General features: G+C 71.2%; 105 protein-coding genes, 2 tRNA genes and 1 other RNA gene (2 of these 108 running past the window's edge). 70 read left to right on the plus strand and 38 right to left on the minus strand.

The window, feature by feature from the left end; translation table 11 throughout:
* The 12 genes from gcvPA to ABC304_RS08585 form a co-directional block, all read left to right on the plus strand.
* On the plus strand, positions 1-1357 hold the 3' portion of the coding sequence (gcvPA, locus tag ABC304_RS08530) for an aminomethyl-transferring glycine dehydrogenase subunit GcvPA (protein ID WP_412930178.1). It extends 47 nt beyond the left edge of the window; 1357 of the gene's 1404 nt are visible here — the last part of the coding sequence; its start codon lies off the left edge, out of view; it ends in the stop codon at positions 1355-1357.
* The gene (gcvPB, locus tag ABC304_RS08535; RefSeq protein WP_412930179.1) at positions 1354-2877 is read left to right on the plus strand and encodes an aminomethyl-transferring glycine dehydrogenase subunit GcvPB; all 1524 of its coding nucleotides are present in this window, start codon (positions 1354-1356) and stop codon (positions 2875-2877) included. The genes gcvPA and gcvPB overlap by 4 nt, the downstream gene beginning before the upstream one ends.
* 211 nt (positions 2878-3088) lie before the next feature.
* A tRNA-Trp gene (locus ABC304_RS08540) sits at positions 3089-3161 on the plus strand.
* 72 nt (positions 3162-3233) lie between these two features.
* On the plus strand, positions 3234-3509 hold the full coding sequence (gene secE / locus ABC304_RS08545; RefSeq protein WP_127096308.1) for a preprotein translocase subunit SecE: 276 nt from the start codon (positions 3234-3236) through the stop codon (positions 3507-3509).
* Positions 3510-3568: 59 nt separating this feature from the next.
* Positions 3569-4765, plus strand: coding sequence for a transcription termination/antitermination protein NusG (gene nusG / locus ABC304_RS08550; protein ID WP_412930180.1), 1197 nt, complete (start codon positions 3569-3571; stop codon positions 4763-4765).
* Between the two features lie 294 nt (positions 4766-5059).
* Entirely contained in the window at positions 5060-5869 is an 810-nt protein-coding gene (locus tag ABC304_RS08555) for an endonuclease domain-containing protein (protein ID WP_412930181.1), read from the plus strand.
* A gap of 381 nt (positions 5870-6250) precedes the next feature.
* Positions 6251-6682, plus strand: a complete 432-nt coding sequence (gene rplK / locus ABC304_RS08560) for a 50S ribosomal protein L11 (protein WP_127096305.1) — start codon at positions 6251-6253, stop codon at positions 6680-6682.
* Positions 6683-6696: 14 nt separating this feature from the next.
* Positions 6697-7386, plus strand: coding sequence for a 50S ribosomal protein L1 (rplA, locus tag ABC304_RS08565; protein ID WP_412930182.1), 690 nt, complete (start codon positions 6697-6699; stop codon positions 7384-7386).
* 355 nt (positions 7387-7741) lie between these two features.
* Entirely contained in the window at positions 7742-8548 is an 807-nt protein-coding gene (locus tag ABC304_RS08570; protein WP_412930183.1) for an amino acid ABC transporter substrate-binding protein, read from the plus strand.
* Between the two features lie 22 nt (positions 8549-8570).
* Complete coding sequence (locus ABC304_RS08575) at positions 8571-9239, plus strand: amino acid ABC transporter permease (RefSeq protein WP_412930184.1); 669 nt, start codon at positions 8571-8573, stop codon at positions 9237-9239.
* The gene (locus tag ABC304_RS08580; RefSeq protein WP_412930185.1) at positions 9226-10029 is read left to right on the plus strand and encodes an amino acid ABC transporter ATP-binding protein; all 804 of its coding nucleotides are present in this window, start codon (positions 9226-9228) and stop codon (positions 10027-10029) included. Before ABC304_RS08575 ends, ABC304_RS08580 begins: the two co-directional genes overlap by 14 nt.
* Positions 10030-10126: 97 nt before the next feature.
* Complete coding sequence (locus ABC304_RS08585; RefSeq protein ID WP_412930187.1) at positions 10127-11170, plus strand: NAD(P)H-dependent flavin oxidoreductase; 1044 nt, start codon at positions 10127-10129, stop codon at positions 11168-11170.
* Here ABC304_RS08585 and ABC304_RS08590 read toward each other — a convergent pair.
* The gene (locus ABC304_RS08590) at positions 11167-11442 is read right to left on the minus strand and encodes an acylphosphatase (protein WP_412930188.1); all 276 of its coding nucleotides are present in this window, start codon (positions 11440-11442) and stop codon (positions 11167-11169) included. The two genes, ABC304_RS08585 and ABC304_RS08590, sit on opposite strands and share 4 nt — an antisense overlap.
* Positions 11443-11476: 34 nt before the next feature.
* Positions 11477-12151: a LysE/ArgO family amino acid transporter gene (locus ABC304_RS08595; protein WP_412930189.1), complete on the minus strand. Its 675-nt coding sequence runs from the start codon at positions 12149-12151 to the stop codon at positions 11477-11479.
* A gap of 71 nt (positions 12152-12222) precedes the next feature.
* Between ABC304_RS08595 and ABC304_RS08600 the strand changes: the two genes are divergently transcribed.
* Complete coding sequence (locus ABC304_RS08600) at positions 12223-13122, plus strand: LysR family transcriptional regulator ArgP (protein ID WP_412930190.1); 900 nt, start codon at positions 12223-12225, stop codon at positions 13120-13122.
* Here the strand turns inward: ABC304_RS08600 and ABC304_RS08605 are convergent.
* From ABC304_RS08605 to ABC304_RS08625, 5 genes are all read right to left on the minus strand, one after another.
* Entirely contained in the window at positions 13109-14140 is a 1032-nt protein-coding gene (locus tag ABC304_RS08605; RefSeq protein WP_412930191.1) for an NADP-dependent oxidoreductase, read from the minus strand. The genes ABC304_RS08600 and ABC304_RS08605 overlap by 14 nt on opposite strands.
* A 185-nt stretch (positions 14141-14325) precedes the next feature.
* Entirely contained in the window at positions 14326-14802 is a 477-nt protein-coding gene (locus tag ABC304_RS08610; protein WP_412930193.1) for a MarR family winged helix-turn-helix transcriptional regulator, read from the minus strand.
* An 11-nt stretch (positions 14803-14813) separates the two neighbouring features.
* Positions 14814-16616, minus strand: a complete 1803-nt coding sequence (locus ABC304_RS08615) for an MDR family MFS transporter (protein WP_412932877.1) — start codon at positions 16614-16616, stop codon at positions 14814-14816.
* Positions 16617-16784: 168 nt separating this feature from the next.
* Positions 16785-17177 carry a barstar family protein gene (locus ABC304_RS08620; RefSeq protein ID WP_412930194.1) on the minus strand — a complete coding sequence of 131 codons (393 nt, stop codon included), beginning with the start codon at positions 17175-17177 and terminating at the stop codon, positions 16785-16787.
* A gap of 18 nt (positions 17178-17195) precedes the next feature.
* Entirely contained in the window at positions 17196-17852 is a 657-nt protein-coding gene (locus ABC304_RS08625) for a YqaJ viral recombinase family protein (protein WP_127096297.1), read from the minus strand.
* Positions 17853-18175: 323 nt separating this feature from the next.
* Here ABC304_RS08625 and rplJ point away from each other — a divergent pair, with 323 nt between their 5' ends.
* Both rplJ and rplL read left to right on the plus strand, forming a co-directional pair.
* Positions 18176-18691, plus strand: a complete 516-nt coding sequence (gene rplJ / locus ABC304_RS08630; protein ID WP_127096296.1) for a 50S ribosomal protein L10 — start codon at positions 18176-18178, stop codon at positions 18689-18691.
* 49 nt (positions 18692-18740) lie between these two features.
* Positions 18741-19127: a 50S ribosomal protein L7/L12 gene (gene rplL / locus ABC304_RS08635; protein WP_412930195.1), complete on the plus strand. Its 387-nt coding sequence runs from the start codon at positions 18741-18743 to the stop codon at positions 19125-19127.
* A gap of 114 nt (positions 19128-19241) precedes the next feature.
* Here rplL and ABC304_RS08640 read toward each other — a convergent pair whose 3' ends face one another.
* Positions 19242-20282: a LacI family DNA-binding transcriptional regulator gene (locus ABC304_RS08640; protein ID WP_412930196.1), complete on the minus strand. Its 1041-nt coding sequence runs from the start codon at positions 20280-20282 to the stop codon at positions 19242-19244.
* Between the two features lie 309 nt (positions 20283-20591).
* On the opposite strand from ABC304_RS08640, the gene ABC304_RS08645 reads away from it, so the two are divergent.
* The 4 genes from ABC304_RS08645 (at position 20592) to ABC304_RS08660 (ending at position 26930) form a co-directional block, all read left to right on the plus strand.
* On the plus strand, positions 20592-21905 hold the full coding sequence (locus ABC304_RS08645; protein WP_412930198.1) for an ABC transporter substrate-binding protein: 1314 nt from the start codon (positions 20592-20594) through the stop codon (positions 21903-21905).
* A 149-nt stretch (positions 21906-22054) separates the two neighbouring features.
* Entirely contained in the window at positions 22055-23404 is a 1350-nt protein-coding gene (locus tag ABC304_RS08650; protein WP_412930199.1) for a carbohydrate ABC transporter permease, read from the plus strand.
* Positions 23401-24378: a carbohydrate ABC transporter permease gene (locus tag ABC304_RS08655; RefSeq protein ID WP_412930200.1), complete on the plus strand. Its 978-nt coding sequence runs from the start codon at positions 23401-23403 to the stop codon at positions 24376-24378. The genes ABC304_RS08650 and ABC304_RS08655 overlap by 4 nt, the downstream gene beginning before the upstream one ends.
* A gap of 122 nt (positions 24379-24500) precedes the next feature.
* Positions 24501-26930 (plus strand): HAD-IC family P-type ATPase, encoded by a 2430-nt coding sequence (locus ABC304_RS08660; protein WP_412930201.1) that lies wholly within the window; start codon positions 24501-24503, stop codon positions 26928-26930.
* A gap of 30 nt (positions 26931-26960) precedes the next feature.
* Here the strand turns inward: ABC304_RS08660 and ABC304_RS08665 are convergent, their stop codons facing one another.
* From ABC304_RS08665 to ABC304_RS08675, 3 genes are read right to left on the minus strand one after another with little or no spacing between them, the layout of a single operon-like run.
* Complete coding sequence (locus ABC304_RS08665; protein WP_412930202.1) at positions 26961-27407, minus strand: hypothetical protein; 447 nt, start codon at positions 27405-27407, stop codon at positions 26961-26963.
* Positions 27408-27429: 22 nt separating this feature from the next.
* On the minus strand, positions 27430-28110 hold the full coding sequence (locus ABC304_RS08670) for a DUF305 domain-containing protein (protein WP_412930203.1): 681 nt from the start codon (positions 28108-28110) through the stop codon (positions 27430-27432).
* Positions 28111-28120: 10 nt separating this feature from the next.
* Positions 28121-28831, minus strand: a complete 711-nt coding sequence (locus ABC304_RS08675; protein ID WP_412930204.1) for a thioredoxin-like domain-containing protein — start codon at positions 28829-28831, stop codon at positions 28121-28123.
* 364 nt (positions 28832-29195) lie between these two features.
* On the opposite strand from ABC304_RS08675, the gene ABC304_RS08680 reads away from it, so the two are divergent.
* From ABC304_RS08680 to ABC304_RS08700, 5 genes are all read left to right on the plus strand, one after another.
* Positions 29196-30584 carry a multidrug effflux MFS transporter gene (locus ABC304_RS08680; protein ID WP_412930205.1) on the plus strand — a complete coding sequence of 463 codons (1389 nt, stop codon included), beginning with the start codon at positions 29196-29198 and terminating at the stop codon, positions 30582-30584.
* Positions 30581-31342 (plus strand): phosphatase PAP2 family protein, encoded by a 762-nt coding sequence (locus tag ABC304_RS08685; RefSeq protein ID WP_412930206.1) that lies wholly within the window; start codon positions 30581-30583, stop codon positions 31340-31342. The genes ABC304_RS08680 and ABC304_RS08685 overlap by 4 nt, the downstream gene beginning before the upstream one ends.
* 62 nt (positions 31343-31404) lie before the next feature.
* Positions 31405-33363, plus strand: coding sequence for a helicase HerA-like domain-containing protein (locus tag ABC304_RS08690; RefSeq protein ID WP_412930207.1), 1959 nt, complete (start codon positions 31405-31407; stop codon positions 33361-33363).
* Positions 33364-33429: 66 nt separating this feature from the next.
* Complete coding sequence (locus ABC304_RS08695) at positions 33430-35031, plus strand: SDR family oxidoreductase (RefSeq protein WP_412930208.1); 1602 nt, start codon at positions 33430-33432, stop codon at positions 35029-35031.
* Positions 35032-35251: 220 nt separating this feature from the next.
* Positions 35252-36802, plus strand: a complete 1551-nt coding sequence (locus ABC304_RS08700) for a nucleobase:cation symporter-2 family protein (protein WP_412930209.1) — start codon at positions 35252-35254, stop codon at positions 36800-36802.
* 143 nt (positions 36803-36945) lie between these two features.
* Here the strand turns inward: ABC304_RS08700 and pucL are convergent, their stop codons facing one another.
* The 3 genes from pucL to uraD are packed head-to-tail and all read right to left on the minus strand — an operon-like array spanning position 36946 to position 38712.
* Positions 36946-37857: a factor-independent urate hydroxylase gene (gene pucL, locus ABC304_RS08705; RefSeq protein WP_412930210.1), complete on the minus strand. Its 912-nt coding sequence runs from the start codon at positions 37855-37857 to the stop codon at positions 36946-36948.
* 1 nt (position 37858) lies between these two features.
* Positions 37859-38194: a hydroxyisourate hydrolase gene (uraH, locus tag ABC304_RS08710; RefSeq protein ID WP_412930211.1), complete on the minus strand. Its 336-nt coding sequence runs from the start codon at positions 38192-38194 to the stop codon at positions 37859-37861.
* Positions 38191-38712, minus strand: a complete 522-nt coding sequence (uraD, locus tag ABC304_RS08715; protein WP_412930212.1) for a 2-oxo-4-hydroxy-4-carboxy-5-ureidoimidazoline decarboxylase — start codon at positions 38710-38712, stop codon at positions 38191-38193. The genes uraH and uraD overlap by 4 nt, the downstream gene beginning before the upstream one ends.
* A 301-nt stretch (positions 38713-39013) precedes the next feature.
* Here uraD and allB point away from each other — a divergent pair, with 301 nt between their 5' ends.
* From allB to add, 11 genes are all read left to right on the plus strand, one after another.
* Positions 39014-40453 (plus strand): allantoinase AllB, encoded by a 1440-nt coding sequence (allB, locus tag ABC304_RS08720; protein ID WP_412930214.1) that lies wholly within the window; start codon positions 39014-39016, stop codon positions 40451-40453.
* Positions 40454-40470: 17 nt separating this feature from the next.
* The gene (locus ABC304_RS08725; RefSeq protein ID WP_412930215.1) at positions 40471-41670 is read left to right on the plus strand and encodes an acetamidase/formamidase family protein; all 1200 of its coding nucleotides are present in this window, start codon (positions 40471-40473) and stop codon (positions 41668-41670) included.
* Positions 41663-43270, plus strand: a complete 1608-nt coding sequence (locus ABC304_RS08730) for an AtzH-like domain-containing protein (RefSeq protein WP_412930216.1) — start codon at positions 41663-41665, stop codon at positions 43268-43270. The genes ABC304_RS08725 and ABC304_RS08730 overlap by 8 nt, the downstream gene beginning before the upstream one ends.
* Positions 43267-44499 carry a pyridoxal-phosphate-dependent aminotransferase family protein gene (locus ABC304_RS08735; protein ID WP_412930217.1) on the plus strand — a complete coding sequence of 411 codons (1233 nt, stop codon included), beginning with the start codon at positions 43267-43269 and terminating at the stop codon, positions 44497-44499. The genes ABC304_RS08730 and ABC304_RS08735 overlap by 4 nt, the downstream gene beginning before the upstream one ends.
* A 3-nt stretch (positions 44500-44502) precedes the next feature.
* Positions 44503-45801 carry an allantoate amidohydrolase gene (locus ABC304_RS08740; protein WP_412930218.1) on the plus strand — a complete coding sequence of 433 codons (1299 nt, stop codon included), beginning with the start codon at positions 44503-44505 and terminating at the stop codon, positions 45799-45801.
* 23 nt (positions 45802-45824) lie between these two features.
* A complete protein-coding gene (locus ABC304_RS08745; protein WP_412930220.1) occupies positions 45825-47192 on the plus strand; it encodes an amidohydrolase family protein in 1368 nt (455 codons plus the stop codon).
* Positions 47193-47336: 144 nt separating this feature from the next.
* A complete protein-coding gene (locus ABC304_RS08750) occupies positions 47337-48416 on the plus strand; it encodes an ABC transporter substrate-binding protein (protein ID WP_412930222.1) in 1080 nt (359 codons plus the stop codon).
* 22 nt (positions 48417-48438) lie between these two features.
* Positions 48439-49263, plus strand: coding sequence for an ABC transporter ATP-binding protein (locus ABC304_RS08755; protein ID WP_412930223.1), 825 nt, complete (start codon positions 48439-48441; stop codon positions 49261-49263).
* Positions 49253-50089, plus strand: a complete 837-nt coding sequence (locus tag ABC304_RS08760) for an ABC transporter permease (RefSeq protein WP_412930224.1) — start codon at positions 49253-49255, stop codon at positions 50087-50089. Before ABC304_RS08755 ends, ABC304_RS08760 begins: the two co-directional genes overlap by 11 nt.
* A complete protein-coding gene (locus ABC304_RS08765; protein ID WP_412930225.1) occupies positions 50086-50997 on the plus strand; it encodes an ABC transporter permease in 912 nt (303 codons plus the stop codon). The genes ABC304_RS08760 and ABC304_RS08765 overlap by 4 nt, the downstream gene beginning before the upstream one ends.
* 59 nt (positions 50998-51056) lie before the next feature.
* Positions 51057-52088 (plus strand): adenosine deaminase, encoded by a 1032-nt coding sequence (gene add / locus ABC304_RS08770; protein ID WP_412930226.1) that lies wholly within the window; start codon positions 51057-51059, stop codon positions 52086-52088.
* A gap of 4 nt (positions 52089-52092) precedes the next feature.
* On the opposite strand, the gene ABC304_RS08775 is transcribed toward add, so the two are convergent.
* The 4 genes from ABC304_RS08775 to ABC304_RS08790 all read right to left on the minus strand — a co-directional run bounded on the left by ABC304_RS08775 (position 52093) and on the right by ABC304_RS08790 (position 57409).
* Positions 52093-54948 (minus strand): molybdopterin-dependent oxidoreductase, encoded by a 2856-nt coding sequence (locus ABC304_RS08775; protein WP_412930227.1) that lies wholly within the window; start codon positions 54946-54948, stop codon positions 52093-52095.
* Positions 54945-55757, minus strand: coding sequence for an FAD binding domain-containing protein (locus ABC304_RS08780; protein ID WP_412930228.1), 813 nt, complete (start codon positions 55755-55757; stop codon positions 54945-54947). The genes ABC304_RS08775 and ABC304_RS08780 overlap by 4 nt, the downstream gene beginning before the upstream one ends.
* A 111-nt stretch (positions 55758-55868) precedes the next feature.
* On the minus strand, positions 55869-56387 hold the full coding sequence (locus ABC304_RS08785) for a nucleoside deaminase (protein ID WP_412930229.1): 519 nt from the start codon (positions 56385-56387) through the stop codon (positions 55869-55871).
* Positions 56384-57409: an XdhC family protein gene (locus ABC304_RS08790; RefSeq protein ID WP_412930230.1), complete on the minus strand. Its 1026-nt coding sequence runs from the start codon at positions 57407-57409 to the stop codon at positions 56384-56386. Before ABC304_RS08790 ends, ABC304_RS08785 begins: the two co-directional genes overlap by 4 nt.
* Before the next feature lie 162 nt (positions 57410-57571).
* Here ABC304_RS08790 and ABC304_RS08795 point away from each other — a divergent pair, with 162 nt between their 5' ends.
* Complete coding sequence (locus ABC304_RS08795; RefSeq protein ID WP_412930231.1) at positions 57572-58756, plus strand: GNAT family N-acetyltransferase; 1185 nt, start codon at positions 57572-57574, stop codon at positions 58754-58756.
* A gap of 164 nt (positions 58757-58920) precedes the next feature.
* On the opposite strand, the gene cydC is transcribed toward ABC304_RS08795, so the two are convergent.
* From cydC to ABC304_RS08815, 4 genes are read right to left on the minus strand one after another with little or no spacing between them, the layout of a single operon-like run.
* Positions 58921-60597, minus strand: coding sequence for a thiol reductant ABC exporter subunit CydC (gene cydC, locus ABC304_RS08800; protein ID WP_412930232.1), 1677 nt, complete (start codon positions 60595-60597; stop codon positions 58921-58923).
* Positions 60594-62255 carry a thiol reductant ABC exporter subunit CydD gene (gene cydD / locus ABC304_RS08805; protein WP_412930233.1) on the minus strand — a complete coding sequence of 554 codons (1662 nt, stop codon included), beginning with the start codon at positions 62253-62255 and terminating at the stop codon, positions 60594-60596. Before cydD ends, cydC begins: the two co-directional genes overlap by 4 nt.
* Before the next feature lie 7 nt (positions 62256-62262).
* A complete protein-coding gene (cydB, locus tag ABC304_RS08810) occupies positions 62263-63297 on the minus strand; it encodes a cytochrome d ubiquinol oxidase subunit II (RefSeq protein WP_412930234.1) in 1035 nt (344 codons plus the stop codon).
* A gap of 9 nt (positions 63298-63306) precedes the next feature.
* A complete protein-coding gene (locus ABC304_RS08815; RefSeq protein WP_412930235.1) occupies positions 63307-64752 on the minus strand; it encodes a cytochrome ubiquinol oxidase subunit I in 1446 nt (481 codons plus the stop codon).
* Between the two features lie 202 nt (positions 64753-64954).
* Between ABC304_RS08815 and ABC304_RS08820 the strand changes: the two genes are divergently transcribed.
* The 4 genes from ABC304_RS08820 (at position 64955) to gnd (ending at position 67686) form a co-directional block, all read left to right on the plus strand.
* Positions 64955-65359, plus strand: a complete 405-nt coding sequence (locus ABC304_RS08820) for a VOC family protein (RefSeq protein WP_412930236.1) — start codon at positions 64955-64957, stop codon at positions 65357-65359.
* Between the two features lie 106 nt (positions 65360-65465).
* Positions 65466-66122, plus strand: coding sequence for an SGNH/GDSL hydrolase family protein (locus ABC304_RS08825; protein WP_412930237.1), 657 nt, complete (start codon positions 65466-65468; stop codon positions 66120-66122).
* A 65-nt stretch (positions 66123-66187) separates the two neighbouring features.
* On the plus strand, positions 66188-66520 hold the full coding sequence (locus ABC304_RS08830) for a DUF3140 domain-containing protein (protein ID WP_412930238.1): 333 nt from the start codon (positions 66188-66190) through the stop codon (positions 66518-66520).
* Between the two features lie 107 nt (positions 66521-66627).
* Positions 66628-67686, plus strand: a complete 1059-nt coding sequence (gnd, locus tag ABC304_RS08835) for a phosphogluconate dehydrogenase (NAD(+)-dependent, decarboxylating) (RefSeq protein ID WP_412930239.1) — start codon at positions 66628-66630, stop codon at positions 67684-67686.
* A gap of 74 nt (positions 67687-67760) precedes the next feature.
* On the opposite strand, the gene ABC304_RS08840 is transcribed toward gnd, so the two are convergent.
* Positions 67761-68162, minus strand: coding sequence for a nitroreductase/quinone reductase family protein (locus tag ABC304_RS08840; RefSeq protein ID WP_412930240.1), 402 nt, complete (start codon positions 68160-68162; stop codon positions 67761-67763).
* A gap of 93 nt (positions 68163-68255) precedes the next feature.
* Positions 68256-68882 carry a Dps family protein gene (locus tag ABC304_RS08845; protein ID WP_412930242.1) on the minus strand — a complete coding sequence of 209 codons (627 nt, stop codon included), beginning with the start codon at positions 68880-68882 and terminating at the stop codon, positions 68256-68258.
* Positions 68883-69007: 125 nt separating this feature from the next.
* Between ABC304_RS08845 and ABC304_RS08850 the strand changes: the two genes are divergently transcribed.
* Positions 69008-69226 (plus strand): hypervirulence associated TUDOR domain-containing protein, encoded by a 219-nt coding sequence (locus ABC304_RS08850; RefSeq protein WP_412930243.1) that lies wholly within the window; start codon positions 69008-69010, stop codon positions 69224-69226.
* A gap of 30 nt (positions 69227-69256) precedes the next feature.
* Positions 69257-70645 carry an amidase gene (locus ABC304_RS08855; RefSeq protein WP_412930244.1) on the plus strand — a complete coding sequence of 463 codons (1389 nt, stop codon included), beginning with the start codon at positions 69257-69259 and terminating at the stop codon, positions 70643-70645.
* A 28-nt stretch (positions 70646-70673) separates the two neighbouring features.
* Here the strand turns inward: ABC304_RS08855 and ABC304_RS08860 are convergent, their stop codons facing one another.
* Complete coding sequence (locus tag ABC304_RS08860) at positions 70674-71165, minus strand: DUF4188 domain-containing protein (protein ID WP_412930245.1); 492 nt, start codon at positions 71163-71165, stop codon at positions 70674-70676.
* Positions 71166-71262: 97 nt separating this feature from the next.
* Here ABC304_RS08860 and ABC304_RS08865 point away from each other — a divergent pair, with 97 nt between their 5' ends.
* The 3 genes from ABC304_RS08865 to ABC304_RS08875 all read left to right on the plus strand — a co-directional run bounded on the left by ABC304_RS08865 (position 71263) and on the right by ABC304_RS08875 (position 73678).
* Positions 71263-71877, plus strand: coding sequence for a MerR family transcriptional regulator (locus tag ABC304_RS08865; RefSeq protein WP_412930246.1), 615 nt, complete (start codon positions 71263-71265; stop codon positions 71875-71877).
* 10 nt (positions 71878-71887) lie between these two features.
* Positions 71888-73111, plus strand: coding sequence for an MFS transporter (locus tag ABC304_RS08870; RefSeq protein WP_412930247.1), 1224 nt, complete (start codon positions 71888-71890; stop codon positions 73109-73111).
* A 66-nt stretch (positions 73112-73177) separates the two neighbouring features.
* A complete protein-coding gene (locus tag ABC304_RS08875) occupies positions 73178-73678 on the plus strand; it encodes a VanZ family protein (RefSeq protein WP_412930248.1) in 501 nt (166 codons plus the stop codon).
* Here the strand turns inward: ABC304_RS08875 and ABC304_RS08880 are convergent.
* A complete protein-coding gene (locus ABC304_RS08880) occupies positions 73644-74741 on the minus strand; it encodes a sensor histidine kinase (RefSeq protein ID WP_412930249.1) in 1098 nt (365 codons plus the stop codon). The genes ABC304_RS08875 and ABC304_RS08880 overlap by 35 nt on opposite strands.
* Positions 74738-75415, minus strand: a complete 678-nt coding sequence (locus ABC304_RS08885; protein WP_412930250.1) for a response regulator transcription factor — start codon at positions 75413-75415, stop codon at positions 74738-74740. The genes ABC304_RS08880 and ABC304_RS08885 overlap by 4 nt, the downstream gene beginning before the upstream one ends.
* 87 nt (positions 75416-75502) lie before the next feature.
* Between ABC304_RS08885 and ABC304_RS08890 the strand changes: the two genes are divergently transcribed.
* Together ABC304_RS08890 and ABC304_RS08895 are read left to right on the plus strand one after the other, a co-directional pair.
* A complete protein-coding gene (locus tag ABC304_RS08890) occupies positions 75503-76102 on the plus strand; it encodes a M15 family metallopeptidase (protein ID WP_412930251.1) in 600 nt (199 codons plus the stop codon).
* Positions 76103-76154: 52 nt separating this feature from the next.
* Positions 76155-76649, plus strand: a complete 495-nt coding sequence (locus ABC304_RS08895; RefSeq protein ID WP_412930252.1) for a metallophosphoesterase family protein — start codon at positions 76155-76157, stop codon at positions 76647-76649.
* Positions 76650-76711: 62 nt separating this feature from the next.
* Here ABC304_RS08895 and ABC304_RS08900 read toward each other — a convergent pair whose 3' ends face one another.
* Entirely contained in the window at positions 76712-77788 is a 1077-nt protein-coding gene (locus tag ABC304_RS08900; RefSeq protein WP_412930253.1) for an aggregation-promoting factor C-terminal-like domain-containing protein, read from the minus strand.
* Between the two features lie 228 nt (positions 77789-78016).
* On the opposite strand from ABC304_RS08900, the gene ABC304_RS08905 reads away from it, so the two are divergent.
* From ABC304_RS08905 to ABC304_RS08925, 5 genes are all read left to right on the plus strand, one after another.
* Positions 78017-79102: a DNA glycosylase AlkZ-like family protein gene (locus ABC304_RS08905; RefSeq protein ID WP_412930254.1), complete on the plus strand. Its 1086-nt coding sequence runs from the start codon at positions 78017-78019 to the stop codon at positions 79100-79102.
* 38 nt (positions 79103-79140) lie between these two features.
* A complete protein-coding gene (locus tag ABC304_RS08910) occupies positions 79141-79650 on the plus strand; it encodes a GNAT family N-acetyltransferase (protein ID WP_412930255.1) in 510 nt (169 codons plus the stop codon).
* 458 nt (positions 79651-80108) lie between these two features.
* Entirely contained in the window at positions 80109-81062 is a 954-nt protein-coding gene (locus ABC304_RS08915) for an aldo/keto reductase (protein ID WP_412930256.1), read from the plus strand.
* The gene (locus ABC304_RS08920) at positions 81059-81523 is read left to right on the plus strand and encodes an NUDIX hydrolase (RefSeq protein ID WP_412930257.1); all 465 of its coding nucleotides are present in this window, start codon (positions 81059-81061) and stop codon (positions 81521-81523) included. Before ABC304_RS08915 ends, ABC304_RS08920 begins: the two co-directional genes overlap by 4 nt.
* A 116-nt stretch (positions 81524-81639) precedes the next feature.
* On the plus strand, positions 81640-83061 hold the full coding sequence (locus tag ABC304_RS08925) for an SDR family NAD(P)-dependent oxidoreductase (RefSeq protein WP_412932879.1): 1422 nt from the start codon (positions 81640-81642) through the stop codon (positions 83059-83061).
* A gap of 35 nt (positions 83062-83096) precedes the next feature.
* On the opposite strand, the gene ABC304_RS08930 is transcribed toward ABC304_RS08925, so the two are convergent.
* Entirely contained in the window at positions 83097-84122 is a 1026-nt protein-coding gene (locus ABC304_RS08930; RefSeq protein ID WP_412930258.1) for an LLM class flavin-dependent oxidoreductase, read from the minus strand.
* A gap of 117 nt (positions 84123-84239) precedes the next feature.
* Between ABC304_RS08930 and ABC304_RS08935 the strand changes: the two genes are divergently transcribed.
* The 5 genes from ABC304_RS08935 to ABC304_RS08955 all read left to right on the plus strand — a co-directional run bounded on the left by ABC304_RS08935 (position 84240) and on the right by ABC304_RS08955 (position 88298).
* Entirely contained in the window at positions 84240-84815 is a 576-nt protein-coding gene (locus tag ABC304_RS08935) for a bifunctional nuclease family protein (RefSeq protein WP_412930259.1), read from the plus strand.
* An 80-nt stretch (positions 84816-84895) separates the two neighbouring features.
* Positions 84896-85141, plus strand: coding sequence for a hypothetical protein (locus tag ABC304_RS08940; protein WP_412930260.1), 246 nt, complete (start codon positions 84896-84898; stop codon positions 85139-85141).
* Positions 85142-85285: 144 nt separating this feature from the next.
* Positions 85286-85480 (plus strand): hypothetical protein, encoded by a 195-nt coding sequence (locus tag ABC304_RS08945; RefSeq protein ID WP_412930261.1) that lies wholly within the window; start codon positions 85286-85288, stop codon positions 85478-85480.
* 80 nt (positions 85481-85560) lie between these two features.
* Entirely contained in the window at positions 85561-87363 is a 1803-nt protein-coding gene (locus ABC304_RS08950; protein WP_412930262.1) for a glycoside hydrolase family 15 protein, read from the plus strand.
* 38 nt (positions 87364-87401) lie between these two features.
* On the plus strand, positions 87402-88298 hold the full coding sequence (locus ABC304_RS08955) for an SDR family oxidoreductase (RefSeq protein ID WP_412930263.1): 897 nt from the start codon (positions 87402-87404) through the stop codon (positions 88296-88298).
* On the opposite strand, the gene ABC304_RS08960 is transcribed toward ABC304_RS08955, so the two are convergent.
* Complete coding sequence (locus ABC304_RS08960; protein WP_412930264.1) at positions 88267-89037, minus strand: hypothetical protein; 771 nt, start codon at positions 89035-89037, stop codon at positions 88267-88269. The genes ABC304_RS08955 and ABC304_RS08960 overlap by 32 nt on opposite strands.
* A gap of 259 nt (positions 89038-89296) precedes the next feature.
* On the opposite strand from ABC304_RS08960, the gene ABC304_RS08965 reads away from it, so the two are divergent.
* Entirely contained in the window at positions 89297-90463 is a 1167-nt protein-coding gene (locus ABC304_RS08965; protein ID WP_412930265.1) for an LPXTG cell wall anchor domain-containing protein, read from the plus strand.
* Positions 90464-90575: 112 nt separating this feature from the next.
* Here the strand turns inward: ABC304_RS08965 and ABC304_RS08970 are convergent, their stop codons facing one another.
* The 6 genes from ABC304_RS08970 to ABC304_RS08995 all read right to left on the minus strand — a co-directional run bounded on the left by ABC304_RS08970 (position 90576) and on the right by ABC304_RS08995 (position 96925).
* Entirely contained in the window at positions 90576-91388 is an 813-nt protein-coding gene (locus ABC304_RS08970; protein ID WP_412930266.1) for a DUF1206 domain-containing protein, read from the minus strand.
* A gap of 15 nt (positions 91389-91403) precedes the next feature.
* Entirely contained in the window at positions 91404-92093 is a 690-nt protein-coding gene (locus ABC304_RS08975) for a phosphatase PAP2 family protein (protein ID WP_412930267.1), read from the minus strand.
* 107 nt (positions 92094-92200) lie between these two features.
* Positions 92201-92285, minus strand: a tRNA-Ser gene (locus ABC304_RS08980).
* Positions 92286-92353: 68 nt separating this feature from the next.
* Positions 92354-94630, minus strand: coding sequence for a transglutaminase TgpA family protein (locus ABC304_RS08985; protein ID WP_412930268.1), 2277 nt, complete (start codon positions 94628-94630; stop codon positions 92354-92356).
* Positions 94617-95864 carry a DUF58 domain-containing protein gene (locus ABC304_RS08990; RefSeq protein ID WP_412930269.1) on the minus strand — a complete coding sequence of 416 codons (1248 nt, stop codon included), beginning with the start codon at positions 95862-95864 and terminating at the stop codon, positions 94617-94619. Before ABC304_RS08990 ends, ABC304_RS08985 begins: the two co-directional genes overlap by 14 nt.
* Before the next feature lie 14 nt (positions 95865-95878).
* Positions 95879-96925: an AAA family ATPase gene (locus tag ABC304_RS08995; RefSeq protein WP_412930270.1), complete on the minus strand. Its 1047-nt coding sequence runs from the start codon at positions 96923-96925 to the stop codon at positions 95879-95881.
* A gap of 129 nt (positions 96926-97054) precedes the next feature.
* Between ABC304_RS08995 and ffs the strand changes: the two genes are divergently transcribed.
* The 7 genes from ffs (at position 97055) to recR (ending at position 106920) form a co-directional block, all read left to right on the plus strand.
* Positions 97055-97151, plus strand: an RNA gene (gene ffs / locus ABC304_RS09000) — signal recognition particle sRNA small type.
* Positions 97152-97201: 50 nt separating this feature from the next.
* Entirely contained in the window at positions 97202-99325 is a 2124-nt protein-coding gene (gene pta / locus ABC304_RS09005; RefSeq protein WP_412930272.1) for a phosphate acetyltransferase, read from the plus strand.
* 130 nt (positions 99326-99455) lie between these two features.
* Positions 99456-100682 (plus strand): acetate/propionate family kinase, encoded by a 1227-nt coding sequence (locus ABC304_RS09010; protein ID WP_412930273.1) that lies wholly within the window; start codon positions 99456-99458, stop codon positions 100680-100682.
* A gap of 22 nt (positions 100683-100704) precedes the next feature.
* Entirely contained in the window at positions 100705-101436 is a 732-nt protein-coding gene (locus ABC304_RS09015) for an HAD family hydrolase (protein WP_412930275.1), read from the plus strand.
* Positions 101433-103976, plus strand: coding sequence for a glycoside hydrolase family 65 protein (locus ABC304_RS09020; protein WP_412930276.1), 2544 nt, complete (start codon positions 101433-101435; stop codon positions 103974-103976). Before ABC304_RS09015 ends, ABC304_RS09020 begins: the two co-directional genes overlap by 4 nt.
* 42 nt (positions 103977-104018) lie before the next feature.
* Positions 104019-106325 (plus strand): DNA polymerase III subunit gamma and tau, encoded by a 2307-nt coding sequence (locus tag ABC304_RS09025; protein ID WP_412930277.1) that lies wholly within the window; start codon positions 104019-104021, stop codon positions 106323-106325.
* A gap of 1 nt (position 106326) precedes the next feature.
* Positions 106327-106920, plus strand: coding sequence for a recombination mediator RecR (gene recR, locus ABC304_RS09030; RefSeq protein WP_412930278.1), 594 nt, complete (start codon positions 106327-106329; stop codon positions 106918-106920).
* Between the two features lie 21 nt (positions 106921-106941).
* On the opposite strand, the gene ABC304_RS09035 is transcribed toward recR, so the two are convergent.
* Complete coding sequence (locus ABC304_RS09035; RefSeq protein WP_412930279.1) at positions 106942-108054, minus strand: glycosyltransferase family 39 protein; 1113 nt, start codon at positions 108052-108054, stop codon at positions 106942-106944.
* A gap of 301 nt (positions 108055-108355) precedes the next feature.
* Here ABC304_RS09035 and ABC304_RS09040 point away from each other — a divergent pair, with 301 nt between their 5' ends.
* Entirely contained in the window at positions 108356-109288 is a 933-nt protein-coding gene (locus tag ABC304_RS09040) for a DMT family transporter (RefSeq protein WP_412930280.1), read from the plus strand.
* A gap of 19 nt (positions 109289-109307) precedes the next feature.
* On the opposite strand, the gene ABC304_RS09045 is transcribed toward ABC304_RS09040, so the two are convergent.
* Positions 109308-109799: a hypothetical protein gene (locus ABC304_RS09045; protein ID WP_412930281.1), complete on the minus strand. Its 492-nt coding sequence runs from the start codon at positions 109797-109799 to the stop codon at positions 109308-109310.
* 316 nt (positions 109800-110115) lie between these two features.
* Between ABC304_RS09045 and ABC304_RS09050 the strand changes: the two genes are divergently transcribed.
* From ABC304_RS09050 to ABC304_RS09065, 4 genes are all read left to right on the plus strand, one after another.
* The gene (locus ABC304_RS09050) at positions 110116-111402 is read left to right on the plus strand and encodes an aspartate kinase (protein WP_412932881.1); all 1287 of its coding nucleotides are present in this window, start codon (positions 110116-110118) and stop codon (positions 111400-111402) included.
* 166 nt (positions 111403-111568) lie between these two features.
* Positions 111569-113050 carry an amino acid permease gene (locus ABC304_RS09055; protein ID WP_412932884.1) on the plus strand — a complete coding sequence of 494 codons (1482 nt, stop codon included), beginning with the start codon at positions 111569-111571 and terminating at the stop codon, positions 113048-113050.
* An 85-nt stretch (positions 113051-113135) separates the two neighbouring features.
* On the plus strand, positions 113136-114206 hold the full coding sequence (locus tag ABC304_RS09060) for an aspartate-semialdehyde dehydrogenase (RefSeq protein WP_412930282.1): 1071 nt from the start codon (positions 113136-113138) through the stop codon (positions 114204-114206).
* 109 nt (positions 114207-114315) lie between these two features.
* Positions 114316-115343: the 5' portion of a malate:quinone oxidoreductase gene (locus ABC304_RS09065; protein ID WP_412930283.1), read on the plus strand. Its footprint extends 445 nt past the window's final position; 1028 of the gene's 1473 nt are visible here — the first part of the coding sequence; it begins with the start codon at positions 114316-114318; its stop codon lies beyond the right edge, outside the window.

Raw genomic sequence — 115343 nt, forward strand, 5'->3', positions numbered from 1 at the left:
CGGCCAGGCCCTCCTCGAGGCGGTCGGCGTCGCGTCGGCCGAGGAGCTGTTCGCCCAGATCCCCGCGGGCGACCGGGCCGATGACGGCATCGCCGCGCGGCCGGGCATCCGCTCGGAGCTGGAACTGCGACGGATGCTGGAGGGCCGCCTCCGCGGCGGCATCTCGACCGACTCCCACATCTCGTTCCTCGGCGGCGGCTACTGGAAGCACTACGTGCCGGCGCTCTGCGACGAGATCGCCGCCCGCCCCGAGATCGCCACCTCGGTATGGGGCACGCCGAGCTCCGACCACGGACGCAATCAGGCCTGGTTCGAGTTCACCTCCCAGCTCGGCGCGCTGCTCGACCTCGAGTTCGTGGGGCTGCCCGTCTACAGCTGGGGCTGCGCGGCGGGCCACGCGCTGCGCATGGCCGCGCGTCTCACCGGCCGCTCGGTGGTCGTCATCCCCTCGAACGTCGACCGCGAGCGGCGCCTGGTCATCGACACCTACTGCGGCTCGCGCGAGCTCGACGGTGCGCTCACCGTCCGCGAGGTCGCCGTCGATCCGGCGACCGGCACCGTGTCGCCGGCCGCGCTCGCGGCGGTGCTCGACGACGACGTCGCCGCGGTGTACCTCGAGACCCCGAACTCCTGGGGCGTCATCGAGCTGGAGATGACCGCGCTGATCGAGGCGACCCACGCGGTCGGTGCGGAGGCCGTCGTCGGCGTCGACCCGATCGCGCTCGGCGCCCTCGCCTCGCCGGCCGCCGCCGGCGCCGACATCCTGGTGGGCTCCATCCAGCCGCTGGGAATCCACCTGTACGCCGGCGGAGGCGTCGGGGGCTTCATCGCCTCGCGCGACGAGGAGCGCTACGCCCGCGAGTTCCCCACCCTCCAGGTGAGCATCGCCCCGACCCTGCGCGAGGGCGAGCGCGCGTTCGGCATGACCCTGTTCGCGCAGAGCTCCTACGGCTCGCGCGAGCTCGGCAACGACTGGACCGGCAACTCCGTCTACCTCTGGGCGGTCCGTGCGGCGGTCTACCTCTCCCTCCTCGGCCCGTCGGGCATGCGGGAGCTCGCGGAGACGAGCGCGGCCAACGCCCGTGCCACGGCGGAGCTGCTCGACGCGCTCCCCGGAGTCACCGTGCCGCACGTCGACCGCGTCTTCAAGGAGTTCGTCGTCGACTTCCGCGGCACGGGCATGACGGTCGCCGACATCAACGCCGCTCTGCTGACCCGCGGCATCCTGGGCGGCCACGACCTCACCGGCAGCCACGACGGTCTCGACGGCTGCGCCCTGTACTGCGTCACCGAGCTCACCACGGAGGCCGATGTGAGAGCCCTGATCACCGCCCTGGAGGAGGTGACGGCCCGATGAGCGCCGTCCGCCGCTTCCACGCCGCCTCGTGGGACGAGAAGGTCGTCTACGAGCTCGGCGCCCCCGGCCGCCGTGGGTTCGTCCCGCCGGCGTCGTGGGCGCCGGAGGGCACGTCCGCCCTGCCCGAGCACCTCCGTCGGGAGCACGACGCCGACCTGCCGGAGCTCGCCGAGTACGAGGTGCGCCGCCACTTCACCCACCTGTCGCAGCAGACGATGGGGATGATGGGCATCAGCCTGTTCGGCACGTGCACGATGAAGCACAACCCGACGGTCAACGACGCCGTCGCCGCGCGGTCGGAGATCGCCGCGGTGCACCCCCGGCAGGATCCCGCGACCTACCAGGGCGTGCTCGGACTCGTCCACGACATGGAGGACGAGCTGCGCAACCTGTCCGGGATGGCGGCCTTCAGCTTCCAGCCCGGGGGAGGGGCGGATGCCGCGTACCTGAACGCCGTCATCACGCGGGCGTACCACGCCTCCCGCGGCGAGCTCGCGCAGCGCACGCAGGTGATCACGACCGCCCAGGCGCACCCGTGCAACCCCGCGACGGCCAAGGCCGCCGGCTTCGAGGTCATCACCCTCCCCGTCGAGGAGGAGGGGTATCCGTCGCTCGAGGCGCTCAAGGCCGTCATCGGTCCCGACACGGCGGCCCTCGTGCTCAACAACCCCGACGACATGGGCATCTACAACCCGCGCATCCGCGAGTTCATCGACGCGGTGCACGAGGTCGGCGGGCTCGCCTTCTACGACAACGCCAACTTTAACGGCGTGATGACCCGCCTCCGCGCGCACGACCTCGGCTTCGACGCCTGCATGTACATGCTCCACAAGAGCTTCGGCGCGAACAAGGGCGGCAACGGTCCCTCGGTCGGCGCCTACGGATGCTCCGAGGCGCTCGCGCCGTTCCTTCCCGGCCCGCGCATCGTGAAGACCGGCGACGTGTACGAGCTGGTCGAACCCGAGCAGAGCATCGGGCGCGTGCGGGAGTTCCTCGGCAACGTGCCGCAGGTGATCAAGGCCTACTCGTGGACGCGCGCGATGGGCACCGACGGTCTCCGCGAGGCCGCCGACCTGTCGGTGCTCGCCAACAACTACATGGAGACACGGCTGATGGCGCTCGACGGCGTCACGATGGCCTTCCCCGGGAAGGCGCTGCCGCGGCTCGAGATGACCCGCTACTCGCTCGAGGAGTACGCCGCCGAGACGGGCCTCACTACCGTCGACGTGCAGAACCGCATGACCGACTTCGGGATCGACGCCTACTGGCTCGCGCACGAGCCGTGGCTGACGCCGGAGCCCTTCACCCCCGAGGCCGGGGAGATGTGGTCGAAGGAGGATCTCGACGAGTGGATCGACGTGCTCGCGCACGTGCTGGAGGAGGGACGGCGCGACCCCGAGATGGTGCGCAGCGCGCCGCACAACCAGGTCGTCGCGCAGATCGACGGCTCCGGCCTCGACGACCCGGCGACGTGGGCGGTCACCTGGGCGGCGTATCGCCGCAAGCACCAGAGCGCGTGACGAAGGGAGCGGATGCCGAGGCATCCGCTCTCTTCATCCCTCGCCGGCGGCGCGGCGGACCCCGGTGCGAGTTCGACCCGGCCGGGGGCATGCCGTACACTGGCGAGTGCAGTAGAAGTCTGCATTCTTTCGCCATGCCCCCCGTTCTCGGGGCTTCTCACGAAGGTTCGGCACGGTGGTCGACATGCAGGCGCCCGAGGCCCAGGTCTCTAGGGCGGTAGCTCAATTGGCAGAGCAGCGGTCTCCAAAACCGCAGGTTGCAGGTTCGATTCCTGTCCGCCCTGCGCGTATCGGCGCGTGCGCCGGTGCACGATGCGTCAGCGGAAGCTGACACGAAAGGTAATCAGGTGGGATCGATGGTCCAAGACGAGCCGAAGGGCGAGGTCGTCGCCAAGAGCGACGCCCCGCGCGAGAAGAAGCCCAACTTCTTCCAGCGCATCGCCATCTTCATCCGCCAGGTCTTCGCTGAGCTCCGCAAGGTCGTCACGCCGACGCGCCAGGAGCTGCTGAAGTTCACGGCGGTCGTGCTCGGATTCGTCGTCGTCATGATGGCGGTCGTCTACGGCCTCGACGTGCTGTTCGTCTGGATCACGACCGTCGTGTTCGGCGTTCCGGGCGGCGCGACCCCCTGAGCCCACGACGCGGGCGGAACGGCACGACCGTTCCGCACCACCAACGGAAGTGATTTCTTGTGACTGAAAGATATGTCGACGACGCCGACTGGGCGACCGCTGCAGAGCAGTCGTCGGAGGACGACGAGGCCCAGGAGGGCAACCAGCTGGCCGCCGACGAGCGCGCCGTGGAGCCCGCCGAGCACGCCGCGCTGCACGTCGTGGACGACTCCGACGACGACGAGACCGACGACTCCGACCTGGACGAGATCGACATCGAAGACCCGGAGGCCGACGCCATCGTGAACGACGCCCTGCACATCGACGAGGCCGCCGAGGCCGAGGCCGCGGCGGAGGTCCTCACCGACTCGCTCGCCGAGGAGCAGGCCGAGTACCAGGCCGCCCACGCCGACGACGTCACGCCCTACGACGGTCCCGACGTGAACGGCGACGAGGACGAGCCGGTGCTCGACACCGACTTCGTGCAGGAGGTGGATGCCGCGGCATCCGTCGTCGACGAGGTCGAAGCCTCCGTCGACCCGGCCGATGCGCCCGCCGCTCCGGTCGACCTGGACGCCGCCGACGACGAGTCCGTCTCGGGCTTCGAGGGCTCGGACGATGTCGATGATGTCGAGGGCTCTGAGGACGACGAGGACGCCGACCCGTACGAGGCGTTCCGCGCCGAGCTCCGGTCGCTCCCCGGCAAGTGGTTCGTCATCCACTCCTACGCCGGCTTCGAGCGCAAGGTGAAGGCCAACATCGAGCAGCGCAAGTCGACGCTCGAGGTCGAGGACGACATCTACCAGGTCGAGGTCCCGATGGAGGACGTCGTCGAGATCAAGAACGGCCAGCGCAAGATGGTCACCCGCGTCCGGATCCCCGGCTACGTGCTCGTGCGCATGGACCTCAACGAGGACACCTGGTCGGTCGTGCGCCACACGCCCGGTGTCACCGGCTTCGTGGGCAACGCGCACAACCCGACGCCGCTGCGCTTCGAGGAGGCCTTCAACATGCTGAAGAGCCTCGTCGAGGTCAAGGAGGTCGCTCCGGCCAAGGGCGGCGTGTCCAAGGGCGGTCAGCCGGTCGCGCGCTCGATCCCGGCCGAGGTCGACTTCGAGGTCGGCGAGACCATTACGATCAAGGAGGGCTCGTTCGCCGGGCTCCCCGGCACGATCTCCGAGATCAAGCCCGAGAGCGGCAAGCTCACCGTGCTCGTCTCGCTGTTCGAGCGCGAGACCCCCGTCGAGCTCTCGTTCGACCAGGTTACCAAGCTCTGACCCCCGGCTGAGTCTCCGGAAGCGCCCCGTCTCCGACGGGGCGCTTCCGCGTTCCCGGGAGGTCCTCCGCCTCCGGGGCCATCCCGTACCCCTGTGCAAGAGGACGGAGATGTGCGAGACGACGGATGCTGCGGGCTCGAGCGGTCCGGCATCCTGCACATCTCCGCACTTCTGGTCCGGGTCAACTCCTCCCCACCCGCCCGGCTCAATCGCCCATCATCAGATCGGGACGGGTGCCGCCCTCCCGGACCCGAGATGCGGGAGCCTCCGGGGATGGGATCTCTCGCGGAGACGGTGGCCGCGGCCGGCGGCGTGATGCGGGTAGCCGCGCTCCGGAGCGCGGGTGTGCCTCGCCGCACGATCGAGAACGAGGTCGCCGCGCACTTGCTGATGCGTCCGCGAAACGGCTGGATCGCGCTGCCGGATGCCGATCCCGCGCTGGTCGCGGCCGCTCGGGCGGGTGTGATTCTCACCTGCCTCACCCAGGCTGAACGTGTGGGGCTGTGGGTCGTCGATGACGGCGCGATCCACGTCGCGGCGCATCCGCATCGGCATATCGGCGAAGTGAGGTCCGACACCCGCGTTCATTGGGCGCGACCGCTTGTGCCGCGGCATCCCGATGCCTTGTTCGACCGCGTCGAGAACGTGTTGGCTGTTGTCGCGAACTGCCAGCCGCACGAGCGCGCGCTGGCCGTATGGGAGTCCGCCCTGCGGCAGGGGCAGGTGACGCGCGAGACCCTTCGCCTGTTGCCTCTGTCGACCACCGCGCGCTCGCTGCTCGAGAAGTGCTCCCTGCATTCGGACTCGGGGCTCGAGACGTTCATCCCGGTACGTCTGCGGTTCCTCCGCCTGCCGATCCGCCGGCAGGTGTGGCTCGCCGGGCACTTCGTCGATTTCCTGATCGGCGACCGTCTCGTCCTGCAGGTCGACGGCGGTCATCACGTCGGTGCACAGAGACGAAGTGACATCGCCCACGATGCGCGGCTGATGCTGCTGGGTTTCCACGTGATCCGCCTGGACTACGTGCAGATCATGTCGCGGTGGGCCGAGGTGCACGACGTGATCGTGCTCGCCGTCGCGCAGGGGCTCCACCGCGCCGCGTGACGGGGCATGATGACGGAGATGTGCAGGATGACGGATGCTGCGACGCCCCAGCATCCGTCATCTTGCACATCTCCGCGTTCCCGCGCGAAGGGGTGGTTGAGGCTCGGGGCGGGCGGGATGAGGCTCGAGACCGGCGGGTTGAGGCTGGCGACGGCGGGTTGAGGTCGGGCGGGGCTCGCAACAGGCGCGGGAAGAGGGGGTGGGCGCGGGAAGAGGGGGTGGGCGCGCGCACCGGGCGCGGGGGAGAGGGGCGCCCCCGGGTGAGGTAAGCTTGGGTGGTTTGCGTCGCTTCGGCGTGCGCGGACGACCGCGGTCCGGAGATGCCGGGCGCGCGGGAGAACAGGATGCCACGGCATCCGGTTCGAACGAAAGGAAGAGGACATGGCACCCAAGAAGAAGGTGACCGGCCTGATCAAGCTCCAGATCAAGGCAGGAGCCGCCAACCCGGCGCCCCCGATCGGGCCCGCGCTCGGTCAGCACGGCGTCAACATCATGGAGTTCTGCAAGGCGTACAACGCGGCGACCGAGGCTCAGCGCGGCAACGTCATCCCCGTTGAGATCACCGTCTACGAGGACCGCAGCTTCACGTTCATCCTCAAGACGCCCCCGGCCGCCGAGCTCATCAAGAAGGCCGCCGGCCTGTCGAAGGGCTCCGCGACGCCGCACACCACCAAGGTGGGCAAGCTCACGCAGGCTCAGGTCCGCGAGATCGCCGAGACGAAGCAGCCCGACCTGAACGCGAACGACATCGACGCCGCGGCGAAGATCATCGCCGGCACCGCCCGTTCCATGGGCATCACGGTCGAGGGCTGAGGGGAATAAGGATCATGGCAACCAAGTCCAAGGCTTACAAGGCCGCCGCCGCGAAGATCGCGCCGGACACGTTCTACTCGCCCACCGAGGCCGTCGCGATCGCGAAGGACACCGGATCGGCGAAGTTCGACTCGACCGTCGAGGTCGCGCTCAAGCTCGCCGTCGACCCCCGCAAGGCGGACCAGATGGTGCGCGGCACCGTCATGCTGCCCCACGGCACCGGCAAGACCGCCCGCGTCATCGTCTTCGCGACCGGTCCGGCCGCCGAGGCCGCCATCGCCGCGGGTGCCGATGAGGTCGGCGGCGCCGAGCTCATCGAGAAGGTCGCCGGGGGCTACACCGCCTTCGACGCCGCCGTCTCCACCCCGGAGCTCATGGGCCAGGTCGGCCGCCTCGGAAAGGTCCTCGGACCCCGCGGTCTGATGCCGAACCCGAAGACCGGCACGGTCACCCCGAACCCGGCCAAGGCCGTCGAGGAGATCAAGGGCGGAAAGATCGAGTTCCGCGTCGACAAGCACGCCAACGTGCACTTCGTCGTGGGCAAGGCCTCGTTCTCGCAGGAGCAGCTCGGCGAGAACTTCGCCGCCGCGCTCGAGGAGATCGTCCGCCTCAAGCCGTCCAGCTCCAAGGGCCGTTACATCCAGAAGGGTGCGGTGTCGACCACGTTCGGCCCCGGCATCCCGCTGGACGTCAACGCTCTCTGAGCCGACACGCATCGCGCCAAGGGCCTCACCTCCGGGTGGGGCCCTTCGCCGTTCGCCAGGTGGAGATCGGATGCTGCGGCCACCCCGACCGGGATGTCCGAGCCTGATCGCGGCGCCCGCCACCGCCCGAGTGTGTCGCTATGCGACAGCCCGATACGCGAGCGCCCCATCGCGAATTAGGGTCGAACGTCCGGCCCGTCCGGTCGCCCGCACCACGGCACCCCCGGCACACCGCGAGCGGCCCAGCACCGCACACCACCGCACACCGCCAGCAGCACGGCAGAGCACCACAGCACGGCACAGCACCACATCCCCCGCACCTCGGCATCACCGCCGCCGCATCACAGGAGTCACCATGGCACGTCGCCGCATCCTCGTCCTCGCCGTTCTGGCCGCCCTCGCCGCACCGCTGGTCGCCTGCAGCAGCGGCACGGCCGCTCCCGCGGGCAGCGCCGCCGGTGACGACTACGGCCTCGCCAAGGCCGGCACGCTCACCGTCGCGACCGAGGGCACCTACCGCCCATTCACGTACCACCAGGACGGCTCCGGGCCCCTCGTCGGCTACGACGTCGAGATCATCGAGGCGGTCGCCGACAAGCTCGGCCTCGAGGTCGCGTACCAGGAGACGCAGTGGGACGCGATCTTCGCCGGGCTCGACGCGGGCCGCACCGACGTCATCGCCAACCAGGTCTCGATCAACCCCGAGCGCGAGGCGAAGTACCTCTTCAGCGAGCCGTACACGGTCTCGCCGGGCGTCATCGTCGTCAAGGAGGACGACGACTCGATCTCCAGCTTCGCCGACCTCGCGGGCAAGACCACCGCGCAGTCGCTGACGAGCAACTGGTACGAGCTCGCCCAGCAGAACGGCGCCAAGGTCGAAGCCGTCGAGGGCTGGGCCCAGGCCGTCGCGCTCCTCGACCAGGGTCGCGTCGACGCCACCGTCAACGACAACCTGACGTTCCTCGACTACGAGAAGACCAACGGGCCGACCGGCCTCAAGATCGCCGCCGAGACCGATGACCCGGCCCGCAACGCCTTCGCGTTCGCCAAGGACAAGACCGCCCTGGTCACCGCGGTCGACTCCGCCCTCGATGAGCTGCGCGCGGACGGCACCCTCGCGAAGATCAGCGAGAAGTACTTCGGCGCCGACGTCTCGCAGTGATGACGGACGGGCGGAGATCCTGATGGATCAGAGCACCTGGGACCTCCTCGTCTCGTCCTTCTGGCCCCTGCTGCTGGCGGGACTGACGGGGACCATCCCCCTCGCGCTCATCTCCTTCGCGCTCGGGCTGCTCATCGCCCTGGTGGTGGCGCTGCTGCGGATCTCGAAGAACCCGGTGCTGTCGGGCGTCGCACGGTTCTACATCTCCGTGATCCGCGGCACGCCCCTGCTCGTCCAGCTCTTCGTGATCTTCTACGGGCTGCCGGCCGTCGGGCTGACCGTCGACCCCTGGCCCAGCGCGATCGTCGCGTTCTCGCTGAACGTCGGAGGCTACGCGGCCGAGGTGATCCGCGCCGCCATCCTCTCAGTGCCCAAGGGGCAGTGGGAGGCGGCCTACACGATCGGCATGTCGCCGCGTCGCTCGCTGCTGCGCATCATCCTTCCCCAGGCGGCGCGCGTGTCGGTGCCGCCGCTGTCCAACACCTTCATCTCCCTGGTGAAGGACACGTCGCTGGCGTCGCTCATCCTCGTGACGGAGCTGTTCCGCCGCGCACAGGAGATCGCGGCGTTCAGCCTCGAAGTGCTGGTCGTCTACCTCGAGGCGGCCCTGATTTACTGGATCTTCTGCCTGGTGCTGTCGTCGGGCCAGAATCTCCTCGAGAAGAGACTCGATCGCTATGTCGCACACTGACGACCCGCTCGCGCCCCCTCCCGTCACCGATGGCGGTGAGCTCCTGGCGGCGCAGGGCATCCGCAAGAGCTTCGGCGACACCGAGGTCCTCCGCGGCATCGACCTGGAGCTGACGCGCGGGGAGGTGCTCGTCCTCATCGGCCCCAGCGGATCGGGGAAGACGACCGTGCTGCGCGCCTTGAACGGTCTCGAGACTCCGGATGCCGGAACCATCCGTGTCGACGGAGGCCCATCGATCGACTTCTCGGCGCCGGTCAAGAAGGCCGACCGTTCGGCGCTCCGCGACCGCTCGGCGATGGTGTTCCAGCAGCACAACCTGTTCCCGCACAAGACCGTCCTCGAGAACGTGATCGAGGGACCCGTGCAGGTGCAGAGGGTGCCCAAGGGGCAGGCGGTCGCCGAGGCCCTCGCCCTCCTCGAGCGGGTCGGACTCGCCGAGAAGCGCGACGCCTATCCTCACGAGCTCTCCGGAGGCCAGCAGCAGCGCGTCGGCATCGTCCGCGCGCTGGCGCTCAAGCCCGACCTCCTGCTGTTCGACGAGCCGACCAGCGCGCTCGACCCCGAGCTCGTCGGCGAGGTGCTCACCGTCATCAAGGAGCTCGCGGAGGAGGGCTGGACGATGGTCCTCGTCACCCACGAGCTCGCGTTCGCCCGCCAGGCGGCCGATGTCGTCCTCTTCCTCGATCACGGCGTGGTCGTCGAGCGCGGGCACCCGGCGCAGATCTTCACGACCCCGCGCGAGGAGCGGACGAAGAAGTTCCTCGACCGCATCCTCCGCCCCTTCGACTGACCCGGCCCCGACCGACATGGTGTCGACCGACCCGGGCCCGACCGACGTGCCGGTAACGGTCGCGCCGGCGACCGCCGCGCCCGGTAGCGTCACAGGGATGACTCGCACGCTCGCCGATCTCCTCGGCATCGAGGCGCCCATCCTGCTCGGCCCGTTCGGCGGGCTCTCGAGCATCGCCCTGACCGCTGCGGTGAGCGACCACGGCGGGCTCGGCGGCTACGGGCTCTACGGATACGCCGCGGAGCGCATCGCGCAGACGGCGGCGGAGCTCCGCGCAGAGACCCGCCGCCCGTTCGCGCTCAACCTGTGGCTGCCGACCGGTGACGAGGTGCTGCCCGGTGATCCACCGCTGGAGCCGTTCCTCGACGCGCTGGCCCCGCTCTTCGCGGCCGCGGGCGTCGCCGTGCCCGCGCCACCTGCCGCGTTCCTGCCGTCCGTCGACGACCAGTGGCAGGCGGTGATGGATGCCGCACCCGCCGCCGTCAGCGTGGTGTTCGGCGTGCCGACGCCGCACCAGGTCGAGCAGGCGCGGAGCCGCGGCATCCGTCTCATCGGCACCGCCACGACGGTTGCCGAGGCGGTCGCACTCGAGGAGAGCGGCGTGGACGCGATCGTCGCCAGCGGCAGCGAGGCGGGCGGGCATCGGGTCTCGTTCCTCGCGCGCGCCGAGGAGTCGCTGGTCGGCACGATGTCGCTGGTGCCCCAGGTCGTGGACGCCGTGCGGGTGCCCGTCGTCGCCGCCGGCGGCATCGCCGACCGTCGAGGCGTCGCGGCGGCGATCGCGCTGGGAGCGTCCGGCGTGCAGGTGGGCTCGGCGTTCCTGCGCACGCGGCAGTCCGCGGCGACCGAGGCGCACCGGCGCGCGCTGGCCGCGTCGTCCGACACCGGCACCGTGCTCACCCGGGCGATGAGCGGCCGGCTGGCCCGCGGCATCCCGAACCGCGCCCTGCGCGAGATCGAGACGAGCGGCATGATCGCGCCGTTCCCGGCGCAGAACTGGCTCACGGGGGTCTTCCGGGCGGCAGCCTCGGTGCGCGGCGACGGGGACCTGCTGTCGCTGTGGGCCGGTCAGTCGGCGGCGATCGGCGACCGCGACGACGCGGCCGAGGTGTTCGCCGAGCTGGCGGCGGGGCTGCCCTAGGCCGTCGCGCGGACCTCGAACCCGGACTCGTCGACGGCGTCGAGGTCGTCGACCTGCGCGCCGTCCACGCGGCCGCCCGGAGGGCCCTCAGCCATCCAGGCAAGCATCTCGTCGACGGCGGCGGGGGTTCCCTGCACCTCGGCCTCGACCGCCCCGTCGGCGCGGTTGCGCACCCAGCCGGTCACGCCGGCCCCGTCCGCCATCATCTTCGCGGTGTAGCGGTAGCCGACTCCCTGGACCTCGCCGCGGACGAGGACGTGCACGCGCTTCATCCCCCCATGGTGCCGGATGCCGCGGCCGCCCGGCTCAGTGCGGCAGCACCAGGCTGACGGCCAGCGCGATCATGACGACCGCGATGACCCCGTCGAGGATGCGCCATGCGCGCGGCGTGGACAGCCAGCGCCCGAGGAAGCGGGCACCGAAGGCGAGACCGAAGAACCACAGGATGCTGGCGGTCACCGCGCCCGCGGCGAACCACCAGCGATCGGCGCCGTGCGTGTTGGCCACCGTGCCCAGCAGGAACACCGTGTCGAGGTAGACGTGGGGGTTCAACCACGTGAGGGCGAGGCAGGTGAGGACGGCGGGGACGAGCCCGGTGCGGGCGCGGCTGACGACTGTGCGCGTCGCCCCACCGCCCGTGGCCGAGGCGCCGCCCTCGGCGATGCGCTCCGTCTCCGCGACGTCGAGGGCCTGACCCGTGGGCCGCCAGGCGCGCCGGGCGGCGAGGAGCCCGTAGACGAGCAGGAAGACCGCTCCCGCCCAGCGGACGACGTCGATCAGCCACGGCACGGCCTGAAGGACCAGTCCGATGCCCGAGACTCCGAGGACGATGAGCGCGGCATCCGACACCGCGCAGATCGCCGCGATCACGACCACGTTCTCGCGGCGGAGGCCCTCTCGCAGCACGAAGAGGTTCTGCGCCCCGATGGCGACGATGAGCGAGAAGCCGAGGCCGAGGCCGGCAAGGACGGAGGTGAGCACATTCCGACGTTAGAGGCGTCCATCGGTTCAGTACAGCTCACGCACCTTGCGCTGCATTAGCCTGGCTTACGATGAGGATCCCGCTGGAGCTCGCCGAGACGCTCGCCGCCGTCGTGGACGAAGGCACGCTCGACGCCGCCGCGCGCACGCTGCACATCACGCCGTCCGCGGTGAGCCAGCGCATCAAGTCGCTCGAGGAGATCGTCGGGCGGGTCGTGCTCCTCCGGTCCCGACCCGTGCGCGCGACGCCGGACGGCGAGTCCGTCGTCCGGCTGGCTCGCCAGGTCGCGCTGCTCGCGCACGACACGGTCGCCGAGCTCGGCGTCGGAGACGACGGCGCGCGTGTCAACATCCCGCTGGGGGTGAACGCGGACTCGCTGGCCACGTGGTTCCTGCCGCCCCTCGCCCGGCTGTCGGAGGAGCGCGCGGTCGTCTTCGACATCCATCGCGACGACCAGGAGTTCACCTCGGAGCTGCTGGAGTCGGGCACCGTGATGGGCGCCGTCACCTCTCGCGAGGTCCCGGTGGCCGGCTGCCGGGTGAGTGCGCTGGGATCGATGCGCTACGAGGCGGTCGCGACCCCGGCCTTCGTCGCGCGGTGGTTCGGCGACGGCGTCACCGCCGCCGAGCTGCAGACGGCGCCGGCGGTCGACTTCGACCGACGTGACGACCTGCAGACCCGGTGGCTGCTCGCGCGCGGCGTCGATGCGGCGGCTCCTCCGCGGCACCGCATCCCCGCCTCCGCCGACTTCGCCGCGGCGGTGTCGGCCGGGCTCGGGTGGGGGCTCCTGCCGCCCTTCCAGTCGGCCGACGCCGTGCGGGAGGGGCGGCTCATCGCCCTGCCCGGCGATCCGGTCGACGTGCCGCTGTACTGGCAGCAGTGGAACCTGCGGTCCGAGCTGCTCGACGCCGTCGCCGACGCGGTGATCGCCGAGGGCCGCCGAGTGCTCGACCCTGTCAGTCGTCGGTGACGCGCAGCACGATCTTGCCGCGTGTGTGGCCGTCCTCGAGCTGTGCGTGTGCGGCGGCGGCGTCATCCAGGCCGAAGACACGGTCGACGTACACCTGCACCGCGCCGCTGTCGAGAAGCCGTGCGATGGTTGCCAAGGCGCTGCCGTCGGGGATCACGCGATAGCCGGTCGCGCGCACCCCGGCGGCACGCGCCGCCTCCGCGAAGCCGGGGGAGGAGCCCGAGGGCACCACGACCAGCAGGCCGCCGGGTCGCAGCACCGAGAGCGAGCGTGTGCTCGTGGCATCGTGCAGGTCGCCCACGAGGTCGATCACGACGTCCATGCCCGACACCACGTCTTCGAACCGCGTCGTGGTGTGGTCCACGACCACGGTGGCGCCCAGCTCGCGCAGCCACGCGGCGTTGCGCCCCGAGGCCGTCGTCGTCACCGACGCGCCCAGATACGCGGCGAACTGCACCGCGAAGTGGCCGACGCCTCCGCTGCCGGCGTGGATCAGCATCCGCTGTCCCTCGTGGGCGTGGGCGGTCTCGACGACGATGCCCCACGCGGTCAGGGCCGCCAGCGGCACACCGGCGGCCTCGACGTGGGAGAGTGCGGCGGGCTTGCGGGCGACGGACAGCGCCGGCACCACGACGTACTCGGCGTAGCTGCCTCCCGAGCGGGGGAACGGCGCCATGCCGAAGACCGCGGTGCCGACCGGCAGCGGGTGCGACTCATAGGCCGAGCTGACCACGACGCCGCTGAAGTCGAAGCCCAGCGCCGCCGGGTAGGCGTCGATGGCGGAGGAGACGCCGGCGCCTGCCCGCGTCTCGGCGTCGATCGGGTTCACCCCGGCGGCCACGACCCGCACGAGCAGCTCGCTGAGCACCGGCGTGGGGGTTGGGAGGGTGGCGGCGTGGAGCGCGGCCGCCGGCCCGGGGCCGTCGATGACGGCCGCGCGCATCGTCTCGGGCGGGGTCTCCACGGTGGCGAGAGCGTCAGGGCGACTGACGGTGGTGCGCAGCGGGCGGGTCTTCATGCACGGCTCCTTCCGCGTGCGCGCCGACATCGGCCGCACTCCTCATCGAGAGGAGTTCCAGTCAAACGTCGCTGTGTCTCCGCGGTGTTACGCCGGTGCTACCGGCGCACTAATCCTGCGGCCCGCGTGTGTCGGGCGGAGGTCGGGAGCCTTCGGGCCGGCGATGAAGACCCGGTGGCGGCAGGTCAGGAGCCGTCGCGCGGCGACGGGGTGATGCCCGCCGTGAGGGCGTGCAGCAGCCGCGTGAGGTTGTCGATGTCGTCGATGCGCCAGGCATCGAGCGACTTCATCAGCGTGTCCTCCTGCGGCTCGCGCGCGGCCGCCAGCCGCTGCCGGCCGAGCTCGGTCGGCGACAGGATGCTGGACCGACCGTCGGCCGGATCGGGAGTCCGCTCCACGAGGCCGAGGCTCTCCAGCTCGCGCACGGTGCGGCTGATCTGGCCCTTGTCGGCCATGAGCGTCTCGGAGAGGGAGGACTGCGTGACCGCGCCGCGGTTCACGATGGTGGTGAACACCTTGTAGGCGCCCGGCAGCATGCCGGGGCTGACGCGTTCGGCGTTGGCCGAGATGATGCGGCGCACGCGGTTGAGCAGTTCCCCGAACTCCGCCTCGAGGGCGCGCACCGCAGCGGTGCGCGCCTCGAGGCTCTCGGGAGTGGTCATCGTCCTCGACATTACCGGCGGCTGAGACGGGTCTCGGACGGGGTGCGGGCAGGATTGCCGCGGCGCGTGCGCAGCGGACCGTCGGCGCGCACAGGGCTGTCGGTGCGCAGCCGGCTGTCAGCGCGGAGCCGGCTGTCGGCGCGGAGCGGGCCGTCGGTGCGGGTGGCGGGCTGAGCTGTCTCCACCGCGTGGTCGGCTGCCGCGGTCCGGGCGGTGCCGGTCGCGGTGAGCGTGCCCATCGCCTCGGGGACCGAGACGGTGGCGACATCGGCTTCGGCCGCCTGCAGGCGCTCGCTCGTGGTCATCGTGGTGAGCGGCTTGTTCGGCAGGAACAGGACGGCGATGAGGCTCACCACGGCGAACGGCACCGCGATGAGGAAGGAGTGCGAGATGCCGGTGGCGTAGACGTCCTCGAAGATGACCTGGAGGGCGGCGGGCATGTCGCGCACCTGGGGGAGCGTGCCCGACTGCAGCTGCGCCGCCCACTGCTGGGCCTGCGCGCCGAGGCTCACGAGCGCGGTCTGGAGCTCGTCGCGCCGGTCGCCGAGCTGGGTGGTCACGCTGGTGGCCAGAGCCGCCCCCATGACGGAGACGCCGATGGTGCCGCCGAGGCTGCGGAAGAACGTGACGCCGGAGCTGGCGACGCCGATCTCGGAGGGCGACGAGGTGTTCTGCACGACGAGCACGAGGTTCTGCATCGTCATGCCGACGCCCGCGCCGAGCAGGAACATGTAGACCGAGACGAGGGCGAAGTTCGTGTCATAGTGGATGGTCGACAGAAGGAACGCGCCCGCGGTCAGCAGCACGGCTCCGGCGATGAGGTACGGCTTCCACTGCCCGAAGCGGGTGATCAGCGCGCCCACGCCGACCGAGGACAGCAGCAGTCCGGCGATCATCGGGATGGTCATGAGGCCGGCCTCGGTCGGGGTCGCACCGCGCGCGAGCTGCATGTACTGGCTCAGAAAGACGGATGCGCCGAACATCGCGATGCCGGTGGCGATGGAGGCCACGACCGCGAGGGTGAAGGTGCGGTTGCGGAAGAGCGACAGCGGCACCAGCGGCTCGGGCGCGCGCAGCTCGTTCATGATGAACAGCACGGCGGCCAGCAGCGCGCCGCCGACCATGAGGGCGGTCGTCAGGCTCCACCACTCGAAGGAGTCTCCGGCCAGCGTCACCCAGATCAGCAGCAGGGAGACCGCCGCCGACAGCAGGACGATGCCGAGGTAGTCGATCGACACCTTGCGACGGGCGCGGGGGAGGATGTGCAGCGTGCGCTGGACGATGAGGAGCGCCGCGATGGCGAAGGGGAGCGCGACGTAGAAGTTCCAGCGCCATCCCCAGGCGTCGGTGATCACACCGCCGAGGAGCGGGCCGCCGACGGTGGCCACGGCCATGACGGCGCCGAACAGGCCCATGTAGCGACCGCGCTCGCGAGGGCTGATGATGTCGGCCATCAGCACCTGGCTGAGGGCGGCCAGGCCGCCGGCGCCGAGGCCCTGCACGGCGCGGAAGGCGATCAGCGTCTCGGGGTTCTGCGAGAAGCCCGCCGCCGCGGTGGCCAGCACGAAGATGACGATCGCGAGCTGGAACAGCACCTTGCGGTTCGTGAGGTCGGCGAGCTTGCCCCAGATCGGGGTGGAGATGGCCGTGGTGAGCAGGGTCGCGGTGACCACCCACGTGTAGGAGGTCTGGGTGCCGTTGAGATCGTGGATGATCACGGGCAGCGACGTCGAGACGACGGTGGAGGCGAGCATCGAGACGAACATGCCCAGCAGCAGGCCGGAGAGGGCCTCGAGCACCTGCCGGTGCGACATCTTCGGGCGGTCTTCGTCGAGCGCGACGGCTCGGGACGGCGTGGGGGCTGTGGTGGCCATGACGCGGCTTTCTTCTGAACGGGGATGACTCCGCGACGACGATGGCGCGTTAGTTGACTCGCATCAACTATAGCCGGATGGTTGACACGTGTCAACTATGCGATCGGGTCACTCCAGAACGAGGTCGACCTCCGGGTGACCCGCGAACACGTCCAGCACGATGTCGAAGTAGGTCGGCCCCGTTCCCGACTCCGCTTCGGCCAGCCGACGGCGGAAGCGCTCCTGGTCGAACACGTCGGGCTGCTCGAGCTTCCGGCGGTAGTACGCGACGGTCTCGCTGCGGCCGAGCGCCCGGCGGCTCGCCTCGGAGTCCCGCCACACCACTCCCACCGGATCGGTGGCGGTCGCCAACGCGCCGAACCCGCCGTAGCGGAGGTCGTCGAGCGCATCCAGGCTGTCAGCGAGCCGCCAGTCCTCCCCGCCCATGAAGACGCGGTTGATCTCGTCGTAGAACGAGGGGATGCCGCGGACGGCTGTTCCTTCGACGATGAAGGTGGTCACGGGGCGGCCGGTGCGCCGTCAGTCCGCCAGCGCCAGCGCGCGGAAGGGCTCACGCGGGGCGGTCGGCTGCGGCATCCGCTCGTCCTGCCGGCCTCGCAGATGACGGCGGTGCAGCTCGTCGATGAGTGCCGTGGCGAGGCGCACGAGCGAGGCGATCTCGACCTCGTCGCGCTCCACCCACGCGCAGTGCGGCTCGTCGCGGATCGGCACGAACTCCGCGTGCTGCTCCCAGGCGACGAGCGTGCGCTCCGCCCCGAGCACGTGCTGCTGCCACCACACCTGACGAAGATAGGAGCGCGGGATGCTGCGCCACGCCTTGTTGGTCGTCTTGATCTCGCAGAGCGTCACGCGACCGTCGCGGTCGACGGCGATGCCGTCGGGGGTCGCCAGGTGCCGCTTCTCGACCTCCGCGTGGAAGAGCGCGCTGGAGGGGAGGATGCCGTGGGTCGCGGCGACCCAGCCGGCGATCTCAGGCTCGCGCCGCCGACCGTGGGCGGTGTAGGCGTTGCCGGAGAAGTTCGAGCCCATCAGCTTGGCGTCCGCCGCGCGGGGGATGACCCGTTCGCTGGTGAGCGCCGCCACATCGGTCGCCGTGATCCCGCGGGAGCGAGCGCGCACCCAGGCCACTCGATCGCGGGAGTCCGCGACGATGCGTGCAGCGAGCTCGGGGGTCACCACTCGAGGCTAACCCCGGCCGCCGACGAAGTCCGCAGCGGCGGCCGTGTCGTGCATCCCGGCGGTCCGCGGCGATTTTGCCGTGACGGCGACGTCGCGTACTCTGGGGGGAGCCAAAGACCGCCGGTCATCGGAGTGCGCGAAAGCGCATGAAGATCGAAGCACTGCATCGCAGAGGCCCGCGCAGGTGTCACGAACGAATCTCCTTCGGGAATCCAGCTCCGTGCGCTTGCGCCGGAGCTTTTTGCATGTGTGCCGAGAAGACCGGATGCTGCGGCCGACGCCCGCCACCGCGGAGCGTCTCGTACATACAAGGAGTGGCCATGGCGCAGAAGGATGCATCGGTCGCCGAGCTCACGAAGAACTTCGAGAACTCGACCGCCGTTCTGCTGACCGAGTACCGCGGTCTGACGGTTGCGGAGCTCAAGCAGCTCCGCAGCGACATCCGTCAGGACGCGGAATACGCCGTGGTGAAGAACACGCTGACCAAGATCGCCGCGAACAACGCGGGCATCACCGCGCTGGATGAGGGTCTCAAGGGCCCCTCGGCCATCGCGTTCGTGCACGGAGACCCCGTCTCCGTCGCCAAGGGTCTGCGTGCCTTCGCCAAGGCACACCCTCTTCTCGTGATCAAGGGCGGCTATTTCGATGGCAACCCGCTGACCGCGGATGAGGTCAACAAGCTCGCCGACCTCGAGTCCCGTGACGTCCTGCTGGCGAAGCTCGCCGGCGCGATGAAGGCGACGATGACGAAGGCCGCTTATGTCTTCAACGCACTGCCGTCGAAGGCCGTTCGCACGGTCGACGCACTGCGCGAGAAGCAGGAGTCCGCGGCGTAGGTTCCGGCCTCACCGCGGTTGATTCGACACACCAACAAGGAGAAACATCATGGCAAAGCTCACCACTGACGAGCTTCTCGACGCCTTCAAGGAGCTCACGCTCATCGAGCTCAGCGAGTTCGTCAAGGCCTTCGAGGAGACCTTCGACGTCACCGCCGCTGCTCCGGTCGCCGTTGCCGGCCCCGCCGCCGCCGGTGGCGCCGCCGCCGAAGAGGTCGAGGAGCAGACGGCATTCGACGTCATCCTCGAGGCTGCCGGCGAGAAGAAGATCCAGGTCATCAAGGTCGTCCGCGAGCTCACCTCGCTCGGCCTCGGCGAGGCCAAGGCCGTCGTCGACGGTGCCCCCAAGGCAGTGCTCGAGGGCGCTTCCAAGGAGGCCGCGGAGAAGGCTCAGGCCGCTCTCCAGGAGGCCGGCGCTACGGTCACCCTGAAGTAATTCGACTCACGTCGAACGAGGCCCTCGGATGCGGAAGCATCCGGGGGCCTTTCTCATGCGGCGCTCTTCTCGTGCCGGCGCTCCGCTCGTGCGGGGCTGTGCGACCACCGCTGCTCACCGACCGCCGGTGTTGGCCTCGATCGCCGAGGACGCCCGGTCGACAGGAGCGGTGGAGCTGCGCACGATGAGCCGCGCCTGGAGCTGGAGCTCGATGGGCGCCACGCCGGGATCGGAGATGTGCTCCAGCAGCACACGCACGGCCTCCGCGCCCTGGGCACGCGGATCCTGCGCGAGCGTGGTCAGCGCGAACATCTCCGCGAACTCGTGGTCGTCGATGCCGACGACGCTGAGGTCGCCGGGCACCTGGATGCCCAGGCGGCGCGCGGCGATGATCGCGCCGATGGCCACCTCGTCGCACACCCCGACGAGCCCGGTCGGTCGTCGGCTCGCGTCGCTCAGCAGGTCGACGGCCGCGGCGTAGCCGCCCGGCATCGTGACCGCGGAGGAGATGTGGCAGACCTCGTGCGCGAGGCCGGCGTCGGTCATCGCCCGCGTGTAGCCGTCGAGTCGTCGGCGGTCGACGTCGGCCCAGTGGTCGCGCGGGTCGCCGCCGAGGAAGGCGATGCGCCGGTGGCCGAGCGCCAGCAGGTGCTCGGCGGCGCGGCGGGCGGCCGCGTCGTCGTCGAGCGTGATGGCGCTCGAATCGGCTCCCACGCCCACGACGCTGACGATCGGGCGGCCGATGCCGACGAGCCTCTCCAGCTCGCGGTCCTCCGGCTCGAGGCCGACAGCGATGAGCCCGTCGAACCTCTTGCGCGCGAGGAAGTCCTCGAAGATGAGCCGCCGCCCGTGGGTTCCGGGACGCGCGTCATACAGGGTGAGGTCGAGGCCGTGCTCGAGCAGCGCATCCTGGATGCCCTCGAGCACCTCCGCGAAGAACCAGCGGTTCAGATAGGGCATGATCACGCCGATGTTGCGCGTGCGGCCGGTGACGAGACTGGCGGCGTTACTGGACGCGACGTACCCCAGCGCGCGGGCGGCGTCCTGGACACGGGCGCGGGTGTCGGGGGAGACGTAGCCGTGCCCGGTGAGGGCCCGGCTGGCGGTGGCCTTGGAGACGCCGGCGCGGCGGGCGACATCGGAGATCCCGCTCACGATCCCTCCCTCCATCGGGCGGTGACGCCTGGTGCGCGACCGGTTCGAGGATAGCTTCGGCGGCCACAGAATGGAACCGATTCCAGTCACGATTCGGTGACGCCGTGGGAGCGCTACCACGCTGTCATTCCGGGGGTTACCGAGTTGTGATGAACGGGTGTTGCACGCGCGGTCGATGATCGCCTAGCGTGTGCATGGAATCGGTTCCCTAAGCATCGATCCAGGGGCAACAGCTTCGTGCGCGCTGGCGCGCACGACTCGACGAGGAGGCAGTACATGAATGGAATGCGGTCTACCCTGCACCGCCGCATGACGGTGGGATTGGGTCTGGTCGCCATCGGCGCCCTGACCCTCGCGGGCTGCGCTGAAGGCGGCGACTCGGGCGGCGGCAGCGCCTCCGGCGGCACGGAAGGTGCCACGGTCCGCATCTCGGGCGGCATCACCGGCACCGAGGCCGACGCGCTGAACCAGTCGTTCGAGCAGTTCACCGCCGACACCGGCATCAAGGTCGTCTACACGGGCGACAAGGGCTTCGAGGGCAACATCGTCACGAAGGTCAGCGGCGGCGACGCCCCCGACATCGCGATCGTCCCGCAGCCGGGTCTGCTCAAGACCCTCGTCGGCACCGGCGAGGTCAAGCCCGGCACCGACGCCGTCTCGAAGAACGTCGACGAGTACTGGGACGCCGGCTGGAAGTCGTACGGCACGTTCGACGACACGTTCTACGCCGCGCCGATGCTCGCCAACCTCAAGGGCTACGTCTGGTACTCCCCGGCGAAGTTCAAGGAGTGGGGCGTCGAGGTTCCCAAGACGTTCGACGAGCTGATGACCCTCACGCAGACGATCGCGGAGAAGTCGGGCGGCCCCTCGTGGTGCGCCGGCTTCGCGTCCGAGGCCGCCTCGGGCTGGCCCGGCACCGACTGGATCGAGGACATGGTCCTGCGTCAGTCCGGCGCCGACGTCTACGACAAGTGGGTCGCCAACGAGGTCAAGTTCACCGACCCCGAGATCAAGGAGGCGTTCGACGCCGTCGGCAAGATCCTCCTCGACCCCAACTACGTCAACGCCGGCTTCGGTGACGTGCAGAGCATCAACTCGGTGGCGTTCGCGGATGTCGCGGCCAAGGTCGCCGACGGCACCTGCCCCATGACGCACCAGGCGTCGTTCCTCTCGGCGAACTTCCTCACCGTGAAGAACGCGGCGGGCGAGACCCCGACGATCGCCCCCGACGGTGACGTCTACGCCTTCATCCTCCCGGGTGTGAAGGAGGGTGAGCTCGCCGTCGAGGGTGGTGGAGAGTTCGTCGCCGCCTTCTCCGACGACGAGGCCGTCCAGAAGGTCACGGAGTTCATGTCGACCCCCGAGTTCGCTGACGCCCGCGTCAAGCTCGGCGGCGTGGTCTCGGCCAACAAGGGCGCGGACCCGTCGCTAGCCTCCAGCGAGTTCCTGCAGGAGGCCATGAAGGTCCTCCAGGACCCCAGCACCACGCTGCGCTTCGACGCGTCCGACCTGATGCCGGCGACGGTGGGTTCGGGATCGTTCTGGAAGGGCATGGTCAGCTGGATCGACGGCACCCCGACCGACACGGTGCTGAGCGACATCCAGGCCGGTTACGACAACTGATCTGACACTGCACGTCCGGTGGGCCGTTCGCTTCCGCGGGCGGCCCATCGGACGGAACCGTCCCGGGGCAGACGGGGCAGCCGGCGGTAATTCGTCGATCGCCGGCGAGATCCATCCATGAGTCCGACGACGTGCTCGGAAGGGTAATCATGACCGATATCAGGCAGGCTCCAGCCACGGCGGCTCCACCGCCCGACCCGAAACGCGTCGAACGCAAAGACGAGCGGGTGGCGCGCACCCGACGCACGACCGGCCTCGTCGTCGCCATCGCGCTGATCCTCGCGGTCGCGCTCTTCCTCTTCATGATCACGCGGGCGCCCGCGGAGACGAAGCCGACCACGCTCGGCTTCTCGCTGAACAGCTTCTTCAAGTGGCTCGGTGAGCTCGGTCCGATCGTCCAGATCCCGATCATCGTGCTGGTGTTCGGCGTCGTCGTGGGCCTGCTGCTGCTCCTCATCGAGTACGCGCCCCGAGCCGGTCGCTTCTACTTCTGGCTGCGCCTGGCATCCTGCTTCCTGATCCCGGTCATCGCGTTCATGCTGCTGCGTCCGTATCAGAACGCGGTCATTTACGTCCTGGCGATCGCGGTGATCCTGGGCGGCGTGCTGTTCTACGCCGACTACCGCTCGCGCGAGGGCGCCGGCTACCTGTTCCAGCTCGTCCTCTTCGCCGCGCCGGCAGCGATCCTCCTCCTCATCGGCCTCATCTACCCGGCGCTGTCGACCCTGGTGCAGTCCTTCATGGACAAGACCGGGTCGGAGTTCGTGGGCCTCGACAACTACATCTGGACCTTCACGAACCCCGAGGGGTTCTGGTCGGTGATCAACACGATCATCTGGGTGCTGCTGGCTCCGACCATCGCGACCGCGGTGGGTCTCGCCTACGCGGTCTTCATCGACCGGGCCAAGGGCGAGCGCGCGCTCAAGATCCTCATCTTCATGCCGTTCGCCATCTCGTTCGTCGGCGCCGGCATCATCTGGAAGTTCGTCTACGACTTCCGCCAGGGTCAGCAGATCGGTGCGCTCAACGCGATCGTCACCGCCTTCGGCGGAGAGCCCGTGTCGTGGCTCGCCGCCGCACCGCTGGTGAACACCCTCCTCCTGGTCGTGGTGTTCATCTGGTCGCAGACGGGCCTGGCCATGGTCATCCTCTCGGCGGCCATCAAGGCCGTGCCGCCGGAGCAGATGGAGGCCGCCGAGCTCGACGGCGCCAACGCCTGGGAGCGTTTCATCAACGTCACCATCCCCGGCATCCGCTCCTCCCTCATCGTCGTGCTGACGACGATCGCCATCGGAGCCCTGAAGGTGTACGACATCGTCGCCGTCATGACCGGTGGCCGCAACGACTCCACCGTCCTCGCCTTCGAGATGGTGAACCAGCAGCAGCGCTTCCAGAGCTACGGTCACTCCGCGGCGCTGGCGGTCGTGCTGTTCATCTTCGTGCTGCCGTTGATCATCTTCAACGTCCGCCAGATCCGGAAGCAGAGGGAGATCCGATGACCATCTCTACAGTCGTCATCGAGCCGACGACAGACACCCGCACCGCCCGTCAGGTGGCACGGGACACCCGCAAGCACGAGAAGTCGGCGCAGAAGCGCCTCACCTCGAAGGGGGCCACGATCGCGGCCGTCGCGATCGCCTTCGTCTGGACGATCCCGACGTTCGGTCTGTTCGTCACCTCGTTCCGTCCGGGTGCCGACACACAGTCCTCCGGCTGGTGGACGATCTTCACCGACCCGGGCTTCACGCTGGAGAACTATCGCCTCGCGCTCACCTCGGGAGGCACCGCCCTCACCCTGGGTGCCTCGTTCCTGAACTCGCTGGCCATCACGATCCCGGTCGTGGTGTTCGCCCTGGCGATCGCCTCGCTCATCGCGTACGCCTTCGCCTGGATCGACTTCAAGGGCCGGAACTTCTTCTTCATCTTCATCTTCGCGCTGCAGATCGTGCCGCTCCAGATGGCCCTCGTCCCGCTGCTGAGCCTGTTCTCCCGAGGGCTCACCATCAACGAGGTCACCATCTTCCCGGGCTTCGACCTGCGCGGAGTGGAGCACAGCTTCGCCACGGTGTGGATCGCCCACGTGATCTTCGCGATGCCGCTGGCGATCTTCCTGCTGCACAACTTCATCGCCGAGATCCCCCACGAGGTCATCGAGGCGGCGCGCGTTGACGGCGCAGGACACGGCCAGATCTTCTTCCGGCTCATCCTGCCGCTCGCGGCCCCGGCCCTGGCGTCCTTCGCCGTGCTCGAGTTCATCTGGGTGTGGAACGACCTGCTGGTCGCGACGATCTTCGCGCCATCGTCATCGCTGCCGTTGACGCAGTCGCTCAACTCCCTGTCGGGCACGTGGGGCGACCAGTGGTTCCTGCAGTCGGCGGGAACGTTCATCTCCATCCTCGTTCCGCTGATCGTGTTCTTCGCCCTGCAGCGGTTCTTCGTGCGAGGACTCCTCGCCGGGGCCACGAAGGGGTAGTCCCGGAAGGAGTGAGCGGGGCCGGAGCGGATCGGGGGACCTGCGCCGGCCCCTCTCGTCTGCCTGGGGGAGGGGCCGCCCCGCACACCGGGGCGGCGCGGACGCCCCGCTATGGTGATCGCATGACAGCCTCGCCCGCGTCGCCGGACCTGACCGTCGTCGATGCGCGCAGGGGACTCTCGGCCGCGGAGGCGGCCGAGCGCGCCGCGTCCGGTCGCTCGAATGCGTTCACGGCCGACTCGAGCCGCAGCGCGTGGAACATCGTCCGCGCCAACGTCTTCACGCTCTTCAACGGCATCGTCTTCGGATGCTTCTTCCTGCTGTTCGTGCTCGGGCGCTGGCAGGACGCGCTGTTCGGCCTCGCCGCCACGGCCAACGCGATCATCGGCTGCGTGCAGGAGTTCCGCGCGAAGGCCGCGCTCGACCGGCTCGCGCTGCTCAACGCGCCGCTGGCGCGCGTGCGGCGCGACGGCGCCGAGGCCGAGATCCGCCCACCGGAGGTGGTGCTGGACGACGTCCTCGTGCTGCGCGCGGGCGACCAGATCCCCGCCGACGCGCGCATCCTCGAGGCGCGCGGCCTTCAGGTCGACGAGTCCATGCTCACCGGCGAATCCGATGCCGTCGACAAGGCGCCCGGCTCGGAGGTGCTCTCCGGCTCGCTCGTGGTGGCGGGTGACGGGGCCGCGCAGGTCGTCCGCGTGGGTGCGGACTCCTACGCCAACACCTTCGCCGCGGAGGCCAAGCGGTTCTCGCTCGTCGCGAGCGAGCTGCGGACGTCCGTCAACCGCGTGCTGACGTGGGTGAGCTGGGGCATCGGCCCCATCGGACTGCTCGTCTTCAACGCGCAGGTCATGGTGGCCGGAGGCTACGCCGAGGCGTGGCGCACGGGCAGCTGGGTGCAGGCCGTCGTCAACACTATCGCGTCGCTGACGGCGATGATCCCGCTCGGACTCGTGCTGATGTGCTCCATCGCGTTCGCGGTGGGCGCGTCGCGGCTCGCGGCGCGGCAGGTGCTGGTCAACGAGCTGCCCGCGGTCGAGGGTCTGGCCCGCGTCGACGTCATCTGCCTCGACAAGACGGGCACGCTCACCCTCGGGGAGATCCGCTTCGACGGCGCGCACGGTCTGCCGTCGCCGGCGACCGGCTGGGAGCAGGTGCTGGCCTGGTACGGCGCGGCCCCCGGCGCGAACGCCACCGCCCGCTGTCTGCAGGAGCCGTACCCCGTCACCGAGCCGCTCGTGCCGGGCGAGACCATCCCGTTCTCGTCGGCGCGCAAGTGGAGCGCCGTGTCGTTCGCCGGAGGACCCGCCGCGGGCACGTGGGTGTTCGGAGCCCCGGAGATGGTGTTCGGGGATGCTGCGGCCGATCCCTCCACGGAACTGGGATCCGTGGTGACGGAGCTCGCCGCCACCGGACGGCGCACGCTCGTGCTCGGGCATGCGCCCGCACCGCTCACCGCGCAGCAGGCCGAGGACGAGACGCTGCCCGCCGACGTCCGAGCGGTCTCGGTGCTCACCTTCCGCGAGAAGGTGCGGCCGGATGCCGCGCACACCCTCGCGTACTTCCGGCGGCAGAGCGTCGGCATCCGCATCATCTCCGGCGACAACCCGCGCACCGTCGCCGCCATCGCCCGGGAGGTGGGGCTCGACGTCGCCGAGGGGTTCGATGCGCGCCGGCTCCCCGAGGACGACGCGGCCCTCGCCGACGTGCTGGAGCGGGAGCACGTCTTCGGCCGGGTCACCCCCGACCAGAAGAAGCGCATGGTGGTCGCGCTGCAGTCGCGCGGACACACGGTCGCCATGACCGGTGACGGCGTCAACGACGCCCTGGCGATCAAGACCGCCGACATCGGCATCGCGATGAACTCCGGAGCAGCCGCGACCAAGGCCGTGGCACGCCTGGTGCTGCTCGACGGCCAGTTCTCGCACCTGCCCGACGTCGTCGCCGAGGGGCGCCAGGTGATCGCCAACATCGAGCGCGTCTCGATGCTGTTCCTCACCAAGACCGTCTACGCCACGGGTCTCGCGATCCTGTTCGGGGTGATGGTGCTGGAGTTCCCGTTCCTGCCGCGGCAGCTCTCCATCACCGACGGGCTGACGATCGGCATCCCGGCGTTCTTCCTCGCGCTGATGCCCAACACCCAGCGCTACGTGCCCGGCTTCCTCCGGCGCTCCCTGACCTTCGCCATCCCCGCCGGTCTGATCATCGCTGTCGCGCTGACCCTGTACACCCGCGGCGCCATGGCCCTCGAGGTGCCAGAGCCGGAGCTGCGCACGGGAGCGACGATCATCCTCGCCATCGTCGGCATCTGGGTGCTCACCGTGCTCGCGCGGCCGATCACGCGGCTCAAGACGCTGGTGATCGGCGCCATGTTCATCGCCCTCGTCATCGTGTTCACGCTCCCGCCGGCGACGCAGTTCTTCCAGCTCGTCGACCCGGGAAAGGAGGCGGCCTACCCCGTCGCCCTCGTCACGGCGCTCACCGTCGGCGGCATCGAGGCCGTGCGCTTCGTCCACCGTCGCGTGATCGCGAGAGCCGAGCGCGGCGCGTGACGCGCAGCCGCTCCGACTGATCCGGCCCGCTCAGGCCGCGGACGGCACCGGGGAATCGGCGGCAGCGGCGGGCCGCACGAAGAACCGCGCGCCGGGCGGGAGCCAGACGGCGGTGAGGATGAGGAGCTCGAGCAGGATCTGCGCGGCCTCCGTCCAATCCCACGTGTCGGCCACCGCGATGGTGATGACGTGGAGCACGAGCTGTGCGACCAGGTAGAGCGTGACGAGGATGCGCGACAACCGGCTTCCGCGGGAGAGCCCGGAGGCGACGGCGAGGGTGAGCAGGCCGAACAGGATGAGGCCGGCGCCGAGCAGCGACACCGGGAGCACGTCCTCTGGTGCGACGTCGTAGCGGCTGAGCAGGACGAAGGTGCCGACGACGACGTTCAGGATGCCGGAGAGGTAGACCATCACGACCGCGACGGTGACCACCACGGGTCTGCGGCGGGGGACGGCGGGCGAGGTCTCGGCGCTCACGCGACCACTGTAGCGGCCGGCCTCACCCGCACTGCAGGCGCGCCTGCATCGACGCCATCGCGTCGATCTCCGCCGTCTGCGTCTCCTTCATCGCCGCGGCGGTGTGCAGCACGTTCTGCTTCGAGCCGAGCTGAAGCACGGCATCCACCATCTGCACGGCACCCTGGTGATGACGGGTCATCAGCGACAGGAACAGGCAGTCACCGGTCGTGCCCGTCGCGGCGCGGAGGTCGTCGAGCTGTGCCGGGGTGGCCATGCCCATCGCCTCCTGCAGCTCGGCGTCGGTCTGCTGCGCCCCGTCGGCGCCGTGCGCGTGGCCGTCCGCCGCCGACATCCACTGCATCAGCGGGCCGCCGCTCTGCGGCTCGCCCCACTGGGCGAGCCAGTCGTACATCTCGCCCTTCTGGGCGGACTGCCCGGTGGCGATGTCGTAGGACAGGATGCGCAGCTCGTCGTCGTCGGTGGCGCGGTAGATGTCCATCGCCATCTCCACCGCCTGCGCGTGGTGCACCTGCATGTCGCGCGCGAAGCCGATGTCCGCTGCGTTGGGCGCGGGCTCTGCGACCGTGCCGAACGCGGTGAACCGTCCGATGGCGAACGCGAGCGCGGCGACCGCCACGATGCCCAGCACGATCAGGGCCCACGACCGGCGGGTAGGCGGGAGCGCGGTCCCGATCTGCTCGTCGTCGGTCGCGTCGGTCATCGGCGGGGCGTCACTGCTTGCCGGGGCCGTCGATCGCGCCCGAGCACGCGGCGTTGGGCTCGGGGGCGTTCTGGCTGCGCCAGTACTCCTCGAAGAACTCCCCGATGCGCGGGTCGTCGACCGAGTCGAGGGCGAGCTGGTGGTCCCAGGCGCTGAGCACGAGGGGGGAGTCGAGACCCTCGTAGGGCGAGAGCACCACGTAACTCGACGGCAGCTTCGTCTTCAGCGTGGCGAGGTCGCCGTCGCTCAGGGCCGCGGCGTCGTAGGTCACCCAGACCGCGCCGTGCTCGAGGGCGTGCACGGCGTTCTCGTTGACCTGCGGCTCGGTGTAGATACCGCAGTTCAGCCAGACGGCGTTGTGGTCTCCGCCGGCGGGCGGCGTCTGCGGGTAGTCGACAGGGCCGTCGACGTGGCGGGAGGTGTTGGTGAAGGTCTGGACGCCCTCGATCTCGGCGCCCGTGCTGTCCAGCGCCCCGTAGGTCACGGCCGGCTTCGGAGCGAGAACGAAGGATGCCACGACCACGCCGATGACGATGACGGCGGCCGCGGATCCCACGATCCACCAGGCGAGCTTGCTGCGCCGGCGGGCGGCGAGCTGCTTCTGATACTCGGCGAGCTTCTCCTGACGCTTCTGCTCGCGCTGCTGCTTCGTGGTCAGGGCGATGTCGGCGCGGATCGCCGGATTGCCGCTCGTGCGCTTCTCAGGGGGAGTCGGGGCCATGTGCGGGCTCTCGGCTGGGCAGCCCGTGCGGGCTGGGCGGTCTCGGAAGGTGCCCGTCCAGCCTATGCGGGCGCATGGGCCCCGATCTGGGAAGGTGCTCAGGATGCCGGCGCCGCGGCGGCCGCGAGGACACGGCCGCGAGGCGACGGGCCGCGAGGTGTCGTCCCGTTGGCCGGGAGGGAATATCGCGGCGCCGGGCCGCCTTTGCTACGATGAAGGTCGAATCGATTCGATGCGTTCCATCGGCTCTGTTCACTCTCTCGCCGGTGACCGCTCCCGCTCTTCGCCACTCCCATCCATCACTGTTCCGCCGCGCCCGACCCCGTCGGCGTCGCGACGCGTCCTCGTTCCCGAAGAAGAAGCCGTGCTCGACACTTCCTCCACGCCCGCCGTCCGTTCCTCCACCCCGGAGAAGGGCGTCGACCGACGCGCCGCCTCCGACGCCACGCCCACCGGCACCATCGTGACCGTGGGCGGCACGCCCATGACCGGCGCCGTCCGCACCGCCGGCGCGTCCGGCGCGACCGTGCACCCCGGCGATTCGATCTCGACGCCGCGCCGGATCGTCTACATCATCCTGCTCGGCGCTCTGACGGCCCTCGGTCCGTTCACGATCGACCTCTACCTGCCGGCGTTCCCGGTGCTCGAGGCCGACTTCCAGACGTCGGCGACCGCCATCCAGCTCACCCTCACCGGCACGATGCTCGGCTTCGCTCTGGGACAGCTCATCGTCGGTCCGCTCAGCGACAAGGTCGGCCGCCGCATCCCGCTGCTGGCCGTCACTGCGCTGCACGTGATCGCGAGCGTCGCGGCCGCCCTCGCGCCGACGCTGCTCCTGCTCGGCGGCGCCCGCGTGCTGATGGGCATGGGCGCCGCGGCCGGCGGCGTGGTGGCCATGGCCATCGTGCGAGACCTGTTCGGCGGTCGTCGCCTCGTCGTCATGCTGTCGCGCCTCGCGCTCGTCTCCGGCGTCGCGCCGGTCGCCGCCCCGCTCGTCGGCTCCGCGCTGCTGCTGGTCATGTCGTGGCGCGGCATCTTCGTCGTGCTCGCGATCTACGGCCTGGTGATGCTGGTGTGCGCGCTGTTCCTCGTGCCCGAGACGCTGCCGCGCTCCCGCCGCCAGGACCGCGAGACCACCACCGTGCTGCAGCGCTACAAGTCGGTGCTGTCGGACCGCGTCTTCATCGGCGTGCTCGTCATCGGCGGCATGACCTTCAGCGGGCTGTTCTCCTACCTGTCGAGCTCCTCGTTCCTCTTCCAGGTCACCTACGCCTTCTCGGCGCAGGAGTACGGGCTGCTCTTCGCCGTCAACTCCCTCGGCGTGGTCGCCGGCGTGCAGTTCGCGTCGCGTCTGGCGGCGCGCTTCGGCCCGCAGTGGGTCATGGCCTTCTCCACCGGCGTGCTCGTCGTCGCCTCGATCGCGATCATCGTGCTCGATCAGGCCGGCGCCGGCCTCTGGGGCATCATGGTGCCGCTGTTCCTCTTCATGACCGCGTGCGGCTTCACGTTCCCCTGCGTGCAGGTGCTGGCGCTGGACCGTCACGGCAGCGCGGCCGGCACCGCGGCATCCCTCATCGGAGCCGTGAACTTCGGCGTCGCGGGTCTCATCTCGCCCGTCGTCGGCTGGGTCGCGCACGACGCCGGCATCACCGCGACCACCATGGCCTCGGTCATGGCCGGCTGCGCCGTCATCGGCCTGCTCTCGCTGTGGCTGCTGGTGCGCCCCCGCACCGTCGGTCAGCTCGCTCCGTGACCGACGGGGAGCGCGCGGGCGAGCCGGTCGTGCAGCGGCGTCGCGGGAGCGGCGACGGCTGGCATGATGGGGCGATGTCCCCGACGTCGAGCGTGCGCCCCTTCCGGTGGAGCCGGCTGACGTACCTTTGGATCGCGCTCGCGCTCTTCGCGGCGGCGACCGCCCTCGGCGCGGTCATCCTGTACGTGCGCGGCGACGCGCCGTTCGCGGTCGACGTCTGGTGGAACACCCTCCTCGCCCAGAGCCGCACCGAGAGCCTGCTCTGGGTGTCGTTCGCGATGAACTGGCTCGGCGGCGGGTGGTTCGGCATCTTTGGACTGCCGTTGATCATCGCGGCGGCGCTGGCGATCGCGCGACGGCCGTGGGCTCTGGTGTTCTTCCTCGCGTCGGAGGTGCTCAGCGCCGGGCTCGTGCAGATCCTCAAGCACACCTTCGGCCGCGCTCGGCCGGAGGACATCATCGTCGTCTCCGACTTCGGGTCGTTCCCCTCGGGCCACGTCGCCAACGCCACCACGATCGCCGTGGCGCTGATGGTGCTCTTCCCCCGCCTGTGGGTGCGCATCGTCGGCATCGCGTGGGTGCTGCTGATGGCCTTCTCGCGCACCTACCTCGGCGCGCACTGGCTCACCGACACCATCGGCGGCGCACTCGTCGGAACCGGTGCGGTCCTCGTGCTGGTCGCCGTCATGGCGCCGCGTCTCACGGCAGAGGCGGACCGACGAGCGGATGCCGCGGCTCTCCGCCGCGCCCCCGCCTGAGTCGCCCGCACCGCCGCCGATCGCGCCGCACCGCGGCGTGCCCCGCTCACTAGGCTGAGCGCATGAGCGACCCCTCGTCCCCGACCGATCCCGCCGTCGCCGCCGCAGAGGCCGAGCTGGCGCGGCTGCGCGCCGAGTCCGAGGCCGCCGAGGCGCAGCTCAAGGCCGCGCAGGCCCGCGCCGCGCTCGCCGCCGCAGAGGCCGCGGCCGCCCGAGCTGCGGCGGGTGCCGGGCCGGCCCCCGCCGAGACCGGCGGAACGGATGCCGCGACCGCACCGGCCGCGGAGGGTGCGCCCGCAACGGCTGCGGAGGGTGCGCCCGCAACGGCTGCGGAGGGTGCGCCCGCCCCGTCCGCAACCGCCCAGTCCGCCCCCGCACCGGCCGCGCCCGCGGAGGGACCGCTGGACGAGACGCAGGTTGCGGCGGTCGCGAAGGGGTACACGTTCGAGGCCGCCACGCTCGACCTCGGCGCGCTGATGAACGGCGAGCCGAGGGCCGACGTGCAGGTCCGCATCCCGCTGGGCATGATGAACCGCCACGGACTCGTCGCGGGCGCGACGGGCACGGGCAAGACGCGCACCCTGCAGGGCCTCGCCGAGCAGCTCGCCGCCAAGGGCGTGCCGGTGTTCGCGGCCGACATCAAGGGTGACCTGTCGGGCGTGGCCACGCCGGGGGAGTCCAGCGAGAAGCTGCTGGCGCGCACGCGGGCGATCGGACAGGACTGGGCACCCGCAGCATCCGCCACCGAGTACTTCGCCCTCGGCGGCGTCGGCAAGGGCGTTCCGGTGCGCGCGACCGTCTCGGGCTTCGGACCGCTGCTGCTGAGCAAGGTGCTGGGTCTCAACGAGACGCAGGAGTCGAGCGTCGGGCTGGTGTTCCACTACGCCGACGCGAACGCGCTGCCGCTGGTCGACCTGTCCGACCTGCGGGCGGTGCTCACCTACCTGACGAGCGATGAGGGCAAGGGGGAGCTGAAGAGCCTGGGCGGGCTGTCATCCGCCACCGCGGGGGTCATCCTGCGCGAGCTCATCACCTTCGCCGACGGGGGCGCCGACGTCTTCTTCGGGGCTCCGGAATTCGAGGTCACCGAGTTCCTGCGCACGGCCGCCGACGGGCGGGGCATCATCAGCCTGCTCGAGGTGCCGGGGGTCGCCGACAAGCCCGCCCTGTTCTCGACCTTCCTGATGTACCTGCTGGCGGAGCTCTACGAGCTGCTGCCCGAGGTCGGCGACCTCGACAAACCGAAGCTGGTGTTCTTCTTCGACGAGGCGCACCTGCTCTTCCGCGACGCGTCGAAGGACTTCACCGCCGCGATCGTGCAGACGGTGCGCCTGATCCGCTCGAAGGGCGTCGGGGTCTTCTTCGTCACGCAGACGCCGAAGGACGTCCCGTCCGATGTGCTCGCGCAGCTCGGCTCGCGCGTGCAGCACGCCCTCCGTGCGTTCACTCCCGACGATGCCAAGGCGCTGCGCGCGACGGTGGGCACGTACCCGAAGTCGGGCTACGACCTGGAGCGGGTGCTGCAGGAGCTCGGCACCGGCGAGGCGATCGTCACCGTGATGAGCGAGAAGGGCTCGCCCACGCCCGTCGCCTGGACGCGACTGCGCGCGCCGCAGGGGCTGATGTCGCCGACGCCCGACGACCGCATCGATGCCGCGGTGGCGGCATCCCCGCTCCTGCCGAAGTACGGGACGGCGATCGATCCCGAGTCGGCCCGCGAGATCCTCACGGAGCGGATGAACGCCGCCGAGCAGAAGCACGCCGCCGAGCAGGCCGCCGTCGAGCAGGCCAAGGCCGCCGCCGAGCTGGCCAAGCAGCAGGCTGCCGCCGACAAGGCGAAGGTGGCCGCCGACAAGAAGGCGCAGGCGGAGTACGACCGGCTGCTCAAGCGCACGCAGGGCACGACGCGCACGTCGTCGCGCCCGCAGAAGTCCACCATCGAGAAGGTGCTGGGATCGCGCTCGACCCAGACCATCCTGAGCGGCGTGATCCGGGGGCTGTTCGGCAACGGGCGCCGCTGACGAGGGCGCGTCCGGCCGCGCCGTCAAGCCCTCGTCGGGGTGGATGCTGCGATCTAGGCTCCGAGCATGGTCGATACCAGTGCGCCCACCGGTCGGGAAGAGACGCTGCGGGCGGTGCCCCGCGCAGACGGCACGGCACCCCGTGCGCTCGTCCTCGGAGCCACCGGCTACATCGGAGGCAGGCTCGTGCCGCGGCTTCTGGCCGCGGGGTACCGCGTGCGGGTGCTGGCCCGGGACACCTCGCGCGTGGCGAACCACGAGTGGGGGAACCGCGTCGAGGTGACCGAGGGTGTGGCGGAGGATGCGGAGGCGATGGCCGCCGCGGTGGAGGACGTCGATGTGCTCTACTACCTTGTGCACTCCATGGCCGCAGGCAAGGAGTTCGAGACGGCTGACCAGACCGCGGCTCGCACCGTCGCGACGGCGGCGGCCGCAGCATCCGTCGGTCGCATCATCTACCTCGGCGGACTGCACCCCGATGACGCCCCGCTTTCGGCGCACCTGCGCTCGCGGGTCGAGGTCGGCGACATCTTCCTGCGCTCGGGCGTGCCGTCGCTGGTGCTGCAGGCGGGCGTCGTGATCGGATCGGGGTCCGCCTCGTTCGAGATGGTCCGCCACCTCACCGAGGTGCTGCCGTACATGCCCGCGCCGAAGTGGGTGCGCAACCACATCCAGCCCATCGCGGTGCGCGACGTGATGCACTACCTGCTCGGTGCCGCGCGCGTGCCGGCCGACGTGAACAGGGCGGTCGACATCGGCGGGCCCGACGTGCTGCGCTACGGGCAGATGATGAACGGCTATGCCGTGGAAGCGGGTCTCAAGCAGCGCGGCATCGCGGCGCTGCCCGTGCTCACGCCGCGGCTCGCGTCGCACTGGGTCAACCTCGTCACGCCCATCCCGGCGGCGCTCGCCCGCCCGCTGGTCGAGTCGCTGCAGAACGACTGCGTGATGAAGAACCACGACGTCGACGGCCTGATCCCGCCGCCCGAGCAGGGGCTCACGCCGTACCGGCAGGCGGTCAAGCTCGCCCTCGGTCGCATCCGCGAAGACGAGGTGGAGACGAGCTGGCAGGACGCCGATGTGCTGGGCGCGCCCAGCGACCCGCTCGCGAGCGACCCCGAGTGGGCGGGTCGCACGGTCTACACCGACGCCCGGTCGACCGAGACGAGCGCCCCGGCGGAGTCGCTCTGGCACGTGATCCAGGCGATCGGCGGCGAGAACGGCTGGTATTCCTCGCCGGTGCTGTGGGCCATCCGCGGCTGGATGGACAAGCTCGTCGGCGGTGTGGGCCTCGCCCGCGGCCGCCGCAGCCGCGGCCGGCTGATGGTCGGCGACGCCCTCGACTTCTGGCGCGTGGAGGCGATCGAGCCCGGCAGCCTGCTGCGGCTGCGGGCCGAGATGAAGGTGCCCGGCACCGCGTGGCTCGAGCTGCGCGCGACGCCGACCCCGACCGGCAGCCGCTACGACCAGCGCGCCATCTTCTTCCCGCTCGGCCTCGCCGGACGCCTGTACTGGCTGGCGGTGCTGCCGTTCCACGGCTTCATCTTCAGCGGCATGGCGGCCCGCATCACCGCGGCGGCGGAGCAGCGCACGGACGCGCAGGCCGGGGGAGCCGCGCACGACGATGCCGGCGCCGTCGAGGCGGAGAAGGCGGACGCGGCCGTCTGAGCCCGATCGGCCGAGGTCGGGTCCCTGCGCGCGGGTCGCAAGCCCCCCGACCTGCGACCCGCGCGTCAGGTCGATCATCCGAGATCGGTGTTGCGGCCGCGTAACAGCACGATGAAAACTTCGCCGCGGGAGCGGCCGCCCCGCGCGGCCGGACGTAGTCTGCCCGCAAGCGATGGGGCGGTTCGTCCCGGCGGCCCGCTCCCGGAGAGGAGTGGACCATATGGCTGCACCGGACGTCACCGACCGCAGGGCGGCGAAAGCCGCGCGACGGGAGGGCAACACCGTCGACGGCATCCCGCCGCTGGCCCGCCTGTTCCCGCTCGGTCTGCAGCACGTGCTGGCCATGTACGCGGGAGCCGTGGCGGTTCCGCTCATCGTGGGGGGCGCGCTGGGCTATTCCGCCCAGGACCTCGCCTTCCTGATCAGCGCAGACCTCTTCGTGGCGGGGATCGCGACGATCATCCAGTCGGTGGGCTTCTGGCGCTTCGGCGTGCGACTGCCGCTCATGCAGGGGGTGACCTTCGCCGCGGTCGGCCCGATGATCGCGATCGGGCAGAGCGAGGGCATTCAGGCGGTGTTCGGCGCGACGATCGCGTGCGGACTCTTCATGATCCTCATCGCGCCGTTCTTCTCGCAGCTGCTGCGCTTCTTCCCGCCGATCGTCACGGGCACGGTGATCCTCATCATCGGCCTCTCGCTCATGCGGGTCGCCGCCGGCTGGATCGTGGACGGCTCCACCGAGGGCGCGCCGCCCATCAACGTCGCCTTCGCGTTCGGGACGCTGCTGCTCATCGTGCTGATCGAGCGCTTCGCCCCGCCCGCCCTGCAGCGGGTCTCGGTGCTGCTCGGCCTCGTGCTGGGCACGGTGGCGGCCCTCTTCGTGCCGGGGATGGTCGACTGGTCGGCGGTCGGCGAGGCCGACTGGTTCGCGGTCGTCACGCCGTTCCACTTCGGTCTGCCGACCTTCCAGGTCGCGTCGGTGGTGTCGATGCTCATCGTCGCGATCGTGATCATGACCGAGACGACGGGCGACATGATCGCGGTCGGCGAGATCGTCGACAAGCCGGTGAACCGCCGGCAGCTCGCGGACGGACTCCGCGCCGACGGCCTCGGCACCGTCATCGGCGGCATCTTCAACACCTTCCCCTACACGGCCTTCGCGCAGAACGTCGGGCTCGTCTCGCTCACGGGCGTGCGCTCCCGGTGGGTGGCCACGATGGCCGGCGGCATCCTCGTGGTCCTCGGCCTCATCCCGAAGATCTCCGCGATCGTGGAGGGCGTTCCTCGGGCCGTGCTCGGCGGCGCCGGCATCGCCTTGTTCGGCATGGTCGCGGCATCCGGGATCCGCACCCTCGCGAAGGTGCGCTTCAACAACAAGAACGTGCTGATCGTGGCGGTCTCGGTCGGGGTCGCGCTGCTGCCGACGGTGACGCCGACGATCTACGACCAGTTCCCGCAGTGGTTCACGCTGATCTTCGATTCCGGCATCAGCGCCGGCGCGATCACGGCGATCGTGCTGAACCTCGTGCTGAACTCGGACGAGATGCGCCGGACGCACGGCGACGACGCGCACATGGGCGCCTACGACGCCGTGCGCGGCCCGGCCGCCGCGGCTCTGGTGCATCCGCAGGCGGAGGGCACGGGCCTCATCCCCACGCAGGCGCTGTCCGACGAGATCGCCGCCGAGCAGGGCGGCGACGGGATGCCGGTGGAGGCGCCGTCCATCGGCGAGGTGGAACGGTCGCGCGGAGCCGGCTCTCCGCCCGACTGACCGGGTGTCCGCGCGTCGGCACCGCTTCCGTCGAACCCGTTGCATGTCCCACTTTCTGCACAACTCGCCGGCGAGTTGTGCTGAAAGTGGGACACGAAGTCGTCAGGAGCCGGCGGCCGAGCCCGCCGGCGGACCGGGCGGGGTCAGACGAACGCGGGCAGGTCGAGCCAGGTGCCGGGCGCGGCATCCACTCCGTCGCGGGTCACCGTGCCCTCGATGAGGCCGTACGGCCGGTCGGCGGCGTAGAAGACCTCGCCGGGGTTGTCGAGTCCGAAGGGGGAGAGGTCGGAGAGGAAGTGGTGCTTGTTCGGCATCGCGAAGCGCACCTCGGCGATCTCGGGGCGGGCCTCGATGACCGCCGTGCCCATCGCGAACAGCGTCTGCTGCAGGGCGAGCGAGTGCACGGTGGCGAAGGTCGACAGCAGCACCGCCGACACCTCCGCGTACAGCGCGTTGTAGTCGATGCCGGCCGCGACCGACTCCGGCAGGAACCGCCATCGACCGGTGACGGAGGTGGCCATGATGCGGTCGTCGGTCTCGACGAGGGTCGTGTAGCGGTCGCGCGGGAACCCCGAGAACTCGCTGCCGGTGGACTTGAGCACGGTGAGGTCCTTGACGCCTCCCGTCACATGGGTCGCACCGTCCACCACCTGCACGGCGGCCAGCCGCGTGCCCTGCCCGCGGCGCACGAAGGCGTGGTCGTGGGGGAGGCCGTCGACGGTGATGCGGTCCCACTCGTACTGCTCGGCCTGCCAGAGGCCGCCCTCGATCCAGTCGAAGGAGTCCACGAAGTGCGCCGACAGCGCCAGCAGGTACTGCTCGGGGGACGCGATGCCGTGCTGCTTCGCGAAGGCGAAGGCGGTGTTCTTCTGCGTGTCGGTGGCCACGACGAGGGCGTTGTCACCCGTGAGGTAGGAGTCCCGCAGCGCCGCGCCGCGCAGCTGCGACGTGACGTTCAGGTCGACGATCTCGTGCCGTGGCGTGTCGCGGTAGATCCGCACGACGCGGTTCTCGGCCTTGCCGTACTTGTTGGCACCCAGGCTCACGGAGACCATGTCAACTCCCTCGATAGGTCGAATAGGCGAACGGGCTGAGCAGCAGCGGCACGTGCAGGTGCCGCTGCGAGCCGTCTGGCGCGATCTCGACGGTGAAGGTCACGGTGACGAAGGGATAGAACGTGGGGATGTCGCGCTCGGCGAAGTAGGCGCCGGTGCGGAAGGCGAGCGTGTACTCGCCCGGGGGCAGCTGCTCCGGTCCGAGCGTCGCCCGCCCGTCGGCGTCGGTGACCCCGGCGTCGATGGGGAGGCTCCGCGGTCCAGCGAGCTCGACGGCGATGCCGGCGGCGGGGGTGCCGGTCGCGGCATCCAGAACATGCGTGGTGAGGCGGCTCATGGCCCGATCCTCCCGCCGACCGCGTCGGCAAGGGAACCCCGGAGGCGGAGGATCGCGATCTCGGCGAGCTGTCCGAGCGCTTCGGCGGCCTCCGTCTCGTCGTCGTTGCCGAGGCGGCGCCGGAGCTCGGCGAGGATCTGCTGCGGCGCGCGACCGGCGGCGCGGATGAGGAAGACGCGTCCGAAGCGCTCCTCGTAGGCCCGGTTGCCGGCGGCGATGGCGGCCGTGACCTCGGCCGCGGCATCCGCCATCGACGCCTGCTCCCGCCGGGACGCCGCCGCCGACGCACCGGGGCCGACGGGGCGCTGTCCGATGCGCGGGTGGTGGGCCAGGGCGACGTCGAGGTCGGCGACGGTCCACCGGTCGGCGAGGGCGGACGCGCGGGCCGTCAGCGCGTCGAGCGAGGCATAGGGGCGCCCGGCGACGATCGTATCGGCCCAGGCGGGCACGGCTGCCCAGACGAGGGCGACGGATGCTGCGGCCTCCGGTGCCGCGGCGTTGAACTCGTCGAGGTGCATGGCCGTCACGCTAGTCGCGGTGCGTTTCCCCCGGGTTACGCCCGTGTGCCGTGCTCCGCGCCCGCCTCGGTTCGGACCGCAGCCTGCTTCCGCGCTCGCCCCGGTTCGGACCGCACCCGGCCGCCGCGCCCGGCCGCCGGGGCCTGCCGCCGCGCCCGGCTGCCGCGCCGCCGCCGCACCGGCGGACAGGATTTACAGGCCGGAAACGCGGACGCCCCCGCCCGTGACACGCGTGAGGGAGGCTGGGAGCCGGACGATGATGGCGCCGATGCGCGGCACGCCGGCAGCGGACGGGAGAGGCATGACCGTGGCACACGAGCGGAGCACACGCACCATCCGGAAGCGGCAGGTCATCCGCGCTGCGCGGACGTGGATCGACGGGGCGTTCTTCCCCGCGACGGTGGTGGTGGAGAAGGGGCTCATCGTCGACATCGTCGGCGTGCGCGACCGGGTCATCGGCTCGACCGTCCTCGTGCCCGACGACGCGGTGCTGCTGCCCGGGCTCGTCGACTCGCACGTGCACGTCAACGAGCCCGGCCGCACCGAGTGGGAGGGGTTCCGCTCGGCCACCCTCGCCGCGGCCGCGGGCGGAGTGACGACGATCGTCGACATGCCGCTCAACTCCCTGCCGCCGACCGTCACGCCGGAGGCGCTGCAGATCAAGAGGGATGCCGCGGCCCCCTCCGCCTTCATCGACGTCGGGTTCTGGGGAGGGGCCGTGCCGGAGAACCTCGGCTCGCTCCGGCCGCTGCACGACGCCGGCGTCTACGGGTTCAAGTGCTTCCTCTCGCCGTCGGGGGTCGACGAGTTCGGGCACCTCGACCGCGCGCAGCTCGCCGCCGCGATGGAGGAGGTCGCCGACCTCGGCTCGCGGCTCATCGTGCACGCCGAGGACCCGGCGCTGCTGCACGACCACGCCGAGCTCGGCCGGGGGTACGACGCGTTCCTCGCCTCCCGGCCCGCCGAGAGCGAGGCCTCCGCGATCGACGCCGTCATCGCCGAGGCCCGCCGCACCGGCGCCCGCGCGCACATCCTGCACCTCAGCGACGCGGGTTCTCTTCCCGCCATCCGCGCCGCGAAGGCATCGGGCGTCGCCCTGACCGTCGAGACGTGCCCGCACTACCTCACCATCGTCGCGGAGGACATCCCCGACGGCGCGAGCGAGTTCAAGTGCTGCCCGCCGATCCGCGGCTCCGCCAATCGCGACCTGCTGTGGGCGGGCATCGTCGACGGCACGATCGACGCGATCGTGAGCGACCACTCGCCGTCCACGGTCGACCTGAAGCGCTCGGGCGGCGGCGACTTCGGCCTCGCGTGGGGAGGCATCTCCGGACTCCAGGTCGGGCTGTCGGCCGTGTGGACCGAGGCGCGGAGCCGCGGCATCCCCCTCGAGACCCTCGTCCCGCTCTTCACGACCGGACCGGCCGCCGTCGCCGGGCTCACCGACGTCGGCCGGATCGCGATCGGTGCGCCCGCGCACCTCGCCGCGTTCGGCGTGGACGACCGGTACGTCATCGACGCGGCCCGGCTCCTGCACAAGAACCCGATCACGGCCTACGACCGCCGCGAGCTGCGCGGTCGCGTCCGGCGCACGTGGCTGCACGGCAAGCAGGTGTTCGACGCCACCGAGGGCGGAGCGGGGGAGGCGCCGCTCTTCCGCGGCTCACCGCGCGGACGGCTCCTGTCCACGGCTGCGGCGAGACCGGCCCGACCGGCGGCGGTCGCGTCGGCAGCGGGCTGATGCAGTTGGATGGGGTCATGACGTCGGCGTTCGCGGTGCTGCAGCCGGGCGGCGGTGAGATCCCGGGCGATCACTACCTCCCCGCGTCGCCGGAGACGGTGCTGTGGGGCCGACTGCCGTGCGCCGCGGATGCCGCGGTGCTGACGATCCGCTCCGGCGAGACCGTGACCGTCGACACCGTGAGCCACGAGGGCATCCTCGAGGATCACGGGAAGGATCCGCTCGGGTACTTCACGGCTCAGGGCGTCGCGCCGGAGGCCGTGCTCGAGGATGCGATCGCCATCGCCGCCGGCCTGTCCCGCGACCCGTCCGCCGACGGGCCGCACGTCGTCACCGGACCCATCCGCGTCGAGGGGGCCGAGGCCGGCGATCTGCTGCGGATCAGCGTCGTCGACCTGCAGCCGCGCGTGCCGTACGGCGTGATCTCCAACCGGCACGGCAAGGGGGCGCTCGTCGGCGAGCTGCCGCGCGGCGACGTCCACGTCAGCGTCTTCACACCCGTCGAGGAGCGCGACGGGCGTCTAGTGGGGCTCCTGCCCGCCGTCGACGGCGGGGCGCGCACCGTCGCGTTCCCCCTCGCGCCGTTCCTCGGCACCTTGGGGGTCGCCGTCGCGGGAGCGGAGCGCCCGCACTCGGTGCCGCCCGGATCGCACGGCGGCAACATCGACATCAACCTGCTCGTCGAGGGCACGTCGCTCTACCTGCCCGTGCAGGTCGCCGGCGCCCTCGCGTACGTCGGCGACCCGCACTTCGCCCAGGGCGACGGCGAGGTCGCGCTCACCGCGCTCGAGGCCTCGCTGCGCGCCACGCTGCGCTTCGACGTCATCCCGCGCACCGAGGCGCTCGCCGCATTCGGAGAGGTGACGGGGCCGATGGTGCGGACACCCGAGTACCTCGTCCCGACGGGACTTCACCCCGACCTGAACGAGGCGATGCGGGCCTGCGTCCGCGCGGCGCTGACCCTCGTCGAGGCTCGCTGGGGCCTGCAGGAGCACCTCGCCTACGCCTACCTCAGCGCCGCGACCGACTTCGACATCTCGCAGGTGGTCGACATCGTCTGCGGCGTGCACGCCCGCATCCGGGAGTCCGACTTCGCCGCGATCGACGCGGCCCGCGGGCGCACGACGGAGACAGGCGATCCGGCGGCGACCGGATCCGCAGACCGGCCTGTCGAGACCGGATCACCCGTCGCGCACGAGGCGGCCGGCCGTGGGTGAGACACGCATCGAGGATGTCGACGGCGCGGCATCCGTCCCCGCCGACCTGCTCGCGGCGTTCGCTTCGTACGAGCGGGCCATCATGGCGAACGACCTCGACGCGCTCGACGCGGCCTTCGCCCCCGGCGCGGGCACGATGCGCGGCGACGGCGCCGGGCTGCTCGTCGGCCACGACGCCATCAGCGCCTTCCGCGGTCTCCGCGGCGGGGTGCCGCCGCGGGTGATCGAGCGGATCGAGCACCGGGTGCTCGCGCCCGCCGTGAGCCTCATCGTGTCGGTGTCTCGCTTCGCGGGCGGCGGCACGGGGCTGCAGACGCAGATCTGGGAGTGCATCGACGGCCGGTGGCTCATCACCGCGGCGCACGTCACGCCCCGCGCCCAGGCCCTCGACCGGTCGGTGTGGCGCACCGTCGGCGACCCCCTGTGGCAGGGCGCCTGGGAGGGGATGCTGGCCGGTCTCACCGTCGCGGTGAAAGACCTGTTCGCGATCAAGGGCTACCGCATCGGCGCCGGCAACCCCGCCTTCCTCGCGGAGGCGCGCGCCGAGCACACCACCGCGGCCGCCGTCGCCGACCTGCTGCGCGCCGGTGCGTCGCTGCGCGGCATCGCGCGCACAGACGAGTTCGCGTACAGCATCGCCGGCGACAACGCGCACTACGGCACCCCGCCCAACGGTGCGGTGCCGGGCGCCCTTCCCGGCGGGTCCTCCAGCGGACCGGCGTCGGCGGTCGCCAACGGCCAGGCCGACATCGGGCTCGCGACCGACACCGCGGGGTCCGTCCGCGTGCCCGCCTCCTACCAGGGGCTCTGGGGTCTGCGCACGACGCACGGACTCGTGCCGCGTCAAGGACTGCTGCCGCTCGCGCAGAGCTTCGACACGATCGGCTGGCTCACCCGCGACGGCGACACGATGCAGCGCGTCGTGGACTGGTGCCTGAGCTACGACGGCTCCGCCTCGACCGAGAACGTCTACGGCGAGTCCGACGACGATCTGCCCTGGCGCTTCCTCGTGCCGACGGAAGCGCTCGCCGCCGTCGAGCCCGCCACCCGCGCCGCCTTCGAGGAGCTGCTCGCGCGACTGCAGGAGGCGGATGCCGCGCCCGTCGTCCACGCCTCGATCGGCGACCTCGACGGCTACCTCGCGCCGTTCCGCACGGTGCAGGGCGCCGAGGCGTGGCGCAACAACGGCGACTGGGTGCAGGCGCATCCGGATGCGCTCGGGGCGGCCGTCGCGGAGCGGTTCGCCGCGGCATCCGTCATCACCGCCGCGCAGGAGTCCGACGCCCGGCGCGCGCTCGAGCCTCTCGCCGCCGCCCTGCAGGCGTGCGTGGAGGATGCCGTGATCCTCATGCCCGCCGTCCCCGGTCCGGCCCCCCTGCGCACCGCCGCCGGCGACCGCATCGACGCCGTCCGGGCGGCGACGCTGCGCCTCACCACCCCGGCCGCCGTCGCCGGTCTGCCGTCGCTGTCGATCCCGCTGCTGCGCGTCGACGGCGCACCGGTCGGGGTCTGCGTGACCGCCCGCGCCGGCACCGACATCGCCCTCGTCCGCCTCGCGCGCCGCCTCGCCCGCGCGACCCTCCGATCGGAGCTGCCATGACCGCCCTCCCCGGTCCCGTCTCCCCGCCGCCGCGCCTGCTCATGGGCCCGGGCCCGATCTCGGCGTACCCGTCGGTGCTGCGGGCGATGTCCTCGGAGCTCGTCGGCCAGTACGACCCGTTCATGACGGCGACGATGACCGAGACGCAGGAGCTGTACCGGCAGGTCTGGGGCACCGCGAACGAGGCGACGCTGCTCGTCGACGGCACGTCCCGCGCCGGCATCGAGGCCGCGCTCATCTCGCTCATCCGGCCCGGCGACCGGGTGCTCGTGCCGGTGTTCGGCCGGTTCGGCCACCTGCTGGCAGAGATCGCCGAGCGGGCGCTCGCCGAGGTGCACACGATCGAGGTGCCCTGGGGGCAGGTCTTCCCGGTGTCGGCGATCGAGGAGGCCGTCGTCCGGGTCAAGCCGCACCTGCTGGCACTGGTGCAGGGCGACACCTCCACGACGATGCTCCAGCCGCTCGAGGACGTCGGCGCGCTGTGCGCGCGCCACGGCGTGCTCTTCTACAGCGACGCCACTGCGTCGCTCGGCGGCAACCCGTTCGAGGCCGACGCGTGGGGGCTGGATGCCGCGACCGCGGGTCTGCAGAAGTGCCTCGGCGGTCCGTCGGGCTCGGCGCCGATCACGCTGTCGGAGCGCGCGGTCGAGGTGATCGGCGGACGCCGTCGCATCGAGGCCGGTATCCGCGAGGAGGGCGACGAGGACGCCCCCGACTTCATCCGCTCCAACTACTTCGACCTGGGCATGATCCTCGACTACTGGGGACCGCGCCGCCTCAACCACCACACCGAGGCGACCTCGATGCTCTACGGAGCCCGCGAATGCGCCCGGCTGCTGCTGGTCGAGGGCCGCGAGGCCGTGATGGCGCGCCACCGCCTGCACGGCGAGGCGATGCTCGCCGGGGTGCAGGGACTCGGGCTCGTCGTCTTCGGCGACGTCGCGCACAAGATGACGAACGTCGTGGCGGTGGAGATCCCCGAGGGCGTCGACGGGGATGCCGCGCGATCCGCGATGCTGGTCGACTTCGGCATCGAGATCGGCACCTCGTTCGGGCCGCTGCACGGCCGGGTGTGGCGCATCGGCACGATGGGCTACAACGCGCGGAAGGACGCCGTGCTGCAGACGCTCGCCTGCCTCGAGGCCGTGCTCCGCCGTCACGGCGCGTCGGTGGCGTCCGGTGGCGGCGTCGACGCCGCGCTCGACGTCTACGCCGGGGCGGGCGCCTGAGCCGTGCGCACCCGCCTCCCCGCGCTGCCGCCCGACGTGACCGCGTCCGCGGCGCGCCGCGTCATGCTCCGGTGCGACGAGCTCGCGCGGGTCACCGCCGCGGCCGGGCGCATCGAGCGGGTGTATCTCTCGACCGAGCACGCACGGGTGAACCGTCTCGCCGCGGAGTGGATGCGCGAGCTCGGCATGACCACGAGGCAGGATGCCGCGGGCAACCAGATCGGACGACTGGCCGCCGCGGACCCCGAGGCCCCCGCGATCCTGCTGGGGTCGCACCTGGACACCGTGCCCGACGCCGGCCGCTTCGACGGCATCGTGGGGGTGCTCATGGCCCTCGAGGTCGTGCGGCTCCTGCGCGTCCCGGGTGCGTCGGGCCACGTCTCGCCGTTCCCCTTCGCCCTGGAGGTGATCGCGTTCTCCGACGAGGAGGGCACCCGCTTCGGCACGGCGCTGCTCGGCTCCTCCGCCGTCGCCGGGTCGTGGAACGACGCGTGGTGGGATCTGACGGATGCCGACGGCACCACCCTCCGCGAGGCGTTCCGCGAGTTCGGCCTCGACCCCGGGCGCATCGGCGAGGCCGCGCGCCGCCCGGACGACCTCGTCGCCTACCTCGAGGCGCACATCGAGCAGGGACCCGAGCTCGACCGCCGCGGCGAGCCGCTCGCGGTCGTGTCGTCGATCGCCAGTGCCCGCCGCTTCCAGCTCGTCGTCGAGGGGGAGTCGCGTCACGCCGGCGGCACGCCCTACGACATGCGTCGCGACGCGCTGCTCGGCGCGAGCGAGGCGGCTCTCGCCGTCGAGCGCATCTGCCGCGGGGAGCATCACATCATCGGCACCGTCGGGCAGCTCGAGGCGTTCCCCGGGGCCGTGAACGTCGTGCCGGGGGAGGCCCACCTCAGCCTCGACCTTCGCGCCGAGCACGACGGCGAGCGCGACCGCGTGTGGCAGGAGATCTCTGCGGAGATCGACGCCATCATGGGCCGCCGAGGGCTGCGCTGGCACGCGCGCGGGGTGCACACCGCGCCCGCCGTCCGCTGTGCGCCGCTGCTGCAGGACGTCGTCCGCGAGGGCATCGTCGCGTCGCTGCCCGACGGCTCCGACCTTCCGCCGACGGTCTTCAGCCGCGCAGGCCACGACGGTATGGCGATGGGAGCCGTGACCGACGTCGGGATGCTGTTCCTGCGCAATCCCGACGGCATCAGCCATCACCCCGACGAGGCCGTCAGCGGCGCCGACGTCGAGCGCGGCATCCGGGCGCTCGCCGAAGCCGTCGCCCACCTCGCCGCCGAGCCCCGCCCCTGAAACCCCCCTCGAACGGAGTCCCCGTGTCGCTTCTCGTGACAGGCGCCCGCCTCATCACCGTCCCCGCCGGCACCGACGATCCCGGCTACATCGAGAACGGCTGGTTGCTGGTCGAAGACGGCCGCATCGCCGCCATCGGATCGGGCACGCCCACTGCGACGGCCGACGAGACGCTCGACGTCGGCGGCGCGTTCGTCGCGCCCGGCTTCGTCTCGTCGCACTCGCACCTGTTCACGAGCGGCCTCCGCGGCCTCGGCGTGAGCGAGACGCTCTACGGATGGTGCGATTCGATGCTGGGGACGACCGCGCACTTCGGTCCGGAGGACATGTACTGGTCGACGCTGCACGGCGCGCTCGACTTCCTCGGCAACGGAGTGACGACGGCCTACAACTTCACCGATCCGCAGCAGGCATGGGAGCCGATGGTGGCCGGCAGTCGCGCCGGACGTGCTCCGCTGCGGCCGCTGGAGTACCACACGCGCCAGGCCGACGCCTGTCGCGACGCCGGTCTGCGGTTCGTCGACGCGATCGCGATGGACGTCACCGCGGGCACCGACGACGAGGTCTTCGAGCGGTTCGCCGCGGCCGTCGCCCACACGCGCGGCCTCGACCCCGACCTCGCGCTGGGCGCGTCGATCATGGGACAGGTGCAGTGGTCGCCCCGCCCCGACGCCGCGGAGTTCGAGGTCGCGGCGATGCGGCGGTTCGGCGTCACCAATCAGGCGCACTTCCTCGAGTCCCCGGAGCAGATCGCCGAGCAGCGGGCGAAGTTCGCCCTCTACCGGGATGCCGGAGCCCTCGGTCCCGACATGATGTTCGGCCACTTCATCCAGACCACCCCCGAGATCATCGAGGAGACCGTCGCCGGCGGGGCGTCGATGTCGTGGCAGCCGGCGTCGAACGGACGGCTGGCCTCCGGCGTCGCGCTCGTGCCGGAGATGCTCGCCATGGGCATGAAGGTGGGGATCGGGCTCGACGACCAGGCGTGCACCGACGTGTCGGACCCGTGGCAGAACATGCGCATGGGCATCGCCATGCAGCGCGCGCGCACGAAGGATCCGCTGTCGATGATGCCGGAGCTCGTGCTGCGGCTGCACACGCTCGGCGGCGCCGAGATCCTCGGGGTGGACGACCGGGTGGGCAGCCTCGAGGTGGGCAAGTTCGCCGACTTCGTGGTCGTCGACCCGCGGCATCCGGATGTCGGACCGCTCTGGCACCCGGTTCGCTCGTACGTTCTCTCGATGACGCCGCGGAACCTGAAGGGCGTGTACGTGGGCGGCGCGCTCGTGCACGACGGGAGCGCGTCGACCAACCCGCTGGGGGACGAGGCGTCGGCCCGCGTGCACGAGGCGCTGCCGGCCATCGCCGCCCGTCACGGCCACCCGCGCTGAGCCCGGGGGCCGGAACGTGTAACGGCCCGGAAACACCGCGCCGGTGTCGGCGAAATCTCCGTCTCGTAGCGTCGAGCCACGCGAGGGCATCGCGTGTCAGGGTGCCCCGCCTCACCCGACGCACCCCCACTGGAGACACAGCCCATGACGTTCCTTTCCTCCCGGCGCGCACCGCGCCTCGTCGCGGCCCTCGCCGGCGTCGCCCTGTCCGCGCTCGCGCTCTCGGCGTGCGCCTCCGGCTCCACCTCCGCGGGCGGCTCGTCGGCATCGGCCGACGGCGCCGAGGGCTACGGCGACATCACCCTGCAGCTGAGCTGGATCCTCAACGAGGAGTTCGCGGGCGAGTACTTCGCCGACAGCAAGGGCTATTACAGCGATGCCGGCTTCTCGTCGGTCAACCTCGTGCCCGGACCGGAGACCGGTGTCGCCCCGCTGCTGAGCGGGTCGGCCGACATCGCGCTCAGCGACTCGGTGTCGATCGGCGCCGCGGTGGCCAACGAGTCCGCTCCGCTGAAGATTATCGGCGCGACCTTCCAGAAGAACCCCTTCACGATCCTGTCGCTGAAGGACGGCGGCGACATCGCCAGCCCGAAGGACCTCATCGGCAAGAAGATCGGCGTGCAGGACTCCAACACGACGCTGTTCAACGCGCTCCTCGCCGCGAACGACATCGACCCGTCGCAGCTCACCATCGTGCCGGTGCAGTACGACCCGGCGCCGCTGGTCAACGGCGAGGTCGACGGCTTCGTCGCCTACCTGACCAACGAGGCCATCTCGGTCGAGATGGCGGGCGTCGCCACGACGAACCTGCCGTTCGCCGACAACGGGCTCCCGTTCGTCGCCGAGACGGTCGCCACGACCGACGAGACGATCGCGAACAAGCGCGACATGCTCAAGGCTTTCCTGAAGGCGGAGATCCAGGGCTGGACCGACGCGGTCAAGGACCCGCAGGGCGGCGCGGACCTCGCCATGGAGGTCTACGGCAAGGACCTCGACCTGGAGCCGGAGAAGACGCTCGCGGGCTCGAAGGCGCAGAACGAGCTCGTCACCTCGGAGGAGACCGAGGCCAACGGCCTCTTCACCATCTCGGACGAGCTTCAGTCGCTCACCGTCGACAGCCTGGCAGGGGCGGGCATCACCCTGCAGGCGGGCGACCTGTTCGACCTCAGCCTGCTCGACGAGGTCTACGCGGAGAACCCCGACCTCAAGAACTACGCGGGCTGATCGTCCGCGGGAAGAAGTCATCGTGACCGACACGATCACCGCACCCGGTGCCCAGGCGGACAGCCTGGGCACCGGCCTGCAGATCACGGGCCTGAACAAGGTTTTCAGCGCGGGGCGCAAGAGCGTCGTCGCCCTGCAGGACGCCGACCTGCACACCGAGCAGGGCACGTTCCTCGCCCTCCTCGGACCCTCGGGGTGCGGCAAGTCGACCATTCTGCGCATCCTCGCCGGGCTCGAGGAGCCCACCAGCGGGACGACCCGCGTGGACGGCAAGACCCCGAAGGAGCTGCGGCGCGGCAACGAGCTGGGCATCGCGTTCCAGGACTCGGCGCTCATGCCGTGGCGGAGCGTGACCTCCAACATCCAGCTGCCCTTCGAGGTCGCCGGGAAGCCCGTCGACAAGGCGTACGTCGCCGAGATGATCGCGCTCGTCGGACTCACGGGGTTCGAGAAGGCGAAGCCCGCGCAGCTCTCGGGCGGCATGCGTCAGCGCGTGTCGATCGCGCGCTCGCTCATCATGAAGCCGTCGGTGCTGCTGTTCGACGAGCCGTTCGGAGCCCTCGACGACATGACGCGCCAGCGCCTGAACCTGGAGCTGCTGCGCATCTGGACCGAGAAGCCGGCGACGACCCTGCTGGTCACGCACGGCATCTCGGAGGCGATCTTCCTCTCCGACCAGGTCGCGGTCATGAGCCCGCGACCCGGACGCATCACCGAGGTCATGACCATCGACCTCCCGCGTCCGCGCACGCCGGAGATGATGCGCACCCCGGAGTTCCACGCGTACGTCGACCACGCGTCCGAGCTGCTCTTCGGCGCGGGAGGCGCCGCCACCGATGACCACTGAGGCGCGGCGGGGACGCAGCATCCAGTGGGAGGACATCCGTCTGCCCGCGTGGGTGTCGGGTCTCATCGGAGCCGTCGGCATCGTGCTGGTGTGGTGGATCCTCGCGGCCACCGTGTTCTCGAGCGTCGGTCCGGGTGGCGTGCAGGCGATCCCGACTCCGCTGCAGGTGGTCGTGGAGTACGGCGAGACCGGATTCGACTACTACGTCCGCAACTTCAGCGTCACCCTCGCCGAGGCCGGCATCGGCTACCTCTGGGGCAACGGTCTCGCCCTCGCGCTGTCGGCGCTCGTGCTGGTGGTGCCGCGCCTCGAGGGCATGGTCATGCAGGTCGCGATCATCACGTACTGCGTGCCGATCGTGGCCATCGGACTGCTCATCTCCGCCATCGCCCCCGTGCCCGGTCCCGGTCAGCCGCTGCCGACGGCGATCGCGCTCGCCGCCCTGAGCTGCTTCTTCACCACCGTCGTCGGCACGCTGCTCGGCCTGAAGGCTGCCGACAAGGCGACCCTCGACCTCATCACCGTCTACGGCGGCAGTCGCTTCACGGAGCTGCGCCTGGTCCGCGTGATCGCGGCGCTGCCGGCCACCCTCAACGCCCTGCAGATCGCCGTGCCCGCCGCCTTCCTCGGCGCCGTGCTCGGCGAGTTCTTCCGCGGGGCGACGCTGGGCGTCGGACCCGGGATGATCGCCGCTCAGCAGGGGCTCAACGCCGCGCGGGTCTGGGACATCGCGCTCGCCTCGGGTGCCGTGGCCCTCGTGGGCTACGCCCTCGTCGGACTCGTCGCGCGCGCCGCGGCGCCCTGGTCGAAGGGGGGCGTCCGGTGACCGCCGAGGCCGGCATCGCCGCGCGCACCCCGTCCGCCCCGCCGGCTGCCGGCCGCCGGGTCGCCGCTCCCGCTCCGCGGAGCGACGTGGGCGCCGATGTGCGCCGCGAGACCCGCCGCGCCGCCCTGCGGGCGGTCGGCCGCTCGCTGACGACCTTCCTCCTCACGATCGTCGCGGTGCTCGTCATCTGGGTCGGATCGATCTGGGCCTTCAACCTCACCCCATACGTCGCCAAGGGGCCGATCGACGTCTGGAACTTCCTGTTCACGACGGCCAACGCGGAGGCGAACCGCGCGCAGCTGTTCGGTCAGCTCGGCGTCACGCTCGGGCACTCGGTCGTGGGCTTCGCCGCCGGTCTGGTCGCGGCGCTCGTGGTCGCGATGGTCTTCCAGCTCAGTAAGGGCGTGGAGCACGCCCTGATGCCGCTGGCCATGCTGCTGCGCTCCGTGCCGCTCGTGGCGATGGCGCCCGTCATCATCATGATCTTCGGCCGCGACTTCTCGTCGATCGCCGTCATCGGCGGCATCGTCGTGCTGTTCCCGGCGCTCGTGACCATCGCGTTCGGCCTCAAGTCCGCCTCCCCGCAGATGAACGACCTCATCGCCGTCTACGGCGGCACGTCGTGGACGAAGCTGCGGAAGGTCGCTCTGCCGAGCTGCCTGCCGGAGTTCTTCGCCGCCGTGCGGATCTCGGTGCCCGGTGCCATCACCGGCGCCCTGCTGGCAGAGTGGCTCGCCGTCGGCGGCGGCATCGGGGGAGCGGTCGGCGGCTACATGACCGGCGCGCAGTTCTCGGCCGTGTGGACGGCCGTGGTCCTCGTGACCGGAGCCGCCCTCATCCTCTACAACATCGTGCAGATCCTCGAGTCGTTCGTCCTGACCCGCATGGGCATGGCCAACCGCATCTGACGTCCACCCTCGCCCGCGGCGTCGGCCGCGGCATCCCTTCCCGTGCACTGGAGCCACACATGACCGATCTCGCCGCCTTCGCCCACGGCCTGCCCAAGGCCGAACTGCACCTGCACCTCGAGGGCACCCTCGAGCCCGAGCTGAAGTTCGCCCTCGCAGCCCGCAACGGGATCGACCTCGACGAGACCACGGTGGAGGAGGTGCGGGCGACCTACGATTTCACCGACCTGACCAGCTTCCTCGCCGTGTACTACCCGGCGATGCGGGTGTTGCAGACCGCCGATGACTTCCACGACCTCGCGTGGGCGTATCTGCAGAAGGCGGCGGCGCAGGGCGTCGTGCACGCCGAGATGTTCTTCGATCCGCAGGCGCACACCGGCCGCGGCGTGCCGTTCGACACCGTCATCACGGGGTACCGGAGGGCGGTCGTGCGCGCGCAGGACGAGCTGGGCATCTCGGCCGAGCTGATCCTGTGCTTCCTGCGGGACTTCTCCGCGGATTACGCGATGGCCACCCTGATGGAGGCGCTGCCCTACAAGGCGTGGATCGTCGGCGTCGGACTCGACTCCGACGAGCGCGACAACCCGCCCACGAAGTTCGCTGAGGTCTTCGCCCGCGCCAAGGCGGAGGGGTTCTTCCTCACGATGCACTGCGACATCGACCAGATCGGCTCCATCGACAACATCCGCGCGGTCATCGAGGAGATCGGCGTCGACCGCATCGACCACGGCACGAACATCGTGGAGGACCCGGCCCTCGTGGCGCTCGCCAAGGAGCGCGGGCTGGGCTTCACGACCTGCCCGGTCTCCAACTCGTTCGTCACCGCGCAGATGAAGTCCGACGAGATCGTCTCGCTCCTGAACGAGGGTCTGAAGGTGACGGTCAACTCCGACGACCCCGCCTACTTCGGCGGCTACGTGGGCGACAACTACGTCGCGCTCGCCGAGCACGCGGGCCTCGGCGCGGCCGACCTCGTGCGTCTCGCGATCAACTCGTTCGAGGCGTCATGGCTGACCGCCTCGCGCCGGGCGGACTTCATCGCGCGCGTGCGGGACTACGCCGCCGAGAACGGCGTCGCGGTTCCGCAGTAGCGGGTCACTGCTCCGCGCGCAGCGGGGCCGCGAGGCGCCAGACCCGGTCGCGCGAGAACGGCTGGTGGAACCCGCGGACGCCGAGCGCCCGGGCGATCGCGTTGCCGATCGCGGGGGCGACGGGGTTGTAGGGCGACTCGCTCATCGACTTCGCCCCGAACGGACCCACGGTGTCGGACGTCTCGGCGAAGTACACCTCGGTGTCGGGCACGTCGGCGAACTGCGGCACGCGGTACAGGCGGAACACCGGGTTCTGCACGCGCCCGTCCTCGAGGTAGACCTCCTCGTACAGCGCGCTGCCGATGCCCTGCGCGACGCCGCCCTCGATCTGCCCGCGGGCCTGAGCGGGGTTCATCACGAAGCCGGCGTCGGCGGAGTGCACCGACTGCAGGATGCGGACGGTCCCCGTCTCGACGTCGACCGCGACCCGCACGGCGTGCACATTGAAGGCGAGGGAGCGGCGGTCGCCGTACTCCGCGCCGTGGGCGACCAGCCCGTCGTCGCCGCGCTCGTCGGCGCTCGCGCCGGCGACGATGTCGGCGAAGCCGACGACACGCGTGCCCACCCGCACGCCGTCGGCCGTCAGCTCGGCGTCGCCGGCGTCACCCGAGCCCGCCCGTTCGACGGCGAGCCGCAGCATCCGCTCCCGCAGCGCCAGGCACGCCGCGTGCAGCGCCTTCCCGGCCACCGTGATGCCCGTCGACGCGAAGGCGCCGGTGTCGTGGCGCACCGCATCGGTGTCGGCCGTGCGCAGCTCGAGGCGGTCGAAGGACGCGGACAGATCGGATGCCGCGATCTGGCGCAGCACGGTCGTGGTGCCGTTGCCGAACTCGGCCGTGCCGGTGCGGAGGAGGAACGTGCCATCGGATCGGAGCGCCGCCGAGGCGTGCGAGACGTGTCCGCGTGGCGCCATCGTCGCGATCATGCCGAGCGCCATGCCTTCGCCGATGCGCCAGTTCGGGCCGTCGGGAGCGGCCGTGCCGTTGCCCCGGCGGAGGGCCTGTTCGGCGAGGTCGAGGCACTGATCCAGTCCGTAGCTGCCCCAGACGAGGTCGTCCTCGTGCGCGTCAGCGGGCAGTGCGTCGACGTCGTCGTCGGTGCCGGGATGCAGCGGATCGCCCTCGCGGACGACGTTGCGGCGGCGCAGCTCGAACGGGTCGATGTCGAGGCGTTCAGCGAGGAGGTCGAGGGCGGACTCGACGCCCAGCATCACCTGCCCGAGGCCGTAGCCGCGGAAGGCGCCGGACGGGATGGTGTTCGTGTATACGGCCTCCGCGTCGATGCGCCGCACGGGGGAGCGGTAGACGAGGGTCGACTCGGCCACGCCGTGGAACATGACGCCGGCGGCGTGGTTGCCGTAGGCGCCGGTGTCGCTCAGGACGTCGACGTGCATCGCGGTGAGGTGTCCGTCGACATCGGCGCCGAGCGAAACCGACACGCGCATCGGGTGGCGCACCGAGGAGCGCAGGAACTCCTCTGTGCGCGAGAACTCGTAGGCCACGGGGCGTCCGGTGCGCAGGACCGCCAGGGCGACGAGGTCCTCGGCGAAGATCTCCTGCTTGCCGCCGAATCCGCCGCCCACGCGCGCGGTGAGCACCCGCACGCGGTCGGCATCGAGATCCAGCACCCGGGCGAGCTCGTCGCGGGTGAGGAACGGCACCTGAGTGCTGGAGCGGATGACCAGGCGGCCGTCGGCGTCGATCCATCCGAGGGCGCCGTGCTTCTCCAGCTGCGCGTGGGAGACGCGGCTGGTCTGCCACGTGCCGTCGACGCGCACGGCGCTGGCGGCGAGGGCGGTCGCGGCGTCGCCGCCGACCTCCTCGTGCAGCACGGCGACGACGTTGCGCGCGGCGTCGGCCACGCGGTCCTCCGGCGTGCGGTCGGGGTGCAGCAGCGGAGCGCCGGCGGAGCGGGCCTCCTCCGGATCGAAGACGGCCGGGAGCACCTCGTACTCGACGCGCAGCGCGCGGCAGCCGGCCTCTGCCGCGCCCGCGCTCTCGGCGATGACGACGGCCACCCGCTGGCCGACGAAGCGCATGACGTCGTCGATCATGCGCGTGTCGTCGGCGTCGTCGGTGCGGTGGTGGTGGCGGGCGGTGGAGAAGCGCAGCGCGGGCGCGTCGGCGGAGGTGAGGACCGCGACGACGCCCGGGACGGCGGATGCCGCGGCCGTGTCGATCGACACGACACGGGCGTGCGCGTGCGGCGAACCCAGCACCCGCAGCACGAGGGTGCCCTCGGCCGCCCGGGCCGCATCAGCCGGGACCGGCTCGTCGAACGTGAACGGCTCGAGGCCCTGCACGATCCGTCGTGCGGCAGGCGGTGCGACCGACGTGCCGACGCCACCCGTGACGGTCGCCCGGTGATCGCAGGTCTCGTGTCCGGCGGCGCAGGAGGTCGCCGCCGAACTGCCCGTCTCGCGCACCTGGCCCAGCACCGACGCCCGGATCGCCTCGCGGATCGGGCGGTAGCCCGTGCACCGGCAGAGGTTGCCGCGCAGGGTGCGGTCGAGGTCGGGCAGGTCGTCGGCGGTCAGGGTGGAGGCGGTCACGGTCATGCCCGGCGTGCAGAAGCCGCACTGGAAGCCGAAGCCCGCCGCCATCGCCTCCTGCACCGGGTGCAGGTCGTCGCCGTCGACCAGCCCGACCGCCGTGGTCACCGATCGCCCCGGCATCCGCATCGCCGGGATGATGCACGAATGCACCGGCTGCCCGTCGAGGATCACACCGCACGCGCCGCAGTCGCCCGCGTCGCAGCCCTTCTTGACCTCGCTGTGCCCGTGCTCGCGCAGAAGCGTCCGCAGCGACTGGCCGGGCCGCGGGTCGGCTTCGATCTCGCGACCGTTGACCTCGAACCTCATGCCGTCAGCTCCGTCCGGATGCGCTGCGCAAGCACGCCGCTGACGCCGCGGCGCCAGTCGGCCGAGCCCAGCGGGTCGCTGTAGTAGCCGGAGGCCGCCTCGACGGCGGCGTGCAGGGCGGCGCGGTCGGGCAGAGCGGCGAACCGCAGCACCGTCGGGGCCCACGTGGCCGCGGTGATGCCGAAGACCGCGGTGCCGTCGGGGTCGACGCGTCCGGTGACCACCGCGCCGGACCGGCCGTACTCGGCGAGGGCGATCTTGCGCAGCAGGAAGCGCGAGCGCAGGGCCGCGTCGGGGATCTCGACGGCCCGCAGCACCTCTCCCCGGGCGAGGGAGTTCTGCTGATTGCCGGTGACGAGGGTCGCAACGGGTTCGCGGCGCTCGCCGCCGTCGGGCGTCCAGATCACGGCCTCCGCGTCCAGGCCGGCGGTGAGCCCGACCATCGCGGCGGCGGCGAACGACTGGCAGATGTTGCCGCCCACGGTCGCGGTGTTCCACACCTTGGCGCTCGCGAGGAGGGCATTCGCGGCATCCGGGATCATCGCCGTCGCCGGCCAGTCGGACGGCGACTCCTGACGAGCCCAGGCGACGAAGCGGGCGATGGTGCAGGTGGCACCGATCCGGAGCCCCGCGGGCGTGACCTCGAGGTCGGGCCAGCCCATCGTGGTGAGGTCGACGAAGCCGGTCGTTCCGGGCTGCGGCTCGCTCATCAACCACGTGCCGCCGCCCAGCAGGGTCTCGCCCGGTGCGAGTGCCAGGTCGCCGCGCGTTCGGGCGCTTCGGAAGCTCGTGACGGTGTGGATGTCCACGATGCCTCCTCCGGAGTCGATGCTGTCCGTGCGTGTCGAGCTGCGCGCGCCGTGCAGTCAGTGAAGCACCGGTCGGTTACCCCGATGTTTCCTGATCGCGGTCCGCCCGGTTCAGGGTTCGGCGGGTGCGCCGCTTCCCCGTGTCCAGAAATCCGCGTGCACGGCGGCCGCGGACGGCAGGGGCACGGGGCCGACGACCTCCACCGGATGCCCACCCCGCGCGAACACCTCGCGCGACGGCAGGTCGAGGACGGGCACGTCGCCGTCGGCGCGCACGATGCGGTTCAGCTCGTCCTCGCCGAACGCGTAGACCATCCGGGGGATGCCCGCCCAGTAGATGGCACCCGCGCACATCGCACAGGGCTCCGTGCTCGTGAAGAGAGTGGATGCCGCGACCACCTCCGGCGGAAGCGTTGCGGCGGCTGCGCGCACGAGGTTCGTCTCGGCGTGCCCGGTGGGATCCCGCTCGGTCTCGACGGAGTTCATCGCCTCCACCACCGTGCCGTCGGGCGTGACGAGCACCGCCCCGAACGGGTGATCGCCGCGCTCGCGCGCGGCTGCGGCGAGCCTCACGGCGTGCTCCAGGTGCGGGAGGTCGGCGGGAAGGAGGCCCTCGACGTCGGCGGTCACGCGCGCTCTCCGATCCGGGGAGCGGCGCACGACAGGCTGCCGATCGGGTCGCCGTGGATCGGTGTGGACAGCGCACGCAGCGGCAGGCCGGAGCCCGCGCGTCGCGCCGCGATGATCTCGGCGAGGATCGACACGGCTGTCTCCTCCGGGCTCTCCCCGCCGAGATCGAGCCCGAGCGGCGAGTGCAGCCGCGCCAGCTCGTCGTCGCCGATTCCGGCCTCGCGCAGCATCCCGGACCGACGCTCGACCGTGGAGCGGGCGCCCATCGCGCCGACGAAGGCGACCGGCAGCCGCAGCGCGACCGCGAGGGCGGGGATGTCGACGCGCTCGTCGTGGGTGAGCACGCAGATCGCGGTGCGGGCGTCGAACTCGTCGGCCGACGCGCGCAGATACTGGTCCGGCGCCTGCACGACGAGCCGGTCGGCGTCGGGGAAGCGCTCGGGCGTGACGAGCAGCCCCCAGCCGTCGCACACGTTCACGGCGAAGCCGGCCGCGGCGGCCACCCGGCAGAGGGCGGCGGCGTGGTCCCCGGCGCCGAGGATGACGAGCCGTGCCCGGGGTGCGTGCGAGAGCGTGAGCACGGCGTCCTCCGCGGGCACGGGCAGGAGGGTGCCGAGCGGCGCGGCCGCGCCGTCGCGGACGACGAGTCCGAGGGCGGTCGGCTCATCGCGCAGCGCCGCCTCCAGCGCGGCCACGGCGACATCGTCCTCGCCGGACAGCGGGTACGCGACGACCTCGATCGCCCCGCCGCACGCGAGGCCGGCCGCGTGGGCCGCCTCGTCGGTGAAGCCGAAGGAGGCCGCGAGTCCCGATCCATACGACAGGGCGCGCAGGCCGAGCATGACCGCGTCCTCCTCCACGCATCCGCCCGAGATCGAGCCGATCACCTCGCCCCCGGCGGTGACGGCCATCGACGACCCGACGCCGCGCGGCGCACTGCGGGCGACAGCCGTGACGGTGATCACGGCGACCCGCTCGCCGGCGCGCAGTCGCGGGACGAGGGCGGCGGCGAGTTCGAGCATGGATCCACGCTAGACGCCCTGTGTTTCGGTGCGGCTACGCGCGAGGAATTCGTGGGCCGCGGCGGGGTCGTCGTTCGCGGCGGGTTGCCGGGGCCGACGTGCCGGGTCGGGTGTGTCGGTGCGTGCCCGGCGCGCCGTGCTCGCCGGGGCTAGCGTGAAGGCATGCCTGGTGTGATCGGACTCGTGCTCGCCGCCGGGGCCGGCACGCGCTTCGGCGGGCCTAAGGCGCTCGCCCGCGAGGAGAACGGGACGTCGTGGATCGAACGGGCGGTGCGGATGCTGCGCGACGCCGGGTGCGAGACGGTGCTCGTGACGCTCGGAGCCGGTGCCGACGAAGCCGCGTCAATGGTTCCGGACGGGGCGACCGCCGTGCTCGTCGACGACTGGCGCGACGGACTCGGGGCGTCGCTGCGCGCGGGTCTGGGCGCAGCATCCGCTCTTCCCGGCGACGCTCTCGTCGTGACGCCGGTGGACACACCTGCCGCGCCGGCGGTGGCGGCTACCCGTGTCGTCGGCGCCGTCACCGGTCCGCTCAGCGCGGCGCTGGTTCGGGCGGGGTACCGCGGCCAGCCGGGGCATCCCGTGCTGATCGGCCGCGATCACTGGGCCGCTCTGGCGGCGACCGCGGAGGGGGATCGCGGCGCCGGCCCGTACCTCCGCGCGCACGGCGCCGTCGAGGTCGAGTGCGGCGATCTGTGGTCGGGGGCGGACGTCGACCGGCGCCCGGAGCCGGGTAACGATCAGCGTCCGGGCCCGCAGGGGAACCGTCTCGACCGGTATCGGCCGGGCGATGACGACGACCTGGTCGAGATCTGCGTGCGCACGGCGGACGCGGGAGCCGACGCGACGGGGTTGCTGACCGACGATCGCCTGTGGGCGGAGATCTTCGTGCTGCCGTACCTGGTGCGGCATCCGGAGTTCGCGTTCGTCGTGCGCTCCGAAACCGGCCGCGTCACGGGGTACACCGTCGGCAGGCCCGACACGGTCGGGTTCGAGGCGTGGTTCCGCGACGAGTGGTGGCCGGAGCGAGCGGACCGCTGGGAGGCCGGTCCGCCGCGGCAGGACGGCCTGCTGCGCTATGCCGCCGGGCGCGGGCGCGCGGCGGAGCCGTATGCGGCCGAGTATCCCGCGCACCTGCACATCGACCTCCTGCCCGAGCTGCAGGGCCAGGGGTGGGGGCGACGGCTGATCGACACCCTCGTCGACGAGCTGCGCCGGGCCGGCGTGCCCGGCGTGCACCTCGTCGCGAGCGCCGACAACTCCGGCGCCGCGGCCTTCTACCCCCGCGTCGGCTTCACACAGCTCCCGTCAGGTGCAGACGTGCGGGCCTTCGGCCGCATCCTCTGACGACACGCGCCTTCCCGCCCTGCTCACCTGTCGCAACGTGCGGAACCACGGCCTGCAATCGGCACCTTGCGACAGGTGAACGGCTCCCCGGGCGCCGCGCCGCGAGCCCCACGCGCCACGCGCCGCGCGCCCCGCGAGCGCCGCGAGCGACCTCACCCAGCGACTCACTTCACCGGCGCGAGGCGCCCGCCGTCGAGGCGCACGACCCGGTCCACGAGCGAGCGCGGCACGGGGGCGTGCGAGATGAGCACGACGGCCTGATCGTCGCCGACCGCGCTGAGCATGTCGTCGAGGAGGGCAGCGGATGCCGCAGCATCCACTCCCGCCGTCGGCTCGTCGAGCACCAGCACCGGGAATCCGCGCAACAGGGCGCGGGCGAGCGAGATCCGCTGCGCCTGCCCGCCCGACACCAGCGCACCGCGCTCGCCGACACGGGCGTCGAGGCCGCCGCGCTCGCGCAGCCACGGTCCGAGACCGACGCGCGCCAGCGCCTGCTCGAGGTCGCCGTCGGTCGCGGTGTCGCGGGCGAACAGGAGGTTCTGGCGGATGTCCTCGTCGAAGAGCATCGGATGCTGCTCGCACAGCCCGACGGTCAGCCGCACGTCGTCCGGAGCGAGCGACGACACCGACACCCCGCCGATCTCGTACGAGCCGCGCACCGCGAGGAAGCGCACGAGCGCGTGCGCGAGCGTCGTCTTGCCGGCGCCGCTGGACCCGACGACGAGCAGGCGTTCGCCGGGCCGCACCTCGAGGTCGACATCCTTGAGCGCGTCGACGTCGGCGCCCGGCCACCGTGCGCTCACGCCGCGGAACCGCAACCCGTCGCCCAGCGCCGGCGCGGCGCCGGACGCCGGAGCGGTCTCGTCGACCAGCTCCTGCGCGGCGCCGGCCGGCACCGCCGCGGCGATGCGTTCAGCCGACGCGCGCACCTGCCGCCACGCCGACGCCGCCAGCGGCACCGAGGCGAACACCTCGAACACCGCCATCGGCACGAGCACGGCCACGGCGAACCCCGGGCCGTCGAGTGCACCGGCGCCGACGGCGGGCCCGGCGACGATGACCGCCGCGATCGACGCCAGCCCCGCGAGGAGACCGACGGATGCCGCGGCCCCCGCCTGCGCGACGGCCCGGCGCACGACGGCACGGCGCAGCCGCTCATCGGCGGCGAGGACGCGCGCGCGACCCGCGTCTTCTACGCCGTACGCCGCGAGCACGTCGAGGCTGCCGAGGTGATCGAGCAGCGCGTCGCCGAGGGCGGAGCGCAGCGGCGCGATCGCGCGCTCCGCGCGGGACCCCGCCGCCCAGCCCCAGCCCGCGGCCGCGACGGCCGCGAGCACGAGCGCGACGAGCAGTGTGAGCCCGGCCCGCCACGACACGATCGAGACGGGGACGAGTCCTCCCACGGCCACGAGCGCGGAGGACACGAGCGGCTGCACGACGCGCAGAGGCAGGTTCTGCAGGTCGTCGACGTCGTCGACGAGCGCGGTCAGCACGCCGCCGCGCCCGGTGCGGGAGAGGCCGTCGGGCGCGACGGGGATGAGGCGGCGCACCAGGGCGGAGCGCGAGGAGGCGAGTCGGCGCAGCGCCGCGTCGTGCCCGGCGACCCGTTCGAGGTAGCGGAACACGGCGCGGGTGAGCGCGAAGAGCCGCACCCCGACCACGGCGGCCGACAGGTACAGCAGGTAGGGCTGCTCCGACGCGCGGACGATCAGCCACGAGCTCACCGCGAGCAGGGCGACGGCGCTGGCCTCGGAGGCGAACCCGGCGGCGACCGCCGGCCAGAATCGCCGGAGCGGCGGCATCGCGTCACGCAGCACCCGGTGCGGCGTGACGGCGGTCATGCCGGCACCTCCGCCCGGTCGAGGCTGACGACCCGGTCGGCGATGGTGCGGGCCGACGGGCGGTGCGAGACCAGCAGCACGGCGGCGCCGTCGTCGGCGAGGCGACGCAGCGACGCCCACCGCCGCGCCTCGGTGTCGGCGTCCAGCGCGGCGCTCGGCTCGTCGAGGGCGATCACCGGCGCACGCCCCGCGAGGTGGCGGTGCACGGCGCGGGCGACGGCCACGCGCTGCGCCTGACCGCCGGAGAGGCCAGCGCCCTGCACACCGAGCGCGCGCTCGGGATCGAGTTCGCCGGCGCCGGCGAGCATCAGGGCCCGGCGCACGAGCGCGGGGTCGGGGGAGTGCTCGCCGAGCGCCACGTTCTCCGCGATGGTGCCCGACAGCAGCCCGGCGGTCTGACCCGCCCATGCGAGCCAGTCGGCGGAGCGGAGGCGTCGCACATCGGTGCCGGCGAAGGTCGCCTCTCCGTCGAAGTCGGCAGCGCCGCGGAGGGCCGCCAGCACGCTCGACTTGCCCGAGCCGCTCGCGCCGTCCAGCAGTACCACCGACCCGGGCGCGAGAGCGAACGACACCGGTGGCAGGAGGTGGTCGCCGCGTCGCACGCGCACGTCCCGCACATCGAGGGCGCCGGCGCTTCGCAGCGCGGAGTGCGCGACGGGCTCGGACGCGCGGACGGCGGCCGCGGCATCCATCACGGAGAAGACGTCGTCGGTGGCGGCGACACCCTCCGCGGCGGCGTGGAACTGCACGCCCACCTGGCGCAGCGGCAGGTAGGCCTCCGGCGCGAGCAGGAGCACGAACAGCCCGACACCGAGGGCGAGCGAGCCGTCGAGCAGGCGGAATCCGATCGACACGGCGACCACGGCGACCGAGATGCTGGCGAGGAACTCCAGCGCGAAACCCGAGAGGAACGACACCCGCAGCACGCGCATCGTCTCGCGCCGGTAGCGGTCGGTGACGAGATCGATGGATGCTGCGGCCCGGTGCTGCCGTCCGTAGACCTTGAGCGTGCCGAGGCCCTGTACCGTGTCGGCGAACCTCGCCGCCAGGAGGCTGAGGGTCTGCCACTGACGGCTCTGGATGCTGCGCGTCGCCCAGCCGATCAGGACCATGAAGACGGGGATGAGCGGCAGCGTGACGAGCACCGTCAGCCCGCTCAGCCAGTCCTGCCACCACATGACCGCGAGCAGCGCGGGCGTCGCGAGCGCCGTCTGCACCAGCTGCGGGAGGTAGCGCGCGAAGTACGGGTCGAGCGACTCCAGGCCGCGGCCCGCCGTCACGGCCAGCCGGGCGGAGTTCTGACCGGCCAGCCACTGCGGTCCGAGGGTGCCCACGGCCGACAGGAGTCCGTCGCGCAGCTGCGTCTGCACCTTGGCGGAGGCTCGTGCGGCCACGCTGTCGCGGGCGACGGCGAGGAGCGCCCGGGCGCCCACGACGAGCGCGAGCAGGGTGAGCGTGCCGGCGAGCTTGGCCGGCGGCATCCCCTCCACCACGCCGACGATCGCCCTCGTGAGCAGCGCCGCGAACGCGACCACCGCTGCTGTCTGGGCGACGCCCAGGAGCGCGGCCGCGACGAAGAAGCCATGCGAGGCGCGGGCGTGGCGCAGCAGCCGGGGGTCGACCGGTCTCAGGCGCACCGGGGCGGCGGGATCGCTCATCGCAGCCTCAGTGCACCGGGGCCGCGGCGGCCCGCTCGATGCGCGCCCGGGTGACCCGCTTGCGGAAGACCCAGTAGGTCCAGCCCTGGTAGGCCAGCACGAGCGGCAAGAAGATCACCGCGGCCCACGTCATGATCGTGAGCGTGTAGTCGGTGCTCGACGCGTTGTCGATCGTGAGGCTGAACGCGGGATCCGTGTTCGAGGGCATCACATTCGGGAACAGCGCGAACCACAGCGTGAGCACGGCGAACGCGACGGTGCCCGCGCCGAAGGCGAAGGAGCGCCCCTCCCGCTCGCGGAGCTGCGCGGCGACCGAGGCGATGAGGAGCACGGCGGCCAGCCCTGCGGTGCCGGCGGCGGCGAGGAACAGGGGAGCACCGGCGTTCGCGGCGTTCAGCACGGTCCAGCCGAGGAACACGGCGGCCACCGCGATCGTCAACAGCCCTGAGCGCACGGCGAGACGCCGGGCGTCGCGGTGCACGCCGCCGTCGGTCTTCAGTGCCACGAACGAGACGCCGTGGGTGAAGAACAGCAGGAGCGTCGTGAGTCCGCCGAGGAGTCCGTAGGGGTTCAGCAGAGTGAGGAACGAGCCGGTGAAGTCGTGATCGACGTTGAGCGGCACACCCTGCACGAGGTTCGCCAGCGCGACGCCCCAGAGGAACGCCGGCACGGCCGAGCCGACGATGATCATCCGGTCGAAGCGGCGCTTCCACTGCGCGGACTCGCGCTGGTGGCGGTACTCGAACGACACGCCGCGGGCGATCAGCGCCAGGAGGATCAGCAGGAGCGCGAGATAGAAGCCGCTGAACATCGAGGCGTACCACTCGGGGAACGCGGCGAACAGGCACGCGCCGGCGACGATGATCCAGGTCTCATTGAGGTCCCAGATCGGGCCGATCGTGTTGATGATCTGGCGCCGCGCGATGTCGTCCTTGCCGAGGAACGGCAGCGACATCCCGACGCCGAAGTCGAAGCCTTCGAGGACGAAGTATCCGACGAAGAGCACGCCGACGATGAAGAACCAGACGTATGCAAGATCCATGGCGCTCTCCTAGTAGACCGTCGTCGGGGTGTCCTCGAGGGCGAGGTCACGGGGGTCGGGGTCGTCGGGTCCGGGGAGCGGCTGGGGACCGGCCTGTGCCGCCTTCAGGATGAGGCGGAACTCCACCACCGCCAGCACCGCGTAGATGGCGGTGAAGGACAGGAGCGAGATCAGCACCGTCCAACCCGGCACCAGCGGCGAGACGCCGTCCTCGGTGAGCATCAGGCCGAACACGATCCACGGCTGGCGGCCCATCTCGGTGAAGACCCAGCCGACGAGGATCGCCACGAGGGATGCCGGCCACGCCCAGATCGCGAGGCGCCAGGCCCACGCCGGCACCGGCCGCTTCGCCTTCTTGCGGGTGAGCCACATGCCGACGACCGCCGTCAGGGCCGCGACGCTCCCCATGCCGATCATCCAGCGGAACGACCAGTACGTCACCCACAGCACGGGCGCGAAGCTGCCGCCCACCTGGTCGGCGAACTGGGGGAACATCTCGGTCGTGTACTGCGCGTTGAGGTCGTTGATGCCCTCGACACAGCCGTCGAGCGAGTGCGTCGACAGCAGCGAGAGCAGGTAGGGCACGCGAATCGAGAAGAGCTCGCTGGTGCCGTCTGGTGTGCCGAGGGTGAAGATCGAGAACGACGCATCCGCGCCGCACACGGTGTTGAACGTCGCCTCGGCCGCCGCCATCTTCATAGGCTGCGTCGAGACCATGACGAGGCTCAGCTGGTCGCCCGAGAGTGCGACGCCGCCGAAGGCGACGAGCATGCCGACCAGGCCGTACCGCAGCGACGTCCGCATCATCTCCATGTTCTGCCCCCGCAGGAGATGCCAGGCGGAGATCGAGATGATCACGCCCATCGTCATCATGAACGCGGCGAAGAGGGTGTGGGGGAGAGCGGCGAGGGCGACGGGGTTCGTGAGGATCGCGAAGAAATCGGTCATCTCCGCTCGGCCGCCATCGGCCGACATCTGGTATCCGACGGGGTTCTGCATGAAGGCGTTCGCGGCGAGGATGAAGTACGCCGAGAACCACGCGCCGACCGTGGCGATCCAGATGCTGGCGAGGTGCAGCGCCTTGGGGAGCTTGTCCCAGCCGAAAATCCACGGGCCGATGAAGGTCGCCTCGAAGAAGAACGCCATCAGGCCCTCGAAGGCCAGCGGAGCGCCGAAGACGTCGCCGACGAAGCGCGAGTAGGACGACCAGTTCATGCCGAACTGGAACTCCTGCACGATGCCCGTCACGACGCCCATCGCAAAGTTGATGAGGAAGATCTTGCCGAAGAAGCGGGTGAGGTGCAGCCACTTCAGCGCGCCGGTGCGGAACCAGGCGGTCTGGAAGATCGCGACGGTCAGCGCCATCCCCAGCGTGAGCGGGACGAAGAGGAAGTGGTAGAGCGTCGTGAGGCCGAACTGCCACCGGGCCAGGAGCAGGGGGTCGAGCAGATCCACGGTGTCTCCGATCGAACGTTCGCTGTGGTCTGACCACAATCTACGCTGTGGTCAGACCACAGTCGAGCGGCGCGGAGTGCGTTGTCTCCAGGTGAAGAGACTCGCGGGAAGCATGCCCTCTGCGAGCCGGATCGGCGCAGCCGAGCCAGGCGTGGATGCCCCGCGGCTTGTGGGGACCTGGCCGCATTCGTAATGTGAGGCCGTGACTGCGATCGCCCCGTACATCCTCTTCCCCGGCACCGCTCGCGATGCGCTCGAGTTCTACGCGGGCGTGTTCGGCGGAGATGTCCAGGCCTACACATTCGCCGAGTTCGGGCGCGATGACGGAGACCCCGGTCGCATCGCACACGGCGAACTTCGCGGTGCCGTCGCGCTGTTCGCTGCCGACACAGGAGGGACCGAACAGCCCTTCACTGCTCACGGGCTGTTCTTCGCACTCCTGGGCGCCGCTGATCGCTCCACTTCGCACGCCTGGTTCGACGCCCTCGCCGCTGACGGTGAGGTTCTCGACCCCCTCCAGGAACGCCCGTGGGGTGATCACGATGGCCAGGTGAAGGACCAGTTCGGTCTTACCTGGCTGATCGGCTTCACACCGCGCGCAGGCTGACCCGATCAGCCGCTCCGGTTCCTCAGCGCGACTACCGCCGAACGCAACGCAACGCAGCTCCAACCTGATCGGGCCTCGACCACGAAGAGGTGGGGAGGAGGCGCGCATGCGGAGATGGGCCTTGGTCGTGGTGCTAGCGGCGGTCGCCGCCCTCACCGGGTGCGCGGTGCCCGCAGCATCCGCTCCGTCCTTCTCGCCGACATCCGACGGCCCGGTCGTCGCGTTCTACGGCGACTCCTACACGCTCGGCACGGGGGCGTCCGATCCGTCGAAGCGCTGGTCGACCCGCATCTGCGACGAACGGGGCTGGCAGGAGTACAACCCCAGCGTCAACGGCCTCGGCTTCGTCAACCACCGGACCGCCCGCCGCGACCTTCCCGGCGACATCATCGCCGTCGACCCCGACATCGTCTTCGTCACGATGGGGCTCAACGATGTGTTCAGCTACGACGTCGCGGCCGACGAGATCCACGCGCAGATCGGTGAGGACCTCACCCGACTCCACGACGCCCTGCCCGACGCGCGCTTCATCGTCGTGGAGCCCTTCTGGTACACCGCCGAGCGACGGCCCGGTCTGGAGGCCATCATCAGCTGGGTCGAGGAGGCCGCGGCGTCAATCGATGCGGACTACATTCCGGGGGCGTCGTCGTGGATCCAGGGACGGCCGGGGGAGATGGCGGCAGACGGCCTCCACCCGAACGATGCCGGATATGACGCGATGACCGAGCGGATGGATGCTGCGCTCGACCAGCTCGGCCTGTGAATCCGCGCGCACCGTGCGGTGTCAACCCCGGATGAGGGCGAGTGAGGATCGCCGACACTGGCGTGATGAGCGAGGACGACCCGGAGAAGACCCGGAAGGAATTCGGCGACGCGGTGAACATGACCGCCTCCGAACTGGAGAAGTGGCTCGACACCGACGAATCGCGTGACGTGGGCGACAAGTCCGGCGGCGGCGAGTCGACCGGGCACGCCTCGGGCCGGCGCATCATCGAGATCCTCCGGACGAAGAAGGACGATCTGACGGATGCCGATCTCTCCCACATGCGCAAGGTCGTCGGTTACGTCAAACGCCACCTCGCGCAGAAGCCCGCGGGCGACGTGACCGACACCGCCTGGCGCTACTCGCTGATGAACTGGGGCCACGACCCCCAGAAGTGACCGGCTCGCGGAAGCCGGATAAGACCGAGGCCTAGACTTCGGATGCATCGCCGAGGCCGCTCCCATGGGGGAGCCCGGCCGCGGCATCGACGACAGAAGGAGCGGCCATGCAGCTGGGAATGATCGGACTCGGCAGGATGGGCGCCAACATCGTGCGCCGCCTCATGGCGGACGGCCACGAGTGCGTCGTCTACGACGTCAGCGCCGAGGCGGTCGACACGCTCGCGAAGGAGGGTGCCACCGGCATCCACGACATCGCGGACTTCGTGTCGAACCTCGAGGCGCCCCGCGCCGTGTGGCTGATGATCCCGGCGGGCATCACCGGCAAGGTCGTCGACCAGGTGGCCGCGGTGCTCGAGCCCGGCGACATCATCATCGACGGCGGCAACTCGAACTACCGCGACGACGTGCGCCGGGCGGCGAAGCTCAAGGAGTCCGGCATCCACTACGTGGACGTGGGCACCTCGGGCGGTGTCTTCGGACTCGAGCGCGGCTACTGCCTCATGGTGGGCGGTCCCGACGAGGCGTTCACCCGCATCGAGCCGCTGCTGCGCACGATCGCGCCGGGGCCGGGCGACATCCCGCGCACCCCGGGGCGCACGGGCGACCTGACCCCCGAGGAGCGCGGCTACCTGCACTGCGGACCCTCGGGCGCGGGGCACTTCGTGAAGATGGTGCACAACGGCATCGAGTACGGCATCATGGCGTCGCTCGCGGAGGGCCTCAACATCCTCGAGAACGCCGACGCCGGCGTGCGCGAGGCCGAGCATTCCGCCGAGGTCGCGCCTCTGGAGGAGCCGGAGTTCTACCAGTTCACGATCGACACCCCGGCCGTGTCGGAGCTGTGGCGCCGAGGGTCGGTCATCTCATCGTGGCTGCTCGACCTGACGGCCGCCGCGCTGGCGCAGAACCCCACCCTCGACGGTCTCGCCGGTCGCGTGTCCGACTCGGGGGAGGGCCGGTGGACCGTGAAGGCGGCCGTCGACGTGGGCGTTCCGGTGCCGGTGCTCGCGGCATCCCTCTTCGAGCGCTTCGCCTCCCGCGGCGAAGACCACTACGCCAACCAGCTGCTCTCCGCGATGCGCCTGCAGTTCGGCGGCCACCAGGAGCTGCCGTCGGGCGACGTGCTGGAGGCGGGCGGCCGGAAGGCCGAGTCGCAGGCCTGAGCGCGGCGCGCTGACGGCGGGCGAGACGGCACGCCGTCAACGCCGCAACGGCGACACGCCGCAGGGACCGCGCGTCAGCGTCGGGAGAAGCGCACCACCGGAATCGTCCGCGAGGTGCGCTTCTCGTATTCGCGGAAGCCCTCGCTCGCATCGGTGAAGCGCGCCCAGCCACGGTCGCGCTCATCGCCGGTCAACACGTCGGCGTGCACCGCGACGGTGCCGTCGGGCGTCTCGAGATCGATGTCGGGGTGCGCGACCAGGTTGTGGAACCAGGCCGGATTCTCGGGCGCGCCTGCCTTCGAGGCCGCCACGAGCCAGCCGTCGCCGTCGTCGGGGATCGCCATGACGGGCGTCACCCGCTCCGTGCCGCTCCGGGCACCCCTGTGGTGCATCAGCACCAGCGAACGGCCGAACCGGCCCACCTCACCGCCGTTGCTGCGGAATTCTTCAATGATCTTGTCGTCCCAGGCGCTCACGCTGACACGCTACGCCCTGCGGCGACGCCCGGCGCCGCGCGGACATGCCGACGCCCGCCTGCCGGGGGGAGCAGGCGGGCGTCGACGAGCGCGTTACCGGCGGGGGGTCCGGTTCTCCGCACTCACCATCCACGACAGCTGCTCGACACGCTCCAGAATCGCGTGGAGGATGTCGGCGCTCGTGGGGTCTTCCTCGTCGACGTCGTCGTGCACGTCGCGGCAGGTCGTGGCGACGTCGTCGAGTCGCTCGGTCATCAGGTCGACGACCTCGGTCGTGGCGATCTCGCCTTGCGGGATCTCCGGCAGCGTGGTCGTCTCGGCGACGACATCGCTGCGGCCGTCGGGCAGCGCGTGCAGCGCACGCATGCGCTCGGCGATCGTGTCGGCGAACTCGCGGGCGGCCTCGATGATCTCGTCGAGCTGCAGGTGGGTGTCGCGGAAGTTCGTGCCGACGACGTTCCAGTGCGCCTGCTTGCCCTGCAGCGACAGCTCGATGAGGTCGACGAGAACGCGCTGGAGGTTCGCGCTCAGCGCCTCCGAGGCCTGGAAGCCCTGCTCGGCGTTCTGCTCCTTGGTGAGCTCGGCGCCCACTCCTCCCCGGGCCGGCCGGCGCTTGTTGCGCGGGGCCGCGGAGTCGGTGCTCTTCTTGGCGGTTGCAGTCGTGGTGGCCACAGTCCGTCCTTCCTGTCGTGTCGTCCCGACGGTACCCGCGGCCCCCATGGGTGAACGGGGCCTTGACAAGGCTCCCCGCTCCGGGAAGCACGACCTAGCGCGTGCACGCGGTCGGAGGCAAGCCCGCGTCGACGCCGACGGGGCGGACGTACTTTCGAGAGAAAGGAGGCATCATGGCCGAGGAACTGAAGAAGGGCGACCGTGTCAGCTGGGACACGTCGCAGGGACGCACGCAGGGCGAGGTGACCCGCATCCGCACGTCGGACTTCGAGTTCGCCGACCAGCACTTCACCGCATCGAAGGACGAGCCGATGTACATGGTGAAGTCGGAGAAGACCGACGCGGAAGCCGCCCACAAGAGGAGTGCGCTGCGCAAGCTCGCCGACAAGTGACCGCGTGGCGGTCGGGACGGAGACCGCCGCGTGGATGAGTCGGATGTGACACGGATGCCGGCGGTCCGGCTGGCCGCCGACGTCAGAGCAGGGCGCGTCGCCGCCGCCGAGGTGATCGATGCGCATCTCGCGGTCATCGCGGCGCGCAACCCGGGTCTCAACGCCTTGCCGGTCGCCTACGCGGACCAGGCGCGACGGGCGGCGGATGACGTCGACGCGCTGGTAGCAGCTGGCCGCGACCCCGGCCCGCTGGCCGGGGTGCCGATCAGCGTCAAGGAGAACATCGACCTGGCCTGGTCGGCCACGACGCAGGGCTGGCGCGGAGCCGCCGGCGCGGTCCCGGCCGAGGACGCCACGATCGTCCGGCGCGTGCGCGACGCGGGTGGCGTGCCGATCAGCCGGGGCAACATGCCGGACTTCGGCATGCGGTGGGACACCGACAACGACCTCTACGGTCGCACGTTCCACCCTCTCGACCCCGGCCGCACCGTGTACGGCTCGAGTGGGGGAGACGCTGTCGCGGTCTCCACCGGCATGTCGGCGATCGGCCTCGGCAACGACTTCGGCGGGTCGGTCCGGCTGCCGGCTTCGGCCCTCGGCATCTGCGGGCTGCGCCCGTCGTTCGGCCGCGTGCCCCGCGCGGCCGTCCGGGCCGACCCCGTCATGCCCACGCTGCAGCAGTTCTCCGTGAACGGGCCGCTGGCCCGGACCGTCGACGATCTCGCCCTCGCCCTCGGCGTGCTCGAGGGGGTGGATGCCGACGACCCCGTCTCGCTCGACGTCCGTCCGGCAAGCGAGATGACGCGCCGGGTCGCGGTGACCCGCATGCCTCCCGGCGGCACCGTCGACGACGACATCGCCGCCGGTGTCGACGCCGCGGCCGCCGCGCTCGCAGCTGCGGGGTGGGAGGTCGAGCACGTCGATCCGCCGCACCTCGAGGAGGCCGCGGTGCTGTGGCGGCGCCTCGCCTGCACCGACATGGCGATCTCGCTCGCCCCCGACCGGCTGCCCGTGCCGTTGGGGTGGTCGGCGACCGCCTTCCTCCGCGACGGCACCGCGGCCGCCGTGCCCTACGAGTCGGCGGCCGACTACGCCCAGGCGTGGGCCCGGCGCGCCGTCATCGCCGCGGACTGGCGCCGGTTCCAGCGCGAGCACCCCGTCCTCCTCGGACCAGTGGCCACCGAGCGGCTGCCCGCGATCGACTTCGACCTCGGCGGACCGGACGCCACGACGACGGCGTGGCGGATGCTGCGGCTCGTCGTCGCGGTCAACTTCCTCGGCCTCCCCGCCGTCACCGTGCCCGCGGGCGTGGATCGCGACGGCCTGCCGGTGGGCGTGCAGCTCATCGCCCCGCTGCACGCCGACGCGTGGGCACTCGCCGCGGCGCGCGACGTCGAGGCGGGACTCGCCGTCCGCTGAGCGACGGCGTCGCGGCTGCTGCGCGCCGTCAGCGTCCCGCCGTGGTGGCGCCGTCGGCCAGGCGGGCGCTCGCGCGGTCGTGTCGTGAGGCGACCGGAATGAGCTCCGTCGCCTTGGGCAGCCCCATCGCCCGCGTGCTGACGTACATGCTCTCCGCGCGCTCCACCAGGAAGGTCTCGTGCCAGACCCCGACGGCACCGGGAGCCTTCCGGGCCATGCGGTTGAACCGCGTCCACGCCGGACGGTGCTCCTGCGTCGGGTTGCTCGCGTAGGCGTAGAGCTTCTCCATCGACGACCAGTACTGCACGACGTAGGGGCCGCCCGCGCCCACCAGCAGGTGGAAGCCGAGGAGACCCGAGTCGGGGTCCATGGAGAGCTCGCGCAGCATCCGGGGCATCGCCATCGACACCGGCAGCCAGAGGTCGGGCCGCCACCAGCGGTTGACCTGCATGCCGATGTGGAACACCACCAGCTCGCCCTCGTGTCGGTGGGTCATGCGTCCGGGGATGATGCGTGCCATGGTGTCTTCTCTCGTCCGGCCGCGAGGCGGCGACTCAACGCTGGATAGCGCCGCTATCCATATTGGATAGCGCTACTATCGATGTCAAGAGGTGACGATGAGGATCTCCGAATTGGCGTCGGCGACGGGAGTGGCCGTCCCGACCATCAAGTACTACCTGCGCGAGGGGCTGCTGCCCGAGGGGGAGCGCACGTCGGCGACGCAGGCGACCTACGACGATCGTCACGCGCAGCGTCTACGGGTCGTCCGCGCCCTGATCGGGTCGGGGGTGAGCGTCGCCGAGACCCGCAAGGTCATCGCCGCGCTCGACGACCCGCCCGCCGACGCGCACGACCTGCTCGGCGCGGCCCACGCGGCCGTCACCCCCGTCGTCGAAGGGGAGCGCGATCTCACGGCGGCGGAGGAGCTCGTCGCCCACCTCGGATGGCGGCCCGGGCTGTGCGACGAGACCGTGCTGCACGCCGTCGCGACGGCCCTGGACGCGCTGACGGCCGTCGACTTCACGGTTCCCGACCACGTCATGCCCGTCTACCTCTCCGCGATGCGCGACATCGCCCGTGCCGAGATCGAGGGCGTCCCGACCGACTCGGTGGAGTCGGCCGTGCGCTACGTCGTGCTCGGCTCCGTGATGGTCGGGCCGCTGCTGCTGGCCCTCCGCCGTGTGGCGGAGCAGGTCGCCTCGGCGGAGCGGTTCGGCGAGGCGCCCGGGTAGCCTGGAGCTGATGTCCACAGGAGCGTTCACCGGCCATCTGCCCGGAGACCGCGCCTACGGCAGGCTGCTGGCCGGGCTCTTCTTCGCCGGCGTCGCCACCTTCGCCCAGCTGTACTCCCCGCAGGCGGTGCTGCCGCAGATCGCCGCGGAGTTCCAGGTGATCCCGTCGACGGCGGCGCTCGCCGTCTCGGCGACGACCCTCGCGCTCGCGGTCACGGTGCTGCCGTGGTCGGTGGTGGCCGACCGCATCGGACGGGTGCCGGCGATGACCATCGGCATCGTGGTCGCCACGGCCTTCGGGCTGCTGGCCCCCCTCAGCGCCGACCTCACCACACTGCTCGTCCTCCGTCTCCTCGAGGGGGTCGGGCTCGGTGCCGTTCCGGCGATCGCGCTGGCCTACCTCAGCGAGGAGGTGGACGCCCGCCACACGGCCGCGGCGGCGGGCAGCTACATCGCCGGCACCACGATCGGCGGGCTCTCCGGCCGCATCATCGCCGGTCCGCTCGGCGACCTGGGCGGCTGGCACGTCGGCGTGCTCGTCGTCGCCGTCGTCTGCGCGGCCTCCGCCGTGCTGTTCCTCGTGCTCGTCCCGCGCGCGGAGGGCTTCGTGCCGCAGCGGCGCCGCACGGACGCGCCCGGTGCGGCGCGCTCCCTCGGCCGGCGGCTCGCCGCCAACCTGCGCTCGCCGCGCCAGCTCGCGCTGTACGCGCAGGGCTTCCTCCTCATGGGCGCGTTCGTCGCGCTCTACAACTACCTCGGATTCCACCTCACTGCAGAGCCCTTCTCGCTGCCGACCTGGGCGGTCAGCCTGCTCTTCACGGCCTACCTCGCCGGCACCGTCACCTCGCCGATCGCCGGGGGACTCGCCGCCCGCCACGGGCGCCTCCCGGTGCTGCTGGTCTCGGCGGCCGTGATGGCCGCGGGTGCCCTGCTCACCCTGATCCCGTCGCTCGTCGTCGTGCTCACGGGTCTTCTCGTCTTCACGGCCGGCTTCTTCGCCGCCCACGCCGTCGCCTCCGGCTGGGCGCCCGTCGACAGCCCGGCCGATGCGCGGGCTCAGGCGTCGTCGCTGTACTACCTCGGCTACTACGGAGGATCGAGTCTCTTCGGATGGATGCTGGGGCTCCTGGTCGTCGGCGGAGGCTGGTCCGCGGTCGTCTCGGCGGTGGCCGCGCTGGTCGTCCTGGCCGCGGTCCTCGCCGCCCTGCTCCTGCGGAGCCCGCGAACGGCGTAGCCCGGACGCATACGCTCCCGCAACATGCGCGGCGATGGGATGGGGTCACCGACGAGAGGCCCTTCCGTGACCCGCACCGCTTCGCACGTCCACCTGCTCCCGCGCACGCGCACCGCGCCGATCGGTCCGCGGCTGCTCGCCGCCGCGCTCGCGACGGCCCTCGTGGCGGCGCTGACCCTCGCGCCGCGGCGCCTCGTGGCGCCGGCTCGCGGCGCCTTCCTCGAGCGGGTCGACCTCGCGGTCCCCGCGCTCGGGGGCCTTCCCGCGCTCCCGGTCGACACCGTCCTCAACGCGCTGCTGTTCGTGCCGTTCGGCGCGGCGGTGGCCCTCCTGCTCGGACGCTGGTGGCTGCTGGCGATCCCCGCGGGGTTCGCACTGTCGGCGGCCGTCGAGTTCGCGCAGGAGGGCATCCCCGGACGCGTGCCCGATTTCGCGGACGTGCTGTGGAACGGCGCGGGTTCGCTCATCGGAGCCCTGCTCGCCGCGGCGGCGATGGGGCTGTGGTCGCTGGCTCGCCGCGCCCGTCGCGGGCTCAGGCGCGACGGCTGGCGGGCAGTCGGACGCTGACCGCCAGCCCGCCGCCGGCGCGGGGCTCGACATCCAGAGCGCCGTCGTGGGCGCGGACGATCGACGAGACGATCGCGAGGCCCAGGCCCGACCCCTGCGGTCCGTCGGCGCCGCGCGTGCGCCCGGCGCCCCGGACGAACGGCTCGGTCAGCGTGGCCGCCAGCGACGCGTCGATCCGGGGTCCGGTGCTGCTCACGGCGAGCACCGCACCCTCGTCGTCCGACCGCGTCGAGAGCCAGATCACGCCGCCCTCGACGTTGTGGACGATGGCGTTGCGCACCAGGTTCGCCACCAGTCGCGCGACGAGCGTCGGGTCGGCGGTGACGACAGCGGGGCGCAGAGAGGGATGCAGACGGATGCTGCGGGCCGCGGCATCCGGACCCTGCTCTTCGATCGTCTCGGCCACGACCACCGCGAGATCGACCGGCGCCGTCTCGCCGAGCTCTCCGCGCGCGAGGGCCAGCAGCGACTCCATGATCGCGATCGAGCGGTCGTTGGTGGCCGACAGGCGCCGGAGCAGGGTGTCGACGTCGCGCCCGGCGGGATCGGCTTCGCCCACCTCCAGCAGCGTGCGGATGATGGCGTGCGGCGTGCGCAGCTCGTGCGAGGCGTTCGCGGCGAAGCGCCGCTCCTCCTCGATCGTGAGCTGCACGCGCGCGGCCATCGCGTCGAAGGCGTCGGCGAGCTCCGTGAGCTCGTCGCGGGGTCCGGGGAGGTCGATGCGCTCGCCGAGCGCGCCGTCGCCCACGCGCCGCACCGCCGCGGTGATGCGATCGAGGGGCCGGAGCATGAAGCCCGCGAGCAGCCAGCCGCCGACGAGGCCGATGACCACGAGGGTGCCGATCGCCCACCACGTGTACTTCACGAAGACCTGGAGCAGGTCGCGCTTGTTGGGCGCCCAGCTGCCGTCGTTGAGCCACAGATTACCGTCGGGGATGAACCGCAGCACGAGGAAGCCGACGGTGAACAGCGCGATGCCGGCGACGACGACCAGGCCGGCGTAGCTCAGGGTCAGCTTGATCCGCAGCGACAGCCCGCCGCGGCGGGCGACGGCCGCGGTCACGGAGTCGCGCCCGGGGCCGCGCTCAGTCGATAGCCGACACCCGGAACGGTCTCGATCACCCACGGCTCGCCGAGGCGCTTGCGGAGGGTGGAGATGGTGATGCGCACGGCGTTGGTGAAGGGATCGGCGTTCTCGTCCCACGCGCGCTCGAGGAGGTCCTCGGCGCTGACGACCCCGCCCGCCGCGGCCATGAGCACGGCGAGCACGGCGAACTGCTTGCGCGTGAGGGCGACGTAGCGTCCGTCGCGGTACACCTCGCGGCGGAAGGCGTCGAGGCGCACCCCCGCGTACTCCTGCACCGGCGGCGCCCCCGCCGACGGGCGACGCTCCAGCGCCCGGAGGCGCAGCACGAGCTCGCGCAGCGCGAACGGCTTGGTGAGGTAGTCGTCGGCGCCGGCCTCGAAGCCGCTCTCCTTCTCGTCGAGCCGAGCGGCGGCGGTGAGCATGAGGATGCGGGGACTCTCCGCGGAGCGCGCGAGGCGGCGGGCGATCTCGTCGCCGTCCGGACCGGGGATGTCGCGGTCGAGCACCACGACGTCGTAGCGGTTCACGGCGAGCTGCTCCAGCGCGGTGTCGCCGTCGCCGGCGAGGTCGGCTGCGATCGCCTCGAGCCGGAGCCCGTCGCGGATGGCCTCGGCGAGGAACAGCTCATCCTCGACGATCAGCACCCGCATGCGATCCAGCCTAGGCGGCGGCCCATATCGCGGGTGTATGCGTTTGCGCGTACGCCCGGGCAACGCTTCCGCGGCTGGACTCGGACCATGATCTCGTTCGCTGCCTCCGTTCCCGTTCCGCGTCGCCGTCGACGTGCTCCCGCGGTCGCCGTCGTGCTGGCGCTGGTCCTCCTCGCCTCCGGTGCGACGGCCGGTCTGCTCTGGGCGGGGCAGATCCCGGGCGCCACGGCGATACCGGTGTTCGACGCGCCGCCCGGTGCGGACGACGGCATCCTGGTCACGTCCGTGTCGATCCTCGACATCGACGAGCCGGCGATCTCCCGCCTCGATCCCACGTTGCGCGACGCGGTCGGTCAGGCGGCCGACGCGGCGGCCGACGACGGCATCGTGATGGAGATCACGAGCGGCTGGCGCAGTGCGCGCTACCAGCAGCTGATGCTCGACGAGGCGATCACGACATACGGGAGTGCCGCGGAGGCGTCGCGCTGGGTCGCCTCACCGGAGACGTCCGCGCACGTGAGCGGCCGGGCGGTGGACGTCGGTCCGCTCGACGCGCAGTTCTGGATGATGGAGCACGGCGCGCGGTGGGGGCTGTGCCAGATCTACGCCAACGAGCGGTGGCACTACGAGCTGGCGACGACACCGGGCGGCATGTGCCCGGACCAGCGGATGGATGCCGCGGGCTGAGGCCGCGGCATCCGTCTCTCCTCACGGGTCCAGGATCGGGGAGGATCGGGGGATGAGCACGCGACTGCTGCTGGTGTCCGACACGCACATCCCGGGACGCGCACGCCGTCTGCCCGACGCCCTGCTGACGGAGGCCGATGCAGCAGACCTCATCGTCCACGCCGGCGACTGGGTGTCGGCGGCGGTGCTCGACGAGCTGGAGGGTCACGGAGAGGTCGTCGGCGTCCACGGCAACAACGACGGCGATGACCTGCGCGCCCGGCTCCCCGAGATCGCGCGTCGGGAGGTCGACGGCCTCCGGATGGCCGTGATCCACGAGACGGGCGACGCCCGGCGCCGCGAGGCGCGGATGGACGCGGCCTTCCCCGCGACCGATCTGCTCGTCTTCGGCCACAGCCACATCCCGTGGGACACCGTGACGCCGGGCGGCCTGCGACTGCTGAACCCGGGGTCGCCCACCGACCGCCGCCGCCAGCCGCGGCACACGATGATGACCGCGGTCGTGGACGACGGCCGTCTGCGCGACGTGCAGCTCATCGCCCTCTGACCCGGAAACGCCGTGAGGCGCCGCATCCGAGGATGCGACGCCTCACGGGCGGGATCAGGAGGTCAGTACCAGCCGACCGACTGCGAGTGACCCCACGCGCTGCACGGCGAGCCGTACCGGCCCGAGATGTAGCCGAGGCCCCAGGCCACCTGTGTGGCGGCGTTGGTCTGCCAGTCGGCGCCGGCCGAGGCCATCTTGCTGCCGGGGAGGGCCTGCGGGATGCCGGTGGCGCCGCTGCCGGCGTTGTAGGCCTGGTAGTTCCAGCCGGACTCCTTGTTCCAGAGCGAGACGAGGCATCCCATCTGGTCTTCGCCCCAGCCGTAGTTGCCGAGCATCGCGCGAGCCGACGCCTGCGCACCGCCGGGGCTGTTGTCGCCGCCGCCGCTCGGGGCGTAGACGGGGGCCGGAGCGGAGGATCCGCCGGACGAGGAGCTCGACGAGCGCGGGGCCTGGGCCTGGGCCTGGGCGGCGGCCTCGGCCTCGGCGGCCTTCGCGGCGGCCTCGGCCTCAGCGGCGGCTGCGGCAGCCGCGGCGGCCTCGGCAGCCGCGGCGGCCTCGGCCTCCTGCTGGGCCTTCAGTGCGACGGCGGCGTCGAGGCTGCCGCGCAGGCTCGAGACCTGCGCGCTGACGGCCGCGACCTCGTCGGTGACGTGCTCGGTGAGATCGGGCACCAGCGGGGCCGGCAGCGTGGCCGCGCCGGTCTCGAGGCGCTGGGCTGCGGTCTCGAGCGTGGTGGTGTCGACGGTGGTGTCGGGCGTGCCCACGTCGAGTCCGGACGAGGCGATGTCGGCGGCGACGGCCTGCGCGGCCGCGACGGCGTCGTCGGCGGCGGTGAGCGCGGTCTCGGCCTCGCTCGTGGCGGTGTCCGTCGCGGTCTTCGTCGCCGTGGACGGCGTCGAGTACGAGGCGAGGACGAAGCTGGTGCCGGTGGGAGCGGATGCCGCGGCTCCGGAGACCGGAATGGTCCCGGTGAAGCCGGCCGTGGCGACGATGGCCAGGGCGACGCCGGCGGCCACGAGGGCGGGACGGCGGCGGGTGCGGCGCTCGGCCATGCGGCGCTGGCGGCGGGCGTGGGAACCCGTCGTGACGGGCAGGGAGGCGGTGGTGGGCGACGAGGAAGAAGGCGTGTTCGGGCGCATGAAAACCGGTTCCGTATAGGGGATGCGCCATCGGGTCGGCGCTTGAGGCCCGCACAGGCGGGCACAAGTTAGGCAGTCTGCCGGGGTTTTCTGGACGCTTCCAGGGAGTTTCCTGGGCGCGGCGGCGTCTGCTCCCCGGTTTCGGCGTGGTCGGCGGGTCTGGAATGAGAGCACTCTCATCCCCGCGGGCCGATGCGCGTGTCACCGGTGACGGCTACGGTGAGCCGCATGCAGCCCCACCGACTGACCCGCGACGAGGCGCGCCGGCTGGTCGTGCGCGCACAGCTCCTCGACGCCGATCGCCCCGGCGACGTCGTCGAGGTGGCCGAGCAGCTGGGTTACATAAAGATCGATCCGACGGCCGTGATCGCACCCTGCGAGCACACCGTGCTGTGGTCCCGCATCGGCTGGTCGTACGAGGCCGGGCAGCTGAAGAAGGCGGTCGAGCAGGACCGTCTGCTGTTCGAATTCGACGGCGCCTTCCGGCCCGTCAGCCTGCTGCCGCTGATGCGTCCGGCGATGCGCGAGTGGCCGCGGCGGGAGAGCACCCGGCAGTGGCTGGAGGTGAACAGCCGCTTCCGTGCGGACGTGCTGGCGCGCCTGCGAGCCGAGGGGCCGATGCTCGCGTCGGCGATCCCCGACACCGCCGAGGTGAGCCGGCCGCCCGACGGGTGGTCGGGCTCCAACCAGGTGCCGCACATGCTCGACTTCCTGTTGCGCCAGGGCGAGGTGGCGATCGCCGGACGCGAGGGCCGGCACCGCGTGTGGGATCTCGCCGAGCGGGTCTACCCGACCGATCTCCCCGAGATCGACGCCGAGGAAGCGCTCAGGCTGCACGAGGAGCGCAGCCTCCGCTCGTCGGGGATCGCGCGCGTCCACCACCACTGGAGCGGAGTCGGCAAGACGACGGGGGAGCCGGCCGTGGTGGAGGGCGTCTCGACGGCCTACCGCGTCGACCCGGAGGCCCTGGCCGCGCTGCGCGACGACGACGGAGGTCGCGTCGCGTTCCTCAATCCGTACGACAGCCTGCTGTTCGATCGGCGCCGGCTAGAGGAGCTATTCGATTTCACGTACGTCCTCGAGCAGTTCAAGCCGGCACCCCAGCGCGTGTACGGCTACTTCGCGCATCCGATCCTCATGGGCGATCGCTTCGTCGGCATGCTGAACGCGGAGGTCGACCGGAAGGAGGGGATGCTGCGGGTCATCGCCGTCCACGAATTCCTCCCGTTCGAGTCCGAGGAGGTGGAGATGGTGCGCGCGGAGATCGATGAACTGGCCGCCTGGCTCGGGGTGGGGGTCACCGGACTCCCGTGAGGTCGGGACCGGTGTGGTTGCGGCCCTACTCTCGGAGCATGACCCTTCGACACCTCGCCGGCGACGCCGTGCTCCGCGACGCCCGCCCCGGCGACGAGCCCGGCATCCTCGCGTGCATCCAGGCCCTCGCCGACTACGAACGCGAGCCCGACGCGGTCGAGAACACGGTCGAGGCGCTGACGGCCTCGCTCTTCGGCGACGAGCCGCGCGTCTTCGCCCACGTGGTCGAGCAGGACGGTGCCATCCGGGGCATCGCCGTCTGGTTCCTCACCTATTCGACGTGGACCGGACGCCACGGCATCTGGCTCGAAGACCTCTTCGTGGACGAGTCCGGCCGCGGCCAGGGCTGGGGGCTCGCCCTGATCGCCGCGCTCGCCGACGTGTGCGTCGCCCGCGACTACAGCCGCCTGGAGTGGACGGTGCTCGACTGGAACGAGCCGTCGATCGCCTTCTACCGCTCACTCGGCGCGCAGCCCCAGAGCGAGTGGACGAGCCAGCGCCTTACCGGCGACGCCCTGGTCGCTCTCGCCCGCCGCGCCGGCGGTTGATCGCTCCTGCGCGGCGCCTTTCGGTGCGCATTGGTCCTGCCGCAGACATGTTTTCCCACGAGCGATGAACTTCAGGCTCACACACACCGCTGGTTGACGTCCGGCGCAGTGAACTTCACGCTCACACACCCCGGATGCCGACCTGGAACGCAGTGAAATTCACGCTCTCGCAGCCGAATGCCGGGGTTCGATCCACGTCGCCCATCCGAGTGAGCTGAGCTGGGCTCTGTGTGAGCGTGAAATTTAATGAGTCTCCCGTTGGCGGTGAGGCACCGGTGAGCGGGATGGTGAAATGCGTTGCCCTCCATAGAGGACCTCCGTGAGCGCCGAGTTCAACGCCCGCTGGAGAGTGTGTCTGCGCTGAGGGTCGGTGCGAGGCGCAGCCTGACGCGCTGAGCAACGCATCTCGATGGTTGCGAGCGCGGAATAATCGCGCGCGCCGGTCGTTGGCGAGAAGCATGACCCGCATCGGAACAAGCGACCTCGACGTCCTTCCCCTGTCCCTCGGCGGCAACGTGTTCGGCTGGACCGCCGACCGCGACCGGTCGTTCGAGATCCTCGACGCCTTCCACGCCGGCGGCGGCGACTTCATCGATACCGCCGACGCGTACAGCGCGTGGGTGCCGGGCAACTCCGGCGGCGAGAGCGAGACCATCATCGGCGAGTGGCTGGCATCGCGCCGCCCGAGCGGAGTGGTCGTCGCGACCAAGGTCAGCCAGCATCCCGATTTCAAGGGGCTGTCGGCGTCCAACGTCCGCGCCGCCGCCGAAGCCTCGCTGAGCCGACTCGGCGTCGAGTCGATCGACCTCTACTACGCGCACTTCGACGACGCGTCGGTGCCGCTGGAGGAGACCGTCGCCGCGTTCGGACAGCTCGTCACCGACGGTCTCGTGCGCTACACGGCCGTCTCGAACTACAGCGCGGAGCGCATCCGCGAATGGGTGCGCATCGCCGAGGCCGAGGGGCTGCCGAAGCCGGTCGCGATCCAGCCGCACTACAACCTCGTCCACCGCAACGAGGTCGAGGAGACCATCGTTCCGGTGGCACAGGAGTACGGCATGAGCCTCGTGCCGTACTACGCGCTGGCCAGCGGCTTCCTCACGGGGAAGTACCGCTCGACGAGCGCGGAGGGGCAGGATTCCCCGCGCGCCGACGGCGCCGCGAAGTACGCGACGCCGCAGGGCCTCCGCGTGATCGACGCGCTCGAGAGCATCGGCTCGGCCCACGACGCCTCGATCGCGGCCACGGCTCTCGCGTGGCTGCGCGCGCAGCCCACGGTCGTCGCTCCGATCGCCAGCGCATCGCGCGTCGAGCAGGTCGCCGACCTCCTGACCGGCGCCCGCCTCGAGCTCACCGCGGAAGAGCTGGCCGAGCTGGGCCGGGTCTCGGAATGGACGCCGGCCGGCGCGTGAGCACCGACGAACCTCGCGTCCGCAGGACCGCCCGCATCCTCGTCCTCGACGAGGGCGGGTCGGTCCTGCTGATGAAGACGCACTGGGGCCGGCGCACGCGTCCCGCGCGCTGGCTCACCCCGGGCGGCGGCATCGATGCGGGGGAGGACGAGCGCATCGCCGCGGTGCGGGAGCTCTTCGAGGAGACGGGTCTGCAGCTGACGGATGCCGCGGCTCTCGGTGAACCCGTCGCGTTCCGGCGCATCGAGCTCCCGCCTGCCGAGGAGTACCAGGTGCGCGAGGCGACCTACTTCCTGCTCCGCACGCCGCGCTTCGAGCTGTCGGACGCGGACTGGACGGACAGCGAGAAGGACGACATCGTCGGAGTCCGCTGGTTCGAGCCCGACGAGCTCGGGGCCCCGGGGGAGGACTTCGACCCCGAGGGGATCCGTTCCGTGCTCGCCGAGGCGCTGCGCGCCTGAAGGTCTCAGGAAGGCCTCGGATAGAATCTTCTGTGCCTTCCGAACCGGTCCTCGACGCCTCGTCCGACGGCGACCCCGCTGACACCGCGGCCGCCGCCTCCTTCTCGCCTGAGGAGCTGGCCATCGCGCTGCGGGTCATCGACGCCGTCAGCGACCTCGACGCCGGGCATCCCCACTACGTCACCCTCCGCCGTGCGACCGGGAAGATGTACAAGGACGTCAAGCGGCTCGGACGTCTGGCGAAGCGCGCGCGCATCGCCGCCGCCGACCGCGCGGTCGTGGCCGCGACCGCGACGGGTGCACACGACCGCATCGACGACGAGACCCGCGGCATCCCGCTCGCCGCCCGTCAGAAGACGCCGACCGCGGGTGAGCTGATCAAGGCGCGCGGGTGCTACATCTGCAAGAAGCCGTACACGGTCGTCGATGCGTTCTACCACCAGCTCTGCCCCGACTGCGCCGCGCTGAGCCACGAGAAGCGGGACGCCCGCACCGACCTGACCGGCAAGCGCGCACTCCTCACGGGCGGGCGCGCCAAGATCGGCATGTACATCGCGCTGCGCCTGCTGCGCGACGGCGCGCACACGACGATCACGACACGCTTCCCGCGCGACGCGGTGCGGCGCTTCAGCGCCCTCCCCGACTCCGGCGACTGGCTCCACCGCCTCAAGATCGTCGGCATCGACCTGCGCGACCCCGCTCAGGTGATCGCGCTCGCCGACGCCGTGGCCGCCGACGGTCCGCTGGACATCCTCATCAACAACGCGGCGCAGACGGTGCGCCGCTCGGCCGGCGCCTACAAGCCGCTCGTCGACGCGGAGCTCGCGCCCCTGCCGTCCGGCCCGCTGCCGGAGCTGCTCACATTCGGGCACACGAACGATGCGCACCCGCTCGCTCTGGCGCAGTCCGTCTCGAGCCATCCGATCCTCGCGTCGGCCGCCCGCACGGCGGATCAGCTCACCGCCGAGGCGATGGCGGCGGGGTCGTCGTCGCTCGAGCGGCTCGCCGCCGGCACGGCGATCGACGCGGGCGGTCTGCTGCCCGACGAGCATCACGTGAACAGCTGGACCCAGAGGGTGGACGAGGTCGAGCCCCTCGAGATGCTCGAGGTGCAGCTCGCCAACATGACCGCGCCGTTCCTGCTCGTGTCGCGTCTGCGGTCGTCGCTCGCGGCGTCGTCAGCGCGCCGGACGTACATCGTCAACGTCTCGGCGATGGAGGGCGTCTTCGGCCGCGGGTACAAGGGGCCGGGGCATCCGCACACGAACATGGCGAAGGCCGGCCTGAACATGCTCACGCGCACGAGCGCGCGCGAGATGTTCGAGAGCGACCGCATCCTGATGACCGCCGTCGACACCGGCTGGATCACCGACGAGCGCCCGCACTACACGAAGGTGCGACTGGCCGAGGAGGGCTTCCACGCCCCACTCGACCTCGTCGACGGCGCCGCCCGGGTCTACGACCCCATCGTGCGCGGTGAGGCCGGCGAGGATCTCTTCGGCGTCTTCCTCAAGGACTACGCGCCCGGCTCCTGGTGAAGCCGGGCGCGTGAGAAGCGAGGGGTGAGCTCGCGTCAGACCCGCGTGCCGACCCAGCCGAGGGCCGGAGCCACGTACTTCGCGAACGACTCGACGATGCGCAGGTTGAAGGCGACACCGAGCTGCGACGGGATCGTCAGCATCAGCGTGTCGGCCGCGGCGATCGCCGCGTCGTTCTTCAGCTGCTCGACCAGCTCGTCGGGCTCCGCGGCATACGTCTTACCGAACGTCGAGCGCATGCCGTCGATGATGCCGATCTGGTCGCCGTCCTGACGGCCGCCGAAGTACATGTGGTCCTCGGCGGTGGTGAGCGGGAAGATCGAGCGGCTCACCGATGTGCGGGGCGTGCCCTCGTGCCCGGCCGCGCTCCAGGCGGCCCGGAACGCGTCGATCTGCTCCGCCTGGAGGATGTCGAACGGGCGTCCGTCGGCGGAGGTCAGCAGCGTGGACGACATGAGGTTGACGCCCATGCGGCCCGCCCACTCGGCGGAGTCGCGGTTGCCGGCTCCCCACCAGATGCGCGAGCGGAGTCCGGGGGAGTGCGGCTCGATGCGCTGCAGGCCCGACCCGCCTCCGAACGGGCTCATCGGGTCGCGCTCGGCGAGCCCCTCGCCCTCGACGGCGCGCAGGAACAGGTCGAAGTGCTCGCGGGCGAGGTCGGCGCCACGCTCGTCTTCGGCGGTGTAGCCGAAGGTCTCGTAGCCGCGGGTGACGGTCTCGGGTGACCCACGGCTCACGCCGAGAGCGAGTCGCCCGTCGCTGATGAGGTCGACCGCGGCCGCCTCCTCCGCGAGGTAGAGGGGGTTCTCGTACCGCATGTCGATGACGCCGGTGCCGACCTCGATGCGACGCGTGCGCGCCGCGATCGCGGCCAGCAGCGGCATGGGCGCGGCCTGCTGCCGGGCGAAGTGGTGCACGCGGAAGTACGCGCCGTCCACGCCGAGGTCGTCCATGCCCTGCGCGAGGTCGATCGCCTGCAACATCGAGTCGCCCGCGGTCAGCTGACGGCCGTTGCCGAGGGGTCCGTAGTGTCCGAAGGACAGGGTGCCGAATCGTTCCATGATGGATGCAACGGTATCGCCGCGGCATCCATTCCGATGCATGGATGCCGCGACCCCACCGTCTCCGGACAGCCCGACGAAGGGCACCGGGCCTCGCGTGCGATCTAGCATGGCCCCATGGGCGCGGGTGGAGAGCGGGTCAAGGTGAGGGTCGCCGGTGTCGCCGTCGACGGCTCCGGGCAGCACGTGATCCTGCTCAAGCCCCTGAACGACGAGGAGGACGACGGCCTCATCCTGCCCATCTGGATCGGCGAGCAGGAGGCGACGTCGATCCTCGTGGCGATCCAGGGCGCACGCGCCCCCCGGCCGCTCGCGCACGATCTCATGCGCGACATGCTCGACTCGCTCGGCGCGACCGTCGACGAGGTGGAGATCGTCCGCATCGAGGACGGCACGTTCTTCGCCGAGGTGGTGCTCTCGGCGCCGTCCGGCGTCCGCCGGCTCGACGCTCGTCCGTCCGACGCGGTCGCGCTCGCCTCCCGTACCGAGGCGCCCATCTGGCTGGCCACGGCGGTGCTGGAGGAGGCGGGGATCCCCGACACCGTCACGGGCGACGACGACGATGAGGACGACGCCGGCGACGCGCCGACGTCGAGCCCCGCCGCCGTCGGCGGCCCCGATGCCGAGGCGCGCGTCGACGAGTTCAAGCGCTTCCTCGACGACGTGGACCCGGACGACTTCCGCGACGACTGACCCCTCGCGCACCGCCGGCGATTTGTCAAGCCCGCAGCGATCGCGTGTACGCCGGTGCACAGTCGGTGCAGGAGGTTGTCATGCACCGCACCGCCACCCTGGCCGACGGCGCCTCCTCCGCCGCGCTGCCGCCGCTCGCCGAATGGTGGCCGCACCTCACCGACGGTGCCCGCCATGCGATCCTCCGCGACCTCGACGGTCCGTTCCCGTCGCGGGTGCTGCGTGAGATCGAGCGCGCCGCGGGCTGTGCGGTGGGTGAGGCCGACCGGCTCCGCGACGACGACCGGCACGACCTCGTCGGCGGCGCCGGCGCCGTCGCCTGCTGACCCGCGCCACCGGACGCGCTCGACGAGACGCAGCCGCACAGCGGGGGCCGCAGCATCCGATCAGACTGCGGTCGTGAGGTCAACCGCCTCGACCGTCGCGCCGACAGTGGGGCACACTGGCACCTCCATCGAAAGGAGGTCGACATGAGCGACCACGCTGACGCGAACCTGCAGGGCGATCCCGGAGCAGACACCGAAGCCGACACGGCCTCGGGCGGAGCACCGGAAGACCCGCAGACGCCCGAGAGCACCTACACGGGCGAGACCGATGCGAGCGGTGCCGGCGACGAGTCGACCGACGACGGCGGACAGCCCGTCGACAACCCGTCCGGCGGCTGATTCGCGCGTGCAGGATGCCCCACGCGGCCGCCGCGCGCAAGGCCCCGGCCCTGCGGCGCGGCGCGCCTAGCGTGGGAAGCGTGTCCCGAGCCTCCGCGCCCTCCTCGTCCGCTCAGCCCGCGGGCGAAGACCTCTCCTCGTACGCAGCGATCGGCGACGGGCGGACGGTCGCCCTCATCGGGCTGCGCGGACAGGTCGACTGGATGCCGGTGCCCAACCTCGGCTCGCTGCCCGTCTTCGCTCGCCTCCTCGACGACGACACCGGCGGCTGCATCGAGCTCGAGCCGGTGGGGGACTACACCGTCACCCGCGCCTACGTCGCCGACACCAATGTGCTGACCACGACCTTCACCACCGAGGACGGTGTCGCCACGGTCACCGACGCGCTCGTGACCGGCATCGCCGGGCGACTGCCGTGGGCCGAGCTCGCACGGCGCATCGACGGCGTGAGCGGCACGGTCCGCTTCCGCTGGCACGTGCGTCCGGGCACGGCGCTCGGCACCGCCTCGCCGTGGATCGACCAGACGCCGCAGGGGCCGATGATCCGCACGGGCAAGACGGCCATCGCCGTGGTCGGCGAGGGCCACGGCCGCCCGAAGGCCGAGACCGACGGCGTCGCCGAGATCGCCGGGGCCTTCGCCACGGAGAAGGGTTCCCGCTCGCTGCTCATCATCGTCGCCACGCACGACGAGCCCCTGCATCTGCCGGTACCGGCGAACGTCGACATCGGCATCGACCGGACCATCGCCAACTGGGAGCACTGGTCGTCGGAGTTCTCCTACGACGGCCCGTGGCGTGCGGCGGTGCAGCGCAGCGCTCTGGCGCTCAAGCTCCTCATCTACAGCCCCACCGGCGCGATCGCCGCTGCGGCGACGACGTCGCTGCCGGAGAACCCCCGCGGCGACAAGAACTGGGACTATCGCTTCGCCTGGGTGCGCGATCTCGCCTACACCGTGCATGCGCTCGTGCGCTTCGGGCTCCGCGAGGAGACGCACGCCGCCCTGTCGTGGATGCTGCAGACCATCCGCGAGAACGGGCCGGAGCTGCACATCTTCTACGGCCTCGACGGCACCGTCCCCGGCGGCACGCGCGAGTACGACGTCGACGGCTGGCGCGGCATCGGCCCCGTTGTCACGGGCAACCCCGCCCAGGGTCAGCTGCAGCTGGGCGTCTACGGCGACCTCATCGCGATCTGCCGCACCTACGTCGATGCGGGCAACGTGCTCGACATCGGCACCAGCCGTCTGCTGGCCGAGATCGCCGATCGCACGTGCGACGTGTGGCGGAACGAGGATGCCGGCATGTGGGAGCTTCCGGAGCACCACCACTACACCTCCTCGAAGATGGGCTGCTGGCAGGCGCTGCGCGATGCCGTGCACCTCGCCGAGGTCGGCCAGATCCCCGGCAGCGCCGCGCGCTGGCGCGTCGAGCGGGATCGCATCGAGGACTGGGTCGCTGAGCACTGCTGGTCGGAGGAGGCCGGCGCCTACGTCATGCACCCCGACACCACGGAGCTGGACGCCTCGGTGCTGCTTCACGCGCCCAGCGGCTTCGATCGCGGCGAGCGGATGTCGGCCACGATCGACCGGCTGACCGAGGAGCTCGGCGCGGGCCACCACCTCTACCGCTACTCCGGCATGCAGAAGGAGGAGTACGCCTTCGTGGCGTGCGGCTTCTGGCGTGCCGCCGCCCTCGCCTGCGTCGGCCGTCACGAGGAGGCCGTCGAGGCCATGGACGCGCTGGTCGACGACGCCAACGACGTCGGCCTGTACGCCGAGATGATCGACCCCGTCGACGGCTCCTTCTGGGGCAACCTCCCGCAGGGCCTCAGTCACCTGGCCCTGATCACGGCGGCGCTCACGATCGACGAACTCACCCCCTGACTCGCCAAAGACCTGAACACCGACGAGAGAAGAGACGAATGTCCACGGACCAGTACACCTTCACCGACCCCACCGCCATGTACGCCGACATCCAGCCCGAAGCCAAGCACCAGCCGGAGCCCGGACTCGACGCCGACATGACGCCGCGCGCCGACCTCGGCGAGAAGACCTATCGCGGCACCGGTCGCCTCACCGGCCGTAAGGCGCTCATCACCGGCGGGGACTCCGGCATCGGAGCCGCCACCGCGATCGCCTTCGCCCGCGAGGGCGCGGACCTCGTGCTGTCGTACCTGCCCGAGGAGGAGGAGGATGCCGCGCGCATCGCCGGCCTCGTGCGCGACGAGGGCCGCACGGCCCTGACGATCCCCGGCGACCTGCGCGACCCCGACTACTGCCGCGACCTGGTCGCCCAGGCCGTCGAGGGCCTCGGCGGACTCGACATCCTCGTGAACAACGGCGGCAAGCAGATCTTCAACGAAGACCTGACCACCCTGACCGACGAGCAGTTCGACGACACCTTCAAGACGAACGTCTACGCGATGTTCTGGATCACCAAGGCGGCGCTGCCGCACCTGACGCCCGGATCGGCCATCATCAACACCACGTCGATCCAGGCTTACTCGCCGTCGGACATCCTGGTGGACTACGCCTCGACGAAGGCGACCATCAACGCCTTCACCAAGGCGCTCGCCCAGCAGCTCGCGCCGAAGGGCATCCGCGTGAACGCGGTCGCCCCCGGCCCGATCTGGACCCCGCTGCAGGTGAGCGACGGCCAGCCCCAGGAGAAGATCGACAGCTTCGGCGAGGACACCCCGCTCGGACGCATGGGCCAGCCGGCCGAACTCGCCCCCGCGTACGTGTTCCTCGCGTCGCCCGAGTCCAGCTACGTGATGGGCGAGACGCTCAACGTGAACGGCGGGATGCCCACTCCCTGATGCGTGCCCCGAAGGCCCTCCGCTGTCCGCGGGGGGCCTTCGTCGTGCGGCCGGGGCCGTCCTGCGCCATCCGGTACGACGGCTGGCGCAGCAGGCGCACGACCTCGTACGTGCCGGCGCCGGGGATCGCGTGCCGGACGGCGTCGAAGCGCATCATCCGGTCGTCCTGGTCCCGGTCGACGCGGAGCGCGACGACGGCGAACGGATGCCACGGCCCCGAGCCGTGCGCGAACGACAGCTCCAGACGCCGCGGCTCGGAGGCGAGAACGTGCCGGAGGGCCGTCAGGTCGGCGGGAAGCCGTCGGCCGGATCGGCGCGCGGAGACGTGGACCGGACCGGCATCCGTCCGGTAGGGGAGCAGGGTTGCGAAGGTCGCCTGTGACACGGTCCACCGGGGGAGGAGCAGGAACCGACCCGGAACCCCGCGACCGGTGGTCGCCAGCTCGAGGTCGCCGAAGCCGCCGTCGCCGGTGTCCGCGCGCAGCGCCAGCCCGATGACGTCGGGCAGGAGCGGGGGGAGGCCGACGGAGCGCGACAACCGCGCCCGCGTCGGCGCGCGCGTGCCGGCGGGCTGGTCGATCCAGGTGATCCCGGATGCCGGTGCCCCCGGCATCCACTCCACCTCGCCTCTCAGCAGCAGCCCGTGCGGATGGATCGGCCGCGGGCGGCGGACGCGCAGGATCAGCGCAATGGCGCCGCGCAGAACACGACCCAGCAGGCGGGCGATGAGGGTGGGCACGCGAGGAGTCTGCGTGCCTGACCGGACGGATGCCACGGCCGTGGCGTCGATGCGGTCGCCGGGCTACGATGCCCGGGCCCGAAAGCCCGAATCGGCTGGCGCCGGCAACCGGTATACCGGTAGGTTCACGAGTACCGTGCCTCTCCCGAGGGGACGGTGCGTCGCCGTCCGTTCGTCTCGCCGCGGATCAGACACGTCGCGCTGCGCACAGGGACCGCCGGACGACCGTCACGCGGCCCTGCGAACCGTGAAGGACGTCGTGAAGAATCGATTCGCCTGGCGACGGATGCTGGCACTGCCGGCCGTCGCCGCGCTCGCCCTCGGTGGTCTGCTGGTCGCCGCGCCCGCGGCCAGCGCCGCCGAGACCCCGGCCCTCCTCATCACCTCGCCCCTGCCCGGGGGGACCGTCCAGTCGCGGACGGTGACGATCTCCGGTACGACCAACGCCGGGGCTTCGGTCGTGGTGACCTCGGCGGACGGACTCACCGAGCTGGGCCGCACCGAGGTGCCCGGCACGGACGGCGCGCTGACCCCGTTCTCGGTCGAGCTGACCCCCTACGCCGACGACGCTCCGACCGCGCAGTCCGTGCTCGTGACGGCGACCTACGACGGCACCCCGCTGCCGTCGCTGCCCCTCGACTTCGTGCTGCCCGCCGGCCCGCAGGATTCCGCCTTCGACGTGCTGAGCCCCATGCCGGGCGAGACGGTCCTGGCGCGCACCGTGGTGTTCGCCGGCACCGGAGATGACGGAGCCACCGTGACGGTCCTCGACAAAGAGGGGCAGCCCGTCGCCGGAACCGCGCCGGTGGTCGTCGCCGACGGACAGTGGATCACCGTCGGCACCTACGGCCCCGATGCGCCGACCGCGCAGTCTGTGACCGTCACGCAGGTGCTCGAGGGCGCCCCCGACCAGGAGAAGACGGTGGAGTTCGCCCTCCCCGTCCTGCTGCCCGCCCCCGTCATCACCGCGCCCACCAACGGTCAGGCTCTGACCGGTTCGACCGTGACCTTCACCGGAACCGGCACGCCCGGCACCAACGTCCTGCTCGCCGTGCTGCCGACGGCGTCGCTGCAGGAGCTGTCCGCCCAGGCGGCCGAGCCCGCCGACCCCGAGGACCCGATCCTCGTGGACGCCGCTGGCGACTGGTCGGTCACCGCCGAGCTCCTGCCCGGCGACTGGACCGCCGCCGCGGTGCTGGTCCAGCGCGACGAGAACGGTCAGGTCGCGAACATCCTGTCCGACCCGTCGGCCGAGGTGCAGTTCACCCTGACGCCCGCCGTCGCCCCCGTCATGCCGGCCAACACGGTGAAGACGCTCGCGAACACCGGCCCGAAGGACGTCGGCGGCTTCGCCGTCGCCGGGGCGCTGTTCACCGTGGCAGGTGCAGCGCTAATGATCGTGCGTCGCCGTCGGATCACGAGCTGACCGACCGCAGCGCCTGACGCACATCGCCCCGCCGTCCTCGGACGGCGGGGCGATGTGCTGTGCGGCGCCCGCGGGGTGATGGTCGGCCCGGCGGGTGTCGACCGCGCCGAGGTCACATGCGCGCGTAGCGCGCGCGGGCGAAGCAGAAGAGGCCGTAGAGAACGAGGCCGGCGCCGACCACCCAGAGGATCGCCACGCCGAACGGCAGGGTCGTCAGCGTGTAGAGCGCGGAGTTCAGGCCTCCGGCGGTCTCGGGGTCGTGGGTGAACGCCGCCACGACGAAGAGGATGCCCGCGACGCCCACCGCGATGCCCTTGGCGATGTAGCCGACGACACCGAACGCGACGATGCCCGACTTCGCCGCGCCCGACGGCAGGGCGAGCTTCTTGGTGAAGGCGCGCGTGATGCCGCGGACGACGAAGGCCGCGCCCACGCCGGCGATGACGAGTCCGACGAGCACGAGCAGGACGATCCCGCCGGGGGAGGCCATGAGGCTCGCGCTGAGGCTCTGCGACGACTCGGACGAGTCGGAGGAGCCGCCGACGGCGAACGTGATGCCGGTGATGGCGATCGCGATGTAGGCCACGGCGGTGCCGAGGAACTTGATCCGCTGCCCCCACGCCTTCTTGGCGTCGGGCTCGCGGACGAGCAGAGCCTCCGCGATCTGCCAGACGGCGAGCGCGGCCATGCCGGCCACGACGATCCACAGGAGGGCCACGCCGAGCGGGGACTGCTGGATCTGCGTCAGTGCGCCGCCCTGGTCGGCCTCTCCGGATCCGCCGCCCGCGACCGTGATCGCGATGAGGCCGATCAGCAGATGCAGCACCCCGAGGACGACGTACCCGATGCGGGCGAGCACCTCGAAGACGGCCGAGTCCTGCGCCGCGCGCGCTGCGGACCCGGCGGTGGAGCTGTTCGATGCCATGGGCGTGGTGTCCTCTCAGTCGGTGACGGCGGACGCGAGCGCGCTCCGTCGTCTCGCGCGGCGATCGCGGTACGCCTCGATGGCGCACCACACGAGGCAGGTCACCGCGATGCCCTCCAGCATGCCCGCGGTCACGTCGCTCAGCCAGTGGGCGCGCAGGTAGGTGCGGCTCCACATCATGGCCAGCACCCAGCAGGCGCCGAGCACCCAGACGTACCAGCGGCGCAGCAGCAGGGCCAGGATGAGCGCGACGGTCGTCGCGACGGCCGTGTGCCCGGACGGGAACGAGGTCGCGTTGTTCTCGGCCATCGAGTCGGCGGGCCGCACGCGGGCGATGACCGCCGCGAGCGTGGTGCCGATCGCGACGACGAACACCATGGCGGCGGCGAGCGTCGCGGCATCCCACGGTCGTCTTCGCCAGAGGAAGAGGAGGATGACGACGATCCCGGTGATGATCATGCCGATCGTGCCGCCCACGGTCGCGGGGATCCGCGCGAGCGTCGTGATGGGATCACTCGCGCTCGCGACCATGAGCCCGTGCCACCACTCGTCGATCGGGAACGGTGCCCGGTTGCCGATGTCGACGGCGACGCGGAGCGCGACGAAGGCGACCGTGGCCACGACGCCGACGACGAGCGCCACCGCCCGGCGCGCGTCGGGCGGGAGCGCAGCAGCAGGCGGCGCCGGCGGGGCGGTGTCACTCATCGGCGGGCCTCGGCGATCGGGTCTCCCCGATGCGTCACGAGTCGTCGTCAACTGTGCGAGAGGCAACGGGATGCAGGGTGTGGTGGTCTCCGAGGAGACTACAGGGGCGGAGGATGGGGGATTCGAACCCCCGAGGGCTTGCACCCAACACGCTTTCCAAGCGTGCGCCATAGGCCACTAGGCGAATCCTCCTGAGCCCCGGAGGGCCGTCGACCATCCTACCCTCACGCCCGGCCCGCCCGTGCACGGGCCCTCGGGCGTCAGTGCGAGCGGGAGGGCACGGTGCCGGCGTACACGCTGCCGGGGCGCACCACGAGCGACCGCGGTGCCGCGACGGCGAGCAGTCGGCGTGCCGGTGCGGCGGACCGCAGCATCGACGCCCGGACGGCGGCCGCGGCATCCGTCATCTCCTGCCCCCGCTCGGGGTGCAGCCGGTGCCCCGGCGCGTAGCTCGCGCGCTCGATCGTCTGCACGAGCACCGACATGGCCTCGCCGGACGCCCCGTGCTCCGCGACCAGCCGCGCGCCCAGCAGCCTCGGCGATTCGCTGGCGGGCACCGCGATGCCCAGATCCAGCGCCTGGTCCTGGATGCTGCGCCATGCCGCCGCCGCGTCGCCCCTGCGAGCTGCGGCGACGAGCCGTCGCCGCAGCAGGAGGCGGAGGATCGCCGGGACGGCGAGGGCCAGCAGGATGCCGAGCACCAGCGAGACCGTCGGCACGGCGGCCGTCGCGCTGCGCGTCGTGCCCGCCTGCACGTCACCGGACGGGAGTCCGTCGTCGAGGGGGTCGATCGTCGACTGCGGGGAGGCGGAGGCCGCAGGCTCCGGGGCCGTCTCGGGCGTCTCGCCGGGGTTGCCGGTCGCGAGCGACTCCGAGGCGAAGTTGGTGGGGACGCCGAGGCTGTTCGTGGGCTCGAACTGCACCCAGCCCACGCCGCCGAAGTACACCTCGGGCCACGCGTGCAGCTGCCCGCTCTGCACGGTGTAGACCGTCTGCTTCTCCTGCAGCTCGCCGGTGCTCGTGCCGGGGAGGTAGCCGACGACGATGCGCGACGGCATGCCGAGGGTGCGGGCCATGAGGGCGAACGCGGAGGCGTAGTGCACGCAGTACCCCTCCTTGACGTTGAGGAAGTCAGCCACGGCGTCCGCGCCGGACCCGTCGAAGCCCTCTTCGACGGGGGCCTCCAGCGAGTAGCGGAAGTCCGAGCCGCGGAACCACGACTGCAGGTCGTGCAGCTTGTCGTAGTCGGTCGAGGAGGCCCCGGTGACCTCGGCCGCCGTCCGCGCGATCACGGGCGGGAGGTCGGCCGGCAGGGCCAGCAGCTCCGGGCCGAGCCCGGTGCCGTCGGCGCTGCGGGTGCGGATCTGCTCGAGCGTGGGTCGCGGCTGCTCGGTGACGACGCGATACTGCTGGCCCTGCGAGGAGCCGTCCCGGCTCACGACGGTGCGGTTGGCGGGCACGGCGCCCCAGTCGCCGTTGAGGCCGGTGACCTCCACGGCGGGGAAGGCGACCGGCAGCCACGGCGTGACGAGGTTCTGCACCTCGACGAGCGTGGAGTTCTCGGTCAGGGCGATGCCGTCATCGACCGTCACCGGTCCGAGCGAATCGGCGTCGCCGAGCGGGAGGGTGCGCGAGCGGTCGGGCTGCCACACGTCGCCGTCGAACGTCGAGAGGGTGACGGCGCGCAGGTACGGTGCGCTGGGCGCGCTCGTGCGCACGCGCAGCACGTCCACGTCAGCCGGCCGGCGCAGGTCGTCGCCGAGCGACAGGGTCGGATCGATCGAGGCGCCCACGCCGTTGCCGACCCCGCCCGCCGTCACCGGAGCGGGCAGCAGCGGTGTGGCGACCAGGGCGACGACGACGCCGATCGCGCCGATCCCGATCGCCGTCGCGCCGACACCGCCGGCCACCGAGCGGGAGGTCTGCGGGGCCGCCGTGGAGCGGTGGCGGGAACGCACCTCGATCCGCAGCAGGAACAGGATCGCCACGGCCAGCAGGACGAATGCCGCGACGTTGATCGGCCCCGGGACGGCGATGGAGGGGATGAGCGAGATCGCGATGAGCCCGACCGCGGCCAGCAGCGGCATCCGCGCCGTCAGCACGACGTGGTCGATGACGATGGTGAGCAGGCCCATCGACGCGACGATGAAGAAGGTCAGCCCGGCCTCGGGCGGCAGCGGCGCCGCGCCCTGCACGATGGCGTCGAACGCGGAGCGCAGCAGGTCGGGGACGCGCCGCAAACTCTCCGGTGTCGGGAACAGGCCGAACAGCGCCGTGTCGCGCAGGAACGAGAGGGTGATGAGCAGCACCCAGACGACGGCCTCCACGAGACTCACCGCCACCGCGGGCAGGCGGAACCACCGGCAGGCGTAGCCGACGGCGAGGATGATCGCCGCCAGCACCACAGCGCCGGGCACCCAGGAGCCGGATTCCACGACCCTCAGCAGCGGCAGGAGCGAGGCGAAGACGGCGACGAACACGCCGAGCGTGAGGGCGAGCTCGGCCGGCCGGCGCGTTCGGGTGTCAGGCGACGACATGACCGACCCCCCGGTCAACCGCCATCGACCACGTCGACGCGAAGTCGTCGTCCAGGCCGATGGCCGCCGCCCGCCATCCGACCTCGGCCGCGCGCTCGAGGCCGCCGTCGGAGGGCGAGACGGCCAGCAGCAGCGGATACGTCGTGTGGTGTGCGAGCGGGGCGAGAGCCGCGGCATCCTCTCTGTCGAAGCGACCCGTGATGACGATGACGGGTCCGGCGGTGGCGCCGGTGAACAGGTGAGGAAGGCGTGGGAGGTGGTCGTCGCGGCGGCTGGTGATGGTCGCGAGCTGGCGGGTGAGCTCCTCCACCTGCACCGACTCGCCGCCGTCGATCGGCTCGGAGAGGGAGGTGCCGTCGGAGTCGATGACCTCCACGGCGTAGCCGTCCTGCACCAGCCGCGACACCACCGAGACGCAGGCGGACACCGCGCGTTCGAAGCCCGGGTCGTTGCCGGGCGCGATCATGGCGTCGGTCGCCCAGCGCAGCGCCCCGCGGTCGAGTACGACGGTGGCCTCGGGGGTCGACTCCTGCTCCTCCTGGCGCACCATGAGCGAATCCGCGTGCGCGGTGGCCCGCCAGTGGATGCGCCGCATGGAGTCGCCGGGGCTGTAGGGCCGTGCGATGAGGTTGTCGGCGCCCTGGCCGAGCTGGTTCGTCGTCGAGTGCTGGGTGCCGCCGGTGTCTCCGGCGACGGCACTGAGTGCGGTCAGCTCGGTCACGGCCGGCACGACGACGACGCGCGTGCGATCGCCGAGGAGATTCTGGCGCCGCGTGAGCCCGAACGGATCCGACGAGGTCACCGACAGGGGACCGATGGAATGGATGCCGCGGCGCACCCCGGTCACGGTGTAGACGAGGTCGACCGACCGGTCGCCGGAGCGGAGCCCCGAGCCGAGCGCAGGGAAGATGCCCTGCGCGCGGCCGGAGAGCCCGCGCGGCAGCGCGTCGCGCCACGCGCCCGGCGCGCTGGGCATCGCAGTGCGGACGCCCACGCGCACCGTGACGACCGCGTCCTGGTCGACGGCCACCACGTCGGGTTCGAGCGCGCGCGTGACGTTCTCGGTGCGATGCGCGAGGTGGAGCGAGATGAGGCTCGCGACGAGCACGGCCAGCAGCAGCACGCCGAAGTAGACCAGCTCGATGACGCCCAGCTCAGCGGCGAGGATGAAGCATCCGAGAGCCAGCGCCAACGCCCCCGTGCCCCGCACGGTGAACGGCCAGAGGCGTCGCATGGGTGCCGGCCCGCTCAGGCGCGCGCGGCCAGCGGCACGCGGACGTTCGCCGCGATGCGCTCGAGGATCGACGTGATGGTGTCGGCGCTGTTGCGCGAGCGGGCACCGCCGGAGGCTCGGGTCGGGATCAGGCGGTGCGCGAAGACGGGCGCGAGCAGCGCGGTGACGTCGTCGGGGATGACGTACTCCCGGCCGTCGAGCGCCGCCCACACCTTCGCGGCGCGCACGAGCTGGAGCGTGGCGCGCGGGCTGGCGCCGAGCCGCAGGTCGGGGTGCGACCGCGTGGCGTTGGCGAGGCCCACGGCGTACTCCTCGATCGCCGGGGCGACGTGCACGGCCCGCGCCCACGCGATGAGCGCCGAGACATCCGCCGCCGTGACGACGGGGGAGATGGCTTCGAGGGGGTTCACCGCGTCGCGCTGCCGCAGCATGAGGGCCTCCGACCGCGGGTCGGGGTAGCCCATCGAGATGCGCATCATGAAGCGGTCGCGCTGGGCTTCGGGGAGCGCGTAGGTGCCCTCCATCTCCAGCGGGTTCTGCGTGGCGACGACGAGGAACGGCTCCGGGAGGTGGTGCGTCTCGCCGTCCACCGTGACCTGCTGCTCCTCCATGGCCTCCAGGAGAGCGGACTGCGTCTTGGGGGAGGAGCGGTTGATCTCGTCGGCGATGACGATGTTCGCGAAGATCGCCCCGCGCTTGAACTCGAACTCGCGGCCCACCGGGTCGAACACGCTCACACCGGTGACGTCTCCGGGGAGGAGGTCGGGCGTGAACTGGATGCGACGCACCGAGGCGTCGACCGTCGCGGCCAGTGCGCGGGCGAGCATCGTCTTGCCGACGCCGGGCACGTCCTCGATGAGGAGGTGACCCTCGGCGAGCAGGGCGATGAGCGCACTGCGGACGGCTTCGGGCTTCCCGTCGATCACACGACCGACGGAGGCGAGGATGCCGGAGGTCAGTCGCTCGAACGTCTCGGCGCCGATGGGCTCGGGCGTGCGCGAGGAGGCACGGGTGGCGGGCGCTGCGGGCGTGGCGGGCGTGGCGGGAGAGAGGTCGTCCATGGCCTTCCATCGGGTCGGCGCCGGCGGCGGGACGCCACCTCGCGCTGTTACTCGATCGTAACCCGAGGGTGGCGGGAGGGCTCCTGGGAGAACGTGGGGAGGAGCGGCGCCGTCGTCCTCTAGACTGGTGTCAGCTCTCCGCGAGGCGGCATCCAGGCCAACTCCCCCAGGACGGAAACGTAGCAAGGGTAACCGGGCTCTGCCGGGTTCGCGGAGAGTCTTCACGTTAAGAGGAGTTCCCCTCGCCGTGACACCTCGCCGACGTAGGGTGGTGCCGTGGCGCAGAGCATCTACATCACGTCCGCCGAAGGGCATTCCGGCAAGTCGACGGTCGCTCTCGGGGTGCTCGACTCGCTGAGCCTCGCCACCCCTCGTGTCGGGGTCTTCCGCACCATCGCCCGCTCGACGGCCGAGGCCGACTACGTGCTGGAGATGCTGCTTTCGCACGACGGCGTCGACCTCGACTACGACGAGTGCATCGGCGTCACCTACGACGACGTGCGCGCCGACCCCGAGGCCGCGCTCGCCGAGATCGTGGCGCGCTACAAGGCGGTCGAGGCGCAGTGCGACGCCGTGGTGATCCTCGGCAGCGACTACACCGACGTTGGCAGCCCCGCAGAGCTCACCTACAACGCCCGGATCGCCGCGAACCTCGGCGCACCCGTGCTGCTCGTGCTGGGCGGCCGGTCGCAGCAGGGGCAGCAGGAGCAGCTCGGCAGCTCCCTCGCGCGCACGCCGGGGGAGATGGGCCAGATCGCCGACCTGGCGCTCACCGAGCTGTCGCATGGCCGTGCCGAGCTGTTCGCCGTCGTCGCCAACCGCGCCGACCCCGGCACCCTCGCCGAGACCGTCTCCGCGATCGACGCATCGGTGCGCGCCTCGGTCGGGCACGCGGTGCCCGTGTGGACGCTCCCCGAAGACCTGTTCCTCGTCGCACCGTCGATGCGCGGCATCCTGCGCTCTGTCGACGGTCGCCAGATCAAGGGCGACCCGGAGCTGCTCACCCGCGAGGCGCTCGGGGTGGTCGTGGCGGGGATGTCGATGGTCAACGTGCTGCCGCGTCTCACCGAGGGCGCGGTCGTGGTGATCCCCGCCGACCGCACCGAGGTGCTGCTCGCGACGCTGCTGGCCAACTCCTCCGGCACGTTCCCGTCGATCAGCGGCATCGTGCTGAACGGACCCTTCCCGCTGCCGGAGGCCATCGACCGGCTCATCGACGGCCTCGGCTCGACCGTTCCGATCATCCAGACCGATCTGGGAACATACGAGACCGCGGTGCGCATCATGAGCACGCGCGGGCGTCTCGCCGCCGACTCGCAGCGTCGCTACGACACCGCGCTCTCGCTGTTCGAGCAGCACGTCGACACCGACGAGCTCCGCCGGGCGCTCGGCCTCGCCCGGGCGACCGTCGTCACCCCGCTGATGTTCGAGTACGGCCTCATCGAACGCTCGCGCGCCGCGCGCCGCCGCATCGTGCTGCCCGAGGGCGACGACGACCGCATCCTCCGCGCGGCGGCGACCGTGCTCGCCCGCGGCATCGCGGACCTCACGATCCTGGGCGAGGAGATCGAGGTGCGCGCCCGCGCCATCGAGCTGGGCATCGACATCCGCGGCGCTCAGGTGCTCTCGCCGTTCGACGCCGTGCACGTGCAGAAGTTCGCCGAGGAGTACGCGCGACTCCGCGCCCACAAGGGCGTCACCGTCGCGCAGGCCGCCGACACCATCACCGACGTGTCGTACTTCGGCACGATGATGGTGCACCTGGGCCTCGCCGACGGCATGGTCTCGGGCGCCGCGCACACCACCGCGCACACGATCCGTCCGGCGTTCGAGGTCATCAAGACCAAGCCGGGGGTGTCGGTGGTGTCCTCCGTCTTCCTCATGGCACTCGCCGACCGCGTGCTCGTCTACGGCGACTGCGCGGTCATCCCCGATCCGACGAGCGAGCAGCTGGCCGACATCGCCGTGTCGTCGGCGGCCACGGCGACGCAGTTCGGCATCGACCCGCGCGTCGCGATGCTGTCGTACTCCACGGGCGAGTCCGGCTCGGGCGCCGACGTCGAGAAGGTGCGGGCGGCCACGCTCCTGGTGCGCGAGCGCGCGCCGGAGCTTCCCGTCGAGGGGCCGATCCAGTACGACGCCGCTGCGGATGCGGCCGTCGCCGCCGCCAAGATGCCGGGATCGGATGTCGCGGGCCGCGCAACGGTGTTCATCTTCCCCGACCTCAACACGGGCAACAACACCTACAAGGCCGTGCAGCGCTCGGCCGGCGCCGTCGCGATCGGACCGGTCTTGCAGGGCCTGAACAAGCCCATCAACGACCTGTCGCGCGGCGCTCTCGTCGACGACATCATCAACACGATCGCGATCACCGCCATCCAGGCCCAGGGCGAGCGATGATGTCCCCGTTCCTGCACAACACGCCGACGACTTCTGCAGAAAGCGGGACATCTCCCGGCGCGGGGCGAGCGATGGTGTCCCACTTCCTGCACAACACGCCGACGACTTCTGCAGAAAGTGGGACACCAAGGTGAGCACCGTCCTGGTCGTCAACAGCGGCTCCTCCTCATTCAAGTACCAGCTCATCGACATGGGCGCGGAGCGCGTGCTTGCCTCCGGGCTCGTCGAGCGCATCGGCGAGCCGGTCGGCGTGGCCCGCCACACGGTTTACGCGCCGGAGACGGATGGCCCGGCGCCGACGATGCTCGAGGCCACCGCGACCCTCGAGCAGCCGATCGCCGACCACACCGCCGGGTTCCAGGTGATGCTCGACGCCTTCGCGGCGCAGGGGCCGTCGCTGGAGGACCACGCGCCGGTCGCCGTCGGGCACCGCGTCGTCCACGGCGGGGCGCGCTTCTTCGCGCCCACGCTCATCACGCCGCTCGTCGAGATCAACATCGACGAGCTGTCCGTCCTCGCGCCGCTGCACAACCCCGCGAACCTTGCCGGCATCGTCGCGGCGCAGAAGGCCTTCCCCGACGTTCCGCACGTCGCCGTCTTCGACACCGCCTTCCACCAGACCCTCCCCGCGGCGGCGTACACCTACGCCATCGACGCGGAGGTCGCGGCATCCCATCGCATCCGTCGGTACGGATTCCACGGCACGAGCCACAAGTTCGTCAGCGAGGAGGCCGCCGCGTTCGTCGGCCGTCCGCTCGCGGAGCTCCGCCAGCTCGTCTTCCACCTCGGCAACGGCGCCTCCGTGGCGGCCATCGACGGCGGACGATCCGTCGAGACGTCCATGGGCATGACTCCGCTCGAGGGCCTCGTGATGGGCACGCGCTCGGGCGACATCGACCCCGCCGTCCTGTTCCAGCTGGCACGCCGCGGCGGGATGTCGATCGACGAGCTCGACACGCTGCTGAACTCGCGCAGCGGACTGAAAGGCCTCGCGGGCGTCGCCGACATGCGCGACATCGGCGACCGCCGCGACGCCGGCGACTCCGCCGCGCAGCTCGCCTTCGACGTCTACGTGCACCGGCTGCGCGCCTACGCCGGCGCGTACATCGCCCAGCTCGGCGGCGTGGACGTCATCTCCTTCACCGCGGGCGTGGGGGAGAACTCGGTCCGCGTACGCGCTGAGGCGATGGCCACCCTGGGCTTCGCCGGTGTGGAGATCGACGCGGAGCGCAACGAGGCGCGGGGCCGCGGCATCCGCGTCATCTCGACCGATGCATCCCGCGTTGTCGTGCTCGTCGTGCCGACGAACGAGGAACTCGAGATCGCGCGGCAGACGCTCTCCATTTCCGCGTCCTGACGCGCAATCGGTACTGTGAGGCGTGCCCACGCCGCCCCTGCCCGACCTCGCCTCCTTCGACGCCGTGCTCTTCGACCTCGACGGTGTCCTGACTCCGACGGCGGAGGTGCACATGCATGCCTGGAAGACGATGTTCGACGAGCTCTTCCGCGCGCGCGGAATCACCCCCGCGTACACGGACGAGGACTACTTCGCCCACCTCGACGGCAAGAAGCGGTACGACGGCGTCGCGAGCCTGCTGGCCAGTCGCGGCATCGAGCTGCTGTTCGGTGACCCGGACGACCCGCCCTCGGCTGAGACCGTCTGCGGCATCGGCAACCGGAAGAACGTCGTGTTCTCCCGCGTGCTCCGCGAAGACGGCATCGAGGCCTACCCGGGATCGATCGCGCTCGTCGACCGGCTGGTCGCCGCCGGCACGCCTGTCGCCGTGGTGTCGAGTTCGAAGAACGCCGAGGAGGTGCTGCGGGTCGCCGGCATCCGCGATCGCTTCGACGTCGTCATGGACGGCGTGATCGCGGAGCGCGACGGGCTGGCATCCAAGCCCGCCCCGGACGTCTTCGTCGAGGCTGCGCGGATGCTGGGGGTCGAGCCTTCCGCGAGCGCCGCCGTCGAAGACGCCCTCAGTGGCGTGCAGTCCGCGGCCGCCGGCGGGTTCGGCCTGGTCGTGGGCGTGGATCGCGGTGCGGGGGCCGAGCGCCTCCGTGACGCGGGCGCCGATGTCGTCGTCGCCGACCTCGGGGAGTTCTCCGCATGATGGATCGCGACCGCTTCCCCGTCGACCCGTTCGCCCTCATCGAGACTGACTTCTCACTCGAGGACTCCGGGGTGACCGAGACGCTCTTCGCCGTCGGCAACGGCTACTTGGGGCTGCGCGGCAACCACCCCGAGGGACGCCACGCGCACGAGGACGGCACCTTCATCAACGGCTTCCACGAGACGTTCCCGATCCGCCACGCGGAGCAGGCGTACGGCTTCGCGGAGGTCGGCCAGACGATCATCAACGCGCCCGACGCGAAGGTGATGCGGGTGTTCGTCGACGACGAGCCGCTCTCGATGGACGTCGCCGACGTGCGCGAGTACCGCCGCGAGCTCGACATGCGCGCCGGCGTGCTGCGCCGCCATGTGCTGTGGCAGACGCCGTCGGGCAAGCTCGTGTCGCTCGACTCCGAGCGCATGGTGTCGTTCGAGGAGAAGCACCTCGCGATCATGACAATGACCGTGACGGTGCTGAACTCCGACGCCCCCGTGACGATCAGCAGTCAGATCGTCAACCGGCAGGACGGCGAGGACGTCTACGGCGGCACGCCCAGCGCGCCGCGCAAGGCGGGCTTCGATCCCCGGCGCACGGATCGACTCGAGGAGCGCGTGCTCCAGCCGCAGGAGTACTGGCAGGACGGCCTGCGCACGGTCCTGAGCTACCAGGTCACCGAGTCGGGGATGACGCTGGCGGTCGCGGCCGACCACGTCATCGAGACCGAGAACCAGTACGACCCCCGCTCGCTCATCGAGCCGGACATCGCCAAGAACGTCTTCCGAGTGCAGGCGAAGGCGGGAGTGCCGACGAAGATCACCAAGCTCGTCAGCTATCACACGTCGCGGGGCGTGCCCGCGCGCGAGCTGGTCGACCGCTGCCGCCGCACCCTCGACCGCGCCCGCCTCGAAGGCGTCGAGCGCCAGTTCGAGCGGCAGCGCCTGTGGCTCGACGACTTCTGGGAGCGGTCCGACGTGCGCATCGCCGGGCACGACGACCTGCAGCAGGCCGCGCGCTGGTGCCTGTTCCAGCTGGCGCAGGCCGCGGCGCGCGCCGACGGCCAGGGCGTGCCTGCCAAGGGCGTGACCGGCTCGGGATACAGCGGCCACTACTTCTGGGACACCGAGATCTACGTGCTCCCGTTCCTCGCGTACACGACGCCGCTCTGGGCCCGCAACGCGCTGCGCATGCGCTACCTGATGCTGCCGGCCGCCCGGAAGCGCGCGCACCAGCTGAACGAGGCGGGTGCGCTGTTCCCGTGGCGCACCATCAACGGCGAGGAGGCCTCGGCGTACTACGCCGCCGGCACGGCGCAGTACCACATCAACGCCGACGTCAGCTTCGCGCTCGCGAAGTACGTGCGGGCGACGGGCGACGTGGAATTCCTCCACCGCGACGGCGTCGACATCGCCGTCGAGACCGCGCGGCTGTGGACCACGCTCGGCTTCTGGCGCTCCGGCGACGGCGAGATCGACGGGGACGGCGAGCAGTTCCACATCCACGGCGTCACCGGTCCGGACGAGTACACGACGGTCGTGAACGACAACCTGTTCACGAACGTCATGGCGCGCTTCAACCTGCGCTTCGCCGCGCGCACGGTGCGCGATATGGAGCTCGACGACCCCGAGGCGTACCGGGTGATGGTCGACCGGCTCGGACTCGACCCGTCGGAGCCGGAGATCTGGGATCGCGCCGCCGAGGCGCTGAGCATCCCGTTCAGCCCGGCCCTCGGCATCCATCCCCAGGACCACGTCTTCCTCGACAAGGAGGTGTGGGACCTCGAGCACACGCCGCCGGAGCAGCGTCCGCTGCTGCTGCATTTCCACCCGCTCGTGATCTACCGCTACCAGGTGCTCAAGCAGGCCGACGTGGTGCTGGCGCTGTTCCTGCAGGGCAACCACTTCACCGATGCGGAGAAGCTCGCGGACTTCGAGTACTACGATCCGCTGACCACGGGCGACTCGACGCTGTCGGCCGTGGTGCAGTCGATCCTCGCCGCGGAGGTCGGCTACCAGGATCTCGCGCGCACGTACTTCGAGGACTCCCTCTTCGTCGACCTCGCCGACCTGCACAACAACGCCTCCGACGGCGTGCACGTCGCTTCGGCGGGCGGTGTGTGGACGGCGCTCGTGGCCGGCTTCGGCGGCATGCGCGATCACTTCGGCAACCTGTCGTTCGACCCGCGTCTGCCCGTGGACTGGCCGGAGCTGTCGTACGTGCTGCACTGGCACGGCACGCGCCTGCAGGTGAGCCTGACGAAGGACGCGCTGACGCTGCGCGCGCAGGGCGGCGAGGAGCCGGTGAACTTCACCGTGCGCGGTGCGGAGCACACCATCTCCGACGGCGAGGAGCTCGTGGTCCCGCTGGCCGATCAGGGCCCGATCATCCCCGGTCGCCCGTCGCTGCGGCAGTTCGCCGGCGTGCGCCGGGAGGACGGCTCGTTCCTCACCGTGTCCGTGCCCACGGTGACCACTCCGAACCCGATCGTGGGGTCGGAGATCGACTTGGAGGATGCTGCGGAAGCGACGATCCTGGATGCCTGAGCGGACGGCGGCGATGTCGGCGACACCGCCTAGGCTGGTCGCGTGACCACCGCCCTCTACCGCCGCTACCGCCCCGAGGCGTTCGGCGAGATGATCGGGCAGGCGCAGGTGACCGACCCGCTGATGACCGCTCTGCGCGGCGATCGCGTCGGTCACGCCTACCTGTTCTCCGGCCCGCGCGGGTGCGGCAAGACGACGTCCGCGCGCATCCTCGCCCGCTGCCTGAACTGCGCCCAGGGCCCCACCGACACCCCGTGCGGAACATGCGACAGCTGCGTCGAGCTCGGGCGCGGCGGTGGCGGATCGCTCGACGTCGTCGAGATCGACGCGGCCTCGCACAACGGCGTCGACGACGCCCGCGACCTGCGCGAGCGCGCGATCTTCGCCCCCGCCCGCGACCGGTTCAAGATCTTCATCCTCGACGAGGCGCACATGGTGACGCCGCAGGGCTTCAACGCGCTGCTGAAGCTCGTCGAGGAGCCGCCCGATCACGTGAAGTTCATCTTCGCGACGACCGAGCCCGAGAAGGTCATCGGCACGATCCGGTCGCGCACCCACCACTACCCGTTCCGGCTCGTGCCGCCGGCGGCGATGCTCGAGTACGTCCAGGAGCTCTGCGAGGCGGAGAGCGTCACGGTCGAGCCCGGTGTGCTGCCGCTGGTCGTGCGCGCCGGCGGCGGCTCGCCGCGCGACACGCTCTCGCTGCTCGACCAGCTCATCGCGGGGTCCGACCCGGCTGACGACGGCGGGGTGCGCGTGCGCTACGAGCGCGCCGTCTCGCTCCTCGGCTACACCCATGCCGAACTGCTGGACGAGATCGTCGACGCGTTCGGGGCGGGGGATGCCGCGGCCGCCTTCGCCGCGATCGACCGGGTCGTGCAGACCGGGCAAGACCCGCGGCGATTCGTCGACGACCTGCTCGAGCGCCTGCGCGACCTAATCGTGATCGCCGCGACCGGGCAGGGTGCCGCCAACGTGCTGCGGGGCGTTCCGGCCGACGAGCTCGAGCGCATGACGCGGCAGGCGACCGTGTTCGGCTCCGAGCGTCTGTCGCGCACGGCCGATCTGGTGATCGGCACCCTCGACGAGATGACGGGCGCGACCTCCCCGCGTCTGCAGCTCGAACTGATGGTCGCCCGCGTGCTCGCCCACACCGCCTCCGGCGCACCGGCTGCAGCTCCCGCGACCGTCGCACCGGTCGCGGCTTCCGCACCGGCCGCGGCCCCCGCGCCGGTCGTTGAGCGAGCGCAGCGGGTCGCAACGCCCGCCGCTGCGGCCCCGGCCGCCCCGCCCGTCGCGGCACCGGTCGCGCCACCTGTCGCCGCACCCATCGCGCCCTCGACCCCGGCCGCCCCGCCCGCCGCCGAAACGCCCGCGCCCGCCGCCGAAACGCCCGCGCCCGCCGCCGAAACCGCCGCGCCCGTGAAGGAATCGCCCGCAGCCTCCGCGCCCGAGCCCGCTCCGCACCCCACGGCGGCACCGACGGCTCCCGTCACGCTGCAGATGCTGCGCGACTCGTGGCCGGAGATCCTCGGCAGGCTCGAGCGCATCAGCCGCGCCTCGTGGCTCGTCGCCAGCAACGCCCGCCTCCTGTCCTTCGCCGACGACGTGCTGACGCTCGCCTTCCAGAGCCAGAGCGACGTCGCGAAGTTCAAGCAGCTCAACGCCGGCCAGGGGCCGAGCGAAGATCTGCGTCAGGCCATCAGCGCCGTGCTCGGCATCCGCGTCAAATACATCGCCCGGCACGACACCGGTCCGGCGCCGGTCGACGGTCCACCCGACATCCCGCCCGACGACCCGTACGACCCGGGCCCGGGCGACGACGGCCCCGAGCCGGTCCGTCCTCCGTACGGCGGTGGCGGCGGTGCCGCGCGCTCGAGCGAGCCCCGCGCCGGCGACAGCCGTCCGACAGCGGCGCGGGCCGTCGCGTCCGTCACCGAGTGGGCGGTCGCGGCCATCCCTGTCGACGCTCCCGGCGAAGCGCCCTCGTCAAGCGCCTTCGGCGCACGCGACAACGGTGCCGCCCCAGCCCCGTTGGCTGTCGACGACGAGCCCGAAGACGCGGCATCCGCGTCGCCGACCGCACTGCAGACAGCGACCCTCGCGCCGGCGCGCGAGGGCGACGTGCTCCCTGACGCCGTCGTCGAGCCCGTGTCCGACGACGACGTCGACGACGCCGAGGAGATCGCCCCGCCGGTCGCCGACGCGCCCGTGCCGCCCGTCGTCGCCCCTCGGCTGCCGGTCAGCTCCGGCGGCGTCCAGCGCTACGGCGAGGCGGTCGTCCGGCAGATGCTGAACGCGCGCTTCGTCCGCGAGGAGCCGCATCAGTCCCCGACGAGGTTCGGCTGACATGTACGACGGCATCGTTCAAGACCTGATCGACGAATTCGGCCGGCTGCCCGGCATCGGACCGAAGTCGGCGCAGCGCATCACGTTCCACATCCTCCAGTCGCCGAGCTTCGACGTCTCGCGCCTGTCCGAGCTGCTTCGCGAGGTGCGCGAGCGCGTGCGCTTCTGCGAGATCTGCGGCAACGTGTCGGAGCAGGACCGCTGCGCCATCTGCCGCGACCCCCGCCGCAACCGCACGCTCATCTGCGTGGTGGAAGACGCGAAGGACGTCGCGGCGATCGAGCGGACGCGCGAGTTCCGTGGGCTGTACCACGTGCTGGGCGGCTCGATCAGCCCCATCGCCGGCATCGGCCCCGACGATCTGCGCATCACCCAGCTGATGCAGCGCCTCGCCGACGGCACCGTGCAGGAGGTCATCCTCGCGACGAACCCGAACCTCGAGGGCGAGGCCACCGCGACCTACCTCAGCCGGCTCCTCCGCACGCTCGAGATCACCGTCACCCGCCTGGCCTCCGGCCTCCCGGTCGGCGGAGACCTCGAGTACGCCGACGAGGTCACGCTCGGCCGCGCCTTCGAGGGGCGCCGGACCGTCTGATTGCGAGTGTGAAGTGTGGAGTCAGTCCGCCCAATTGCCGAGTGCGAGCTGAACCGTATTGAAGACGAGTAACGCACAGCCGCCGGCGAACAGCATCCAGAACCATCGCCGTCGCGGTCCTCCTGTCAGGTCGGCAAGGAGGATGAACAGCGGGAAGAGCGTCAGTGTGTTCCTCGCCAGAGACAGATAGCTGTTGCTCGTCATGAGGGACACCGCAGTCGAGCCGACCAGCGTCGCGGACGCCCACTCCTTTCGCCGCACGAACAAGAAGATGGCGACGGCGATTCCCGCCGCTGCCCCCAACTCCAGGACCGCCTGCACCTGCCAATCCCATTTCGGCTCACGCAGCACGTGGATGACCTGATTCAGAAGCGTCTCCCAAGGCCACCTCGTGCGGCGGTGCCAGCCTTCGCTTTGAGCGTGGAACCAAGCAAGGAGGTCGCCGGTCGTGAAGTACAGCCATCCCCAGTACGCAAGCACGCCCGCGCCACCGCTTCCGATCGCCACCAGGTCGAGGACGCGAATTCGCTCACCCCTGCGACGCACGTCGACCAGATAGAGCACGAGAAGAGCCACGATCAGGAACATCCCGCTCGCTCGACTGGCGCTGGCGACGACGCCGAGTAGACCGGTGAGCAGGTAACGACGACGGAGACAGAAATACCACGCCCACACTGCGGCGGCGAGGTACAGCGCTTCCGAATACGAGGCGACGAGGAACACCGCGTAAGGGCTGAACAGCAGCAGCGCTGCGGCTCGTCGCGCGGTGCCTTGATCGAATCGATGCTCGGCGATGCGATAGACGCCGACGACCGCGAATACCGATCCTGCGGCTGCGACAAGCCACAGTCCGAAGCTCACGCTCTCCGTCGACATCGCTCCCGCAGACACGAGCCACGCGACCGCCGACGACAGCATCGGATACAGGGGAAAGAAGGCGATGCGTTCGAGGCCGCTTCCGCCCTGGCAATCCTGACCGAGGTACCCCTGAGCTGCGATACAGGCGAAGTACCCGCTGTCCCAGCGATAGAACGTTCCGAAAAAGCCTTCCGGTGCGTACGACGGGCCCCCCGCCAGAGACACGACGAGAACGCCGATCAGCTGAATAATGACGCGTTGCAGCAGCCACAACATCAGGCAGAACCGAAGACCGGATCGAGTGACCCACAGCGTGAGCGGGCGCGTCAGCGCAGGTGAGGGTGATGCCGACAACAGAGCCTCCCCAGAGCGGTCTGACGACGAGGCGAGCCTAGAGGAGAGCGAGGCCGAGGGGAAGGTGCGATCTCGAAGCAGATGGCACCTGGCGTAGCGTGAGCACCGTGACGAATACCAGCGGTGATGCGAGACCGATCGCCGCCGAACCCGGTCACGCTCGGTCGCGCCTTCAAGGGGCGCCGGACCGTCTGATGCGCGCAGCGATGCGCCGGCTCGCGTGATGGCCGCGGTGGCGGCGCGCTTCACTCCGCGCGCATGGCTGCTCTTCGGCGCGATGTCGCTCATCTGGGGCATGCCCTACCTCTTCATCAAGCAGGCTGTCGACAGCTACTCGCCGGCATCCGTCGTCGCAGGACGAACGCTCATCGGAGCGCTCCTGCTCCTGCCGTTCGCGCTTCGCAGCGGAGCGCTCCGCCCGGCATGGCGCAAGATCGGCTGGGTGCTGCTGTTCGGCGCCGTCGAGATGGCGGGGCCGTTCCTCCTTCTCGGCCACGCCGAGCAGACGCTGCCCTCGGGTCTCACCGGGCTCCTCGTCGCGACCGTCCCCTTGTTCGCCGCACTCATCGCCGTACTCGGTGGCGACCGCTCCGTGCTACGCCCGTCGCGCGCGATCGGTCTCGCCGTGGGCTTCGGCGGCGTCGCGCTCATCGTCGCCGGGCCGGGTCTCGCGGTCGGCGGACCCGGCGCCCTCCTGTCCGTCGGCGAACTGCTCTTCGTGGCGATCTGCTACGCCGTCGCGCCCTTCATCGTCGCCCGCAAGCTCGCCGACGTGCCGTCGCTGGGCACGGTGGTCCTGGCGCTCGCGGCCGTCGGCATCTTCTACCTGCCGATCGCCCTGCTGACGCAGCATGAGGTCCCGACGCTCACCAGCACGACCGCGCTCATCGCACTTGCGGTCGTCTGCACCGCCGTGGCGTTCGTGGTCTTCTTCGCGCTCATCGACGCCGTCGGTCCCGCCCGCGCGCCGCTGTTCACCTATGTGAACCCCGTGATCGCGATCCTCCTCGGCGTCCTGATCCTGGGGGAGGAGATCACCCCCGGGCTGCTGATCGGCTTCCCGCTCGTGATCCTCGGATGCTGGCTGGCCGCCACCGGCGGCACGTTCCGCTTCCGAAAGCCGCCCGGAGACCTCCCGCCCATCGCCACCGGATGACGGCGCCGAGCACGGTGTCCTAACGGAGGATCTCCACCAGCGCGATCCAGGAGATGAGGATGGCCGCCACGATCGCCGCGATCGACCCGACGGCGAACCACGTGACGCCGCCCGAATCACCCGCCAGCACCAGTGCGCCGCCGACGACGTAAAGGACGGGCGCCACGAAGCCCACCAGCGCTTTGATCGGCTTGAGGCGGTTCTCCGGGTCGTCGTTCTGGAAGATCCGCCGCGCAGCCTGCGTCGAGAACGCCGTTGCGGCGAGGGCCGCCACGACGATCGTCGTGCCGTAGGCGAAGGGTGGGATGCGCGGAACGAGCCCCACCGCAGCCGCGACGATCGCCAGCACCAGACCGGCCAGCCCTGCCGCCAGCCGGGCGGCGATCGACGGTGACTTGATGATCTCGCCGATGTTCACGCTCGCGGCCACGATGAGCAGTCCCGCGAGGGCGGCGGTGGCACCCATCATCGCGACGTTGAAATCGCCCCAGCCGTCGAGGTACAGCTCCATGCCCGCATCGTAGCGACCGCATCGCTCCTGCGCCCCATACCCCCGTGCTCCACGCCCCATGCCCGCGCAGCATCACGGAGATGTGCACGATGACGGATGCTGCGGGCCCGAGCCGTCCGTCATCGTGCACATCTCCGCACTCCTGCACACGCGCAGTGCGACGGAGGCGCCGGGGAACAGTCCCAGACACACGCAACACGACGGGACGCCGGGCCCTAGGCCACCCCGACACATGGCCGGGGCGGCATCGGCCGCTCCCTAAGATGGACCCTTGGGCGCAGCATCCGAGCGTCCTGGGTCTTCCGGGGAGTCCACTGTGGCGCTGATCGTGCAGAAGTACGGCGGGTCGTCCGTCGCCGACGCGGAGAGCATCAAGCGGGTCGCGAAGCGCATCGTCGACACCCGCCGCGCCGGCCACGAGGTCGTCGTCGCCGTCAGCGCGATGGGCGACACCACCGACGAGCTGCTCGACCTCGCCTCGCAGGTCGCTCCGATGCCCGCGCCGCGCGAGCTCGACATGCTCCTGTCCAGCGGTGAGCGCATCTCCATGGCGCTCCTGGCCATGGCCATCCACTCCATGGGCTTCGAGGCGCGCTCGTTCACCGGCAGTCAGGCCGGCATGATCACGGATGCCACGCACGGCGCCGCCCGCATCGTCGATGTCACCCCGGTGCGCCTGCGTGAAGCGCTCGACGACGGCGCCATCGTGATCGTCGCGGGCTTCCAGGGCTTTAACCGCGACACTCGCGACATCACGACGCTCGGTCGTGGAGGGTCCGACACCACCGCGGTCGCCCTCGCCGCCGCCCTGCAGGCCGACGTCTGCGAGATCTACAGCGACGTCGACGGCATCTACACGGCCGACCCGCGCGTGGTGCCGAAGGCGCGCAAGCTCGACCGCGTCTCCAGCGAGGAGATGCTCGAGCTCGCCGCGAACGGTGCCAAGGTCCTCTACATCCGCGCCGTCGAGTACGCGCGCCGCCACGGGGTGCTCATCCACGCCCGTTCCACGTTCAGTTCCGGCGAGGGCACCTGGGTGCTCGACTCGCACCGGACCTCACCGCTCGTCCCCGAGGGAGCACAGATGGAAGAGCCCATCGTCGCCGGCGTCGCAACCGACCTGAGCCAGGCGAAGATCACCGTCATCGGCGTCCCCGACGTCCCGGGCAAGGCCGCGGAGATCTTCAAGATCGTCGCCAAGTCGGGCGCCAACGTCGACATGATCGTGCAGAACGTATCGGCCGCCGCCACCGGCCGCACCGACATCTCCTTCACGCTGCCGAAGTCAGACGCCGCCACGGCGCTGCGCGCGCTCGCCGGCGAGCAGTCGGGCGTGGGCTTCGAGAGCCTCGTGCACGACGACCAGATCGGCAAGCTCTCCGTCGTCGGCGCCGGCATGCGCACGCACTCCGGCGTCTCGGCGACGCTCTTCGAGGCGCTGTCGGTGGCCGGAGTGAACATCGAGATGATCTCCACGTCCGAGATCCGGATCTCGGTCGTCGTGCGCGGCGACGAACTGGCCGGGGCGGCGCGCGTCGTGCACGCCGCGTACGGTCTCGACGGCGACGCCGAGGCCGTCGTGCACGCCGGCACCGGTCGCTGAGGAATCCTCACCGCGGCGCGGCTCGCGGAACCTCCTCCGGGTCTAGTGTGAACCGAGCGCCTCGCCGCGCAGGAGGAGGATCCCTTTGTCGAAGACGGTGTCGGGCGGTCCCGCCCACGATCCCGAGCAGTCACGCGAGTCCGGCGCCGAGCTGACCGGTGACGTGATGCTCGCGGCGCAGGACTTCTCCAACGAGGAGGAGGGCTACCACAAGACCCTCCGCCCCCGGCAGATCCAGATGATCGCCATCGGCGGCGCGATCGGCACGGGACTCTTCCTCGGCGCCGGCGGTCGACTTGCAAGCTCCGGACCGTCGCTCGTCATCGTCTACGCCATCTGCGGGTTCTTCGCGTTCCTCATCCTCCGCGCGCTCGGCGAGCTGGTGCTGCACCGGCCGTCGTCGGGGTCGTTCGTCTCCTACGCGCGCGAGTTCTACGGCGAGAAGATGGCCTACACGGCGGGCTGGCTCTACTTCCTCAACTGGGCCTTCACCTCGATCGTCGACGTCACCGCGGTCGCGCTGTACGTGAAGTTCTGGGCGCCCTACTGGGAGCCGCTGCAGGCCGTCCCGCAGTGGGCGATCGCCTTCATCGCGCTCGTGGTGGTGCTGTCGCTGAACCTCGTGTCGGTCAAGGTGTTCGGCGAGATGGAGTTCTGGTTCGCGCTCATCAAGGTCACCGCGCTCGTGATCTTCCTGCTCATCGGCATCTTCTTCCTCATCTTCGTGGGGAAGACGGATGTCGGGGTCACCGGCTTCTCGGTGATCTCGGACAACGGCGGCATCTTCCCGATGGGCGCCTTCGCCCCGCTCCTGGCCATCAGCGGCGTGGTGTTCGCCTACGCGGCCATCGAGCTGGTCGGGACCGCGGCGGGCGAGACCGCCGAGCCGAAGAAGATCATGCCGCGCGCGGTGAACACGGTCGTCATCCGCATCGCCATCTTCTACGTCGGCTCCGTCCTGCTGCTGTCGCTCCTCCTGCCCTTCTCGCAGTACTCCGCCGACCAGTCGCCCTTCGTGACGTTCTTCTCGCACATCGGTTCTCCCGAGGCCGGTGCGGTCTCGGCATCCATCATGAACTTCGTCGTGCTGACCGCCGCGATGTCGAGCCTGAACGCTGGGCTCTACTCGACCGGCCGCATCCTGCGCTCCATGGCCGTCAACGGATCGGCGCCGAAGTTCACGATGAAGATGAGTCGCAACGGTGTGCCGTACGGCGGCATCCTGCTCACGAGCGTCATCACCCTGCTCGGCGTCGGCCTCAACGCCCTCGTGCCGTCCAAGGCGTTCGAGATCGTGCTCGAGGTCGCGTCGATCGGCATCATCGGCGGGTGGGCGACGATCATCCTCTGCCAGATGAAGCTTCACCGCTGGTCTCTGCAGGGCAAGATCGAGCGACCCGCCTTCCGCCTCTTCGGCGCGCCGTTCACCGCGTGGCTCACGCTCGCGTTCCTCGCGTTCGTGCTCGTGACGCTCGGCTTCTCCGAGACCGGACGCTGGGTGCTCGCGTCGCTGCTCGTGCTGATCCCGGCGCTGATCGCCGGCTGGTATGCGACGCGCGGCCGGATCTCCGCGGCCGCCGCCGCCCGCGAGGGCTTCACCGGCACCAACCCGGTCATCGCCGAGCGTCGCCCCCCGCGCCGCCGGTAGGTGTCGCCGAACGTCATGCGAGCGGAGCGGAGAGCCCCGCGTCGGTAGAATCGGGGCTTCACCTCCCCGACCTCCGAGGACAGCCATGACCCGCATCTCCGACTCAGGACTCTCGATCGCCGTCGTCGGCGCCACCGGCCAGGTCGGCACGGTGATGCTGGAGATCCTCGCCGAGCGCGACTTCCCGGTGGGGGAGCTGCGGCTGTTCGCGACGTCGCGGTCGGCAGGCACGTCGGTCGAGTACGGCGGGCACTCCGTCGTGATCGAGGATGTCGCGACCGCAGACCCGTCGGGCATCGACATCGCCCTCTTCTCGGCCGGCGCCACCGGCAGCCGCGCGCACGCGCCCCGTTTCGCCGAGGCGGGCGCGCTGGTGATCGACAACTCCAGCGCGTGGCGCATGGACCCCGAGGTGCCGCTGGTCGTCAGCGAGGTCAACCCGCACGCCATCGCCGAGGCGAAGAAGGGCATCGTCGCCAACCCGAACTGCACGACCATGGCCGCGATGCCGGTGCTCAAGGCGCTGCACGCCGAGGCGGGTCTCGAGCGCCTCATCGTCAGCACCTACCAGGCCGTGTCCGGCTCCGGTCTGGCCGGCGCGCAGGAGCTCCTCGGGCAGGTCGAGGGCGTCCTCGCCCAGGGGAACACGCTCGCGCTCGTGCGCGACGGCTCGGCGGTGGACTTCCCGGAGCCGGAGAAGTACGTCGCACCCATCGCCTTCGACGTCATCCCGTTCGCGGGCAACCTCGTCGACGACGGCTGGAACGAGACGGACGAGGAGAAGAAGCTCCGCAACGAGAGCCGCAAGATCCTCGAGCTGCCCGACCTGCGGGTCGCCGGCACGTGCGTGCGCGTGCCCGTCTTCACGGGTCACTCGCTGAGCATCAACGCGGAGTTCGCAGGGGAGCTGTCGCCCGAGCGCGCCCGCGAGGTGCTCTCCGATGCGCCGGGAGTCATCCTGGACGAGGTGCCGACCCCGCTGCAGGCCGCGGGCAAGGACCCGAGCTTCGTCGGCCGCATCCGCGCCGACCAGTCCGCGCCCGAGGGTCGCGGGCTCGTGCTGTTCATCAGCAACGACAACCTGCGCAAGGGCGCGGCGCTGAATGCCGTGCAGATCGCCGAGATCGTGGCGGCCTCCCTGCGCGCGAACGCCTGAGCCGAAGCATCCGCCCACTTCTCCGGAAGGGGGAAAGATTCGCCGATCTTTCCGCCTCGAGGGGCCCCCGTCGTCGGCCCGGAACCTCACGCGCGCCTAGAATTATGACGTGACCGAAACCGTCGACGTCGTGCTCATCGGCGGTGGCATCATGAGCGCCACCCTGGGCACCTTCCTCTCCGAACTCCAGCCCGACTGGAAGATCACCGTCTACGAGCGGTTGTCCGACGTCGCGTTGGAGAGCTCCAACGCGTGGAACAACGCGGGCACGGGGCACGCCGCCCTGTGCGAGCTGAACTACACGCCCGAGGCCCCGGACGGCACCATCGATCCCGCCAAGGCGATCTCGATCAACGAGCAGTTCCAGCAGAGCCGGCAGTTCTGGTCGTCGCTCGTCGAGGCGGGCGTGCTCAACGCGCCCTCGACGTTCATCAACTCCACCCCGCACATGACGTTCGTGCAGGGCGAGAAGGATGTCGCCTTCCTCAAGGCGCGCTACGAGGTGCTGCGTCAGCAGCCGCTGTTCGCCGGCATCGAGTACTCCGAGGACTCCCGCGTCATCAACGAGTGGGCCCCGCTCCTCATGAAGAAGCGCCGCGCGGGCACGCCCTTCGCGGCGACACGCGTGCCGGCCGGCACCGACGTCGACTTCGGCGCGCTCACGCATCAGCTGTTCGACAACCTCCGCTCCCGCGGCGTCGAGGTCGTCACGAACCGCGAGGTGCGCAAGCTGAAGCGTCAGAAGGACGGCTCCTGGAACGTCACCTGGCGCAACACCGTCGGGCGCACCCCGGGCACGACCAACGCCCGCTTCGTCTTCGTCGGCGCAGGCGGGTGGGCGCTCAAGCTCCTCCAGCGCTCCGGCATCCCCGAGATCAAGGGCTACGGCGTCTTCCCGATCGGCGGTCAGTGGCTGAAGACCTCCAACCCGAAGCTGGTCGCGCAGCACAAGGCGAAGGTCTACTCGCAGGCGTCCGTCGGCGCGCCGCCGATGTCGGTTCCGCACCTCGACACGCGCATGGTGGACGGCGAGGCATCCCTTCTCTTCGGTCCGTTCGCGACCTTCAGCCCCAAGTTCCTCAAGAACGGCTCGATGCTCGACATCGTCACCCAGGTGCGGCCGCACAACATCGGGCC

The organism is Microbacterium jepli (assembly GCF_047237905.1).
Classification (GTDB): domain Bacteria; phylum Actinomycetota; class Actinomycetes; order Actinomycetales; family Microbacteriaceae; genus Microbacterium.

Coding starts and splice junctions, on each gene's coding strand:
- cydD (WP_412930233.1), bottom strand. CDS start 62,255: ATGAGCGATCCCGCCGCCCCGGTGCGCCTGAGACCGGTCGACCCCCGG.
- recR (WP_412930278.1), top strand. CDS start 106,327: ATGTACGACGGCATCGTTCAAGACCTGATCGACGAATTCGGCCGGCTG.
- ABC304_RS08955 (WP_412930263.1), top strand. CDS start 87,402: ATGTCCACGGACCAGTACACCTTCACCGACCCCACCGCCATGTACGCC.
- ABC304_RS08570 (WP_412930183.1), top strand. CDS start 7,742: ATGGCACGTCGCCGCATCCTCGTCCTCGCCGTTCTGGCCGCCCTCGCC.
- ABC304_RS08775 (WP_412930227.1), bottom strand. CDS start 54,948: ATGAGGTTCGAGGTCAACGGTCGCGAGATCGAAGCCGACCCGCGGCCC.
- ABC304_RS08910 (WP_412930255.1), top strand. CDS start 79,141: ATGACCCTTCGACACCTCGCCGGCGACGCCGTGCTCCGCGACGCCCGC.
- ABC304_RS08850 (WP_412930243.1), top strand. CDS start 69,008: ATGGCCGAGGAACTGAAGAAGGGCGACCGTGTCAGCTGGGACACGTCG.
- ABC304_RS08645 (WP_412930198.1), top strand. CDS start 20,592: ATGACGGTGGGATTGGGTCTGGTCGCCATCGGCGCCCTGACCCTCGCG.
- ABC304_RS08895 (WP_412930252.1), top strand. CDS start 76,155: ATGAGCACGCGACTGCTGCTGGTGTCCGACACGCACATCCCGGGACGC.
- ABC304_RS08940 (WP_412930260.1), top strand. CDS start 84,896: ATGCACCGCACCGCCACCCTGGCCGACGGCGCCTCCTCCGCCGCGCTG.
- add (WP_412930226.1), top strand. CDS start 51,057: ATGACCGATCTCGCCGCCTTCGCCCACGGCCTGCCCAAGGCCGAACTG.
- ABC304_RS08935 (WP_412930259.1), top strand. CDS start 84,240: ATGGGCGCGGGTGGAGAGCGGGTCAAGGTGAGGGTCGCCGGTGTCGCC.
- ABC304_RS08860 (WP_412930245.1), bottom strand. CDS start 71,165: ATGGCACGCATCATCCCCGGACGCATGACCCACCGACACGAGGGCGAG.
- secE (WP_127096308.1), top strand. CDS start 3,234: ATGGTCCAAGACGAGCCGAAGGGCGAGGTCGTCGCCAAGAGCGACGCC.
- ABC304_RS09055 (WP_412932884.1), top strand. CDS start 111,569: ATGCTCGCGGCGCAGGACTTCTCCAACGAGGAGGAGGGCTACCACAAG.
- ABC304_RS08675 (WP_412930204.1), bottom strand. CDS start 28,831: ATGGCCCCGACTCCCCCTGAGAAGCGCACGAGCGGCAATCCGGCGATC.
- gnd (WP_412930239.1), top strand. CDS start 66,628: ATGCAGCTGGGAATGATCGGACTCGGCAGGATGGGCGCCAACATCGTG.
- ABC304_RS08670 (WP_412930203.1), bottom strand. CDS start 28,110: ATGACCGACGCGACCGACGACGAGCAGATCGGGACCGCGCTCCCGCCT.
- rplL (WP_412930195.1), top strand. CDS start 18,741: ATGGCAAAGCTCACCACTGACGAGCTTCTCGACGCCTTCAAGGAGCTC.
- ABC304_RS08605 (WP_412930191.1), bottom strand. CDS start 14,140: ATGAAGACCCGCCCGCTGCGCACCACCGTCAGTCGCCCTGACGCTCTC.
- gcvPB (WP_412930179.1), top strand. CDS start 1,354: ATGAGCGCCGTCCGCCGCTTCCACGCCGCCTCGTGGGACGAGAAGGTC.
- ABC304_RS09035 (WP_412930279.1), bottom strand. CDS start 108,054: ATGTTGTGGCTGCTGCAACGCGTCATTATTCAGCTGATCGGCGTTCTC.
- ABC304_RS08655 (WP_412930200.1), top strand. CDS start 23,401: ATGACCATCTCTACAGTCGTCATCGAGCCGACGACAGACACCCGCACC.
- ABC304_RS08870 (WP_412930247.1), top strand. CDS start 71,888: ATGTCCACAGGAGCGTTCACCGGCCATCTGCCCGGAGACCGCGCCTAC.
- ABC304_RS08825 (WP_412930237.1), top strand. CDS start 65,466: ATGCGGAGATGGGCCTTGGTCGTGGTGCTAGCGGCGGTCGCCGCCCTC.
- rplK (WP_127096305.1), top strand. CDS start 6,251: ATGGCACCCAAGAAGAAGGTGACCGGCCTGATCAAGCTCCAGATCAAG.
- allB (WP_412930214.1), top strand. CDS start 39,014: ATGACCGTGGCACACGAGCGGAGCACACGCACCATCCGGAAGCGGCAG.
- uraD (WP_412930212.1), bottom strand. CDS start 38,712: ATGCACCTCGACGAGTTCAACGCCGCGGCACCGGAGGCCGCAGCATCC.
- ABC304_RS08970 (WP_412930266.1), bottom strand. CDS start 91,388: ATGGCATCGAACAGCTCCACCGCCGGGTCCGCAGCGCGCGCGGCGCAG.
- cydB (WP_412930234.1), bottom strand. CDS start 63,297: ATGGATCTTGCATACGTCTGGTTCTTCATCGTCGGCGTGCTCTTCGTC.
- ABC304_RS09020 (WP_412930276.1), top strand. CDS start 101,433: ATGATGGATCGCGACCGCTTCCCCGTCGACCCGTTCGCCCTCATCGAG.
- ABC304_RS08615 (WP_412932877.1), bottom strand. CDS start 16,616: ATGTCGCACCGGCAGGTGCTCGAGGCCCTCTCCGGCCTGCTGCTGGGC.
- ABC304_RS09040 (WP_412930280.1), top strand. CDS start 108,356: ATGGCCGCGGTGGCGGCGCGCTTCACTCCGCGCGCATGGCTGCTCTTC.
- cydC (WP_412930232.1), bottom strand. CDS start 60,597: ATGACCGCCGTCACGCCGCACCGGGTGCTGCGTGACGCGATGCCGCCG.
- ABC304_RS08700 (WP_412930209.1), top strand. CDS start 35,252: ATGGCTGCACCGGACGTCACCGACCGCAGGGCGGCGAAAGCCGCGCGA.
- uraH (WP_412930211.1), bottom strand. CDS start 38,194: ATGAGCCGCCTCACCACGCATGTTCTGGATGCCGCGACCGGCACCCCC.
- ABC304_RS08725 (WP_412930215.1), top strand. CDS start 40,471: ATGACGTCGGCGTTCGCGGTGCTGCAGCCGGGCGGCGGTGAGATCCCG.
- ABC304_RS08905 (WP_412930254.1), top strand. CDS start 78,017: ATGCAGCCCCACCGACTGACCCGCGACGAGGCGCGCCGGCTGGTCGTG.
- rplA (WP_412930182.1), top strand. CDS start 6,697: ATGGCAACCAAGTCCAAGGCTTACAAGGCCGCCGCCGCGAAGATCGCG.
- ABC304_RS08610 (WP_412930193.1), bottom strand. CDS start 14,802: ATGACCACTCCCGAGAGCCTCGAGGCGCGCACCGCTGCGGTGCGCGCC.
- ABC304_RS08885 (WP_412930250.1), bottom strand. CDS start 75,415: ATGCGGGTGCTGATCGTCGAGGATGAGCTGTTCCTCGCCGAGGCCATC.
- ABC304_RS08660 (WP_412930201.1), top strand. CDS start 24,501: ATGACAGCCTCGCCCGCGTCGCCGGACCTGACCGTCGTCGATGCGCGC.
- ABC304_RS08985 (WP_412930268.1), bottom strand. CDS start 94,630: ATGTCGTCGCCTGACACCCGAACGCGCCGGCCGGCCGAGCTCGCCCTC.
- ABC304_RS08990 (WP_412930269.1), bottom strand. CDS start 95,864: ATGCGACGCCTCTGGCCGTTCACCGTGCGGGGCACGGGGGCGTTGGCG.
- ABC304_RS08900 (WP_412930253.1), bottom strand. CDS start 77,788: ATGCGCCCGAACACGCCTTCTTCCTCGTCGCCCACCACCGCCTCCCTG.
- rplJ (WP_127096296.1), top strand. CDS start 18,176: ATGGCGCAGAAGGATGCATCGGTCGCCGAGCTCACGAAGAACTTCGAG.
- ABC304_RS08600 (WP_412930190.1), top strand. CDS start 12,223: ATGAGGATCCCGCTGGAGCTCGCCGAGACGCTCGCCGCCGTCGTGGAC.
- ABC304_RS08975 (WP_412930267.1), bottom strand. CDS start 92,093: ATGAGTGACACCGCCCCGCCGGCGCCGCCTGCTGCTGCGCTCCCGCCC.
- ABC304_RS08865 (WP_412930246.1), top strand. CDS start 71,263: ATGAGGATCTCCGAATTGGCGTCGGCGACGGGAGTGGCCGTCCCGACC.
- ABC304_RS08760 (WP_412930224.1), top strand. CDS start 49,253: ATGACCACTGAGGCGCGGCGGGGACGCAGCATCCAGTGGGAGGACATC.
- ABC304_RS08580 (WP_412930185.1), top strand. CDS start 9,226: ATGTCGCACACTGACGACCCGCTCGCGCCCCCTCCCGTCACCGATGGC.
- ABC304_RS08845 (WP_412930242.1), bottom strand. CDS start 68,882: ATGGGGGCCGCGGGTACCGTCGGGACGACACGACAGGAAGGACGGACT.
- ABC304_RS09045 (WP_412930281.1), bottom strand. CDS start 109,799: ATGGAGCTGTACCTCGACGGCTGGGGCGATTTCAACGTCGCGATGATG.
- ABC304_RS09060 (WP_412930282.1), top strand. CDS start 113,136: ATGACCCGCATCTCCGACTCAGGACTCTCGATCGCCGTCGTCGGCGCC.
- ABC304_RS08995 (WP_412930270.1), bottom strand. CDS start 96,925: ATGGACGACCTCTCTCCCGCCACGCCCGCCACGCCCGCAGCGCCCGCC.
- ABC304_RS08575 (WP_412930184.1), top strand. CDS start 8,571: ATGGATCAGAGCACCTGGGACCTCCTCGTCTCGTCCTTCTGGCCCCTG.
- ABC304_RS08585 (WP_412930187.1), top strand. CDS start 10,127: ATGACTCGCACGCTCGCCGATCTCCTCGGCATCGAGGCGCCCATCCTG.
- ABC304_RS08890 (WP_412930251.1), top strand. CDS start 75,503: ATGATCTCGTTCGCTGCCTCCGTTCCCGTTCCGCGTCGCCGTCGACGT.
- pucL (WP_412930210.1), bottom strand. CDS start 37,857: ATGGTCTCCGTGAGCCTGGGTGCCAACAAGTACGGCAAGGCCGAGAAC.
- ABC304_RS08590 (WP_412930188.1), bottom strand. CDS start 11,442: ATGAAGCGCGTGCACGTCCTCGTCCGCGGCGAGGTCCAGGGAGTCGGC.
- ABC304_RS08750 (WP_412930222.1), top strand. CDS start 47,337: ATGACGTTCCTTTCCTCCCGGCGCGCACCGCGCCTCGTCGCGGCCCTC.
- ABC304_RS08930 (WP_412930258.1), bottom strand. CDS start 84,122: ATGGAACGATTCGGCACCCTGTCCTTCGGACACTACGGACCCCTCGGC.
- ABC304_RS08830 (WP_412930238.1), top strand. CDS start 66,188: ATGAGCGAGGACGACCCGGAGAAGACCCGGAAGGAATTCGGCGACGCG.
- ABC304_RS08690 (WP_412930207.1), top strand. CDS start 31,405: ATGAGCGACCCCTCGTCCCCGACCGATCCCGCCGTCGCCGCCGCAGAG.
- ABC304_RS08735 (WP_412930217.1), top strand. CDS start 43,267: ATGACCGCCCTCCCCGGTCCCGTCTCCCCGCCGCCGCGCCTGCTCATG.
- ABC304_RS08945 (WP_412930261.1), top strand. CDS start 85,286: ATGAGCGACCACGCTGACGCGAACCTGCAGGGCGATCCCGGAGCAGAC.
- ABC304_RS08915 (WP_412930256.1), top strand. CDS start 80,109: ATGACCCGCATCGGAACAAGCGACCTCGACGTCCTTCCCCTGTCCCTC.
- ABC304_RS08795 (WP_412930231.1), top strand. CDS start 57,572: ATGCCTGGTGTGATCGGACTCGTGCTCGCCGCCGGGGCCGGCACGCGC.
- ABC304_RS08695 (WP_412930208.1), top strand. CDS start 33,430: ATGGTCGATACCAGTGCGCCCACCGGTCGGGAAGAGACGCTGCGGGCG.
- ABC304_RS08790 (WP_412930230.1), bottom strand. CDS start 57,409: ATGCTCGAACTCGCCGCCGCCCTCGTCCCGCGACTGCGCGCCGGCGAG.
- ABC304_RS08650 (WP_412930199.1), top strand. CDS start 22,055: ATGACCGATATCAGGCAGGCTCCAGCCACGGCGGCTCCACCGCCCGAC.